General features: G+C 67.0%; 113 protein-coding genes and 5 tRNA genes (2 of these 118 running past the window's edge). 32 read left to right on the top strand and 86 right to left on the bottom strand.

From position 1 onward, the window contains the following. From recO to ACIQC9_RS04960, 5 genes are all read left to right on the top strand, one after another. On the top strand, positions 1-470 hold the 3' portion of the coding sequence (gene recO / locus ACIQC9_RS04980) for a DNA repair protein RecO (RefSeq protein ID WP_400613024.1). It extends 262 nt beyond the left edge of the window; the window shows 470 of its 732 coding nt (coding positions 263-732); its start codon lies beyond the left edge, outside the window; its stop codon occupies positions 468-470. A 45-nt stretch (positions 471-515) separates the two neighbouring features. Next, complete coding sequence (locus ACIQC9_RS04975) at positions 516-2,150, top strand: M28 family metallopeptidase (protein ID WP_400613022.1); 1,635 nt, start codon at positions 516-518, stop codon at positions 2,148-2,150. A 59-nt stretch (positions 2,151-2,209) separates the two neighbouring features. Then, complete coding sequence (gene parC, locus ACIQC9_RS04970) at positions 2,210-4,411, top strand: DNA topoisomerase IV subunit A (RefSeq protein ID WP_400613020.1); 2,202 nt, start codon at positions 2,210-2,212, stop codon at positions 4,409-4,411. 89 nt (positions 4,412-4,500) lie between these two features. Further along, complete coding sequence (locus ACIQC9_RS04965; protein ID WP_400613018.1) at positions 4,501-5,076, top strand: LemA family protein; 576 nt, start codon at positions 4,501-4,503, stop codon at positions 5,074-5,076. 10 nt (positions 5,077-5,086) lie between these two features. After that, the gene (locus ACIQC9_RS04960; RefSeq protein WP_400613015.1) at positions 5,087-6,115 is read left to right on the top strand and encodes a M48 family metallopeptidase; all 1,029 of its coding nucleotides are present in this window, start codon (positions 5,087-5,089) and stop codon (positions 6,113-6,115) included. 1 nt (position 6,116) lies between these two features. On the opposite strand, the gene ACIQC9_RS04955 is transcribed toward ACIQC9_RS04960, so the two are convergent. Both ACIQC9_RS04955 and ACIQC9_RS04950 read right to left on the bottom strand, forming a co-directional pair. Next, complete coding sequence (locus ACIQC9_RS04955; protein WP_400613013.1) at positions 6,117-6,851, bottom strand: arginyltransferase; 735 nt, start codon at positions 6,849-6,851, stop codon at positions 6,117-6,119. Between the two features lie 124 nt (positions 6,852-6,975). Next, positions 6,976-7,878: a flagellar motor protein MotB gene (locus tag ACIQC9_RS04950; protein WP_400613011.1), complete on the bottom strand. Its 903-nt coding sequence runs from the start codon at positions 7,876-7,878 to the stop codon at positions 6,976-6,978. Between the two features lie 113 nt (positions 7,879-7,991). On the opposite strand from ACIQC9_RS04950, the gene ACIQC9_RS04945 reads away from it, so the two are divergent. After that, complete coding sequence (locus ACIQC9_RS04945; RefSeq protein ID WP_400613009.1) at positions 7,992-8,483, top strand: flavin reductase family protein; 492 nt, start codon at positions 7,992-7,994, stop codon at positions 8,481-8,483. Beyond that, a complete protein-coding gene (locus tag ACIQC9_RS04940) occupies positions 8,480-9,340 on the top strand; it encodes an NAD(P)-dependent oxidoreductase (RefSeq protein ID WP_400613007.1) in 861 nt (286 codons plus the stop codon). Before ACIQC9_RS04945 ends, ACIQC9_RS04940 begins: the two co-directional genes overlap by 4 nt. Before the next feature lie 110 nt (positions 9,341-9,450). Here ACIQC9_RS04940 and lpdA read toward each other — a convergent pair whose 3' ends face one another. From lpdA to lipA, 13 genes are all read right to left on the bottom strand, one after another. Then, a complete protein-coding gene (gene lpdA, locus ACIQC9_RS04935) occupies positions 9,451-10,854 on the bottom strand; it encodes a dihydrolipoyl dehydrogenase (RefSeq protein WP_400613005.1) in 1,404 nt (467 codons plus the stop codon). Between the two features lie 12 nt (positions 10,855-10,866). After that, complete coding sequence (locus ACIQC9_RS04930; protein WP_400613002.1) at positions 10,867-12,156, bottom strand: pyruvate dehydrogenase complex dihydrolipoamide acetyltransferase; 1,290 nt, start codon at positions 12,154-12,156, stop codon at positions 10,867-10,869. Then, on the bottom strand, positions 12,153-12,455 hold the full coding sequence (locus ACIQC9_RS04925; protein ID WP_400612999.1) for a DUF5076 domain-containing protein: 303 nt from the start codon (positions 12,453-12,455) through the stop codon (positions 12,153-12,155). Before ACIQC9_RS04925 ends, ACIQC9_RS04930 begins: the two co-directional genes overlap by 4 nt. Next, entirely contained in the window at positions 12,445-13,821 is a 1,377-nt protein-coding gene (locus tag ACIQC9_RS04920; RefSeq protein ID WP_400612998.1) for a pyruvate dehydrogenase complex E1 component subunit beta, read from the bottom strand. The genes ACIQC9_RS04925 and ACIQC9_RS04920 overlap by 11 nt, the downstream gene beginning before the upstream one ends. Before the next feature lie 3 nt (positions 13,822-13,824). After that, a complete protein-coding gene (pdhA, locus tag ACIQC9_RS04915) occupies positions 13,825-14,853 on the bottom strand; it encodes a pyruvate dehydrogenase (acetyl-transferring) E1 component subunit alpha (RefSeq protein ID WP_400612996.1) in 1,029 nt (342 codons plus the stop codon). A gap of 111 nt (positions 14,854-14,964) precedes the next feature. Continuing rightward, positions 14,965-15,282, bottom strand: coding sequence for a septum formation initiator family protein (locus ACIQC9_RS04910; protein WP_400615391.1), 318 nt, complete (start codon positions 15,280-15,282; stop codon positions 14,965-14,967). A gap of 89 nt (positions 15,283-15,371) precedes the next feature. Further along, the gene (gene eno / locus ACIQC9_RS04905) at positions 15,372-16,652 is read right to left on the bottom strand and encodes a phosphopyruvate hydratase (RefSeq protein WP_400612994.1); all 1,281 of its coding nucleotides are present in this window, start codon (positions 16,650-16,652) and stop codon (positions 15,372-15,374) included. Positions 16,653-16,753: 101 nt separating this feature from the next. After that, positions 16,754-17,356 (bottom strand): hypothetical protein, encoded by a 603-nt coding sequence (locus ACIQC9_RS04900; RefSeq protein ID WP_400612992.1) that lies wholly within the window; start codon positions 17,354-17,356, stop codon positions 16,754-16,756. A gap of 91 nt (positions 17,357-17,447) precedes the next feature. Further along, positions 17,448-17,630, bottom strand: coding sequence for a 50S ribosomal protein L32 (gene rpmF / locus ACIQC9_RS04895; RefSeq protein WP_400612990.1), 183 nt, complete (start codon positions 17,628-17,630; stop codon positions 17,448-17,450). A gap of 130 nt (positions 17,631-17,760) precedes the next feature. Then, positions 17,761-18,291: a GNAT family N-acetyltransferase gene (locus ACIQC9_RS04890; RefSeq protein WP_400612987.1), complete on the bottom strand. Its 531-nt coding sequence runs from the start codon at positions 18,289-18,291 to the stop codon at positions 17,761-17,763. After that, positions 18,284-19,396, bottom strand: coding sequence for an NAD(P)/FAD-dependent oxidoreductase (locus tag ACIQC9_RS04885; protein WP_400612985.1), 1,113 nt, complete (start codon positions 19,394-19,396; stop codon positions 18,284-18,286). The genes ACIQC9_RS04890 and ACIQC9_RS04885 overlap by 8 nt, the downstream gene beginning before the upstream one ends. Next, complete coding sequence (locus ACIQC9_RS04880) at positions 19,393-19,848, bottom strand: type II toxin-antitoxin system RatA family toxin (RefSeq protein WP_400612984.1); 456 nt, start codon at positions 19,846-19,848, stop codon at positions 19,393-19,395. Before ACIQC9_RS04880 ends, ACIQC9_RS04885 begins: the two co-directional genes overlap by 4 nt. 7 nt (positions 19,849-19,855) lie before the next feature. Next, complete coding sequence (gene lipA / locus ACIQC9_RS04875; RefSeq protein WP_400612983.1) at positions 19,856-20,818, bottom strand: lipoyl synthase; 963 nt, start codon at positions 20,816-20,818, stop codon at positions 19,856-19,858. A 168-nt stretch (positions 20,819-20,986) separates the two neighbouring features. Here lipA and ACIQC9_RS04870 point away from each other — a divergent pair, with 168 nt between their 5' ends. Further along, on the top strand, positions 20,987-22,540 hold the full coding sequence (locus tag ACIQC9_RS04870) for an AMP-binding protein (protein ID WP_400612981.1): 1,554 nt from the start codon (positions 20,987-20,989) through the stop codon (positions 22,538-22,540). A 73-nt stretch (positions 22,541-22,613) separates the two neighbouring features. Next, a complete protein-coding gene (locus tag ACIQC9_RS04865) occupies positions 22,614-23,021 on the top strand; it encodes a DoxX family protein (RefSeq protein ID WP_400612980.1) in 408 nt (135 codons plus the stop codon). On the opposite strand, the gene ygiD is transcribed toward ACIQC9_RS04865, so the two are convergent. From ygiD to ACIQC9_RS04845, 4 genes are all read right to left on the bottom strand, one after another. Next, positions 23,018-23,773, bottom strand: a complete 756-nt coding sequence (gene ygiD, locus ACIQC9_RS04860) for a 4,5-DOPA dioxygenase extradiol (RefSeq protein ID WP_400612978.1) — start codon at positions 23,771-23,773, stop codon at positions 23,018-23,020. The genes ACIQC9_RS04865 and ygiD overlap by 4 nt on opposite strands. Next, a complete protein-coding gene (gene wrbA / locus ACIQC9_RS04855; RefSeq protein ID WP_400612976.1) occupies positions 23,773-24,375 on the bottom strand; it encodes an NAD(P)H:quinone oxidoreductase in 603 nt (200 codons plus the stop codon). The genes ygiD and wrbA overlap by 1 nt, the downstream gene beginning before the upstream one ends. A gap of 86 nt (positions 24,376-24,461) precedes the next feature. After that, positions 24,462-24,929: a hypothetical protein gene (locus tag ACIQC9_RS04850; protein WP_400612975.1), complete on the bottom strand. Its 468-nt coding sequence runs from the start codon at positions 24,927-24,929 to the stop codon at positions 24,462-24,464. Then, a complete protein-coding gene (locus tag ACIQC9_RS04845) occupies positions 24,926-25,801 on the bottom strand; it encodes a D-alanyl-D-alanine carboxypeptidase family protein (protein WP_400612972.1) in 876 nt (291 codons plus the stop codon). Before ACIQC9_RS04845 ends, ACIQC9_RS04850 begins: the two co-directional genes overlap by 4 nt. Before the next feature lie 126 nt (positions 25,802-25,927). Between ACIQC9_RS04845 and ACIQC9_RS04840 the strand changes: the two genes are divergently transcribed. From ACIQC9_RS04840 to ACIQC9_RS04830, 3 genes are read left to right on the top strand one after another with little or no spacing between them, the layout of a single operon-like run. Then, positions 25,928-27,295: an MFS transporter gene (locus tag ACIQC9_RS04840; RefSeq protein ID WP_400612970.1), complete on the top strand. Its 1,368-nt coding sequence runs from the start codon at positions 25,928-25,930 to the stop codon at positions 27,293-27,295. Beyond that, positions 27,292-28,080 (top strand): nucleoside triphosphate pyrophosphohydrolase, encoded by a 789-nt coding sequence (gene mazG, locus ACIQC9_RS04835; protein WP_400612967.1) that lies wholly within the window; start codon positions 27,292-27,294, stop codon positions 28,078-28,080. Before ACIQC9_RS04840 ends, mazG begins: the two co-directional genes overlap by 4 nt. Next, positions 28,077-28,625 (top strand): DUF1643 domain-containing protein, encoded by a 549-nt coding sequence (locus ACIQC9_RS04830; RefSeq protein ID WP_400612965.1) that lies wholly within the window; start codon positions 28,077-28,079, stop codon positions 28,623-28,625. The genes mazG and ACIQC9_RS04830 overlap by 4 nt, the downstream gene beginning before the upstream one ends. Here ACIQC9_RS04830 and ACIQC9_RS04825 read toward each other — a convergent pair. The 7 genes from ACIQC9_RS04825 to dusB form a co-directional block, all read right to left on the bottom strand. Then, positions 28,622-30,259, bottom strand: coding sequence for a Na+/H+ antiporter (locus tag ACIQC9_RS04825; RefSeq protein ID WP_400612963.1), 1,638 nt, complete (start codon positions 30,257-30,259; stop codon positions 28,622-28,624). The genes ACIQC9_RS04830 and ACIQC9_RS04825 overlap by 4 nt on opposite strands. A 4-nt stretch (positions 30,260-30,263) precedes the next feature. Further along, entirely contained in the window at positions 30,264-31,565 is a 1,302-nt protein-coding gene (hflX, locus tag ACIQC9_RS04820) for a GTPase HflX (RefSeq protein WP_400612961.1), read from the bottom strand. Beyond that, complete coding sequence (gene hfq, locus ACIQC9_RS04815; RefSeq protein WP_013269198.1) at positions 31,566-31,811, bottom strand: RNA chaperone Hfq; 246 nt, start codon at positions 31,809-31,811, stop codon at positions 31,566-31,568. Between the two features lie 103 nt (positions 31,812-31,914). Beyond that, complete coding sequence (locus ACIQC9_RS04810; protein WP_400612957.1) at positions 31,915-32,778, bottom strand: D-amino-acid transaminase; 864 nt, start codon at positions 32,776-32,778, stop codon at positions 31,915-31,917. Beyond that, the gene (locus ACIQC9_RS04805) at positions 32,775-34,190 is read right to left on the bottom strand and encodes a sigma-54-dependent transcriptional regulator (RefSeq protein ID WP_400612955.1); all 1,416 of its coding nucleotides are present in this window, start codon (positions 34,188-34,190) and stop codon (positions 32,775-32,777) included. The genes ACIQC9_RS04810 and ACIQC9_RS04805 overlap by 4 nt, the downstream gene beginning before the upstream one ends. Before the next feature lie 11 nt (positions 34,191-34,201). Beyond that, on the bottom strand, positions 34,202-36,478 hold the full coding sequence (locus ACIQC9_RS04800; protein WP_400612953.1) for an ATP-binding protein: 2,277 nt from the start codon (positions 36,476-36,478) through the stop codon (positions 34,202-34,204). Further along, the gene (dusB, locus tag ACIQC9_RS04795) at positions 36,478-37,527 is read right to left on the bottom strand and encodes a tRNA dihydrouridine synthase DusB (protein WP_400612951.1); all 1,050 of its coding nucleotides are present in this window, start codon (positions 37,525-37,527) and stop codon (positions 36,478-36,480) included. The genes ACIQC9_RS04800 and dusB overlap by 1 nt, the downstream gene beginning before the upstream one ends. Before the next feature lie 62 nt (positions 37,528-37,589). Here dusB and ACIQC9_RS04790 point away from each other — a divergent pair, with 62 nt between their 5' ends. Then, positions 37,590-38,741 (top strand): bifunctional 2-C-methyl-D-erythritol 4-phosphate cytidylyltransferase/2-C-methyl-D-erythritol 2,4-cyclodiphosphate synthase, encoded by a 1,152-nt coding sequence (locus ACIQC9_RS04790; RefSeq protein WP_400612949.1) that lies wholly within the window; start codon positions 37,590-37,592, stop codon positions 38,739-38,741. Here the strand turns inward: ACIQC9_RS04790 and ACIQC9_RS04785 are convergent, their stop codons facing one another. Then, the gene (locus tag ACIQC9_RS04785; RefSeq protein WP_400612948.1) at positions 38,742-41,039 is read right to left on the bottom strand and encodes a spermidine synthase; all 2,298 of its coding nucleotides are present in this window, start codon (positions 41,037-41,039) and stop codon (positions 38,742-38,744) included. Between the two features lie 87 nt (positions 41,040-41,126). Here ACIQC9_RS04785 and ACIQC9_RS04780 point away from each other — a divergent pair, with 87 nt between their 5' ends. Both ACIQC9_RS04780 and ACIQC9_RS04775 read left to right on the top strand, forming a co-directional pair. Next, on the top strand, positions 41,127-41,618 hold the full coding sequence (locus ACIQC9_RS04780; RefSeq protein WP_400615389.1) for a CinA family protein: 492 nt from the start codon (positions 41,127-41,129) through the stop codon (positions 41,616-41,618). After that, complete coding sequence (locus tag ACIQC9_RS04775) at positions 41,615-41,848, top strand: sulfurtransferase TusA family protein (protein WP_400612945.1); 234 nt, start codon at positions 41,615-41,617, stop codon at positions 41,846-41,848. Before ACIQC9_RS04780 ends, ACIQC9_RS04775 begins: the two co-directional genes overlap by 4 nt. On the opposite strand, the gene ACIQC9_RS04770 is transcribed toward ACIQC9_RS04775, so the two are convergent. Then, positions 41,808-42,764, bottom strand: a complete 957-nt coding sequence (locus ACIQC9_RS04770) for a YihY/virulence factor BrkB family protein (RefSeq protein ID WP_400612943.1) — start codon at positions 42,762-42,764, stop codon at positions 41,808-41,810. The genes ACIQC9_RS04775 and ACIQC9_RS04770 overlap by 41 nt on opposite strands. Before the next feature lie 136 nt (positions 42,765-42,900). Between ACIQC9_RS04770 and ACIQC9_RS04765 the strand changes: the two genes are divergently transcribed. Further along, positions 42,901-44,211: a diguanylate cyclase domain-containing protein gene (locus tag ACIQC9_RS04765; protein ID WP_400612941.1), complete on the top strand. Its 1,311-nt coding sequence runs from the start codon at positions 42,901-42,903 to the stop codon at positions 44,209-44,211. On the opposite strand, the gene mfd is transcribed toward ACIQC9_RS04765, so the two are convergent. Beyond that, positions 44,208-47,663 (bottom strand): transcription-repair coupling factor, encoded by a 3,456-nt coding sequence (mfd, locus tag ACIQC9_RS04760; protein ID WP_400612938.1) that lies wholly within the window; start codon positions 47,661-47,663, stop codon positions 44,208-44,210. The two genes, ACIQC9_RS04765 and mfd, sit on opposite strands and share 4 nt — an antisense overlap. Beyond that, positions 47,663-47,977 (bottom strand): succinate dehydrogenase assembly factor 2, encoded by a 315-nt coding sequence (locus tag ACIQC9_RS04755; RefSeq protein WP_400612936.1) that lies wholly within the window; start codon positions 47,975-47,977, stop codon positions 47,663-47,665. Before ACIQC9_RS04755 ends, mfd begins: the two co-directional genes overlap by 1 nt. 84 nt (positions 47,978-48,061) lie before the next feature. On the opposite strand from ACIQC9_RS04755, the gene recG reads away from it, so the two are divergent. After that, entirely contained in the window at positions 48,062-50,149 is a 2,088-nt protein-coding gene (gene recG, locus ACIQC9_RS04750; RefSeq protein WP_400612933.1) for an ATP-dependent DNA helicase RecG, read from the top strand. Positions 50,150-50,176: 27 nt separating this feature from the next. Here the strand turns inward: recG and ACIQC9_RS04745 are convergent, their stop codons facing one another. From ACIQC9_RS04745 to kdsA, 4 genes are all read right to left on the bottom strand, one after another. Continuing rightward, positions 50,177-51,295 carry a DUF3089 domain-containing protein gene (locus ACIQC9_RS04745; RefSeq protein ID WP_400612931.1) on the bottom strand — a complete coding sequence of 373 codons (1,119 nt, stop codon included), beginning with the start codon at positions 51,293-51,295 and terminating at the stop codon, positions 50,177-50,179. Beyond that, on the bottom strand, positions 51,292-52,293 hold the full coding sequence (rfaD, locus tag ACIQC9_RS04740) for an ADP-glyceromanno-heptose 6-epimerase (RefSeq protein WP_400612929.1): 1,002 nt from the start codon (positions 52,291-52,293) through the stop codon (positions 51,292-51,294). Before rfaD ends, ACIQC9_RS04745 begins: the two co-directional genes overlap by 4 nt. Further along, positions 52,293-53,744: a D-glycero-beta-D-manno-heptose 1-phosphate adenylyltransferase gene (rfaE2, locus tag ACIQC9_RS04735; protein WP_400612927.1), complete on the bottom strand. Its 1,452-nt coding sequence runs from the start codon at positions 53,742-53,744 to the stop codon at positions 52,293-52,295. Before rfaE2 ends, rfaD begins: the two co-directional genes overlap by 1 nt. Positions 53,745-53,919: 175 nt before the next feature. After that, the gene (gene kdsA / locus ACIQC9_RS04730; protein WP_400612925.1) at positions 53,920-54,801 is read right to left on the bottom strand and encodes a 3-deoxy-8-phosphooctulonate synthase; all 882 of its coding nucleotides are present in this window, start codon (positions 54,799-54,801) and stop codon (positions 53,920-53,922) included. 227 nt (positions 54,802-55,028) lie between these two features. Between kdsA and ACIQC9_RS04725 the strand changes: the two genes are divergently transcribed. After that, the gene (locus ACIQC9_RS04725; protein ID WP_400612922.1) at positions 55,029-56,249 is read left to right on the top strand and encodes a class I SAM-dependent methyltransferase; all 1,221 of its coding nucleotides are present in this window, start codon (positions 55,029-55,031) and stop codon (positions 56,247-56,249) included. Between the two features lie 18 nt (positions 56,250-56,267). Beyond that, the gene (gene sseA / locus ACIQC9_RS04720) at positions 56,268-57,098 is read left to right on the top strand and encodes a 3-mercaptopyruvate sulfurtransferase (RefSeq protein ID WP_400612920.1); all 831 of its coding nucleotides are present in this window, start codon (positions 56,268-56,270) and stop codon (positions 57,096-57,098) included. Here the strand turns inward: sseA and ACIQC9_RS04715 are convergent. Both ACIQC9_RS04715 and ACIQC9_RS04710 read right to left on the bottom strand, forming a co-directional pair. Further along, on the bottom strand, positions 57,095-58,417 hold the full coding sequence (locus ACIQC9_RS04715; protein ID WP_400612918.1) for a dicarboxylate/amino acid:cation symporter: 1,323 nt from the start codon (positions 58,415-58,417) through the stop codon (positions 57,095-57,097). The two genes, sseA and ACIQC9_RS04715, sit on opposite strands and share 4 nt — an antisense overlap. A gap of 22 nt (positions 58,418-58,439) precedes the next feature. After that, a complete protein-coding gene (locus ACIQC9_RS04710; protein ID WP_400612916.1) occupies positions 58,440-59,543 on the bottom strand; it encodes an amino acid ABC transporter substrate-binding protein in 1,104 nt (367 codons plus the stop codon). 80 nt (positions 59,544-59,623) lie between these two features. Between ACIQC9_RS04710 and metC the strand changes: the two genes are divergently transcribed. Continuing rightward, the gene (metC, locus tag ACIQC9_RS04705; RefSeq protein ID WP_400612914.1) at positions 59,624-60,796 is read left to right on the top strand and encodes a cystathionine beta-lyase; all 1,173 of its coding nucleotides are present in this window, start codon (positions 59,624-59,626) and stop codon (positions 60,794-60,796) included. Here metC and ACIQC9_RS04700 read toward each other — a convergent pair. The 11 genes from ACIQC9_RS04700 to ACIQC9_RS04650 form a co-directional block, all read right to left on the bottom strand. After that, entirely contained in the window at positions 60,789-61,232 is a 444-nt protein-coding gene (locus ACIQC9_RS04700) for a hypothetical protein (protein ID WP_400612912.1), read from the bottom strand. The genes metC and ACIQC9_RS04700 overlap by 8 nt on opposite strands. Positions 61,233-61,282: 50 nt before the next feature. Next, positions 61,283-61,359: transfer RNA gene (locus ACIQC9_RS04695), tRNA-Arg, on the bottom strand. 60 nt (positions 61,360-61,419) lie between these two features. Next, a complete protein-coding gene (locus tag ACIQC9_RS04690) occupies positions 61,420-61,728 on the bottom strand; it encodes an ETC complex I subunit (protein WP_400612910.1) in 309 nt (102 codons plus the stop codon). Positions 61,729-61,810: 82 nt separating this feature from the next. Next, positions 61,811-61,887 (bottom strand) — tRNA-Pro (locus tag ACIQC9_RS04685). Between the two features lie 56 nt (positions 61,888-61,943). Next, positions 61,944-62,423: a DUF192 domain-containing protein gene (locus ACIQC9_RS04680; RefSeq protein WP_400612909.1), complete on the bottom strand. Its 480-nt coding sequence runs from the start codon at positions 62,421-62,423 to the stop codon at positions 61,944-61,946. A 20-nt stretch (positions 62,424-62,443) separates the two neighbouring features. Next, positions 62,444-62,998, bottom strand: coding sequence for a cold-shock protein (locus ACIQC9_RS04675; RefSeq protein WP_400612906.1), 555 nt, complete (start codon positions 62,996-62,998; stop codon positions 62,444-62,446). A 417-nt stretch (positions 62,999-63,415) separates the two neighbouring features. After that, complete coding sequence (locus ACIQC9_RS04670; protein WP_400612904.1) at positions 63,416-64,354, bottom strand: toll/interleukin-1 receptor domain-containing protein; 939 nt, start codon at positions 64,352-64,354, stop codon at positions 63,416-63,418. Positions 64,355-64,575: 221 nt separating this feature from the next. Further along, positions 64,576-64,650 (bottom strand) — tRNA-Glu (locus tag ACIQC9_RS04665). 70 nt (positions 64,651-64,720) lie between these two features. Next, on the bottom strand, positions 64,721-66,523 hold the full coding sequence (gene recJ, locus ACIQC9_RS04660; protein WP_400612901.1) for a single-stranded-DNA-specific exonuclease RecJ: 1,803 nt from the start codon (positions 66,521-66,523) through the stop codon (positions 64,721-64,723). Next, positions 66,523-67,479, bottom strand: a complete 957-nt coding sequence (glpX, locus tag ACIQC9_RS04655) for a class II fructose-bisphosphatase (protein WP_400612900.1) — start codon at positions 67,477-67,479, stop codon at positions 66,523-66,525. The genes recJ and glpX overlap by 1 nt, the downstream gene beginning before the upstream one ends. A gap of 56 nt (positions 67,480-67,535) precedes the next feature. Continuing rightward, positions 67,536-67,988, bottom strand: coding sequence for a hypothetical protein (locus ACIQC9_RS04650; protein WP_400612898.1), 453 nt, complete (start codon positions 67,986-67,988; stop codon positions 67,536-67,538). A 74-nt stretch (positions 67,989-68,062) separates the two neighbouring features. Between ACIQC9_RS04650 and phaC the strand changes: the two genes are divergently transcribed. Together phaC and ACIQC9_RS04640 are read left to right on the top strand one after the other, a co-directional pair. Further along, entirely contained in the window at positions 68,063-70,030 is a 1,968-nt protein-coding gene (gene phaC / locus ACIQC9_RS04645; protein ID WP_400612896.1) for a class I poly(R)-hydroxyalkanoic acid synthase, read from the top strand. Continuing rightward, positions 70,027-70,401 carry a hypothetical protein gene (locus tag ACIQC9_RS04640; RefSeq protein WP_400612894.1) on the top strand — a complete coding sequence of 125 codons (375 nt, stop codon included), beginning with the start codon at positions 70,027-70,029 and terminating at the stop codon, positions 70,399-70,401. Before phaC ends, ACIQC9_RS04640 begins: the two co-directional genes overlap by 4 nt. Here ACIQC9_RS04640 and msrB read toward each other — a convergent pair. Beyond that, positions 70,398-70,889 carry a peptide-methionine (R)-S-oxide reductase MsrB gene (msrB, locus tag ACIQC9_RS04635; protein ID WP_400612892.1) on the bottom strand — a complete coding sequence of 164 codons (492 nt, stop codon included), beginning with the start codon at positions 70,887-70,889 and terminating at the stop codon, positions 70,398-70,400. The genes ACIQC9_RS04640 and msrB overlap by 4 nt on opposite strands. A gap of 40 nt (positions 70,890-70,929) precedes the next feature. Beyond that, positions 70,930-71,865: an N-acetyl-gamma-glutamyl-phosphate reductase gene (gene argC, locus ACIQC9_RS04630; protein ID WP_400612890.1), complete on the bottom strand. Its 936-nt coding sequence runs from the start codon at positions 71,863-71,865 to the stop codon at positions 70,930-70,932. A gap of 26 nt (positions 71,866-71,891) precedes the next feature. Here argC and ACIQC9_RS04625 point away from each other — a divergent pair, with 26 nt between their 5' ends. After that, positions 71,892-72,209: a hypothetical protein gene (locus tag ACIQC9_RS04625; RefSeq protein WP_400612888.1), complete on the top strand. Its 318-nt coding sequence runs from the start codon at positions 71,892-71,894 to the stop codon at positions 72,207-72,209. Between the two features lie 54 nt (positions 72,210-72,263). Here ACIQC9_RS04625 and rpsI read toward each other — a convergent pair whose 3' ends face one another. From rpsI to ACIQC9_RS04610, 3 genes are all read right to left on the bottom strand, one after another. Beyond that, complete coding sequence (gene rpsI, locus ACIQC9_RS04620) at positions 72,264-72,752, bottom strand: 30S ribosomal protein S9 (protein WP_400612885.1); 489 nt, start codon at positions 72,750-72,752, stop codon at positions 72,264-72,266. A 2-nt stretch (positions 72,753-72,754) separates the two neighbouring features. Further along, the gene (gene rplM, locus ACIQC9_RS04615; RefSeq protein WP_400615387.1) at positions 72,755-73,228 is read right to left on the bottom strand and encodes a 50S ribosomal protein L13; all 474 of its coding nucleotides are present in this window, start codon (positions 73,226-73,228) and stop codon (positions 72,755-72,757) included. 168 nt (positions 73,229-73,396) lie between these two features. Next, positions 73,397-74,464: a COX15/CtaA family protein gene (locus ACIQC9_RS04610; RefSeq protein WP_400612883.1), complete on the bottom strand. Its 1,068-nt coding sequence runs from the start codon at positions 74,462-74,464 to the stop codon at positions 73,397-73,399. Positions 74,465-74,529: 65 nt separating this feature from the next. Between ACIQC9_RS04610 and ACIQC9_RS04605 the strand changes: the two genes are divergently transcribed. Together ACIQC9_RS04605 and ACIQC9_RS04600 are read left to right on the top strand one after the other, a co-directional pair. After that, on the top strand, positions 74,530-74,850 hold the full coding sequence (locus tag ACIQC9_RS04605; protein WP_400612880.1) for a transglycosylase: 321 nt from the start codon (positions 74,530-74,532) through the stop codon (positions 74,848-74,850). Further along, positions 74,850-75,053 carry a DUF2842 domain-containing protein gene (locus tag ACIQC9_RS04600; RefSeq protein WP_400612877.1) on the top strand — a complete coding sequence of 68 codons (204 nt, stop codon included), beginning with the start codon at positions 74,850-74,852 and terminating at the stop codon, positions 75,051-75,053. The genes ACIQC9_RS04605 and ACIQC9_RS04600 overlap by 1 nt, the downstream gene beginning before the upstream one ends. A gap of 31 nt (positions 75,054-75,084) precedes the next feature. On the opposite strand, the gene ACIQC9_RS04595 is transcribed toward ACIQC9_RS04600, so the two are convergent. From ACIQC9_RS04595 to ACIQC9_RS04565, 7 genes are all read right to left on the bottom strand, one after another. Beyond that, positions 75,085-75,161, bottom strand: a tRNA-Pro gene (locus ACIQC9_RS04595). A 55-nt stretch (positions 75,162-75,216) separates the two neighbouring features. Continuing rightward, positions 75,217-75,630: a MerR family transcriptional regulator gene (locus ACIQC9_RS04590; protein ID WP_400612874.1), complete on the bottom strand. Its 414-nt coding sequence runs from the start codon at positions 75,628-75,630 to the stop codon at positions 75,217-75,219. Positions 75,631-75,634: 4 nt separating this feature from the next. Beyond that, positions 75,635-75,937 (bottom strand): integration host factor subunit alpha, encoded by a 303-nt coding sequence (locus tag ACIQC9_RS04585; protein ID WP_400612872.1) that lies wholly within the window; start codon positions 75,935-75,937, stop codon positions 75,635-75,637. Positions 75,938-76,009: 72 nt separating this feature from the next. Then, positions 76,010-76,987 carry a beta-ketoacyl-ACP synthase III gene (locus ACIQC9_RS04580; RefSeq protein WP_400612870.1) on the bottom strand — a complete coding sequence of 326 codons (978 nt, stop codon included), beginning with the start codon at positions 76,985-76,987 and terminating at the stop codon, positions 76,010-76,012. After that, positions 76,984-78,063 (bottom strand): phosphate acyltransferase PlsX, encoded by a 1,080-nt coding sequence (gene plsX / locus ACIQC9_RS04575; RefSeq protein WP_400612867.1) that lies wholly within the window; start codon positions 78,061-78,063, stop codon positions 76,984-76,986. The genes ACIQC9_RS04580 and plsX overlap by 4 nt, the downstream gene beginning before the upstream one ends. Positions 78,064-78,153: 90 nt before the next feature. Then, positions 78,154-78,666, bottom strand: coding sequence for a YceD family protein (locus tag ACIQC9_RS04570; protein WP_400612865.1), 513 nt, complete (start codon positions 78,664-78,666; stop codon positions 78,154-78,156). Continuing rightward, a complete protein-coding gene (locus ACIQC9_RS04565) occupies positions 78,666-79,190 on the bottom strand; it encodes a ubiquinol-cytochrome C chaperone family protein (protein ID WP_400612864.1) in 525 nt (174 codons plus the stop codon). The genes ACIQC9_RS04570 and ACIQC9_RS04565 overlap by 1 nt, the downstream gene beginning before the upstream one ends. 88 nt (positions 79,191-79,278) lie before the next feature. On the opposite strand from ACIQC9_RS04565, the gene ACIQC9_RS04560 reads away from it, so the two are divergent. Next, the gene (locus ACIQC9_RS04560; RefSeq protein ID WP_400612862.1) at positions 79,279-79,755 is read left to right on the top strand and encodes an outer membrane protein assembly factor BamE; all 477 of its coding nucleotides are present in this window, start codon (positions 79,279-79,281) and stop codon (positions 79,753-79,755) included. 97 nt (positions 79,756-79,852) lie between these two features. Here ACIQC9_RS04560 and ACIQC9_RS04555 read toward each other — a convergent pair whose 3' ends face one another. The 18 genes from ACIQC9_RS04555 to ACIQC9_RS04470 form a co-directional block, all read right to left on the bottom strand. After that, positions 79,853-82,003 carry a sodium-translocating pyrophosphatase gene (locus tag ACIQC9_RS04555; RefSeq protein ID WP_400612859.1) on the bottom strand — a complete coding sequence of 717 codons (2,151 nt, stop codon included), beginning with the start codon at positions 82,001-82,003 and terminating at the stop codon, positions 79,853-79,855. 172 nt (positions 82,004-82,175) lie between these two features. Continuing rightward, positions 82,176-82,601 carry a hypothetical protein gene (locus ACIQC9_RS04550; protein WP_400612857.1) on the bottom strand — a complete coding sequence of 142 codons (426 nt, stop codon included), beginning with the start codon at positions 82,599-82,601 and terminating at the stop codon, positions 82,176-82,178. Between the two features lie 37 nt (positions 82,602-82,638). Next, entirely contained in the window at positions 82,639-83,628 is a 990-nt protein-coding gene (gene thiL / locus ACIQC9_RS04545) for a thiamine-phosphate kinase (RefSeq protein ID WP_400612855.1), read from the bottom strand. Between the two features lie 4 nt (positions 83,629-83,632). Then, entirely contained in the window at positions 83,633-84,157 is a 525-nt protein-coding gene (gene nusB / locus ACIQC9_RS04540) for a transcription antitermination factor NusB (protein WP_400612853.1), read from the bottom strand. Continuing rightward, positions 84,154-84,615, bottom strand: coding sequence for a 6,7-dimethyl-8-ribityllumazine synthase (gene ribH / locus ACIQC9_RS04535; protein ID WP_400615384.1), 462 nt, complete (start codon positions 84,613-84,615; stop codon positions 84,154-84,156). The genes nusB and ribH overlap by 4 nt, the downstream gene beginning before the upstream one ends. Next, positions 84,612-85,745 (bottom strand): 3,4-dihydroxy-2-butanone-4-phosphate synthase, encoded by a 1,134-nt coding sequence (gene ribB, locus ACIQC9_RS04530; RefSeq protein WP_400612852.1) that lies wholly within the window; start codon positions 85,743-85,745, stop codon positions 84,612-84,614. The genes ribH and ribB overlap by 4 nt, the downstream gene beginning before the upstream one ends. Further along, on the bottom strand, positions 85,745-86,335 hold the full coding sequence (locus ACIQC9_RS04525) for a riboflavin synthase (protein WP_400612849.1): 591 nt from the start codon (positions 86,333-86,335) through the stop codon (positions 85,745-85,747). Before ACIQC9_RS04525 ends, ribB begins: the two co-directional genes overlap by 1 nt. A 79-nt stretch (positions 86,336-86,414) precedes the next feature. Then, the gene (locus ACIQC9_RS04520) at positions 86,415-87,044 is read right to left on the bottom strand and encodes a RibD family protein (RefSeq protein ID WP_400612847.1); all 630 of its coding nucleotides are present in this window, start codon (positions 87,042-87,044) and stop codon (positions 86,415-86,417) included. Further along, entirely contained in the window at positions 87,044-87,502 is a 459-nt protein-coding gene (nrdR, locus tag ACIQC9_RS04515; protein ID WP_400612845.1) for a transcriptional regulator NrdR, read from the bottom strand. The genes ACIQC9_RS04520 and nrdR overlap by 1 nt, the downstream gene beginning before the upstream one ends. Before the next feature lie 7 nt (positions 87,503-87,509). Then, on the bottom strand, positions 87,510-88,793 hold the full coding sequence (glyA, locus tag ACIQC9_RS04510; RefSeq protein ID WP_400612842.1) for a serine hydroxymethyltransferase: 1,284 nt from the start codon (positions 88,791-88,793) through the stop codon (positions 87,510-87,512). Between the two features lie 80 nt (positions 88,794-88,873). Then, the gene (locus ACIQC9_RS04505; RefSeq protein ID WP_400615382.1) at positions 88,874-89,029 is read right to left on the bottom strand and encodes a DUF6898 family protein; all 156 of its coding nucleotides are present in this window, start codon (positions 89,027-89,029) and stop codon (positions 88,874-88,876) included. Positions 89,030-89,048: 19 nt separating this feature from the next. Further along, positions 89,049-90,275, bottom strand: a complete 1,227-nt coding sequence (hemA, locus tag ACIQC9_RS04500; protein ID WP_400612840.1) for a 5-aminolevulinate synthase — start codon at positions 90,273-90,275, stop codon at positions 89,049-89,051. Between the two features lie 120 nt (positions 90,276-90,395). Then, positions 90,396-91,367 carry a 3-hydroxyisobutyrate dehydrogenase gene (gene mmsB, locus ACIQC9_RS04495; protein ID WP_400615379.1) on the bottom strand — a complete coding sequence of 324 codons (972 nt, stop codon included), beginning with the start codon at positions 91,365-91,367 and terminating at the stop codon, positions 90,396-90,398. Beyond that, positions 91,363-92,547 carry a sialidase family protein gene (locus ACIQC9_RS04490; protein ID WP_400612838.1) on the bottom strand — a complete coding sequence of 395 codons (1,185 nt, stop codon included), beginning with the start codon at positions 92,545-92,547 and terminating at the stop codon, positions 91,363-91,365. Before ACIQC9_RS04490 ends, mmsB begins: the two co-directional genes overlap by 5 nt. Continuing rightward, positions 92,548-93,315 carry a class I SAM-dependent methyltransferase gene (locus ACIQC9_RS04485; protein ID WP_400612837.1) on the bottom strand — a complete coding sequence of 256 codons (768 nt, stop codon included), beginning with the start codon at positions 93,313-93,315 and terminating at the stop codon, positions 92,548-92,550. It abuts the gene before it with no gap. Positions 93,316-93,372: 57 nt separating this feature from the next. Further along, on the bottom strand, positions 93,373-94,425 hold the full coding sequence (locus ACIQC9_RS04480; RefSeq protein WP_400612836.1) for an enoyl-CoA hydratase/isomerase family protein: 1,053 nt from the start codon (positions 94,423-94,425) through the stop codon (positions 93,373-93,375). Between the two features lie 25 nt (positions 94,426-94,450). Further along, positions 94,451-94,945: a hypothetical protein gene (locus ACIQC9_RS04475; RefSeq protein WP_400612834.1), complete on the bottom strand. Its 495-nt coding sequence runs from the start codon at positions 94,943-94,945 to the stop codon at positions 94,451-94,453. Then, entirely contained in the window at positions 94,942-96,081 is a 1,140-nt protein-coding gene (locus ACIQC9_RS04470) for an acyl-CoA dehydrogenase family protein (RefSeq protein WP_400615377.1), read from the bottom strand. Before ACIQC9_RS04470 ends, ACIQC9_RS04475 begins: the two co-directional genes overlap by 4 nt. 211 nt (positions 96,082-96,292) lie before the next feature. Between ACIQC9_RS04470 and hemB the strand changes: the two genes are divergently transcribed. Continuing rightward, complete coding sequence (gene hemB / locus ACIQC9_RS04465; RefSeq protein ID WP_400612832.1) at positions 96,293-97,294, top strand: porphobilinogen synthase; 1,002 nt, start codon at positions 96,293-96,295, stop codon at positions 97,292-97,294. On the opposite strand, the gene ACIQC9_RS04460 is transcribed toward hemB, so the two are convergent. The 6 genes from ACIQC9_RS04460 to ACIQC9_RS04435 all read right to left on the bottom strand — a co-directional run bounded on the left by ACIQC9_RS04460 (position 97,291) and on the right by ACIQC9_RS04435 (position 101,590). Continuing rightward, positions 97,291-98,085: an MBL fold metallo-hydrolase gene (locus ACIQC9_RS04460; protein ID WP_400612831.1), complete on the bottom strand. Its 795-nt coding sequence runs from the start codon at positions 98,083-98,085 to the stop codon at positions 97,291-97,293. The genes hemB and ACIQC9_RS04460 overlap by 4 nt on opposite strands. After that, positions 98,082-98,861 (bottom strand): TatD family hydrolase, encoded by a 780-nt coding sequence (locus ACIQC9_RS04455; protein ID WP_400612829.1) that lies wholly within the window; start codon positions 98,859-98,861, stop codon positions 98,082-98,084. The genes ACIQC9_RS04460 and ACIQC9_RS04455 overlap by 4 nt, the downstream gene beginning before the upstream one ends. Beyond that, positions 98,861-99,838, bottom strand: a complete 978-nt coding sequence (locus ACIQC9_RS04450) for a DNA polymerase III subunit delta' (protein ID WP_400612827.1) — start codon at positions 99,836-99,838, stop codon at positions 98,861-98,863. Before ACIQC9_RS04450 ends, ACIQC9_RS04455 begins: the two co-directional genes overlap by 1 nt. Beyond that, complete coding sequence (tmk, locus tag ACIQC9_RS04445) at positions 99,835-100,461, bottom strand: dTMP kinase (protein ID WP_400612825.1); 627 nt, start codon at positions 100,459-100,461, stop codon at positions 99,835-99,837. The genes ACIQC9_RS04450 and tmk overlap by 4 nt, the downstream gene beginning before the upstream one ends. Positions 100,462-100,500: 39 nt before the next feature. Then, the gene (locus tag ACIQC9_RS04440) at positions 100,501-101,388 is read right to left on the bottom strand and encodes a septal ring lytic transglycosylase RlpA family protein (protein ID WP_400612823.1); all 888 of its coding nucleotides are present in this window, start codon (positions 101,386-101,388) and stop codon (positions 100,501-100,503) included. 110 nt (positions 101,389-101,498) lie between these two features. After that, positions 101,499-101,590: transfer RNA gene (locus tag ACIQC9_RS04435), tRNA-Ser, on the bottom strand. A 116-nt stretch (positions 101,591-101,706) separates the two neighbouring features. Here ACIQC9_RS04435 and ACIQC9_RS04430 point away from each other — a divergent pair. Genes ACIQC9_RS04430 through ACIQC9_RS04415 form a run of 4 tightly spaced genes read left to right on the top strand, consistent with a single transcriptional unit; the run spans position 101,707 to position 106,594 of the window. Continuing rightward, entirely contained in the window at positions 101,707-103,263 is a 1,557-nt protein-coding gene (locus ACIQC9_RS04430) for an exopolysaccharide biosynthesis polyprenyl glycosylphosphotransferase (RefSeq protein WP_400612821.1), read from the top strand. Between the two features lie 3 nt (positions 103,264-103,266). Continuing rightward, a complete protein-coding gene (locus ACIQC9_RS04425) occupies positions 103,267-104,718 on the top strand; it encodes a lipopolysaccharide biosynthesis protein (RefSeq protein WP_400612818.1) in 1,452 nt (483 codons plus the stop codon). Next, positions 104,715-105,644, top strand: coding sequence for a glycosyltransferase family 2 protein (locus ACIQC9_RS04420; RefSeq protein ID WP_400612816.1), 930 nt, complete (start codon positions 104,715-104,717; stop codon positions 105,642-105,644). The genes ACIQC9_RS04425 and ACIQC9_RS04420 overlap by 4 nt, the downstream gene beginning before the upstream one ends. Next, positions 105,644-106,594 (top strand): glycosyltransferase, encoded by a 951-nt coding sequence (locus ACIQC9_RS04415; protein WP_400612813.1) that lies wholly within the window; start codon positions 105,644-105,646, stop codon positions 106,592-106,594. The genes ACIQC9_RS04420 and ACIQC9_RS04415 overlap by 1 nt, the downstream gene beginning before the upstream one ends. On the opposite strand, the gene ACIQC9_RS04410 is transcribed toward ACIQC9_RS04415, so the two are convergent. Together ACIQC9_RS04410 and ACIQC9_RS04405 are read right to left on the bottom strand one after the other, a co-directional pair. Then, positions 106,575-107,276, bottom strand: a complete 702-nt coding sequence (locus ACIQC9_RS04410; RefSeq protein ID WP_400612811.1) for a hfsB — start codon at positions 107,274-107,276, stop codon at positions 106,575-106,577. The two genes, ACIQC9_RS04415 and ACIQC9_RS04410, sit on opposite strands and share 20 nt — an antisense overlap. A 51-nt stretch (positions 107,277-107,327) precedes the next feature. Beyond that, the gene (locus ACIQC9_RS04405) at positions 107,328-108,773 is read right to left on the bottom strand and encodes a GumC family protein (protein WP_400612809.1); all 1,446 of its coding nucleotides are present in this window, start codon (positions 108,771-108,773) and stop codon (positions 107,328-107,330) included. A gap of 122 nt (positions 108,774-108,895) precedes the next feature. Between ACIQC9_RS04405 and ACIQC9_RS04400 the strand changes: the two genes are divergently transcribed. Further along, the gene (locus ACIQC9_RS04400; RefSeq protein WP_400612807.1) at positions 108,896-109,669 is read left to right on the top strand and encodes a polysaccharide biosynthesis/export family protein; all 774 of its coding nucleotides are present in this window, start codon (positions 108,896-108,898) and stop codon (positions 109,667-109,669) included. 10 nt (positions 109,670-109,679) lie between these two features. Here ACIQC9_RS04400 and ACIQC9_RS04395 read toward each other — a convergent pair whose 3' ends face one another. Further along, positions 109,680-109,751 carry the final stretch of a sel1 repeat family protein gene (locus ACIQC9_RS04395; RefSeq protein ID WP_400612805.1) on the bottom strand. It continues 225 nt past the right edge of the window, so the window shows 72 of its 297 coding nt (coding positions 226-297); its start codon lies beyond the right edge, outside the window — the gene reads right to left on this strand; its stop codon occupies positions 109,680-109,682.

Here is a 109,751-nt window from a genome sequence, read left to right as displayed (position 1 = left end):
TGACCGGACTGGCGGCGGCCGCGGCTGTGGCCCAGGGGGCATTGCCGGAGCGAGAGCCGCATCCGGGGGCATTTCTGGCGTTCGAGGCCCTGATGGGCGCCTTCGCCCTGCCGGACGTGTGGCCGGCGGTCTTCGTGCGGTTCGAGGCGGGATTGCTGGAGGATCTCGGTTTCGGGCTCGACTTGAGCCGCTGCGCCGCCAGCGGGTCGGTCGACGACCTGATCTGGGTCAGTCCGCGCACCGGCCGGGCCGTCAGCCGTGCGGCGGGCGAGCCCTATGCCGACAAGCTGCTGAAACTGCCGCCGTTCATGCTGGGGGCGCAGGCCGGGCTGGGCGAAGGCGACGTGGGCGCGGGACTGGACCTGACCGGCCACTTCCTTGAGCAGTTCGTTTTCCACCCCCTGGATCGGCCGCTGCCGCCCGCGCGGGTCTGGATGATGGACAAGCTGCGCGAGGCGGGTCGCCTCTGAGGCCGAGGTCGTGCTAGCCCTCGGTCAAGCTTGCTGGGGAGTATCATGAAGCGTCTGGCCGTCTCGACTATCGCACTGGCTCTTGTCCTGTCCTCGCCTGTGGCGGCGCAGGACGGCGAGGCCGCCGCAGAGGCGCGCATCCGCGCCGATGTCAGCTTCCTTGCCGATGACGCCATCGAGGGGCGCAGGGCGGGCCAGCGCGGCTATGACCTTGCGGCGCTGTACGTTCGCACGCGGATGGAGGCGATGGGGCTGACGGCGGGCGGGCCGGACGGAGCCTGGCTGCAGCCGATGACGCTGGCGGCGATGAAGATCGCGCCGGAGGGGGCGACGGTGACGTGGACCCCGCAGGGCGGCGCGCCGGTCGTATGGACTCACGGCACCCAGCTGTCGGTGACGCCGGGCGCGGACGCCGGCCATGTGACGCAATCCGCAGAGCTGGTGTTCGTGGGCTACGGTCTGGATGCGCCGGAACTGGGCATGGACGACTACGCCGGCCTCGACGTGCGCGGAAAGATCGTGGTCGTGCTGTCAGGCGTCCCGACCGGCCTGACGGGCGAACCCGCGGCCTATCTGGGCGACAGCAAGCGTCGCGCGGCGGCGGCGCACGGAGCGATCGGCTACATCTCTCTTCCGAAAAGCGATCAGGCGCTCGCCGCCTTCGGTCGTGCAGTCGCGGGCGCGGCGCGGCAGACGAGCCGGACCTGGGTCGGCGCGGACGGAAAGCCGCACGTCGACGCGACCGGGGTGATCGTCGGCGCGTCGGTCGGTCCCGAAGCCGGTGAAGCCCTGTTCGCAGGCGCGCCGAAATCCTACGCCGAGATCCGGGCCGAAGCGGCCGGGCAGGGCGGGCGACCCAAGGGGTTCGCACTGGCGGGTTCGGCCGCCTTTGACGTCCCTACCGTGCGCGAGGACGTCCTGACCGCCAACGTGGTCGGCCGCATCGAGGGCTCAGACCCGGTGCTGAAGGACGAGGTCGTGCTTCTGAGCGCCCACCTCGACCACCTCGGCATCTCCGAGACGGGCGAGGACAGGATCAATAACGGCGCGCTCGACAACGCCGGCGGCGTCTCGATCATGCTGGAAGCGGCCCGCAGCCTTGCCGCGACGCCGCCGCGGCGATCGGTGCTGGTGGTCGCGCTGACCGCCGAGGAAATGGGCCTGATCGGGTCCGATTTCATCGCGCGCAATCCGGTCGTGGCGGCGGACAAGGTCGTGGCCAACGTCAATCTGGACATGCCGATCCTGACCTACGACTTCACTGATCTCGTGGCCTTCGGCTCGGATCACTCGACGCTCGGGCCGCTTGTGGATCGCGCGGCGCGGACGGAAAACCTGACGCTGTCGCCGGACCCGATGCCGGAGCAGGGCGTGTTCACCCGTTCGGATCACTATTCCTTCGTCAAGGCGGGCGTGCCGTCGGTGATGCTGGCGACGGGCTACGCGAACGGTGGCGAGGCGCAGTGGGACGCCTTCTTCGCCAATGGCTATCACCGTCCGTCCGACGACCTGAGCATGCCGTTCAACTGGGCGGCCGCGACGCGGTTCGCGCGGGTCAATGCCGCCATCGCCCGGGCCATCGCCGACGATGACCAGCGCCCGCTGTGGTATCAGGGCGACGTCTTTGGCGACCGGTTCGCGGCCCGGGCGCAGAAGGCCCCCACGCCATCCACGGAATAGGCGGCGGACGGCGCTCGACAGGCTAGACTTCGGGGCTCAAACCTCCGATTCGAAGCCGTATGACCATTCACACCTCGCCGCCGGAAGGCGGTCGCATCGTCGACGAACCGATGGGCGAGGCGCTGTCGCGCCGCTATCTCGCCTATGCGCTGTCGACGATCACCAACCGGGCGCTGCCCGACGTGCGCGACGGCTTCAAGCCGGTGCACCGGCGGATCATGTACGCCATGCACCAGATGCGGCTGAACCCGCAGGCGGCGGCGCGCAAATGCGCCAAGGTCGTCGGCGAGGTGATGGGCGGATATCACCCGCACGGCGACGCCTCGATCTATGACGCGCTGGTGCGTCTGGCGCAGGACTTCGCCCAGCGCTATCCGCTGGTCGACGGGCAGGGCAACTTCGGCAACATCGACGGCGATAACGCCGCGGCCATGCGCTACACCGAGTGCAAGCTGACGCCGGCCGCCGTGCTGTTGCTGGACGGCATCGACCAGAACGCCGTCGACTTCCGACCCACGTATGACGATCAGGACGAGGAGCCGGTCGTCCTTCCGGCCGGTTTCCCGAACCTGTTGGCCAACGGCTCGTCCGGCATCGCGGTCGGCATGGCCACCTCGATTCCGCCGCACAACGTCGGTGAACTGATCGACGCCTGCCAGCTTCTGCTGGAACGGCCCGACGCGACGACCGAAGAGCTTGCGACCATCGTGCCGGGGCCGGACTTCCCGACAGGCGGCGTAGCGGTCGAGGGGCATGCCTCGATCCTCGACGCCTATGAGACCGGCCGTGGCGGTGTCCGCCTGCGGGCGCGGTGGGAGACCGAGGATCTGGGACGCGGCGTCTGGCGCATCGTCGTCACCGAGATGCCGTATCAGGTGCAGAAGTCGAAGCTGATCGAGGCGCTGGCCGACCTGATCGAGAACAAGAAGGCGCCGCTGCTGGGCGATGTGCGCGACGAGTCGGCCGAGGACATCCGGCTGGTGCTCGAGCCCAAGTCCCGCACGGTCGAGCCCGAACTGCTGATGGAGAGCCTGTTCAAGCTCTCCGATCTGGAGGTCCGCTTCCCGGTCAATATGAACGTGCTGGACGCCACCGGCACGCCGCGGGTCATGGGGCTGAAGGCCTGCCTGCAGGCCTTCCTCGATCACCGGCGCGAGGTTCTGATCCGGCGGGCCAACTGGCGGATCGAGCGGGTCGAGAAGCGACTGCATCTGCTGGAAGGCCTGCGGATCGTCTTCCTGAACCTCGACGAGGTCATCCGGATCGTCCGCGAGGAGGAGCAGCCCAAGGCTGTCCTGATCGCCCGTTTCGGCCTGACCGAGATGCAGGCCGATTACATACTCGACACCCGACTGCGCCAACTTGCGCGGATCGAGGAAATGGCGATCGAGAAGGAATTCAACGAGCTGTCTGAGGAACTGGCCGGCCTGCGTGAACTTATCGGCTCGCCCGCGAAACAGAACAAGCTGATGAAGCTGGGTCTCGACGACGTCCGCAAGGCGATGATCTCGCCACGCCGGACCACGATCGCGGAGGCTGTCGACACATCGGCCTTCACCGCGGTCGAGGCCTTCATTCCGCGTGAGGCGATCACCGTGATCCTGTCCGAGCGGGGCTGGATCCGGGCCGCGAAAGGCAAGGTCGAGGATCCCTCAGAGCTGAAGTTCAAGGAGGGCGATAGCCTCGCCTTCCTCGTGCCCGGCTTCACGACCGACAAGCTGTTGGTCGCCGCGTCGGACGGGCGCATCTTCACCGTCGGAGCCGACAAGCTGGCCTCCGGGCGCGGGCATGGCGAGCCGCTGCGGCTGATGATCGACCTCGACGAAAAGGCCGAAATCGTGAACCTGCTGGCGCACCAGCCGGGCGGCAAGCTGCTGGTGGCGTCGAAGGCCGGCTACGGCTTCATCGCGCCGGAAGACGAGCTGCTGGCCCAGAAGCGCGGCGGGAAGCAGGTGTTGAACGGTGAGATGCTGGCGGCCCTGCGCGTGACCGGCGACCATGTCGCGACCATCGGCGAGAACATCAAGGCGCTGATCTTCCCTCTTGCCGAACTGCCAGAAATGGGCCGCGGCAAGGGGGTGAAGCTGCAATCGTTCAAGCAGGGCGGTCTGGCGGATGTGTCGGTGTTCAGCGCCGAGGCCGGACCGGAATGGGCCGACGGCGGCGGGCGTCGCCGCAACTGGCCGGACTGGAAGGACTGGCTGGGCAAGCGCGCGCAGGCGGGTCGTCAGGGCCCGCGGGGCCTGCGCAAGTTCCGCTGAGCCGGTTACGCCGATTTTAGTTTGGGGCAGGGGGCCTCGGCCCCATAATGCGGGACATGGCCGCTTCGCGGCCGGGGCTGGAGACTGAAATGATCACCTGGATCATCATCGGCGTCATCGTCGTCGTGCTCATCTTCGTGGTGGTGGGCGCCTACAACAAGCTGGTCGCCCTCGATCAGCGCGCGGACCAGTCGTTCGCCGACATCGACGTGCAGCTGAAGCAGCGTCAGGACCTGATCCCGAACCTCGTCGAGACGGTAAAGGGTTATGCGACTCACGAAGCCGGCACCCTCGCCGCTGTGACGCAGGCGCGCGCCGCCGCGGCGGGCGCCACCAGCGTCAATGACAAGGTCGCCGCCGAAAACATGCTGACCGGCGCGCTCGGTCGCCTGTTCGCGGTTTCCGAGGCCTATCCGGACCTCAAGGCCAACGCCAACTTCCAGCAGCTTCAGGCGGAACTGTCGGACATCGAGAACAAGCTGGCGGCTGCTCGCCGGTTCTTCAACAACGCCGTGGCCGAGTTCAACGCCGTGCGTCGCCAGTTCCCGACCGTCCTGTTCGCCGGTCTGGTGGGCTACGGCTCGGACAAGCCCTTCTTCGACGTGGGCGAAGGCGACCGCGCCGCCATGAACGCCGCGCCGCCGACCGTGAACTTCCAGGCTTAAGGCCGGGTCCATGGCTGTCGGGCTTCAGACCCACATCTGGGCCAACAACACGCGTTCGGTTGTGTTGTTGGCCACCTTTCCCCTGCTGATGATCCTCATGCTGTACGGCGTGCAGCTGATCCTCATGGGCTTCGGCTTCCTGCCGGGAACAGGCAAAGGGCTGGACGCCGACATGGCGCTCGCCGCCTCATGGCTGGGCTGGACCGTGCCGGCGGCCTTCGTCATCGCCGCCATCTGGTTCGCCATCTCATACTTCGGCAGCCAAGCGATGATCGATGTCCTGACGGGCGCGCGAAAGGTTGAGAGAAAGACTGAACCCGAGCTTTATAACCTGCTGGAAAACCTCGCCATCTCGCGTGGTCTGCGCACGCCGACACTCCGCATCATCGAGACCGAGAGCCTGAACGCCTACGCGTCAGGTCTGCACGAGGGACGCTATAGTGTAACCGTCACGCGGGGCCTGATGCGCACCCTGAACAGGGCCGAACTCGAGGCGGTGCTGGCGCACGAGCTGACGCACATCATGGCCAAGGATGTGCGGACCATGGTCATCGCCTCGATCTTCGCCGGCATCGTCAGCGTGATCGCCGAGATGGTGTTCCGGGGGCTGTTCTATGTGCGAGGCGGCGGACGGCGCGACAACAAGAACGCGATGCCGCTGATCCTGATCGGCGTGGCCTTCGCCGTCATCGGCTTCTCGCTGGCCATCGTGATCCGGATGATGCTGTCGCGAACCCGCGAATATGTGGCCGACGCCGGCGCCGTCGACCTGACCAAGAACCCCGACGCCATGATCTCGGCCCTGCGCAAGATCGAGGGCCGCTCGGGCATCAATGCGCCGGACGAGGTGCAGCAGATGTTCCTCGACAACCAGCCGGACGGCAACGGGCTGGAAAACCTGTTCGCCAGCCACCCGACCATACAGAAGCGTATCGACGCCCTGGTCCGCTATGGCGGCGGGCGTGACCCGGGACCGTGGGTTCCGGCTCCGGCGGGCTGGACTCCGCAAGCAGGATCTTCGGTGCCGATCGCGGGCTAGCTCAGGCCAGACGCTCCCAGCCCAGCCGGGTCAGCTGCTCCATCGGCCGGAAATCGGCCTTGTAGTCCATCTTGCGCGAGCCGCGGACCCAATAGCCGAGGTAGACAAAGGGCAGGTTGACCGCCGCGGCCTGACGGATGTGATCGAGGATGGCGAACCGGCCGGGACTGCGGGGCTCCAGCGACGGGTCGAAGAAGCTGTAGACCATCGACAGACCGTCGGTGAGCAGGTCGGTCAGGCAGACGCCGACCAGATCACCGGGTCCGCCGTCGGCCGAGGGCATGCGGTACTCGATCAAATGCGTGCGCACGGCCGTGTCCTCGACCATGGCGACGTAGTCCAGCCAGCTCATGCCGGCCATGCCGCCTTCCGGATGGCGATGGGCCAGATAGCGGCGAAGCAGGTCGAACTGTTCGGTCGTGGCCTCGGCCTCGACCAGATCGCGGGTCAGGTCGGCGTTTCGGTTCAGGATGCGGCGCTGGGAGCGGGAGAAGACGAACTCCGGCACGGGAAGGCGCACCGAAACACAGGCGTCGCAGCTTTCACAGGCGGGGCGATAGGCGATGTTCTGGCTGCGGCGGAAACCGGCCTGGGTGAGCTCGTCATTGACGTGGGCGCCGTCGCTGAAGGGCAGGGTGGCGAACACCTTCCGCTCGGTCTGGCCGGGCAGATAGGGGCAGGGCGCCACCGAGGTCATGTAGAAGCGGAGCTGGCGCTGAGGGACGAACTGGGTCACGGCCTTACGTCCGCACCTGATTTCGCCAGCAATGGGGCGTCGGCCTCATAACCATATGTGGCGCTGCGTCGCGATCGGCCGCAAGTCCTTTCGCGCCCCGGCCGAAACACGGAGCGCGCCGCGGTCACAGGCTGGTGTCCGTCGGCAGGACCGGCGCCTCGCGCAGCAGCACGATGGCGATACGGCGGTTACCCGCCAGCGTGGGGTCGTCCGGATAGAGGGGATCGGATCCGGCCTTGCCCGCGACCGAATAGACCCGGTCCGCATCGACCCCCGCCCCCTGCAGCACCAGTCGCGAGGCGTTGGCGCGGGCGGACGACAGGTTCCAGTCGCCCGGCGCGGTGGCCCGGTTCGAGCCCGGCTGGGCCGAGGTGTGGCCGGTGATCGAGATGCGGTTCGGCAGCTGGTTGATCACCCGAGAGATAGCCCGCAGCAGGAGGGTGGCGCGCGGATTGGGCGTGGACGAGTTGGTGTTGAACATCGACCGGCCTTCCTGATCGACCAGCTGGATGCGCAGGCCTTCGGGCGTCTGGTCGATGATCAGCTGTTTCGACAGCTCGGCAAGTTCCGGCATCGACTGCATCGCCTGACGCAGGGATTCGGCGGCCGAGGCGAACTCGGCGGCTTCCCGGCGGGCGATCTCCTCGCGCAGTTCCTCTTCGCTGGCGGCGGCGAGATTCTGGTTCTGGCCGGCTTCGGCGGGCGCGTCAGGCGGGGCCTCGGGGGCCAGTTGCTCCATCACAGACATGGAGCCCGCGCTCTTGGCGCCGTCATCGCCCAGGGCGGTGCCGCCAAGGATGCCGCCGGATCCGGAGGTCGTCTGCGACACGCTTGCGGGTGCGAAATACTCGGCGATGCCGCGCTTCTGTTCCGGGTCGGTCGTGTTGATCAGCCACATCAGCAGGAAGAAGGCCATCATGGCCGTCACGAAGTCCGCATAGGCGACTTTCCACGCGCCGCCGTGGTGGCCGTGACCGGCGACCTTCTTGACCTTCTTGATGAGGATCGGACGATCGCTCAGCGACATGGGCGGCGGCCTCGGGGAAGAAACTGCGCCGATGTTGAACGGCGTATGGTTAAGGCGACGTTTCCCGTCCTGGTCCGCTTGCCCGAAATCCATGCGTCGCCTAGGTCAAAAGCGTGACGACATCAGACACCTTCGACGCTTCGGCCTATCGGCGCGCCCTCGGAGGCTTCGCGACCGGCGTCTGCGTGGTGACGGCCCATACGTCAGAGGGACCGCTCGGGATCACCGTCAACTCGTTCACCTCGGTGTCTCTGCGGCCGCCGCTGATTCTGTGGTGTCTGGATCAGAAGTCGTGGCGACACGATGCGTTCGCAGCGGCGGACCGGTTCGCGGTGCATATGTTGCCGGTAGAGGATCAGGCGCTCTCGGACCGCTTCGCTTGGGGCGTCTGCCAGCTGTCTATGGAAGAGTTCGACAGCTCCAACACCGAACCTCCGCGCCTGAAGAACGCCCTGACGCGACTGGACTGCACGACCGCAGACCGCATTGTCATGGGCGATCACCTGACGATCGTCGGCGCAGTGCAGACGTTCGAGACCCGGCCGGGCGCGGCCCTGACCTATTACCGCGGCCGCTACGGCGCCGCGCCGGAGCCTGAGGCATGAAGATCGGTTTCGCGGGCCTTGGCGTGATGGGCGGGCCGATGGCGCGTCATCTGGTTGATGCGGGACATGAGGTCACGGGCTTCAATCGCTCGCCGGACAAGGCGCGAACCTGGGCCGAAGCGACCGGCGGACGATTTGCTGAAACGGTGGAGGACGCTGCGGACGGCGCGGAGCTGTTCGTGCTCTGCGTCGGCAATGACGACGATGTCCGGCAGGTCGTCACGGCGGCCCTGTCGCGGCTGGGCGCCGGCTCGGTCATCGTCGATCACACCACGACGTCGGCGAAGATCGCCCGGGAGATGAGCGAACTGGCGGCAGGGCAGGGCGTCGTTTTCCTCGACGCGCCCGTATCCGGAGGACAGGCCGGAGCCGAAAACGGCCAGCTCAGCGTCATGGTCGGGGGCGACGCGGTAGCGCTGGAGCGGGTCCGGCCCGTGCTGGACAGCTATTCGAAGGCGATCAAGCACATGGGGCCTTCAGGCGCGGGCCAGCTGACCAAAATGGTCAACCAGATCGCGATCGCCGGCGTCGTCCAAGGCTTGGCCGAGGCCGTGCATTTCGCGCAATCGGCCGGACTGGACACTGATGCAGTTTATGACGCCGTGTCCAAGGGCGCAGCGCAATCTTGGCAGATGGACAACCGCTGGAAGACGGCCGCCGCCGGCCAGTTCGAGTTCGGTTTCGCCGTGGACTGGATGCGCAAGGATCTCGGTCTCGTGCTGGACGAAGCGAGGTCCAACGGAGCGCAGCTGGAGCTGACAGCGCTGGTGGATCGGTTCTACGGCGAGGTTCAGCAAATGGGCGGCGCGCGGTGGGACACGTCAAGCCTCGCGGCACGCCTCCAGAAGCCATCGTAAGTCGCTGAAATACCGACAACGGCGTCCTATGGCCATGCCCGTTTTCGCATAATATATCTTAGGCGATAATCGCACTGGTGAAAAAGGCGGCCTTGAAGCCGCCTTCTCCGTCAAATGTGGATCACGCGTCCGTAGGCGTCGAGCGCGGCCTCATGCATGGCCTCCGACATGGTCGGGTGCGGATAGACGATGCCGTGGATGTCCTCTTCCGTTGCTTCCATCGTGATGGCCGTGACGTAGCCCTGGATCATCTCGGTGACCTCGTGGCCGATCATGTGGGCGCCGATCAACGCGCCGGTCTTCGCGTCGAAGATGACCTTCACGAAGCCCTCGATCTCGCCCGCGGCCACGGCCTTGCCGTTAACCCGGAACGGGAACCGGCCGATCTTGACCTCGCGCTTAGCCTCGCGCGCCGCCTGCTCGGTCACGCCGACCGAGGCGACCTGCGGCTGGGTGTAGGTGCAGCCGGCGATGGGCGAATGGACATTGGGCGTCTTCCAGCCCGCGATATGCTCGGCGGCGTGGATGCCCTCGTGGCTGGCCTTGTGCGCCAACCAAGGCGCACCGGCGCAGTCGCCGATGGCGTACAGGCCCTTCACATTGGTCTGGCAATGGCTGTCGGTCTTGATGTGACCGCGGTCCAGTTCGACGCCGAGAGGTTCCAGCCCGATGCCGTCGGTATTGGCGGTGATGCCGACGGCCGAGATGCAGACCTCGGCCTCCAGCGCCTCGGCCTTGCCGCCGATTTCGACGTCGACCTTCACGCCCGATGCGGTCTTGGAGACTTTGGTCACCTTGGCGCCGACGCGGAACTTGATGCCGCGCTTCTCAAAGGCCTTCTGGGCGGTCTTGGAGACTTCCTCGTCCTCGACGGGCATGATCCGCTCTACCGCTTCCACGACCGTAACTTCCGATCCCAAGGCACGGTAGAAGCTCGCGAATTCCAGACCGATGGCGCCCGAGCCGATCACCACGAAGGACTTGGGCAGCGTCTTGGGAGCGAGAGCCTCACGATAGGCCCAGATCTTGTTCCCGTCGGCCTCCAGACCGATCTGCGGAAGCGCCCTCGCCCGCGCGCCGACCGCGAGCATGACCGCCTTGGCCTCGACCGTTCGCGATCCACCGGCCTTCAGGGCGACGACGACCTTCGGAGCCGCGGCGCCCTTCTCGAGTTTGGCCGAGCCTTCGATGACCTCGATCTTGTTCTTCTTCATCAGGAAGGCCACGCCCTTGTTCATCGTGGCCGCGACGCCGCGCGAACGCTGGATGATGGCGTCGAAGTCGAAGGTCGCGCCCGACGCGGACAGACCGTACTCCTTCAAGTGGGACAGGCTTTCGAACTTCTCACCGGACTTGAGCAACGCCTTGGTGGGGATACAGCCCCAGTTCAGGCAGATGCCGCCCAGACTCTCGCGCTCCACGATCGCGACCTTCTGGCCGAGCTGCGAGGCGCGGATGGCGGCGACGTAGCCGCCGGGGCCGGAACCGATGACGATGAGGTCGAACTCAGCCACGTCTTGTCTTCCTTACGCCAGCATCGTCACAGGATCTTCGATCATCGCCTTGAAGACCTGAAGGAATTTCGCACCGACCGCGCCATCGACGACGCGGTGATCGCAGGTCAGGGTGATGGTCATCACGGTCGCCACGGCCAGCTGGCCGTTCTTGACGACAGGGCGCTGCTCCCCTGCCCCCACGCTCATGATCGCGCCCTGCGGCTCGTTGATGATCGAGGCGAAGTGCTTGATGCCGAACATGCCGAGGTTAGACACCGAGAAGGTGCCGCCCTGGAACTCTTCCGGCTTCAGCTTGCGGTCGCGGGCGCGCTTGGCGAGGTCCTTGGACTCCGTCGCGATCTGCGACAGGGACTTGGTCTCGGCCTTACGGATGATCGGGGTGATCAGGCCGCCATCGATCGCCACCGCCATCGCCACATCGGCGTTGTGGTGCATGGCGATGCCTTCGGGCGAATAGCTGGCGTTGGCTTCCGGTACGACTTTCAGCGCCATGGCCGAAGCCTTGAGCACGAAGTCGTTGACCGAGACCTTCACGCCGTCCTTCTCGAGCAGGGCGTTTACCTTGGCGCGCGCCGCCAGCAGGCCGTCGATCTCGCAATCGATGGTCAGCGGGAAGTGCGGCACATCGCGGAAGCTGTCGGTCAGGCGACGCGCGATCGCCTTGCGCATGCCATCCAGCGGGATCAGGTCGTAGCTGCCGTCCGGGATGCCCATCTGGGCCAGCGACTGCACAGGGCGGCTCTCGCCACGGGCGGCGGCCGGAGCGGTCGATGCGGCTGCTGCGCCACCCTTCACGCCCTCGACGTCACGCTTGACGACGCGGCCGTGCGGGCCGGTGCCCTTGACCGATTTCAGGTCGACGCCATTCTGCGCGGCGATGCGACGCGCCAGCGGCGAGGCGAAGACACGCTCGCCGTCAGCTTTGGCGGCCGGAGCGGCCTTGGGCGCTTCAGTCTTCGCCGGCGCTGCGTCAGCCTTAGCGGGCCCAGCCTGAGCCGATCCCGCGTTGGCCGGGGCCGCCTTGGGAGCTTCTGATTTCGGAGCGGGAGCGGCCGCGCCGCCTTCGTCCTTCAGGCGGGCGATCGGCGTATTGACCTTCACGCCTTCGGTGCCTTCGGCCACGAGAATGTCGGTGATCTCGCCCTCGTCGACGGCCTCAACCTCCATCGTCGCCTTGTCGGTTTCGATCTCGGCGATGACGTCGCCGGCCTTGACGATGTCGCCGGCCTTGACGTGCCATTTGGCGAGGACGCCCTCCTCCATGGTCGGAGACAGGGCCGGCATCAGGATGTCGGTCATGCTTTGCCTTCCTCCAGAGCTTCGGCGGCGCCGCGGTGGGCTTCTTCCCAGCCTGCGAGAATGTCCTTGAACGCCGCCTCGCGGTCGAGGCCGACGTTGGCCTCGTACGCCCGGGCGAAGTTGTAGGCGAGCTCGGCCAGGATGGCGCCGGTCAGCTTGGGATCGCGCGCCGCGGGCCGGATCACCGACTGCGGACGGTCGCCAACCCACCAGACGCGGATCAGTTCGGCCACCTCATCGATGTTCCCGTGCTGGACCGCCGGTTCGGGGATCGGCAGCGCCTTGGAGTCAACCGACATAGGTCACCTTCCGGACGGCATCCACGATCTTGTCCACGCCCGGCAGGGACAGGGCTTCCAGATTGGCGGCGTAAGGCAGCGGCACGTCTTCCTGGTGCACCCGCAGCGGCGGAGCGTCCAGATAGTCGAAGGCGTGTTCGATGACCCGGGCCACAACCTCGGCGCCGACGCCCATCGGACCCCAGCCCTCTTCGGCCGAGACCAGACGGTTGGTCTTCTTCACGCTCTCGATGATGGTCTCGTGATCCAGCGGACGCAGGGTACGCAGATCGATGACCTCAGCCTCAATGCCCTCCTCCGCCAGCTTCTCGGCGGCCTGCAGGGCGAAGCCGACCATGCGGCTGTGGGCGGTGATGGTGACGTCCTTGCCTTCGCGGCGGACCTTGGCCTTGCCGATCGGCACGACCCAGTCCTCGATCTCGGGGACGTCGAACTCCAGCCCGTACATCATCTCGTGCTCAAGGAAGACGACAGGGTTGGGATCGCGGATGGCGGCTTTCAGCAGACCCTTGGCGTCAGCCGCGTCATAGGGCGCGATGACCTTCAGGCCCGGGACCTGCGCATACCAGGCAGAATAGTCCTGGCTGTGCTGGGCGCCCACGCGGCTGGCGGCGCCGTTCGGGCCGCGGAACACGATGGGCGCGCGGATCTGGCCGCCCGACATGTAGAGCGTCTTGGCTGCCGAGTTGATGATGTGGTCAATCGCCTGCATGGCGAAGTTGAAGGTCATGAACTCGACGATCGGCTTGAGGCCGCTCATCGCCGCACCCACGCCAACGCCGGCGAAGCCATACTCGGTGATCGGGGTGTCGATCACGCGGCGCTCGCCGAACTCCTGCAGCAATTCGCGGCTGACCTTGTAGGCGCCCTGATACTGGGCGACTTCCTCGCCCATCAGGAACACGCTCTCGTCGCGGCGCATCTCTTCTGCCATGGCGTCGCGCAAGGCGTCGCGGATGGTGGTCTTGACCAGTTTGGCGTCAGCCGGGATTTCCGGATCGCGCAGCTCGACCTTCGGGCCGGCGGCGGTGACATCCTTCTTTTCGGGCTCGCCCGACGCATCCGACACAGCCGGAGCCGCTTCCGCCTTCGGAGCGTCAGCTTTCGGGGCCGGGGCGGCCGCGCCGTCCTCGCCCGCCAGACGGGCGATCGGCGTATTGACCTTCACGTTCTCAGAGCCTTCCGGCACGAGAATTTCCAGCACTTCACCCTCGTCCACGGCCTCGACTTCCATCGTGGCCTTGTCGGTTTCGATCTCGGCGATCACCTGCCCGGCTGACACGACGTCGCCCTGCTTGATGTGCCACTTGGTCAGCGTGCCTTCTTCCATCGTGGGAGACAGCGCCGGCATCAGAATGTCGGTCACGGATCAGGCCTCCACGTAGACGTCGGTATAGAGCTCGGACGGATCGGGCTCCGGGCTCTCTTGAGCGAACTGAACAGCTTCGGCGACGATCGCCTTGATCTCGTTGTCGATGGCCTTGAGCTCGTCCTCGGTGGCCTTGGCCTGTTCGAGCAGTATCTTCACGTGATCGATCGGGTCGCGGGTCTTCTTGACCTCGTCGACCTCCTCCTTGGTCCGGTACTTGGCCGGGTCGGACATCGAGTGGCCGCGGTAGCGGTAGGTCTTCACCTCGAGGATGAAGGGGCCGCCGCCTTCGCGGGCGCGCTTCACGGCGCGGGCCACGGCGTCCTTGACCGCCAGCACGTCCATGCCGTCGACCTGCTCGCCCGGGATGCCGAAGCTGGCGCCCCGCTGGTACAGCTCGGTCGTCGCCGAGGCGCGCTCGATCGAGGTGCCCATGGCGTACTGGTTGTTTTCGATGATGTAGATGGCCGGCAGCTTCCACAGCTGGGCCATGTTGAAGCTTTCGTAGACCTGCCCCTGGTTGGCCGCGCCGTCGCCGAAATAGATGAAGCTGACCGAATCATCGCCGCGGTACTTGCCGGCGAAGGCGAGCCCCGTGCCCAGCGCCACTTGGGCGCCGACGATGCCGTGACCGCCGTAGAAGCCGGTCGGCACGTCGAACATGTGCATCGAGCCGCCCTTGCCCTTGGACGAGCCGCCGATGCGCCCCGTCAGCTCGGCCATGACCTCTTTGGGATCCATGCCGGCGGCCAGCATGTGGCCGTGGTCACGGTAGCCGGTGATGATCTTGTCGTGACCCTGTTTGACGCTCTCCTGAACGCCGACGGCCACGGCTTCCTGCCCGATGTACAGGTGGCAGAAGCCCCCGATCAGGCCCATGCCGTACAGCTGGCCGGCCCGCTCCTCGAAGCGGCGGATCAGCACCATCTCGCGATAGTAGCGAAGCAGGTCCTCCTTCGAGGCCTGGGGCGCGTTTGGAATGTTTTTCGGCGCTTTTGACTCAGTCTTGGCGGCGGGGGCCTTCGCCATCCGTCATCTCCCGGCTGGGCCCCGTGGGGAGCCTCTTGTCGTTACGGAAAGGGGCTTTAGCAGCCTTCGTTCCCGAAACGCAAAGTCAGCGGGCTTGGCTGTAACGAGAATTCACGAATTGTGGGATGCGGCCGTGGAAACCGGTGTCGCGGAGACCCTGACGACGTAGTCCCGCGGGTCAGCGAAGCCGAGCACCGCCCTCGCCCGCTCTTCCAGCAAATCCCGCGACAGGCTGTCGGTGCGCAGGTAGCGCGCCCGGACTTCAAGATCGCGGCGTTCCTCCAGAATGCTGGCCAGCTGGGTCTCGCGCCGGTCCAGCAATGAGTCGCGCTCGCCGCCGCTCAGCAGGCCGCGCTGCCCCGTAAGGGCCTGGACGCCGAGGTAGGCGATCAACGCAAGCAGGAGGGCGGAGGGAAAGTAGGGCTTCATCCGTTCGGGCACTTCGGACGCTCCTTCTGAGCGTGGACTCGTGATCAACGAGTTCTGACCGAAAATGCCTAACGAACCGTAGCTTGGCCTTATCTGCTCAGCAGCATCCCGTCGCCATAGTAGACGCCCTGATCGCCCAGCATCTCCTCGATGCGGAGCAATTGGTTGTATTTGGCCGTGCGGTCCGAACGGGCCAGCGAGCCGGTCTTGATCTGTCCGCAGTTGGTGGCGACGGCGAGGTCGGCGATGGTCGAGTCCTCGGTCTCGCCTGAGCGGTGGCTCATGACGGCGGTGTAGCCGGCGCGATGGGCCATATCGACCGCATCCAGAGTCTCGGAAAGCGTGCCGATCTGATTGACCTTGATCAGGATCGAGTTGGCGAGACCTTCGCCGATGCCGGCGGCCAGACGGGCCGGGTTGGTCACGAACAGGTCGTCGCCGACGATCTGGATCCGGTCGCCGAGGCGCTCCGTCAGGATCTTCCAGCCCTCGAAATCGTCCTCGGCGCAGCCGTCTTCGATCGACACGATCGGGAAGCGTTCGCACAGGTCCGCCAGATAGCCGACCATGGCTTCGGCGCTGAGGGACTTGCCCTCGCCGGCCATTTCGTACTTGCCCTTCTTGAAGAATTCCGTCGCCGCGACGTCCAGACCAAGGTGGAAATCCTCGCCCGCCAGATAGCCAGCAGCCTGACCGGCCTTGGTGATGAAGCTCAGGGCTTCTTCTGCGGAGGCGAGATTGGGAGCGAAACCGCCCTCATCGCCGACGTTAGTGTTGTGGCCGGCGTCCTTCAGCTGCTTCTTCAGCGCGTGGAATATCTCGGCGCCCATGCGCAGGCCTTCCGAGAAGTTCTCGGCGCCCGTCGGCAGGATCATGAACTCCTGGATGTCGATCGGATTGTCGGCGTGAGCGCCGCCGTTGATGATGTTCATCATCGGGGTCGGCAGAATGCGGGCTGAGACGCCGCCGAGGTAGCGGTGCAGCGGCAGATTCGAGCTGATGGCGCTCGCCTTGGCGCAGGCCAGCGACACGCCGAGAATGGCATTGGCGCCCAGCCGGCCCTTGTTCTCGGTGCCGTCCAAGGCGATCAGGGCCTCATCGATGCGGCGCTGATCCTCGGCGTCCATGCCGGACAGGGCGTCGAAGATCTCGCCGTTGACGGCGTCGACCGCTTTCTGGACGCCCTTGCCGCCCCAGACATCCTTGTCGCCATCACGCAGTTCCACGGCCTCATGGGCGCCGGTCGAGGCGCCCGAGGGCACGGCGGCGCGGCCGAAGCTGCCGTCATCAAGCGTCACATCGACCTCGACGGTCGGATTGCCGCGGCTGTCGAGAATCTGGCGGGCGACGATATCGGCGATGTCGGTCATGGCGGGCTCTGCTGTCAGGGAGGTGCGGTCGGTTTAGCCCGCCCCGCCCCGGCGCTGCAAGGAAGAGCGCCGGAGCGGTCACGCGATGTGAGGCCCAGGCCCTATGAACAGCTCTCGACCAGCTGGATCGCCGGCCCGCCTGCGTGGATCATGGTCACGCGGCCCTGGGCATCAGTTTCGAAGCGAACCCCGCGCGCGGCGGCGTCCTGCACATAGGCGACCGAGGGGCGGCCGCCGTTCCAGACGGTGATGTACTCAGCGCCTTCGACGTATTTGTGCGGTTCGACCACGGCGTCCGGATGGGCGGCCTTCACCTGCGCCGCCGTCGAGCCGAGGCCGAGGCCGTCGGCGGTCTTCACAGTCGCGTCACGGCTGAGCGAGACGCGAGCCAGACGTCCGTTCTCCAGCAGGACCATCATGCCTTCCGGGGCGCGGGCCGGGTGGAAGACGTCGCAGGCCGCGGGATCGGCTCCGCCCACGGCGGACGGGTTCGAATCAGCGCCAAGCGCAGTCTCGACCTCGGAGAGGGTCATGCCGATTCGCAGCGGTCCGAAGCCGTCTGCGGTCAGTGTGTTGGCAGGCGCGGGGGCGGGCGGAACAGGAGCCGCTTCCGGTGCAGGCGCCGCTGGAGCGGTTTCGGGCGCGGGCGAGTTGCAGGCCGTCAGGGCCAAGGCGGCGGCGGATGCGAGAATGATCGAGCGCATGGTCTTCTCCGGCTGTGGAAGCCGACAGAACGCACGAAAACGGCGCGCGGTCACCCGCACGCCGCCAAACGCTTACAAGGCCTTGAAAGACCTAGTCTTCCTTGGGCGTCAGAACCTGACGGCCGCGGTAGGTGCCGGACTTCAGGTCGATGTGGTGCGGGCGCTTCAGTTCGCCCGTGTCCTTGTCCTCGACGTACGCGTTGGTGCCAAGGGAGTCGTGGGCGCGGCGCATATTGCGACGCGAGGGCGATACTTTGCGCTTCGGAACGGCCATGTCCGTCTCAATCTTCTGGTCGGGCGCCGGTAAGGGCGCGAAAACAACAGCGGCGGCCGAACGGGGCCGCCACGCGAGGCGCGGCTTATGCATGAACCGGCCGGCGATTTCAAGGCGCTTCGGCCACCCCTCAATCCAGCGGGCGTTCCATCACCACGAAGTACAGATCATCGCGCTTCGGCAGGCCGAATCGCGGGTCGCCATACGGGAACGGCAGGGTCTCGCCGGTAGGCCGGTAGCCGAGCCGTTCATACCAAGCGATCAGGGTGTCCCGCTGGGGCAAAACCGAGATTCGCACCCGCTTCGCGCTCCACCGCCGTCGCATCTCGTCGTGCGCCGCCTCGACCAGCCTGCGGCCCAGACCTGCGGCCTGCAGCGTGGGCAAGACGGACAGCATGCCGAAATAACCGAGCCCCTCCCCTCGCCGAGCGATCAGGACGCATCCGATCAGGTTGTCGCCACGCCATGCCGTCAGCAGGGCCTGCTCCGGATCAGCCAGAATATCGGTGAGGTCGTCAGCGTCAGTGCGCTGGCCGTCCAGCAGGTCGGCCTCGGTCGTCCAGCCCGCGCGGGACGCCTCACCGCGATAGGCGCTTTCGATCAGGGCATGCAGGGCCGGTATGTCGGCCGTCGCCGCCTCACGGATCGCGACGTCAGTCATCAGCCAGCATGGCCGCGACAGCCTCTCCGATGGCAAGCGAACTGGTCAGGCCGGGGCTTTCGATGCCGAACAGGGCGACCAGACCCTCTAGCCCGTGGTCGTCGCGTCCCCTCAGCTGGAAGTCGGGCTGGGGCTCGCCCTTGCCATGCAGCTTGGGGCGGATGCCGGCGTAGTCAGGCGTCAGGGCACCGTCGGGCAGGCCGGGCCAGAAGCGGCGGATGTAGTGCTCGAACTCAACGGCTTTTGCGGGATCGACCGAATAGTCCTCGGTCTCGACGAAAACGAGATCGGGCCCGAACACGGCCTGTCCGCCCAAATCCTTGCGATAGTGGGTGCCCAGCGCGCCCGGAATCGGCGGCGGATAGATCAGCCGCTCGAACGGCGCCTTGCCGGTCAGACGGAAGTAGACGCCCTTGCCGAAGTGGCCGGCGGGGATGCCATCGGCTGGATAGCCCTCGATGTCCGCGGCGACGTGTTGCGCGGACAGGCCCGGCGCCGTGACCAGCAGACGCGCGGTGACGACCGCGCCGCCCTCCCCGCCCGCCGTGACCTTCCAGCCGCCGCCCGGGATCGCCTCGGCTCGCTCGAACGGGGTGGAGACAACGACCGACCCACCCGCGTCCTCGATCTCGCCCTGCAGGGCCAGCATGTAGTCATGGCTTGCGAACAGACCGCTCTCGGGCGACAGGATGGCGCTGTGGGCGTTCAACCCCGGCTCCATCGCCCGCGCCTGTGCGCCGGTCAGATGGTCCAGTCCCTCAACGCCGTTGGCCGTGGCCTGCTGGAAGATCGCCTCGACGCGCTCGACCTCGGCCTCCTCGGTCGCCACGACCAGCTTGCCGCACTTGCGGTAGTCGATCTTGTGGCTGTCGAGGAAGGCGTACAGCGCGCGCCGACCCTCGACGCAGAACTTCGCCTTCAGCGAACCGGTCGGATAATAGAGCCCGCCGTGGATGACCTCGCTGTTGCGCGAGGACACGCCCTGACCGATGTGCGGCTCCTTTTCGAGCACCAGCACCGTCATCCCCCGCTTCGACAACGCCCGCCCGCAGGCCAGCCCGACCGCGCCGGCCCCGACCACGACGGCGTCAAAGTCGAAACTCATCCCGCCGCTCCGTATCGCCTGCGCGCCTCGGCCTCGAAACAGGCCATCAGCTTATCCACCGCCCGATCAAAGTTGGCTTGCAACATCATGTCCAGGAGCCGCGTCTTGAAGGCGAAGTCGATCATGAACTCGACGCGCGTCCCCGCCGGGTCAGGGAAGAACTCCCAGCGGTTCTTCAGGTGCCGGAACGGTCCGCGGATCAGGCCGACCTCGACCCTGTGTGCGGTTCGGTCATGCCGGACCCATGTGGAGAACTTCTCGGTCAGGAACGAGAAGCCGACCGAGGCCTCGGCATCCAGAAGGCTGACGCCAGGCGTTTCTTCACGCCCGTTCCACGTTCGCATCGAGGTGACCCAAGGCACGAAGTCCGGATAGGTCCGGACATCCGCGACCAGTTCAGCCAGCTGCTCCGGCGCATAGGGCAGGATTTTTGTTACGCGATGGACGGCCAAGCGCGGCTCAGCGGCCGGTCTGTTGCAGGCGCGCGGCCTTCAGACGGGCGAAGTCATCACCGGCGTGATGGGACGACCGGGTCAGCGGGCTGGCCGACACCATCAGGAAGCCCTTGGCCCGGGCGATCGCCTCATAGGCCTTGAACTCTTCCGGGGTGACGAAGCGCTCGATGGCGGCGTGCTTGCGGGTCGGCTGCAGGTACTGGCCGATGGTGATGAAATCGACGCCGGCCGACCGCATGTCGTCCATCACCTGCATGACCTCTTCCTTGGTCTCGCCCAGACCGACCATGATGCCGGATTTGGTGAACTGGTTGGGGTCGCGCTCCTTGACCATCTGCAGCAGGCGCAGACTGTGGAAGTAGCGGGCGCCCGGGCGGATCTTCAGATACAGCCGCGGTACGGTTTCGAGGTTGTGGTTGAACACGTCCGGCGTGGCGTCGATCATCACCTCGGCCGCCCCGTCCTTGCGCAGGAAGTCGGGCGTCAGGATCTCGATCGTCGTGCCGGGCGCCTGAAGACGGATCTGGCGCACGACCTCGGCGAAGTGGGCCGCGCCGCCGTCGGACACGTCATCGCGGTCGACCGAAGTGATCACGACGTGGTTCAGCCCCAGTTGCTGGACCGCCAGCCCGACCTTGCCCGGCTCTTCCGGATCCAGCGGCTGCGGCAGGCCGGTCTTGACGTTGCAGAAGGCGCAGGCCCGCGTGCAGGTGTCGCCCATGATCATCAGGGTGGCGTGCTTCTGGCTCCAGCACTCGCCGATGTTCGGGCAGCCGGCCTCCTCGCAGACCGTGACCAGACCCTTGTCTTTCACGATCGCCTTGGTGGCGTTGTACTGGCCCGATCCCGGCGCCTTGACCCGCAGCCAGTCGGGCTTCTTCAGCACGACGGAGTCCGGGCGGTTCTGCTTTTCAGGATGCCGCAGTTCCGACGGCGTCTTCTTCAGCGTGTCGATCAGCGTGACCAAGGCGGTCTCGGGCTCCGTCGGGACGAAAGGGCTATGTCGTCCTTCCGTGACCGGAAGGCAAGGCGTGCGCCAACCTCACGCAAGGTAACGTATCTTTTCAAGCCAGACGCCGCGCACTAGTTTGCCGGCTCAAATACGGGGCGCATCAACCGCCCGACGGAGGATGGTTTGCGCGTACCCCTGGATGCCAAGGCCGGCGAAGAGACAATCTTCGACGCCCTGATCGCGGCTCGCGAACGCTTTGGCGACAAGGAAATCCTTGAAGACCAGGACCGCAAGCCGCTGACCTATACCGGCCTGATCCGGGCCGCCTTCGTCCTCGGCCGCAAGATTGCCGCGATCACGGAACCGGGCGAGCGCGTGGGCGTGCTGCTGCCGTCCTCGATGGGCGTGGTGGTGACCTTCTACGGCCTGCATGCGCATGGCCGCGTGCCAGTGATGCTCAACTTCACCTCAGGTGAGCGGAACGTGAAGGCGGCGATCCAGGCCGCCGGCGTGAAAAAGGTTCTCAGCGCGAAGCGCTTCGTCCAGCAGGCCAAGATCGACGACCTGACTGCGGAGATCGAGACGGTGGCCGAGGTCGTCTGGCTGGACGACATGCGCAAGACGATCGGCCTTCAGGACAAGCTGTACGGTCTGATGGCGGGTCTGATGCCGAAGCGGTTCCGGGCGCCGGTCGCGCCCGACGATCCCGGTGTGATCCTGTTCACCTCGGGCAGCTTCGGCGCGCCCAAGGGGGTGGTTCTGAGCCAGTGGAATCTGGTGGCCAACTGCCGTCAGGTCGCCCAGCACATCGACCTGAGCCCGGACTGGCTGGTGTTCAATCCGCTGCCGACCTTCCACTGTTTCGGCCTGACGGGCGGTGTCCTCCTGCCGCTGCTGCAGGGCCTGAAGGCGTTCCAGTATCCGTCCCCGCTTCACGCCAAGCAGATTGTCGAATTGTTGCCGGAGCTGAAGGTGTCGCTGATCTTCGCGACCGACACCTTCCTGAACCAGTGGGCTCGCGTGGCTGCGCCTGACGATTTCGCAACCCTGCAATTCGTGGTCGCAGGGGCGGAGAAGGTGAAGGACGAGACCTATCATCTGTTCAACACCAAATTCCGCGGCGTGAAGCTGCTGGAAGGCTATGGCGCGACTGAAGCGGCGCCTGTGGTGGCGGTAAACCATCCGGACCGGAACCGGCCTGGCACTGTCGGCCAGATCCTGCCCGGCATGGAGTGGAGGCTGGAAGACGTTCCCGGAATCGACGACGGCGGTCGGCTGTACCTGCGCGGACCGAATGTCATGGAAGGCTATCTGTCGCCTGAGGATCCCGAGCAGATCGAACCGCTGGAGGGCGGCTGGCACGACACGGGCGACATCGTGGACATCGACGAGGACGGCTACGTCAGCATCCTCGGCCGGGCCAAGCGCTTCGCCAAGATCGGCGGCGAGATGGTCTCGCTGACCGCGGTCGAGGGGCTGGCGGGCGCGGTATGGCCGGACAACCGGCACGCGGTCGTCTCGATTCCCGACACCCGGAAGGGCGAGAAGCTGGTTCTGGTTACGGATCGGACTGACGCCGAGGTTGCGCGGCTGGCGGAATGGGCCCGCGAACATGGCGCCCCCGAACTGGCGGTGCCCAAGAAGATCATGCGCGTCGGCGAGGTGCCTGTGCTGGGCACCGGCAAGACCGATTACGTCGCCATCCAGCAGATGGCCGAACTGGACAAGGCTGCGTGATCGACAAGCTGAGCGGTTGATCCCTGCGGTTAACCGTCACAGTCTGCCGCCCTGTTTCTCAGGGAGGATCTGGATGGCAGGCTTTTCTTCGCTCGACCGGCATGCACCGAAAATGCTGTCGGTGCTTCGTATCGTTTCCGGGCTGTTGTTTCTCGAACACGGCACGGCCAAGGTGCTCGGCTTTCCGGCCGTCGAGGGAGTGCCGCCGCCGGGCCTGAGCCTCGCCGGCGCCTCCGGCCCGCTTGAACTGGTGTTCGGCGCCCTGCTGGTTTTGGGACTGTTCACCCGACCGGTGGCCTTCCTGGCGTCGGGTTTCTGCGCCGTCGGCTACTGGATGGTGCACGGCCAGCAGGGCCCCTACCCCATTCTGAACGGCGGCGAGACGATCGCGCTCTACTGCTTCATCTTCCTGTACATCTGCTTCGCCGGAGCCGGCCCGTGGTCGGTGGACGCGATGCGTGGCGGACGCCGTCGGCGCTAGCCGATCCGGACGCCCGTCATCGAGATCGAACCGCCCTCGATGACGTCATTGAAGAAGCTGACGTCGTCGCCCGGCTGGCGCTGGGCGGCGACGTAGAGCAGCGGCAGGAAATGTTCGTCGGTCGGCACGCTCAGCTGGGCGTCTTCAGCCAGGCCGACCCAGTTGATCAGGGCGTCTTCATCGCCTCTCAGCAGCGCCGCCTTGACCGCCTCGTTGAAGTGAACAGCCCACGCATAGGCCTCGCCGCCGTCGCGCTTCCAGGTCCGGAGATTGTGGACGAAGTCGCCCGAACCGGCGATCACGATCCCCTCGTCCCGCAACGGCGCCAGCGCCTTAGCCAGTTCGTGATGCTGGCGCGGCGTCAGGCGGCGGTTCAGCGACAGCTGGATCACCGGCACATCGGCGTCGGGCCAGACGTGGGCCAGCACCGACCACGTCCCGTGATCGAGACCCCATTGCTCCGTCAGGACGGCGCCAGTCAGCGTTGAAACGCGACGCGCGAGGTCCGGCGATCCGGGCGCAGGGTACTGCATGGCGTGAAGCTCCGGCCCGAAGTTCCCGAAATCATGGATCGTTTCAGGCTGCGGCTGCGCGGTCACGCCCAGCCCCTCGGTCTCCCAGTGAGCCGAGATCATGACCACGCCCTTCGGCTTGCCGACGGCCTCTCCCAGCGCGCGCCAGGCGTCCGCATAGGGACCGCCCAGTGCGTTCATGGGTGAACCGTGACCGAAGAAGATCGCCGGCTGGCGCATCAGGGATGCAGCTTCTTCGCCGTTTCAGCGACATAGCGGCCCTGGAAGCGCGCGCCTTCAAGCTCGTTGTCGCTGGGCATACGGGAGCCGTCGCCGCCGGTGATGGTGGTGGCGCCATAGGGGCTGCCGCCGGTGATCTCGTCGATCTTCATCTGGCCCTGCCAGGCGTAAGGGAGGCCGGCGATGAGCATGCCGTGGTGAAGCAGGGTCTGGATCAGGCCGATCAGCGTCGTTTCCTGTCCGCCATGCTGGGTCGCGGTCGAGGTAAAGGCCGAACCGACCTTGCCGACCAACTGACCCTTGACCCACGATCCGCCGGTCTGGTCCCAGAAGTTGCGCATCTGCGCCGCCGCCGTGCCGTAGCGGGTGCCAGCGCCGACGATGACGGCGTCGTAGTGCTCGAGATCCGCGACCGTCGCGATCGGGGCAGCCTGATCCATCTTGTAACCACTGGACTTCGCCAACTCGTCCGACACGGTCTCGGCCACGCGCTTGATGTCCACCGTCACGCCATCAACGGACCGCGCGCCCTCGGCTACGGCTTCAGCCATCTTCTCGATGTGGCCGTAGGTGGAATGATACAGGACCAGAACCTTGGTCATCGCGCTCTCCAATCAGAATGAACCGCGCCATTCGCAACAGCGCTGGTGACGAATATGGAAGCGCGAGCCGCCCGACGCAAGCCCGATCAGATCTCCATTCGCGCACCCAGAGGGCAAACGCGGTCATAGAAAGCTCGATCCGCCGGAACCCGCCCGCCGCGTCTCAGCAGGAAGCGATGCTCGACCACCATGGCCTGCTGTTCGATGTTCAGGGTCGCCCAGTCGCAGTCGACATCCAGCGGATAGCGATAGGCCGCCAGACTGTCCCCTGCCCTCAGCTTTCCGGTCAGCAGGTTCACCCCCTGCTGCGCCTGCCAGACATGGGTCAGCTCATGGATCAGCAGGGCCTGCACGCCCAAAGTCGCGGTCGAGGCGTCGGTCGGCATATGGGTCTTGGGCCACAGAATCCACGTCCTGCCGAACCAGTCGCCGGGCACGAAGGCGCGGTTGAAGGGCCACGGCGATCCGGCGATGCGCACCCGGTCCAGATCGAGCGAGTCACCAAAGGCTTCCTCGGCCAGGGCCCGCTCGCCGATGGTCAGCCCGCGGATCACGGCGCGGCCGCCTCGACGTAACCGCCGGTCGGACTGACCCATTCCCAGTGCCACGGCTCGTAGACATAGGGCACGAACCCGAACCGGCCCGCGTTCTTCACCAGCCAGCGATAGGTCGCGCCCCCTGTCATGGCCTCGCGACTGGTCTGGGAGGTGTTGTCCACGCCAAGGCCGGGCGCCTGACCGACATAGAGATCAACCGCCGTACCCGTGCGGTGCGCCGAACAGACGGCTCGCCTCAGGCCGTCACAGTTGCCGGATGCGGCGCAACGGGCGGCATCGGCCTCAGGATCGCGGAAGCCCGAGAATATCTGCAGCAGTTCCGGGTTACGCGCGACCTCCGGAACCTCCCTTCGCGCCGCTTCGACCATGCGGCGATAGGCGTCCAGCACGTCCCGACGCAGCAGACGAGTCAGGCGGTCTGCATGCTCCTCGCTCTCGACCAGATAGCCGAGCTGGTACAGCGGCGGCGGATCGGGGCACGGCTCCTGTCTGGCGCGCGCCATGATGAAGGGCCGGCGCTCCTGCCACACGCCCCGGAAAACCTGAAAGGTCGCGGCGTCGAACCAGCCGGTCGCCGGCAGGCCGTAGCGGAACTGGAATTCCGCCAGACGACGGGCGAAGGCGGCGGACTGTGGCGCGCAGTTGGTGCCGATCTCCTGCTGGATCAGCGGCAGATAGGTCCCCCAGCCGGTCTCGGTCGGACCGAAAGGCGTCCAGACCAAGCTGGAGAAGGACTGCGCATTGGCGAAGGCCGGCGCGGCCCAGTCCAGATCATCGCCGTCGCAGACCTCGGCGCCGTTCTGCGCACGGGCGGCGGGCGCGACCAAGACGGCGGCGGCGAAACCCAGAACCAGCAGAAACGAACGCATCCCCATTCGCCGATGGTGGCCTTGATACTGTGGCCGGGGCAAGGCCCGAGGCGTCTCGCGCACGAACCGCAAAGACGGCATGGTGTGGCCGGCGGCCGACTCATAGCCGCGATCAGAGCCCCGTCCATGACCGACGTCGCCTCGCCCGTCCCGGCCCGCCGCTCCAACGGAGTGCTGGCGGCCTTCTCGACCGTCTGCCTGCCGCTGGCGGCGTTCGGCGTCGCCCTGCCGGTGACCCTGCCCGAGTACTACGCCAGCCACGTCGGTATCGACATCGCCATGGTCGGCTACGTCTTCATGGCGGTGCGCGCGATCGACATCGCCTTCGACCCGATCATCGGCGCGGCGATGGACCGGACCCGGACCCGCTGGGGCCGGTATCGTCCGTGGATGGCGGCCTCCGCGCCCGTGCTAATGCTGGCGGCGCTGATGATCTTCGTCATGGTCAAACCCGGAGCCGGGCCGCTGTATCTCTTCGGCTGGCTGTTGGTGCTCTACCTCGGCTTCTCGGTCGGTACGCTGAGCCAGCTGGGCTGGGCGTCCGTGCTGGCTCCGGAGTACGACCAGCGAAGCCGGGTCTATGCCTGGTGGCAGGCGTTCAACATCATCGGCGTGATCGCCATCCTGATCCTGCCCGCGGCCGTGGTTCAACTGGGGCTCGGCGACTATGTCGCCGGGGTTCACATCATGGGCTGGGCCATCATCGCCGCCCTGCCCCTGACCATCAGTCTGGCGCTGGCCGCTGTGCCCGAGCCGGTCAATCCCGGGGACGCCCCGCATGGCGGGCTGAAAGCGTACTGGGACATCATCCGCCGCCCGACCGTCGCGCGCCTGCTGGCCGCCGACATCGTGCTGGGCGTGGCGCCCGGGATCACCGGCGCCCTGCTGTTCTTCTTCTTCGACCAGATCAAGGGCTACGACCGGACGGCCGCCTCGATCTTCATGCTGCTGTACTTCGTGGGCGGTCTGGCCGGCGCGCCCATCTGGGCCCGGCTGGCGACGAAGATCGGCAAGCATCGGGCGCTGGCGACGGCGAGCCTGATCTTCGCGGGCCTGTATCTGATCGCCACTGTCTTGCCCGGCGGAAACTTCGCCCTGACCGGCGCAGCCATGTTCATCGCCGGCCTGCCCTACGCCGCCGGCCTGTTTCTGCTGCGCGCCATGATGGCCGACGCGGGCGACGAGGTACGGCTGGAGACCGGCGTGGACCGGACGGCGCTGATGTTCTCGATCCTCAGCGCCACCACCAAGCTGGGCCACGTCTTCGCCCTGATCCCCTATGCGGTGCTGGGCTGGGTCGGATTCCAGGCCGTTGCGCCTGAGGGCGGGAACAACCCGACCTCGCTTCTGGTGCTGCAGGCCATGTTCGTCATCGTGCCGGCTCTGCTGATCGCCTCGGCCGCGCTCATCCTGCGTCGCTATCCGCTGACGCCGGCGCGCCATGACGAGATCCGCCGCGCGCTGGAAGCCCGGACGGGCGCCGTCGCGGAATGACCAGCCCGATCGACCGCCTGAATGCGATCATGGCTCAGCTGCGCACACCTGTCGGCGGCTGTCCGTGGGATGTCGAACAGACCTTCCGCACCATCGCGCCCTATACGATCGAGGAGGCCTACGAGGTCGCCGACGCGATAGAGCGCGGCGACATGAACGATCTGAAGAGCGAGCTTGGAGACCTGCTGTTCCAGGTCGTTTTCCATTCGCGGATGGCCGAGGAACAGGGTCTGTTCGCCTTCGACGATGTCGCCGAGGCCATGTCCGACAAACTGGAACGCCGCCACCCCCACGTGTTCGGCGACGAGGCGGCGAAGCCCGACGGCGTTGCCCAGAAGGCCCGTTGGGAGGACATCAAGGCTGCTGAACGTGCGTCGAAGGCCCAGCACGGCGTGCTCGACGACGTCCCCGTCGGCCTGCCCGCCCTCGCCCGCGCCGCCAAACTGACCAAACGCGCCGCCCGCGTCGGCTTCGACTGGCCGTCGACCGCCGAGGTGCTGGACAAGCTGGACGAGGAGGTCGCCGAACTGAAGGTCGAGATCGAGGCCGGCGATCTGGACAAGGCCCGCGACGAACTCGGCGACCTGCTGTTCGTCATGGCCAATCTGGCCCGCAAGCTGGGCGTGGAGCCGGAAGACGCCCTGCGCGGCGCCAACGCCAAGTTCGTGCGCCGCTTCGGCTTCATCGAGGCGGAGCTCGCGAAGGACGGGCGCACGCCGGATCAGTCCGATCTCGCCGAGATGGACGCACTGTGGGACGCGGCCAAGGGGGCGGAGCGGGCATGACCGCCGATCTGCACGATCCGGGCGGCAAGGTTCGGCTGGCGCTGATGCCGGGCGTGAACGGCGATGCGACATTCAGCGCGGACGGACGCTATCGCCAGCTGATGCGGCGCTGGCTGGGGCCGGTCTTTCCCGAGCGCTACATGCTGTTCATTGGTATGAACCCGTCGACGGCGGACGCCAGCGTCAACGATCCGACCTGCGCGCGGGAATGGACTTTCGCGCGGCGCGAGGGCTTCGAGGCCATGGTCAAGGCCAATGTCGGCGACTATCGCGCCACCGACCCCAAAATGCTGCTGGCGCCCGGCGTCGAGGCGTCCTCGCCCGATAACCTGCCGGCCATTCGACAGGCCGCCGCGGGCGCCGGACTGGTCGTCCTGTGCCACGGCAAGCTCAACAAGGCGCTGGCCCCGGCGGGCAAGGCGCTGATTGATGCGCTTCGGAAAGACGGCGTGCCGCTGTGGTGCTTCGGGACCAATGGAGACGGCAGTCCGAAACACCCGCTCTATCTCCGCGCAGACACGCCGCTGAGGCGATTCGAACCCTAGCTGTACCGCAGCTCCTGCAGATCTACCTCGCGGATCAGCCGCCGGGCGGTCGTCTCGTCGATCAGCCGTGCGCGGGCCATGCGGCCCAGCTCGTTCCGTTCGGCGGCGAGACCGACAAGGCGCAGCTGGCGCTCGACGGCGTCGCTGAGGCGGGCGGCGTCGACATCATCCGCGTCGGTGCGGGTCCGGCTTTCGATGCGCTCGCGGTAGAGCTCCATCAGGCGGCTGGCAATGTCGGAATAGAGGTCCGGATTCGCCTTGCCCTCAGCCATGGCGTGGGAGGCGTCCTCGATCGCGCGCAGAGCCGCGGCGGCGGCGGCGATGCGGCCCTGATCTTCCTCATGCGCATGCGACGGCTCGGGGGGCAGCTCGATATTTTTCAGCAGCTTCGGCAGCGCGATTGTCGCCACGACCAGTGAGACGATGATCACGCCCGCGGCGAGGAAGATGGCCAGCGCCCGCGAGGGCATGGGCGTGCCGTCATCGAGGGTGAAAGGCACTGTCAGGATGCCCGCCAGCGTGATCGCCCCGCGTACACCGGCCAGCGACATGACGGCAGTGAGGCGCAACCCGACCTTGGGCGTCGGCCCGCGATGGCGCCTGCGGAAAAGGGTCAGACGCAGCGACGTCCATACCCAGATGAAACGCAGGATCGCCAGCGCTGCGACGATGGCGAACACGTAGACCGCCAGCCACCAGACCTCGGGTCGGCTCGTGCCCGCCACGACCTCGGCCGCGCGGGACAGGATCGACGGCATCTGTTCGCCGAGGATGACGAAGATCAAGCCATTGGCGACGAACTGGACCGTGTCCCAGACCACGGCGCGGCGGATGCGTGTCATGGCCAGCGACTGGCCCTTGGCGCCGCCCCGCTCGGTGAAGCTCATGGTGACGCCCGCAGCCACGGCGGCGAGAATGCCGGACGCGTGCAGTTCCTCGGCGACCAGATAGGCGGCGAAGGGGATCAGCAGGCTGACCAGAATCTGGGCGCCGACGTCCTCGCCCCAGCGGCGGCTGATCCAGCCCTTGGCGGCGCTGATGACAAGGGTTACGGCGACCCCGGAGGCGACCCCCGCCAGCGACAGCCAGGCAAAGCTGGTCACGGCCTCGGACAGGACGAAGGCGCCGGTGCTGGCTGCAACGATGGCCAGACGCATACAGGTCAGGCCCGTGGCGTCGTTCAGCAGGGACTCGCCCTCAAGGATGTGCATCAGCCGCTTGGGGATCGGAGCGCGCGCGGCGATGGCCTGCACCGCGATGGGATCGGTCGGCGACAGGATGGCGGCCAGGGCGAACGCGACCGCCAGCGGCATCTCCGGGATCATCCACCAGAGCAGGAAGCCCAGACCGACGACGGTGAAGATCACCAGCCCGAGGGCCAGCTCGAGGATCACCGCACCATCCCGGAACAGGTCTTCCTTGGGAATCCGCCAGCCGTCGAGGAACAGCAGCGGCGGCAGGAAGAGCAGGAAGAAGATGTCCGGCTCGAGATCCACCGCCCGGCCGGTGATCAGCACGATACCCGCCCCGAGCGCGATCTGGACCAGCGGCAGGGCGATGCGGGTGATGCGGGCGATCGACCCGGAGACCACCACGGCCAGGAGCAGCAGAAGGGTGGTCTCGATCAGGTGCAACGGACTATCCGAACTGTCGCTCGAACCGACCCAGCGCGGCTGGATGCAGACGCACCGTTACGTGCGTACGTCCCTGTTCATCCGTATCGCGGCCGGTGACCCGACCGTTCTCGTAGAGCCAGGCCAACGCCTCGCCCTGATGGGGTTCCAGCACCAGCCCGGTCTCCGGGTCATCATCGATCAGGCCGGCGATCGTCTCTCGCAGGGCCTCGATTCCTTCCCCGGTCCACGCTGAAACCGCGACGGCCTCGCCCTGGACCTGCAGACGTTCAGCGTGACCAAGCACGCTCTCGCGAGCGTCCTCGTCCAGCAGGTCGATCTTGTTCCAGACCTCCAGCACGCGACGCGTCTTGCCCTCCACGGCCGGGATCTGTTTCAGCACCGCCTCGACATCCTTCGACTGGGCGTCGGAGTCCGGGCTGGCGATGTCGCGGACGTGCAAAATCAGGTCGGCCTCGCCCACCTCCTCCAGTGTCGCGCGGAAGCTTTCGACCAGTTCGTGCGGCAGGTCGGAGATGAAGCCCACGGTGTCGGCGACGATGGCGGGCCTGCCTTGCGGCAGACGGATGGTACGCTGCGTGGTGTCCAGCGTGGCGAACAGCAGGTCCTTGGCGAAGACCTCGGACCCCGTCAGCCGGTTAAACAGCGTCGACTTGCCCGCGTTGGTGTAGCCGACCAACGCCACCGTCGGGAACGGGACCTTCTGGCGCTGTTTCCGGTGCAGGCCGCGTGTGCGCCGCACCTCTTCCAGCTCGCCTTTCAGCTTGACGATGCGGTCGGCGATCAGGCGGCGGTCGAGTTCGATCTGGGTCTCACCGGGACCGCCGGTCGAGCCGGTGCCGCCGCGCTGACGCTCAAGGTGGGTCCAGGTGCGAACCAGCCGCGACCGTTCGTAGTCCAGCCGGGCCAGCTCGACCTGAAGGCGGCCTTCCTTGGTCCGGGCCCGACGACCGAAGATTTCGAGGATCAGGCCGGTGCGGTCGATGACCTTGCACTCCCACGCCTTCTCCAGATTGCGCTGCTGAACGGGGGTCAGGTCGTCGTCGATGACGACCGCCTCGGCCTCGGCGGCGCGGACCAGCGCGGCCAGCTCCTCGACCTTGCCGGACCCGAACAGGGTCGCGGGCACAGGCTTGCGGATGCGCACGATCTCATCCGCGCGGACATCGAGGTCCAGCGCTCGCGCGAGCCCGACCGCTTCCTCGAGCCGCTCCTCGGAGAGGCGCGGGCTGTCGGAACGTCCGTCAGGGTGGATGACGACGGCCCGAATCAGCGGGACGGCGTGGTCAATCAGTTTTGAAGTCAATCAGTCCTCGTCCGCCTCGGGCTCGTACAGTTGCACGGGCGCGGACGGCATGATGGTCGAGATGGCGTGCTTGTAGACGAGCTGCGACTGGCCATCGCGACGCAGCAGCACACAGAAGTTGTCGAACCAGGTGACTATGCCCTGAAGCTTGACGCCGTTGACCAGAAAGATGGTCAGGGGCGTCTTGGTCTTGCGGACCGAGTTCAGGAAGGTGTCCTGGAGGTTCTGGCGTTTGTCTTGCGACATGGCGGGTATGTCCCGTTCTTGATTGTTCTCCGGCCGTGGGAGCGGCGCGGGGCCGGGTGAGCCGGCCCGGCACATAAGCAGGGCTCCGCCTTACCGGCAACGTCTAGATGGCGTCGCGGCGCGCCTGATCAAGATACTTGGACCGGAGTTTGGTCGCGATCGGCCCCGGTTTGCCGTCGCCGATGACCACCCCGTCGATGGACACCGCCGGCATCACATAGCCGCTGGCCGAGGTGTAGAAGGCCTCGCGCGCCGTCTTGACCTCATCGACGGTAAAGGCCCTCTCCTCCAGTTCCAGCCCCTCGGCCTCGACCAGCTTGATCACCGCCGCGCGGGTGATGCCCCGCAGGATGTTGGACTGGGCGTCGCGGGTGCGCAGCTTGCCGTCCTTGTCGACAATCCAGGCGTTGGTCGACGAGCCCTCGGTGACCAGCCCCATGTCGTCGACCATCCAGGCCTCGGCGGCGCCCTTTTCCTTGGCCGCCTGTTTGGCGAGGACATTGGGTAGAAGACCGACCGTCTTGATGTCGCAGCGGCCCCAGCGGATGTCAGGATGCGTTACGATCGCCACGCCCTTGGCCGCGCTGGCGTTGCCCTTTGAAAGCGGCAACGAGCGCGCCGTGATGACCAGCGTCGGCGGCGTGCCCTCGGGCGGGAACGGGTGGTCGCGCCGGGCGGCGCCGCGCGTCACCTGAATATAGACCAGACCCTCATTGACCCGGTTACGTCGCACCGTCTCATGCAGCACGCGGGTCAGGGACTCACGGCTCATCGGCGCCGGGATGCGCAGCTCGTCCATGCTGCGATGCAGGCGGGTCATGTGGCCGTCGAAGTCGGCCATGCGGCCATCGAAGACCGACCAGACCTCATAGACCCCGTCCGAGAACTGGAAGCCCCGGTCCTCGATGTGGACGGTGGCCTGCCCATGCGGGACGTACTGGCCGTTGACGTAGGCGACGCGGCTCATGCCTCGACGGCTCCTTCTTCCTCATCATCGCCGCCCCGGGCCGGCGAGACGCCCAGCGACTTCAGCTTCCGGTGCAGGGCTGAGCGCTCCATGCCGATAAAGGCGGCGGTGCGGCTGATGTTGCCGCCGAACCGCATGATCTGGGCGGCCAGATACTCGCGCTCGAATACTTCGCGCGCCTCACGCAGCGGCAGGGCGATGATGCGATCCGCGCCGAGAGCGCCGGTGGAGTTGGCGTTGGTCGCCTCCTGCGGCAGGGCGTCGGCGCCGATCGGCTCGCTGACGTCACCGGTGGCGAGGATCAGCAGCCGTTCGACATTGTTCCTGAGCTGGCGAACGTTGCCCGGCCACGGGTGGACCTGAAGGACGGCGATGGCGTCGTCGCCCAGCCGGCGTTTCGGCAGTCCTTGAGACGACGACAGGCTCTCGATGAAGTGGTCGACCAGTTCCTGGATGTCCTCGCGCCGCTCGGACAGCGCCGGAACGCGGATCGGCACCACGTTCAGGCGGTGGAACAGATCCTCGCGGAAGCGGCCCTCCGTGATTTCCTGCTTCAGGTCGCGGGAGGTCGAGGTGATGACGCGGACGTCCACCTGAACGTCCTGCTCTCCCCCGACACGGCGGAAGCGCTGCTCGACCAGTACGCGCAGGATACGACTCTGGCTCTCGCGCGGCATGTCGCCGACATCGTCCAGATAGAGGGTGCCGTTGTGGGCGCGCTCGAAGACTCCGATCTTGCGCGGTCGACCGTCGGTGCCCTCCTCGCCGAACAGTTCGACATCCAGACGCTCCGGCGTCATTCCGGCCGCGGCGATGGCCACGAACTCGCCCTTGGCCCGGGCGCTGCCGTCGTGGATCTGGCGCGCGACAAGTTCCTTGCCGGAGCCCGGAGGGCCGGAAATCAGCACACGACTGTTGGCGGGAGCGACCTTGGCGATAGTGCTGCGCAGGGCCTGCGCCGCCGCGGACTTGCCGATCAGCCCGGCCGGCGCGGCGACCTGCGCCCGCAGACGACGGTTCTCGCGCTTCAGCGACGAGGTCTCCAATGCCCGCTGCACCACGACCACCAGCCGGTCGGATTTGAAGGGCTTTTCGATAAAGTCATAGGCGCCGCGCTGAAGCGCCGTGACCGCCGTCTCGATGTTGCCGTGGCCCGAAATCATCACGACAGGCAGATCGGGATCCAGCTCCTTGATCAGGTCCAGCAGCTCCAGCCCATCCAGACCCCCGCCCTGCATCCAGATGTCGAGCAGGGCCAGCGAAGGCTTGCGGGCCCGGATGGCGGCGAGCGCCTCGTCGGAGTTGGAGGCTGTGCGGACGGCATGCCCCTCGTCCTCAAGCAGGCCGGAAACCAGCTCGCGGATATCGGCTTCGTCGTCGACGACCAGAATGTCGGCGCCTGTGGATCGCATGGCGTTCCTCGCTATTCGGCGGCCGGCACAGCCGGCGCCTTGTTCCCGGCCTTGGCGGCCGGCGTCTTGTCGGGTTTCAGGGGGAAGATCAGGCAGACCTTGGCGCCGCCAAGGCTTTCGGCGTCGGCCAGCTTCAGTTCGCCGCCGTGCTCCTCGCAGATGCGCTTCACGATCGCGAGGCCCAGGCCGGTGCCCTTCTCGCGCGTCGTCACGTAGGGCTCGGTCAGACGGTCGCGGTCCTTGGCCGGCAGGCCGATGCCGTCATCCTCGATAACGAAGACCGCCTGATCGTCCTCGATCAGAAGGCGGGCCTGAATACCGTCCCGCGCATCGTCTTCGGGACGGGGCGAGATGGCGCGACGCGCGGCGACCGCCTCTCCCGCGTTCTTCAGAATGTTGGTCAGCGCCTGGCCGACCATCGAACGGTCCGCATTGAACTTCAACTTGGGCAGAGGTTCGATCAGGTCGACGCCAATATCGGGCGACGCCACCCGCTGGGCGAACACCGCCTCACGCAAAAGGTCGGCCGGATCCGCGCCCGCGAACCGGGGCGCCGGCATTCGGGCGAAGGACGAGAACTCATCGACCATGCGGCCGATGTCGCCGACCTGCCGGATGATGGTCTCGGTGCATTTGTCGAACACATCGACGTCGTCAGCCACCTGCTGGCGATATCGCCTGCGCAGACGCTCGGCCGAAAGCTGAATCGGCGTCAGGGGATTCTTGATCTCGTGGGCGATGCGCCGCGCCACGTCACGCCAGGCCGCGTTGCGCTGGGCTGTGACCAGTCGGGTGATGTCGTCGAAGGTCAGCACCATCTCGCCGCCGACGCCGCCTTCGATACGGACGCGCAATCGACGGGTTTCGGCATCGGCCTGAACGTCGATTTCTTCCTCGATGTGCGCCTCGGCCCGGCCGGCAAGCTCACTCAGCTCAGGCGAGACCTCCCCCAAGGGACGGCCGATGATGTCGCTGGACCGGATCGCGAGAAGCTCGATCGCACTGTCGTTGATGGCGGAGACGCGGCGCTGGCGATCCACGCCGATGACGCCTGCAGAAACGCCCGAGAGCACGGTCTCGATGAAGCGGCTGCGGCCGGTCGCCTCCTCACTCGCGGTTCGCAGCGCTGCTTGTTGAGCCTCAAGGTCGCCGGTCATGCGGTTGAAGGCGGTGGACAGGGTCTTGATCTCGCCGGGGCCGTCGGTGTCGTCGACCCGGGCAGTCAGGTCCCCGCTCGCGACCCGGTCCGCCGCCTCGACCAATCGACCGATGGGCGCCGAAATGGCGCTGGCCGCTGACATGCCCAGCCAAACAGCGCCGACCAGCACGAGAAGCGCCGTTTCGATATAGCTCAGCGCAAACGCCGCCTGAATGCGCGCCCGGCTCTCCTGAGCCTCTCGATACGCGACGATGGCCTGTTCGGCGTTGCTCATCTGGGCGATCAGGCCGGGCTTCAGCGGTCGCACGACATACAGGAACGCGTTGCCGTAGGCCGGGAAGGCCATGATGCCCCGGACCGCGTCAGGGTTTTCAGTCACCTGCTGAACCGACGGCAGGGTCTGGGCCGCCGCCTCTTCAAGTGCTGCGCGGGAGGGGGCGATATAGGGCGGCGCGCCCGGCGCCTCTCCGCTGGCGAGAACGGCGCCGTTCTCGTCAAGGATGTAGATGGCCGGATAGCCGAACAACTGCCCGACCTGCGTCAGAGCGTCCGCGAACTGGATGCTGTTGCCGAACAGGGGCCGCACGCCTTCCAGCTGCTCTCCGATAACGGCGAGATCGTTATCAATCTCCCGGGAGACGTCGCTGGTGTAGGCGCGCCCGATCGTGGCGCCGTTGTCGACGGCTGATTTGACGTTCTCGCTGAACCACTGATCCACGCCCCGGTTGACGAGCACGCCGAACACCAAGGCGATCAGCACCGCAGGGACCAGAGCCACCGTCGAGAACAGGGCCACGAACCGCAGGTGAAGGCGGGCGCCAGCGTCCGTCCGTCGCCGGAAGAGCTTCAAGGCACGGCGGCCGACCACAAAGGCCAGCCCGGCGATTAGCAGAAGGTTGACGCCCAGGGTCAGCAGCACAGCCCGGCTCGCCGCGTCCCGGGCGCCCGCGCCAGTGGCTCCGGGAGCGACAGCGACCAGCCAGATGGCCGCCGCGGTAATCGCGAGGGCCAGAGCGTAGACAACGAGGAAGGCGTTGCGGCGGCGTTCCTCGGACCATCCGGCCAGACCGCGCCAGACCCCGCGCGAAGCGGAGTGGCTGGAATCTGAGGCGGCGGGACGTTCCGTCATCAAACTCCAGCTTCAACCAGCTGTGGCGCATTATCAACAGCGGAGTTGCCGGAATACGTCACTTCGTCCCACAGCCTCGTGATAGCCGTCTCGACTTCGTCCGGGGTCTCCAGCCGGCACAGCCGGCTTTTGGCGGCGCGGCGATCGAGCGGATCGGCGGGCCACGGGGCCTGTTCGATGTACCAGCCCAGATGTTTGCGGAACATCTTGAGGCCCAGCGGCAGGCCGTAGAACTCGACCGAGCCCCGGAGATGCTCGATGACTATGGCGAGCCGCTCATCACGATCTGGCTCCTGCAAGACCGTGCCGTCGACGAGTGCGCGTTCAAGATGGGCGGCCAGCCAGGGCCGGCCGTACACGCCACGGCCCAGCATCAGGGCGTCGGCCCCGGACTGCGCCAGCGCTGTCCGGGCGTCCTCCGCGGTCAGGATGTCTCCGTTTACAATGACAGGGATGTCGACGGCCGCCTTGACCTCGCCCACGGCCATCCAGTCTGCACGTCCTGTGTAGAACTGCTGGCGCGTGCGCCCGTGCACGGTGACCGCCTTCACGCCGATGCTCTCGGCCCGCCGGGCGATGTCCGAGGCGTTGCGGCATGCGTCATCCCAACCCAACCGCATCTTGACGGTGACCGGTCGTGTGGTGGCGCTGACCGCCGCCTCTATCAACCTGCAGGCCAGATCAGGGGTGCGCATCAGGGCGGATCCGCAGGCGGCGCCGGTCACCTCCTTTGCGGGGCATCCGAAGTTCAGGTCGATGATGTCCGCGCCCGCACGTTCAGCCATGCGGGCGCCCTCGGCCATGGCGCCCGGGTCGCGGCCGACCAGCTGGATCACCGTGAGCGGCAGCCCCTCCCCGACCGCTGCACGGCGCACGACGTCCGGGCGGGCGCGCGCGAGCTCGGCGGCGGCCACCATCTCCGTCGCGACGTAGGCCGCACCCAGACGCGAGGCGAGCAGCCGGAACGGCAGGTCGGTGATGCCGGTCATGGGGGCTGTGAGCACCCGCCCGGGCACCCAAACGTCGCCTATCTGCAAGCCTGTGGCCATCGGGCCCTTTCCGCCGCGTCCCTCCCTCTCGTCAAGCGGAACCGCGGCGATTAGAAGGCCGCATGCCTGATGCCTTGCCCGCCTTTTCCGCCATTGTCGTCGCCGCCGGCTCAGGCAGTCGCGCCGGGGGCGGCAAGCAATGGCGGCGTCTGGCCGGCAAGCCGGTGGTGCGGTGGTCGGTCGAAGCCCTGCTCGATGCCGGCGCGCAGGACGTTGTCGTCGTGACGCCTGAAGGCGCCGACATTGAACTCGCGGAAGCCTTGCGCGGCTTGTCTGGCTGGCGCGCCGTCACCGGCGGTACGGCGCGGGCGGACTCGGTTCGCAACGGCCTTTTGGCGATTGACGCCGCCGACGTGCACCCTGTGCTGATCCACGACGCCGCCCGCCCCCTGCTCTCCAGGGCGATCATAGGCCGCGTCCTTGAGGGACTTCCGGATGCGGACGGCGCCCTGCCCGCCCTGCCCGTCGCCGACAGCCTGCGCCGCGCCGTCGACGGCGCCGTTGGCGACACCGTTGACCGCGAAGGCCTCTGGCGCGCCCAGACGCCACAGGCTTTTCGCCTGCGGACCATCCGCGACGCCTATGCCGCGTGGACCGGGCCGGAAACTCCGACGGATGAGGCGACCGTGGTTCAGCGCGCTGGCGGACGAGTCCGGATCGTCGAGGGCGACGTTCGCCTGACCAAGCTCACCTTTGCCGAGGACTTCGCCATGGCGGAACAGATGATTCCCCGGTCCGTCCGGGTCGGTCAGGGATTCGACGCGCACCGCTGGGGGCCGGGCGAGTCCGTATGGCTGTGTGGCATTGAAATCCCCCATGACCAGACCCTGATCGGGCATTCCGATGCGGACGCGGGTCTGCACGCCCTGACCGACGCCCTGCTCGGCGCGATGGGCGACGGCGACATTGGCGATCACTTCCCGCCGACCGATCCGAGGTGGAAAGGCGCGGCGTCGGACCAGTTCCTGATCCATGCCGTCGAGCGGCTCACTGCCCGCGGCGGCCGCCTGCTCAATGTCGACGTCACCCTGATCTGCGAGCGCCCCAAGGTGAAACCGCACCGTCAGGCGATGCGCGAGCGGTTGGCCGAAATTCTCGGCCTGCCCCTCGACGCTGTCAGCGTGAAAGCCACCACGACCGAAGCCATGGGCTTCACCGGGCGGGGCGAAGGCCTCGCGGCGCAGGCCATCGCGACGATCGAGCTGCCGAGCTGATTAAAGTGGACGCTCGGGCGGCGGGAACATGTGTCGCCACATCGATCCGAAGAGATTGACGTAGTCGTCCGTCCACGGACGAACCCGCGTTGGCAATGGCGTTGTCCAGTCTCCATGCCCGTCCAGATCGGCGAGACCCTGCGGCGTCGGTGACAGCACCAGCGCCTCGGTTGAGGCGATCTGCATGTCGGGCAGCGTCCCGTCCTCAATGTAGATGCTGTGTCGGTACGGCACGCCCAGCGCCTGCGCTGCAGCGACCGTCGGCAGGGTGATGTCGAGGTTCCGGTTCGACAGATGAAGCAGCACCACCCCGTTCGGCTTCAGCTTGCTCAGATACATGCGGATAGCCTCCTGCGTGAGCAGATGCGTCGGCACTGAGTCCGACGAGAAGGCGTCAACGATCAAAAGGTCGTAGCTGCCCGCAGGCTGCTTCTCGAACGTCAGCCGGGCGTCGCCCAGCACGGTGTCGATATCCCCCACGGCACAGTCAGAGATGTAGGTGAACCAGCGCGGATCGCGCGAAACCCGATCCATCATCGGGTCGATCTCGAAGAAGGTCATGCGGTCTTCCGCCCGCTTGTACGCCGCCATGGCGCCGGAGCCCTGTCCGATCACGCCGATCCGGGCCGGACCACGGGCCAGTACGGCCTCGGTCGCACCGCCGATGGGCGTGTCCGGGTTGTAGTAGAGGTTCGGGATGCAGTCGAAGGCCGGGTTGCGGGCCTGTGCGCCATGCAGCGTGGTGCCATGCATCAGGACGTGAACGTCGCCGCCCATGCGATCGTCCTTCGTCGTCGCCACCCGCATCACGCCAAAGAAGCTTCGGCCCGAATAGTCCCAGGCGTACCCCCGCGCGACATGCTGCGCCGACAGAGTGATCATGACCACGATGGCGACGTAGGCCAGCGCCCGGTCGCGAACCCAGAAGGCGCAGATCGCGGCCGCCCCCAACACGATCTGCGCGACTTGCGCCTCGGTGAACGGCGAATGGGCGCTGAACCAGGCCCAGGCCCCCGGTTGCGAACGAATAATGCTGCCGATGAGGTGGGGAACCAGACAGGCCACGATCGCAAACAGCAGCACGATGATGTGGCTGATCGGAAGCTTTCCCCTGCCCCACGGGCGGGCCAGCCCGATGATGGCCAGCACCAGCGGATACTCCCAGACCATGTTGAAAACGACCGGGGCGACCAGCGCATTGAAAGCTCCGCCCACGACGCCGCCCAGCGACATCAGCAGGTAGAATTCGGTCAGGCGGTCAGGCGCTGGCCGCCTCTGCGCCAGCCGCTGGTGACACATGAGGGTGAGAAAGAAGAAGGCGCCGATGTTGATCGCGAACGCGATGGGCCACTCGGTGGAACGGAAGGCCGCCACGATCGCAACGACCGCTCCGAGGGCCGCTGCTATCACGAGAGTGACGTTGATCGGAATCCACGGACGGGCCTGGAAGGCGATCACGAAGGTCAGCAGATAGAGCGCCAGCGGCACGACCCACAGAAAGGGCGCGGACGCGACGTCGGTCGCAAGGTGTGCGGTCACGCCCAGCATGAGGCTGGACGGACCGGCCGCCAGCAGAACCCAGATGATCTTTTCACGCCACGGAATCGACGGGCTGACCGCCAGCGTCGGCGCGTCAGCCGTGGTCAGACGTCGACGCCACACGAGCAGCGCCAGAGCCACGACCATGAGCAGGAAGGCCACATACCCACCGCTCCAGCCCCATCGCTGACCCGAGAGGGTGGCCAGTGGCTCGATGACCAGCGGATAGGCCAGAAGCGCGAGGAAGCTGCCCAGATTGGATGCGGCATACAGAACGTAGGGGTTCTGACCATCCGGGTAACCCGCGCGTACCCGGGCGTACCAGGCTTGCAGCAACGGAGCCGTTGCAGACAGCACGGCGAACGGCGCGCCGATCGAAAGCGCCAGCGTGCCCAGCATCCATCCGATCGGGGCCGACGGGTCCGGCTCGCCCAGCCATCCGTTGATGTGCAGCGGAAGGAAGAGCGCGGCGACGAGAAGCAGCGAGAGGTGGATCAGGACCTGGGTCCGGATCGACCCGACCCGCTGCAGCAGATGCGCATAGCCGTAACCGGCCAGAAGCGCGGTCTGGAAGAAGACCATCGACGTGTTCCACACCGATGGCGACCCGCCCAGAATCGGAAGCACCAGCTTGGTCACCATCGGCTGGACCACAAACACCAGAGACGCCGAGGTGAAGATCGCGACGGCGAACAGAATCGGGGTCAGACGGTCAGGGGTAAGCGCCAGTCCGTCGTCGCCGATGGTGGTGTCGGTCATTCGCGCCTCGTATGTTGCCCGGACAGGGCGCTATCGTTCTATTGAGCCTTGATTCAGAAGGCGGGTCACCAACAGAAAGCCTTGGCCGTGTTCCCTGAAGACATCCAGATCGTCGCACGCAGCATAGTGGAATCCGCGTCTCAACGGGGAATCATGCTGGCCTGCGCCGAGAGCTGCACGGGCGGCCTGCTCGCGGCGGCCCTGACCGAAATCCCGGGGTCGTCAGCGGTGGTGGATCGCGGCTTCGTCACCTACAGCAACGAAGCCAAGATGGAGATGCTTGGTGTCCCCAAGGATCTTCTGGATGCGCACGGGGCTGTGTCCGAAGAGGTTGCGCGCGCCATGGCGGAAGGGGTGCTGGCTCAATCGAACGCGGTCGCCGCAGTCTCGGTGACCGGCATCGCCGGTCCCGGCGGCGGGTCGGCGCTGAAGCCCGTGGGCCTGGTCCATTTCGCGGTCGTTGGACCGGCCGGAGTCGGGCATGTCGAGCGACGGTTCGAGGATCGGGGTCGCGAGGCGATCCGGATGGAGGCTGTCCGGCAGGCGCTGGGGCTGCTTTTGGATCAGGTGACCGGATGATCGTCGACGCCCGCGGCCATCGCTGCCCGACACCCAGCCTGAAGCTTCAGAAGGCCTTGAAGGAGGTGGAACCCGGCGAGGCCGTGACACTGCTGGCGACCGATCCCATGGCCCGGATTGATGTGCCTTATCTCATAGAGAGCCTCGGCGGAGAGGTCGTATCGGTCGCCGAGGAGGCGGGCGTTCTGACTATCGTGGCCCGGACGCCCGGCGCGTCGACAGATCAATGACGGTATCACCCTCGTCCGTGTCCGGTTTGGGCTCTGCCGGCTCGTTGCTCCGGCGGATCAGGATCTCCATCTCGGTGGCGAAGGCGCCGCCGTAGAAGATGGCGTTGACGTTCCACGACAGCCAGATCAGCAGCACCACCACCGCGCCGATCGAGCCATAGGTCGCACCCAATGGAGCGATCTGCTCGACATAGATGGCGCATAGCCACGACGAGATGCTGGACATCACGGTCGCCACCAGCCCGCCCACGATCGACGGAAACCAGTCGCAGCGGTCCCGGTGCGACATGGCGTAGCGATAGAGAAGCGCCAGCCCGACCCAGAGACCCAGCGCCGGCCAGAGCCCGTCCAGCGCCACGCCGCCCTGCGACGCCTGCACCGCAGAGCCCGCGCGCTCGATCAGGCGCGACGTCACGACAGCGCCCGAGACGATGGTGAATAGCCCGAATGCGAAAAGGGCGACGAAGAAGGCCAACAGGTTGAAGCGGAAGAAGCCGTGAGGCTCGGTCTCGTCATGGATCAGGTTCAGACCGGCCAACAAGGCCTTGAATCCACGGTGTGCCGCGTAACCGCCGATGACGAGGGCGAAGAAGCTCTGTGTCGACACCGCGCTGGCCGGCGCGTTCGCCAACCTGTCGATCTCCTGCAGGAAGATCGCCCGCGCCGCATGGGGAATCACATCGGCCAGCGCCGCGACCTGTTGCCCCACCTCACCGATGGACAGCACGGCCTTGTAGAAGCCGATCAGGATCGCGATCGCCGGGAACACCGCCAACAGGGCGAAGAAAGACACCCCGCCCGTGTAGAGCATGACGTCGCGGCCCCAGCTGCGGCTGAACGCCTTCACGGCCAGCCGGCCCCACAGGCCCGGCGCCGACCAGCGGGCGGCGACCTCGATATTCGATCTGGACTGCAACCCGGTCCCCACAACCGCTCAAGCCGGCCGTTGTAGCCTATTTCATCACCGGGAAAAGCTTGGCTGCGCCGTTGCCTCGCGAGCCGCACCCGTTATGGTCGCCGAACCCGATTTGGTAAGGGCTGGAGACGCACGCTTGGGATCCGATCCGCGCATACTTGTGATCGCTCCTGACGACAGCGTCATAGGCGCCCTCTGCCAAGGCCTCGACGCCCTCGGCTGGCGCACGGTGACGGCGCGATCCCTCCCGTCCGCCGTTCAGGTCCTGATCGACTGGCCGCTGGAAACCGTGGTCATCGACGCGTCAGTGGACGGCGCGGCCGAGGGAATCAGCGCCCTTCGGCAGGCGGTATCGCCCCGGCGTCTTCCCGTGCTGGCGATTGGCCCTGAAGCCACCTTGTGGGCTGCCGGAACGGCCGATCTGGTCATGTCGCAGCCGCCCCATCCGGCGCAGGCTGCGCTCCGGCTGGAGACTCTCGCCCGCTCCGCCATCGCGGAAGAAGAGGTCTCCCTGCGCGAGGCGACCTTCGCCGCCCGGGGCGAGCCCCTGCCCCCGGTCCAGCCCGAGGACGCGCCGCTGCGCGTGCTGGCCGCAGGCAAGCCCGACAGGCGTTTCCTCGCCCTGTCCAACGCCCTGACCGACCGCGGCTGCGAGATTGTCGCGGCTCCGACGCCCTATACGGCCTTTGACTATCTGCATGAGCGGGCGTTCGACGCCGCGGTGCTGTGGGGCGCGGAAGACCACGCGCCGGCCCTGTCGATCGCGTCGGGCATGAAGCGGAACACCCGCCTGTATCACATCCCGGCGGTGCTCTATCTGCGGGTTGCGGGCGAGATCAACCTGTCCGAGCTCTACAACCGCGGCTTCGCGGACGTCGCCTCGTCGGATACGCCGGAGGACGAGACGGCCGACCGCATCGTGGCGCTGGGTCAGGCGCATCGGCGGCACATCGCGGTGCGCAGGGCGCTGGAAAGCGTGCGCGGTTCCGGCCTGACCGATCCGACGACAGGCCTGTTCACGCCCGAACTGTTCGCCAGCCATCTGGCCCGTATCGCCCAGGGCGCGCGCCTGCGTCGCCGGCAGTTGTCCGTGGCGGTGCTGCGGGTGTCCGAGACCGAAGCGGTGGTCGAGGCCCGGCGCAACGGGTGGCTGGACCGCGCCCTGCCGCAGATCGGGGCCATGGTCTCGCGCCTGATCCGCACGGAGGACACGGCGGCGCGACTGGCGCCCGACGTATTCGCGCTGGCCCTGCCGGCGACGCGCGGAGCCGCCGGCCGTGTGGCGGCCGACCGGATCGCGGCGGTCATCGGCTGCACCGCCTTCGACGCCGGCCCCGACAAATCGCCTTTCGTCGTCGAGTTCGAGGTCGGCGTGGCCGAGATGGCGCCCGGAGAAACCCCGGCCGCCGTCCTCACCCGCGCCTCCGCCGACTCTCTGCGAGGCTAGGCGGCGCCGGCGACGCGGGCGAGGTCGGTGGTGATCCGTTCGGCCACCTTCAGTCGATCCTCCGGCGTATCCCAGTCGCCCTTCACGACGACCTTCTGATCCGGCCGGATCTTCCAGAACGCCTGATTCTTCTGGATCAGGCCCACGAGGCCGACCGGGTTCGGGAAGGCGTTGTTGCGCAGGGTCAGCACGGCGCCCTTTGGCCCGACGTCGATGCGCTCGATGCACGCCGTCTTGCAGTTGGCCTTGATGCCGACGATGCGCAGCAGTTGCTTCGCTTCATCCGGCAGCGGCCCGAACCGGTCGATCAGTTCAGCGGCCAGCGCCTCGCGCTGCTCGGTGTTGTCCGCATCCGACAGGCGACGATATAGACTGAGACGAACGTTGAGGTCCGGGACATAATCCTCTGGAATCAACACCGCCGCGCCCACATTGATCGCGGGCGACCAGCCGCGATCGACGACGCCGCCGCCCTCGCCCGCCTGACGCAGCTCAGCGACCGCGTCCTCAAGCATCTGCTGGTACAGCTCGACCCCGACCTCGCGGATATGGCCTGACTGCTCGTCGCCCAGCAGATTGCCGCCGCCGCGTTGATCCAGATCATGACTGGCCAGCTGGAAACCGGCGCCGAGATTGTCGAGCGACTGCAGGACCTGCAATCGACGCTCCGACGACAGGCTCAGCGGCCGCGTGGGATCGGTCGTCAGATAGGCGAACGCCCGCGCCTTGGCCCGCCCGATCCGGCCCCGAATCTGGTGCAGCTGGGCCAGACCGAACATGTCGGCCTTATGCACGATGAGCGTGTTTGCGGTCGGCACGTCCAGTCCGGATTCAACGATCGTCGTGGACAGCAGGAGGTCATAGGTGCCGTCGTAGAAGGCGCTCATCACCTCCTCGAGCTGTCTCGGCGACATCTGGCCGTGGCCGACCACGAACTTGATCTCCGGCACCTGCGTTCGCAGGAACTCCTCGATATCCGGCAGATCGCTGAGGCGCGGCACGACGTAGTAGGCTTGCCCGCCGCGATATTTCTCGCGCAGCAGGGCCTCGCGGACCAGCACCTTGTCCCACGGCGTGACATAGGTCCGCACCGCCAGACGATCGACCGGCGGTGTGGCGATGATCGACATCTCGCGGATGCCCGACAGCGCCATCTGCAGCGTGCGCGGGATTGGCGTTGCCGTCATGGTCAGCAGGTGAACGTCGGCCCGCAGGGATTTCAGCTTCTCCTTGTGCTTGACGCCGAAGTGCTGCTCCTCGTCCACGATCACTAGACCGAGGTCCTTGAATCCGACCTGATCCGACAGCACCGCATGTGTGCCGACCACGATCTCGAAGGAGCCGTCCTTCAGGCCCGCACGCGTCTCCGCCGCATCCCTGGCGGTGACCATGCGCGACAGGTGGCGAACCTTGACCGGCCAGCCGGCGAACCGCTCGCTGAACGTCTTGAAGTGCTGGCGCGCCAGCAGGGTCGTCGGACAGACGACCGCGACCTGCTGGCCGCTCATGGCCACGACGAAGGCGGCGCGCAGGGCGACCTCGGTCTTGCCGAAGCCGACATCGCCGCAGATCAGGCGATCCATGGGCGTGCCCTTGCCCAGATCCTCCAGCACGTCGCCGATGGCGTTCAACTGGTCGTCCGTCTCTTCATACGGGAAGCGGGCGCAGAACTCGTCGAACAGGCCCTGCGGCGGCGTAATGGCGTCCGACGTCCGCAGCGCGCGCTTGGCGGCGAGAGCGATGAGGCCCTCGGCCATGTCGCGCAGGCGCTGCTTGGCCTTCGCCTTGCGCGCCTGCCATCCGGCTCCGCCCAGCCGGTCGAGCTGAACGCCTTCGCCATCCGTGCCGTAGCGGGTCAGAAGGTCAATATTTTCAACCGGCAGATAGAGCTTGCTCTCGCCGGCGTACAGAAGCTCCAGACAGTCGTGCGGCGCGTCCTGGATCTCCAGCGTCTTCAGACCCTCGTACCGGCCGATGCCGTGATCGAGGTGGACAACCAGATCGCCCGTCGTCAGGGCGGACGCCTCGGCGAGGAAGTTGGACGCCCGCCGCTTCTTCTTCGGCCGCGCCAGCCGGTCGCCGAGGATGTCGGTTTCAGAGATGACCGCAATTGAATCGGTCTCGAACCCATGCTCGACCGGCAGGACGCCACGCAGATAGATGCCTTCCGGCGCGGCTTGCACGTCCGCCCAGTCGCGAACGGGCACGACGTGCTCCAGGCCGTGGTCTGACAGCATCGACGCCAGCCGTTCGGACGACCCCTCGGTCCACGACGCGAACAGAACCCGCTTGCCGTCAGCCTTTACGGCCTCGGCGTGGCGCGCGACTGCCTCGAACAGGTTGACACTGTCCTGCGCACGCTCGGCCGAGAAGCTGCGACCGAGGCGTCCACCCGCGTCTTCACCCGAGGTGTTGAACGGTGTCAGCCGTCGCACCCAGCGCCCGGCCAGCGCCTGGTTCCAATCGGCTTCGTCGAGGTAAAGCCGTTTGGGCGGCAGGGCGCGATAGGCGGAACCGCCCTTGCTCTGGCTGGCGTCCTGGCGCGCTTCATAGGCGTCAGCCGTCAGATTCCAGCGCTCGGCGCGCGCCGGCTCGACCTGATTGTCGAGGAACACACGCGCATCGTCCGGCAGGTAGTCGAACAGGGTCTCGAGCGACGGGTAAAGCAGCGGCAGCCAGTGCTCCATGCCTTGTCGGCGAGCGCCCTCGCTGACCGCGACGTACATCGGGTCATCGCCTGCCGCGCCGAACAGGTTCAGATAACCGGTGCGAAAACGCGAGATCGTCTCGGCGTCCAGCAAGGCTTCCGACACCGGAGCCAGCGAGACTTCCCGGCGCTGCCCCGTCGATCGCTGGGTGGCGGGATCGAAGGTGCGGATCGACTCCAGCTCGGAGCCGAACATGTCCAGCCGCACCGGCTCGTCGAACCCCGGCGGATAGACGTCGATCACCCCGCCCCGCACGGCGAACTCGCCCTTCTCGGACACGGTCGACGCACGCATGTAGCCATTGGCCGCGAAGTACCGCTCCAGCGCCGTGGTATCGAGATCGAGCCCGACGGTGGTTTCGAAAGACGCCCCGCATGTGACGTCCTGCGGCGGCGTCCGCTGCATGGCGCCCGCGACGGTGGTCACGACCAGCATCGGCTTAGCGTCCCTCGGCAGGCGCTGCGCAAGTCGCGTCAGAGCCGCCATCCGCTCGGCGGAGACCGACGAGGTGGGGCTCAGCCGGTCGTACGGCAGGCAGTCCCAGGCAGGGAACTCGACGACCTCGATGTCGCCGGCGAAAAAGCGGAACGCCTGAACGAACTCGCCCATGCGGGCGAAGTCGCGCGCGACGAACAGACCCACGCCGCCGTCGGTCTTCAGCTGTTCGGCGACTGTCAGCGCATCCAGCCCCTCCGGCGCGCCGCCCAGTTCCCGGTTGTCCCGTTTCAACGTCTCGCCGTCCATCAGCCGGCCCCCTTGGCGACTTCCGCGGCCACATGCGCGGCCATGAAGGCGCGGATCCGCGCCATCAACGGCGTCTCGAACTCGGCGGGAGCAGCCTCTGTGCCAATGATCCAGGCGTAGAGAAGATGATCGTCGTCCAGCATCAACAGCGTCTCGAAATCGGTCAGGTCGCGCTCGGACAGCGTAGGCCCTTCGCGATCCGCGAATGGCCCGAGCACCAGATCGGCCTCGCGGAATCCGCGCCGCCACGCCCGGAAGGCGATCCGGCCCAGTCGGGCCTTGGTGTCGTCAGGACGCGCGTTCGTGTCGGCCACAAGAATCCTTGCCCGGTCGGATCAGTTCAACAGAGCGGTGCAGATAGCGTTCCGTACGGGCTTTCGCCAGCTATGCTGCACATCATGCGGCCCCAGATTCTCTTTCCGCTGTTCGCCGAGGTCTCCACCCTGAAGGGCGTGGGGCCCAAGGTGCTGCCTCTGGTGCAGAAACTGGCGGGTCCGCTTGTGCGGGACGTCCTGTTCATGGGCCCTTCCGGCCTGATCGTCCGCTCACGGATGACCGCGGCGAATGCCGTCGAGGGGCAGGTTGGCCTGTTCGAGGTGGTGATTGATCGCCTGATCGTTCCGGGGAAGCCGGGCGTCCCGATCAAGGTGCGGGCGTCAGACGACACCGGCTTCGTGCACATGATCTGGTTCGGGGGCTCGGCACAGCACATCGACCGTCTGTTGCCCAAGGGCGAGCGCCGGCTGGTTTCGGGCAAGGTGGAGCGGTTCAACAACGAGGTTCAGATTGTCCACCCGGACGTGTTCAGGCTGAGCGAGGCCGGAGAGATCGCCGCCGTCGAGCCGGTTTACCCGGGAACGCAAGGCTTCACCTCGCGCCAGGCCCGTAAACTGGTGCAGACCGCCCTCCCCGCAACGCCCGAGCTTTCGGAGTGGCAGGACCCCGCGTGGATCGCGCGGCAGCGCTGGCCGGGATGGAAGGTCGCGATCGAGAGTTTGCACGCGCCCACCTCGGAGTTCGATGTCTCACCCGATGCACCGGCGCGACAGCGTCTGGCCTATGACGAACTGCTGGCGCACCAGCTCGCGCTCGCCCGCCGCCGCCGAGCCCGCCAGATCACGCCTGCGCCGCGTATTAAGGCCGGTGAAGCCGCCGAACGCCTGCGAGCCGCTCTACCCTTCACGCTGACTTCGGCGCAGGAACAGGCCGTGGCGGAAATCCGCCGCGACCTGACCTCGGGCGAACAGATGGGCCGTCTGCTTCAGGGCGACGTCGGCTCGGGCAAGACGGCGGTGGCCGCCATGGCCCTCGCGGACGCGGCGTCGGCCGGCTTTCAGTCCGCCCTGATGGCCCCGACGGAAATTCTGGCCCGCCAGCACTATCAAAGACTGGCTCCGCTGCTCCAGAGCGCCGGCGTGACGACGGTGCTGCTGACCGGTCGCGACACGCTCGCCGAGCGTCGACCGCGCCTCGCGGCCCTCGCGTCCGGGGAAGCGCAGGTGGCGATCGGGACCCACGCGCTGTTTCAGGATGCGGTGCGTTTCGACCGTCTCGCCCTGGCCGTCATCGACGAGCAGCACCGCTTTGGCGTCAATGAGCGCCAGAGACTGCAGGCGAAGGGAGATCCCCGGACCGGCGGCGTGCATCTGTTGACCATGTCGGCGACGCCGATCCCCCGCACACTGGAGCTGACCCAGTACGGTGAGCTCGAAGTCTCACGCCTCACTGAAAAGCCTCCCGGACGCACGCCGGTCACGACGGCGGTCTTGCCCCAGGCTCGTATCGGCGAGGTGGCGAAGCGGCTGAAGGCGGCGCTGGACGCCGGCGCCCAGGCCTACTGGATCTGCCCTCTGGTCGCCGAGAGCGAGGCCACCGACCTCGCCGCCGCCGAGGCGCGAGCTGCCGACCTGCGTCGCCTGCTCAACATCGAGGTCGGGCTGGCGCACGGCCAGATGCCGGGCGCCGAGCGGGAGGCCGTGATGGCCGACTTCGCCGATGGCCGCACGCCGCTGCTGGTCGCCACGACGGTGGTGGAGGTCGGTGTCGATGTGCCCAACGCTTCCATCATGGTCATCGAACATGCGGATCGTTTCGGCCTCGCCCAGTTGCACCAGCTGCGCGGACGGGTCGGACGCGGAGCCAAGGCGAGCACCTGTCTGCTGCTCTACGGCGGCGGGGATGACGGGCTGGGCGAGACGGCGAAGACCCGGCTGGAAACCCTGCGTCGCACTGAGGACGGGTTCGAGATCGCGGAAGAGGATTTCCGCCTGCGCGGCGGCGGAGATCCCTTGGGGCTGAAGCAGAGCGGCTTCCCGGCGTACCGCTTCGCCGATCCGATCCGGCACAGGGCGCTGCTGCTCGCCGCCGCCGATGACGCCAGACTGGTGCTGGGCCGTGATCCGGATCTGACCTCTCCCCGCGGGGAGGCTGTGCGGACGCTCGAAGCCCTGTTCGACTGGCGGACGGACCGTACCGGCGTCGACTAGTGCCAGTGATCAGGTCGCCGGTCGAGGTTAGTCATCAGCCCTGGGTCGATCAGCAGGTGCGGCAGTCCCGATCCGTCTGACCACATCAGCTTCAAGATCGCCGTAGAAGAGGTTGTACGGACGAACCTTTCTCTGGTCCGCCCAGCTGCCGGCCTCCCGTAACGATTCCTGCGAGGGGCGCTCGTAGCGCAGCACGCCAGAGCGGCAGGCTGTATCGACGGTGCGCGCCATCAGCGCGGGTCGCGCCCCCCATTCGAGGCCGGTTGCGTTGGTGGCGCCGATCATGCGGCGCGCGGGCGCGGTCGGTTGGTCGACCGAACCGGTCACGGGGTTGACGCAAGCCACCGACCGACCTTCGAGGCCGACAAGGCGGCCGCGCGCATCCCAGGTCAGGGCTCGCCGGAGGCGTCTCGCCACGCCCATCTCGTCCGCCTCGGCGAAGGGCGCGTACGCGACCACGCAGTTTGTAAGAACTTCCGAGCTGCATAGCCGCAAGCCCCGAGCGGGCTCTTCCGCCGGCGTGACCACGTCGATCAGGTACACAGCGGCGATCCGTGACCGGATGGTCCGATCGGGGGCGACGCGGTCGCGCAGCAGTCGATCCATCAACTCTCCGCCCTGTTCCACGCCGACGAGCACCAAGGGCCCTTGCGGATGACGAGCCAGCCAGCTTTCGAACGCGGTGGCAACGTCCCGATAGGCGAAGGCCCGAGCCTCGCGGGCGTCCTCGCGAAGCGACAGCCGGGTGTACAGGCTGGCCTGACGGTAGAGGGGGGCGCTGACAGGTCCCGCCTTGGCGAACGGCGCGGCGTAGTTGGGCAGCACGACCCGCTCGAGGAAGCGACGGGCGGGTGCGTCGTCGATCGGCCCGTTCCAGTGACGGCCGCCGTCGTAGGTCGTGGGGGCGAGGAAGAAGACCGGGGCGGTCCCCCCTCCGGGAATGCGCGCGTCCTGTAGCGCCCAACTGCTCGCGCGCGAATAATCCGGAGCCGGCGGCGGCGTGTAGGTCTGGAACGGCACCTGGGGATCCAGACCCGCCCGCAGGATGTCGCCCCGCCAGACCCAGACCGCCAGGGTCAGCAGCCCGATCAACGCGAGGCCGGTCCAGCCAACCCACTGTCGGAAGGTCAGCGGGGGTCTTTTCACCGGTAGGGGTCTCCGGTCGAAAGGAAGTTCTGCACGTAGCGGCGCACGCCCTCCTCGAGCGGCGTCGACTGCCCGCTGAAGCCGGCCGCGCGCACCCGGTCCATGCGGGCCTCGGTGAAGTACTGATATTTGTCCCTGATCGACTCCGGGGTGTCGACATAGGCGATCTGCGGCTCCCGCCCGGCCGCCGCGAAGGTCGCGAGCGCGAGGTCGAGGAATGACCGCGCCTGTCCCGAGCCCGCATTGAAGACCCCGGACACGCCCGGCGTGTCGAGGAGCCATGCGACCAGATCGACTATATCGTCGACAAAGACGAAGTCGCGGAGCTGGCCGCCGTCCGCGTAGTCCGGATTGTGGGACCGGAACAGGGTCACGGGTTCGCCGGCGGCGACCTTTGGCCAGATCTGGGCGACGACCGACTTCATCCCGCCCTTGTGGTACTCGTTCGGGCCGTAGACGTTGAAGAACTTGAGCCCCGCCCACTGGCCGGGCGACTGTCCCCTGTCCGACTGGCGCGCTGCATACTGGTCGAAAAGCATTTTCGAATAGCCGTAGGCGTTTAGCGGCCTCAACGACGCCAGCGCCTCAAGGCTGTCGTCGTCCTCGAACCCTTGGTCGCCATCGCCGTAGGTGGCGGCCGACGAGGCGTAGATCAGTCTGGCGTCGCGAAGGGCGCACCAGTCCCAGAGGTCGCGGGACAGGGTGAAGTTGGTGCGCATGATCAGGTCGGCGTCGACCTCGGTCGTCGAGGAGATGGCGCCCATGTGGATCACGGCCTCGACGGCTTCGGCGTGGCGTTCCAGCTGGTGGAACAACTCCTCGGGCTGCCAGAAGTCGACGATCGGGTGTTTGGCCAGGTTCTTCCACTTGCCCAGCTCCGCGGCTTCCATCCGGTCGCAGACCACGATGTCGTACCTGTCCTCGCCGCACAGGCGCGCGACGATGTTGGAGCCGATGAAGCCGGCGCCGCCGGTGACCACGATCATGCGGCGCGCCATCAGTCGGTCCTCATCTTCTCGATCGTGCGGGTCGTGGAGTAGCCGTCCTCGAAAGTCGCAAGCCTGACCTCGCCGCCCCAGCTTTCGACCAGATCGCCGCCGACCACGCCCTCGCGGGTGTAGTCGGCGCCCTTGATCAGGACATCAGGACGTAACCGCTCGATCAGGGCCAGAGGGGTGTCCTCGTCGAAGCTGGTGACCCGATCCACCGACTGAAGGCCGCCGATGACGACGGCGCGGCTGTCCAGATCATTGATGGGCCGGCCCTCCCCCTTGAGCTTGCTCACCGAGGCGTCGGTGTTGAGCGCCACCACAAGCCGGTCGCACCAGCTGCGCGCCTGCGCCAGATAGGCGACATGGCCGCGGTGCAGGATGTCGAAACAGCCATTGGTGAAGCCGACCTTCAGCCCTTGCCGCTTCCAGCCCTCGACGACGTGGGCCAACTCGTCCAGCGGCATGACCTTGGCATGGGCGCCGGAGGCATGCTGGCTCATCTCGGCGTCGATCAGTTCCGCCGGCGTGACGACAGCGGTGCCCGCTTTTCCAACGACCACGCCGGAAGCCAGAATGGCGAACTCGACGGCGGTCTCCAGCGAGGCCCCGGAGCCCAGCGAAAGGCCCAGCGCCGCAAGACCGGTGTCGCCGGCCCCGGATACGTCGAAGACCTCGCGGGCCCGGCCGGGAAAATGTTTCGCCGTGTCGTCGCGGCGCATCAGGCTCATGCCCTTGCCTGCGCGGGTGACAACGATGGCCTTCGCGGTTGTGGCGTCCAGCAGGGCCTTCAGGGCCGCCTCGACCTCGGCGTCCGTATCGACCGGCAGGCCGGTTGCGCCGGCCAGTTCGCTGGCGTTGGGCTTGATCAGGTCGACGGCGCCGTAGCGCGCGAAATCGCGCCCCTTGGGGTCGACGATCACCGGGGCTCCGCTGATCCGGGCGGCCGACAGGGCCTGAGCGATCACCCCATCGCTGATCACGCCCTTGGCGTAATCAGACAGAAGGTAGACCGACGCGTTTGTAAACGCTGCGCTTTCGGTCGCCACAAGCGGGGCGACCTCTTCGTCCAGACGAAGCAACTGCTGGCCTGCCGCCACGAAGCGCGTCTTGACGATGGTGTCGGCGCCGGCGCGACGTTCGACGGCATCCTCAACGCCCTCGGTCCCTGCAATCAGTCCGGCCAGTTCGTCCCCGGCCGCGTCCTGTCCCGACACCGCGCCGAGACGCGCGACGCCGCCGAGGGCCGCGATGTTGCGGGCCACGTTGCCGACGCCCCCCGGCATGGCGGTGGTGCGGCGAGTCTTCAGGACCGGAATAGGGGCCTCCGGAGAAATGCGGCTGACCTCGCCATAGACATACCGGTCGAGCATCAAATCGCCGACGCAGGCGACCTTGAGCCCACGCACCCGCTCCAGCAGGGCCTGCAGTTCGCCGAGGTCGAGGGAGCGGTCAGCCATGACCTTGAGCTAAAGCCCGAATGACCGAGACACAACCGGTCGCTGCCCCGACAAAAACACCGTCCGAAGCGTCCGATGCGTCCGGATAGTCCGGAAGGGGTTGCCGGGGAGACGAAGGCATGGATCGTAGACTAGCTCCGAACCCCGTCAGAAACGGTCGCACCCGCCAAGTTCGTCAGGCCGCCTTCGCCATTCGGGCCTTTGACAGGTCGTCATAGGCGATCAGGTCGGCAGCCAGACCCTCGAACTCTTTCAGCGGCACCATGTTGGGGCCGTCCGAGGGGGCGTGGTCGGGGTCCTGATGAGTTTCCATGAAGACGGCGTCGACCCCCACGGCCACGGCCGCGCGCGCCAGAACCGGCACGAACTCTCGCTGACCGCCTGAGGAAGTCCCCTGCCCGCCCGGCTGCTGGACGCTGTGGGTTGCGTCGAAGACGACTGGACAGCCGATCTCGCGCAGCACCGGCAGGGCGCGCATGTCACTGACCAGCGTGTTGTAGCCGAAGCTGGCGCCGCGTTCGCAGGCCATGACGTTGGAGTTGCCCGCACCCGTGACCTTGGCGATCACGTTCTTCATGTCCCACGGGGCGAGGAACTGGCCCTTCTTGATGTTGATCACCTTCCCGGTCGCGGCGGCGGCCAGCAGCAGATCGGTCTGGCGGGACAGGAAGGCCGGAATCTGGAGCACGTCCACGACCTCGGCGGCGATGCGGCAGTGCTCCTCGGTGTGCACGTCGGTCAGGACCGGCAGACCCACGCTCTCGCGGATTTCGGCGAAGATCGGCAGCGAGCCTTCGAGGCCGAATCCACGGGCGGCGGTTGCCGAGGTGCGGTTCGCCTTGTCGAAGCTGGTCTTGTAGATGATCCCGACGTTCAGCCGCTCGCCGATTTCCTTCAGGGCATGCGCCATCTCCAGCGCGTGCTCGCGGCTTTCAAGCTGGCAAGGGCCGGCGATGAAGACGATTCGCTGGCCGCCGCCGATGCTGACGGGACGGTTGACGCCCTTGATATCGATGACGGCGTTAGGCTTGGACACGGCGTGGTTCCCGATTGGCATTGGTCGGCGCGGCCTTGCCGCATCTCTGGGGCGATCAGGTGGCGTCGATGGACCTTCGGCGCAAGCTAACACGTCCGCGCGAGACAAGGCCATGCGCACATCCGGGCGAGGAGCTGGGCCGTAGCTGGGTATCCGATATCCAGCGAGACGGCGCGTATGGCTGAGCCCACCTTCCGAAAAGACCCGGCATTGACGCCGTCGCCTCGCTCACCCAACTCTGTTTTGCCATGACGTCCGTGACCGCAGAGACGCGAGAAACGACGGCCCGCACGCCGCGCGGGTTCGCGCTGCTGCTCAGGCTGCTGGCGCGCAACTGGACCTACGGTCGGCTGACCGTTCTGCTGCCAAATGGCGAGACCCACCTGCTGGAGGGACCCGAGCCGGGACTGGCCGCCACACTGGACGTAAAGGATTACGGCTTTGCCCGACGAGTTCTGGCCGCCGGGGATATCGGATTCGCCGAGGGCTATATGGCCGGCGAGTGGGACACGCCCCAGCTGGCGACCCTGCTGGAGACGCTGGCCCGCAACTACGATCACATCCGCCGGCTGTTCGACGGCAATCCGGTCATGGGCGTGCTGAACTGGTTCTCGCACAAGCGGAGACGCAACAGCCGCACGGGCTCGAAAAAGAACATCCACGCCCACTACGATCTGGGCAATGCCTTCTATGCCGCGTGGCTGGACCCGACGATGACCTATTCATCGGCGCGGTTCACCCGGTCCGGGATGGCGCTGGACGCCGCCCAGCGCGAGAAATATGCGTCTCTGGCCCGCATCATGGATCTGCAGCCCGGCCAGTCGGTGCTTGAGATCGGGTGCGGCTGGGGCGGGTTCGCCGAGTTCGCGGCCAAGGAGTTCGGGGCGCGCGTCACAGGCGTCACCATCTCGCAGGAGCAGTACGACTTCGCTCGAGAGCGGCTGTTCAACGCGGGTCTGAGCGAGCGGACCGACATCCAGCTGACTGACTATCGCGACGTCCAGGGCCGGTTCGACCGGGTCGCCTCGATCGAGATGTTCGAGGCCGTGGGACAGGAGTACTGGCCAGCCTATTTCGACAAGATCCACGACGTACTGGAGCCCGGCGGCCGCGCCGGCCTGCAGATCATCACCATCGATGATCCGCTGTTCGAGGAATACAATCGCCGTACGGACTTCATCCAGAAATACGTCTTCCCCGGCGGCATGCTGCCGTCCGAGGAGCGGCTGCGGCCCGTTGTGACGCGCTCCGGTCTGGGCTGGGAAACGGTCGAGAGGTTCGGGCAGGACTACGCCGATACGCTCAAGCTCTGGGACGAGCGGTTTCAGGGGGCTTGGGACGACATCCGCCGGATGGGGGGGTTCGACGAGCGGTTCAGGCGGCTGTGGCGGTTCTATCTGGCCTATTGCGAGGCCGGCTTCCGGTCTGCGCGCACGAACGTGATCCAGCTGGGGCTGTCGCGGACCTGAGGCGTGCTATCCAGCGGCATGACCTCGCCGCTGATCACGACCCGCGAACTGGCTGACTCGCTCGACGACCCGGGTCTGCGGATCGTTGACGCCAGCTGGCATCTGGACGGGCGGGACGGGTACGCGGACTTTGTGGAAACCCGCATTCCCGGCGCTGTCTTCTTCGATCTGGAGGCATCGTCAGACCCCGACGACGCCCTGCCCCACATGTTGCCGTCTCCGCTCAGATTCGCGAACCGGATGGGCGGGCTTGGGCTGTCGCGGGGCGACCGCATCGTCGTTTATGACACCTCGGGCATTCGCGCCGCGCCGCGAGCGTGGTGGATGCTGAAGGCCATGGGCGCGGCGGATGTCCGGGTGCTGGACGGCGGGCTGCCGAAATGGATCGCCGAGGGGCGACGTGTCGAGCACGGGCCGCCGGTCCGGTTGGAGCCGACCGTCTTCAATGCGCGGCTCGACGGCGACGCGGTGATCTCGCTGGATCAGATGAAGGCGCTGGTGGAGACCGGCGGTCAGGTGCTGGACGCGCGCTCTGCAGCCCGGTTTCAGGGTCAGGCGCCCGAGCCTCGTGCAGGGCTGCGGAGCGGGCATATGCCGGGCGCGCTGAACCTGCCGTTCGACCGGATCGTGAGCCCGGACGGGACACTGGCTTCTGAAGACGAGCTCCGCGCAGCCTTCGAGACTGCGGGGATTGATCTGACCCGGCCGGTGACGACCACCTGCGGCTCCGGCGTCACCGCCGCGATCCTCTCGCTGGGGCTGGCCGTGCTGGGCCTCAGCTCCCGCCTGTACGACGGGAGCTGGTCCGAGTGGGGCGGCCGCAGCGATACGCCAGTCGAGACCGGCTAGGTCGCCGGCGCGGTCGGCTCCTCAAGACCGGCCGGAACGTCCGCGTCAGTCTCGCCGCGCGAGACCACGGTGGCCAGCACGAGGTCGCCCGTGACGTTCAGCGTGGTCCGGCACATGTCGAGGAAGCGGTCGACGCCGAGGATCAGGCCGATGCCTTCGGCAGGCACGCCGACCATGACGAGAATCATCGCAACGACCGGCAGCGATCCGGCCGGCACGCCCGCGGTGCCGATCCCGCCGAGGATGCAGACCAGCATCACGACGACCTGCTGGGTGATCGATAGCTCGATCTGGAAGAACTGGGCGAGGAACAGGACTGTCACCCCCTCGAACAGGGCCGTGCCGTTCTGGTTGGCGGTGGCCCCGACGGTGAGGACGAAGCGGGCGATCTTGCGGGGCAGGCCCAGCTGATCGTCCGCCGCCTTGAGCGACACCGGCAGGGCCGCGTTGGACGAGGCGGTCGAGAAGGCCACGACCATCGGCTCGCGCACGCCGCGGAAGAACTTCAGCGGCGACATGCCGCCCAGACCCCAGACGACAAGCGGATAGACGACGAACATGTGGATCGCCATCGCGCCCACGGCCACGCCGACAAAGGCCGCCAGCCGCACCAGCAGGTCCCAGCCGAACAGGGCGGCGAGGTTGAACATCAAGCAGGCGATCGCATAGGGCGCCAGCTTGATGACCATGTTGATCAGCTTCATCGTCACCTCGAGGATGCCCTCGATGACGGTCTGGAGGCGATCGGTGGCCGGCGACTTCGCCATGACCAGCCCGATGCCGAAGAACAGGGCGAAGATCATCACCGGCAGGATCTGGTTGTCGGCGGCGGCGGTGAAGACGTTGGACGGGATCAGGTCGAGGAAGAACTGACCCATCTGGATGCTCTCGGGCGCCTTCTCGACGATGGCGGCGGCCCCTTCCCGGCCCTGCGCCAGCAGGCTCTGGGCCAGCGCCGGATCGACGCCGTCGCCCGGCCGGAACAGGTTGACCATGCCCAGGCCGATCAGGACGGCGATGCCGGACACGACGATGGTCAGGACCAGAGTCTTGATGCCGGCCCGGCCCAGTGACTTCAGGTCGCCCATCTCCGCCACGCCGACGACGAGGGCCGAGAACAGCAGCGGGATCACCAGCATGAACAGCAGGCGCAGGAAGATCTGGCCGGCCGGGCCGGTGATGTTGCTGGTCAGCCAGACCAGCCAGGGCGCATCGGCGCCGACGGTCATGTTGACCAGAAGGCCGCCCCCGAGGCCGACCACAAAGCCGATCAGCATCAGCCAGTGAAGGGCCAGTCCGCCCCGCTTCGTCGCTTCCATATGTCCCCCGGCCTTTGCGGCCTTATCGAATGGGCAGGGCGTAGATCAGGCCGCCCGGCTGAGCATTCCATTGTGCGTTAAGGCCACGGGTCAGGTCGAGGCCTGAATCCGCGCCTACGTTTCGGGCGAAGATCTCGCCGTAGTTTCCCTCGGCCTGGATGGCGTTCCTCGCCCAGGTCTTCGACAGGCCGAGCATGGGGCCGAGTTCGCCCTCCTCGCCCAGCAGGCGCCGGACGCGCGGGTCGGTCGAATCCTCAGCCATCTGTCCGACGTTCTCGCGCGTTACGCCCAGCTCCTCGGCGAGGATGACGGCGTTCAAGGTCCAGCGAACGATGGAGGTCCACGCCTCGTCGCCGCGCTTGACCACGGGACCGAGCGGCTCCTTTGAGATCACGTCCGGCAGGATCACGTGCTGGTCCGGGTTCGGCAGCAGGGTCCGCGCAGAGGCCAGAGCCGACACATCGGCGCTGAAGGCGTCGCAGTCTTCCCGGGCATAGGCCTCGCGCGCCGCTTCCTCATTGGCGGAGACGACGGGCTGGTACTCGATGCCCCGCGCCCTGAACCAGTCGGCGACGTTGAGCTCAGAGGTTGAGGCCCGCTGCACGCAGATACGCGCGCCGTTCAGCTCGGTCGCGCTGGCGAGGTCCAGCGCCTTGCGCACGAGGAAGCCCTGACCGTCGTAGTAGTTGACGCCGGCGAAGCGGACGCCCTCCTGCGCCTCGCGCGACAGGGTCCATGAGGTCGTACGCCACAGCACGTCAACACGGCCGCTGCGCAGGGCCTCGAATCTCTGACTGGTGGTCAGCGGCACGAAGCGGACCGCGTCCGCGTTTCCCAACACCGACGCCGCGAGCGCGCGACAGAAATCGACGTCGAAGCCCCGCCATGCGCCCCGGTTGTCGGTGTAGGCGAAGCCGATCAGCCCCTCATGGACACCGCAATTCAGGCGGCCCCGCTGGCGAATCGCACGGAGCGTCGGGCTGGCGAAGGCGGGCGCTTCGGTCACGGTCTCCGGCGCGGCGGTCTCGCCGTCGCCGCCATCACGACCCCGGTCGCCGCAGGCCGCGACCATCGTTGCGGCCGCCAGCATGATGCCGGCCCATACTCTCGCTCGCGTCACCCGCATCGGCCCTCGCCTGCCAGACCCACTTGCGCCCCCGGCGCTTTAGAGGCCTTTGGGCGGAGAACCGCAACCCTTCGGCCGCCATGTCCAAGCCTTCCGACCGCACGCGCCTGATCGCCTCCGCCACCCGCCGCGGCCGGGGGCGACGACCTGTCAATCCCCCGATCGAGCGCGGGTCCACCTTGCTGAACGACGCCCCGGCCGACATGCGCGATGAGTCGCTGGGGCCCGTCTACGGCATCGAGGATCTGTCGGCCGCCCGCGAGCTGCGAGCTACGCTGGCGGAGATGGAGGGGGCGACGGACGCGTGGCTGGTCCCTTCCGGTCTTGCGGCCGTCACCGTGCCCCTGACCGCGCTGTTGCGGCCGGGCGACGAGGTGCTGACGACCGACGCCGTCTATGGGCCGACCCGCCGCTTCCTGAACCGGCATCTGAAGGCGAGAGGCGTTTCGACGGCCTTTCACGCGCCGGGCGCCACGGTCGCCGACATCGTTGCGGGGATCACTGAGCGAACCCGCCTCGTTCTGATCGAATCGCCGGGCTCCCTGACCTTCGACATGGCGGACGTCCCTGCCCTCGCGGCGGCGTGTCGGGAGCGCGGCGTCCTGACGGTCATGGACAACACCTGGGCCGCGGGACTGGCGTTTAAGCCATTGGCCCACGGCGTGGACGTGAGCATGCAGGCGTTGACGAAATACGTCGGCGGCCACTCCGACCTGCTGATGGGCTCTATCGCCGTCGCCGACGCGCGGGTCGGGCGACAGATCGCCGAAACGATCGAGGATCTGGGCTGGAGGGTCTCGGCCGACGACGCGTGGCTGGCGCTGCGCGGCCTGCGCACTTTGCCGCTCCGGATGGAGGCGCAGGCGAAGTCCGCCCTGCAGGTGGCGCAGTGGCTGCAGGCCCGACCGGAGGTGGCTCAGGTTCTCTATCCTCCGTTTCCCGGCGACGCAGGCCATGCGCTGTGGCGCCGGGACTACTCCGGCGCGGCCTCCATTCTGGGACTGGTCATGCGGGGCGGACATGAAGCCGCGGCCCATGCCATGCTCAACGCGGTCGACCTCTTCGGGCTCGGCTATTCGTGGGGCGGCTATGAGAGCCTGATCACCCACGAAACCGGCCAACTGGCCTTCAGGGCAGGAAAGCCCGCCCTCGCCGGCGAACTGATCCGGCTCCACGTCGGTCTGGAGGATGCGAATGACCTCATTGCCGATCTGGAGCGTGGTCTCACCGCATGGTCGGAGGCTCTCACCTGAGCCGTGCGCGAGCGGTCTTCAGCTTCGCTTTAAGCGCATCCCGGTCCTTGGCGTGAGCCGTTTCCAGACCCGCCGCCTTTGCATCAAGCGCCGCCCGCTCGTCGCTGATCGCCTCGACCTGGGCTGAATAATCCTGATCCAGAGCCTCCAGCGCCTGCTCCAGCGTCTCGACCTGCGCTTTGGCCTTCTGGCTGGCGGCGGAAGGTTTCGAGGCCTTCGTCTTGCGGGTTTCTCCGATATCGACGGCAAGGCCGCGCTCGATCAGTTCGCCGGGCGCCTTCAGCGCCGCCTCGTGATCCGCCCCTGACTCGATCTCGCGGGCCGAACCGTCCTTGAACAGATCCCGCTGTACACCCCACGCAGCCAGCGCCTTCGCCCGCGACGAGGCCGCCACGGTCCATGCATGGAAGCCGTCGGAGTACTGGAAAACCTTCAATCGCGCCGCCATCCGACACCAACGGCCGCCAACAGCAACGGTTCAAGCCGTGGCGCGCCCTGCAGGATTCGAACCTGCGACCGTCCGCTTAGAAGGCGGGTGCTCTATCCAGCTGAGCTAAGGGCGCCCAAAGGGCATCCGCGAAACGCGCCTCAAGTAGCGCGAAGCGCGGTAGGCGCACAAAGACTCAGTGCGTCCAGGGCTGCTTGCGGAAGGTGGCGAAGTTGTCGGCGTAGGCCTTGATGATGACCGGCGGCTCTTGCGGCTCCTGCAGGCGGAAGGCGATGCCGTGGCGCTCCGCATAGGCCACGGCCTCTTCCTTCGAATCGAAGTTCAGCCGCACCTGACCGTTCATGTCCGACGACGACGTCCAGCCCATCAGCGGGTCGATCGTCCGCGCCGAGGCCGGTTCGAACTCCAGCCGCCAGTCTTTCGACTTGGCCTTGCCGGACTGCATGGCGGTCTTGGCGGGGCGGTAGATGCGGGCGATGGCCATGGAAGTCTCTCGGCGGAAGCGCTGTGCTTCCATACAACGCATTCCGGAGCGCTCAAGTCTCGAACACTCGATGCGTATTCTCTGGTCGGGGCGAGAGGATTCGAACCTCCGACCCTCTGCTCCCAAAACAGATGCGCTACCAGGCTGCGCCACACCCCGATCCAGAGGGCGGCCCTATTGCCACGTGGCGGGCCGGCAAGCAACGCGTCTGGCGACTATTCCGCGAAGAAGGGGTGACGAACACGGTCGCCGGGCTTGGCGCCGATCTCGTCGGAGCGACCGGCACGCAGTTCAAGCACCCCGCTGGCAGGGCCGTTGGACGGCAGGACGGTGTCGTTCTCGGGCGCGGCGCGCTTGACGATCGAGACGATCCTGCCGCGCGGATCGATGTAGATGATGTCCAGCGAGCTGGGAGTGTTGTGCATCCAGAAGCCGCGTTCAGCCACATCCGGAAACTGGAACAGCATCCCCCTGTCTTCGGCGAGCGGCGGGCGCTCCATCAGGCCGCGCTGACGCTCCATCTCGTCGTCCGCGATCTCGACCATGAACTTGTGCTCGCCGGTCGACGTCACGACCGTCAGCGATTCTAGGGGTTCGCCGTTCGGGCCGGTCTGGCCTCCCGCTCCGGCGCAGCCGGCCATCAGGAAGCTCGCGGCCACCGCGATCAGTACTGCACGACGAGTCGACATAGGCATCCTCACCCTCGGGGCGAAGATTATCCGCCCGGCCTGATTTCCGCGACCACCAGACCCTTGGGTCCATCGGCGAACCGCACCGACACCGCTTCGCCGGGGACAAGGTCATCCAGACCGCACCGGCGCAACGTTTCGACGTGGACGAAGATATCCCCCGGCGCGCCATCGCGCACCACGAATCCGTAGCCCTTGGTGCGATTGAACCATTTGACCACCGCGACCTCGAGAGGACCGTCGTCGAAGCCGTCAGCGGCGAATGCGGTTCCGCCGCCGTTAACGGCGGGACGTCTGGGCGCCGGCGCAAGGGCGGGCTCGCCTTCGCCGAGATCGTGAACCTGCACAACCTGCCAGCCCTTGGGGCGGCGGACGCAATCACAGGAGATGGAAGCGCCTTCACCGGCGGTGTCGCGGCCCATGTCACGCAGGCTTGAGATGTGCAGGAGCACATCCTTCATATCGGTCATGGTCGGGTCATCGGGCACGATGAAGCCATACCCCTTGCCCGGGTCGAACCATTTTACGTGACCGGCGATCTTCACGATCGCCGGCGCCTCAACGCCCTCGTAGTCCGACACAACCCAGCCCCCAACCCGCGCGTAACCAGCGAGCGAAAGCCATTTAACACGGTTATTCGAAACGAAGAAAAGTTAAAAACGATGATTTCAAGGCGCTAGCGCAATAATTTCGTCCGGGCCGACCCGAAACAGGGTGTCGCGGGGGCAAAAACTTGACGCAGCGTCATACATCAGCGCGCGAATGCTGGCGCGTCATGACCGGTTTGGACCTGATGTTGGGAAAGGCCCCGCGTGGCAGTCCCTAGTCTACCCGGAACCAGGCCCCATAAGGGTTTGGGCCATTTCAGCCCTAGGGTGCCAACCTTGGCACCCCATCACAGAGCGAGATGGCACCCTTTAGTGGCACCCCCTCGCCCGGCAGCCTCCGCCTGACGTAGGAGACCATCGCACGCTAAAAATGTTCTTGGCACCCTGCCGCTATCTCTTTGGGGGGTGCCAACGGATCTGGCTTTGGACACTAGCGGGCAACGATTTCAGGATCGTCGGCAGGATGTCGATATCCGCAACCGTTTCCCATTTCAGGGTTGCCAGCGGCTTGGGCACTTTGGTGTCGTCCCCCCCATGCTGGCTTAAGACGAGGGGAATGATCTTGAACCCTTCAGGTCGGAGAGCCCGTTCATGAGCAGCACGCTCCACCTCGTTGGCGATCACCCCAGCGTCAACATAGTCGCCCGAGATGAAAAATACGGCGGCCGAGCACTCCGAGAAGGCGTCATCCACACCGCGTACGAGAGCATCGCCAACAGGGAGGTCGTACTTGTCGAGCCAAGGGCGAAGTCCGAGGTCGCGTAGAGCGTGCTCGATCTTTTCGACGAGCGCCTTGTTGACCCCCTTGTGGCTCAAGAAAATCCGCGAAGTTTCCACGGCCACTCTCTCCCTTTCCGCCCATTGCCAGATTATCTCAGCCGCACATCGCGTAAGGCGGAGTTGCTCTGCTTTTGTCGCGTCATCGTATCCGGTTGGATAGCGCCCTATCAGTGCTGGACCGGCCGCGAAGTCATGTGCAGCGAAAACCTCAGTTGCAAGGCGCTGACCTGTAATCTCCATGCAATCGCAGCCATCTGCCAAGAAGCTGATGCCGTTCGCGATATGCGGCCCGAAAAAGTCCTTCTGACTTCCCCAAGTCGGCAGGGATGCGGACGAGCCGACAGAGACAAACAGGCCGTAGAGGCTGTGGGCTTCATCGTAGATGTAGAAGAAATCCGACTTGAGAAGGTCCGGTGTGTAGGCCCGCAGTGTTTTCGGCGTGGCTTCAGTGAGGTGCTTCCAGATCAAACCAATGATGTCTGCAGAGGGGAGGAACACCCCCTCGCCTACCGACAGATGATCTCCCCGAACGAAACGCAGGCCGTCCATTGTCACCCCCAGACCGAGCAAGATCACCGATCCCCACCGTACCGGACTAGAGCATCACTGTTGGGCCAGACCATCAGTTTTTCTGAACTCGAGTTTCAGAAGTGGTGCCAATCGACATCCAACTGCGTCGCCAGCAGATGGCTAGAAAAAGCATCGAAATTCGGGGGTTTTTGGCACCCCCTCTGAGATGCCCGTAAGTCTTTGAAAAGACTGGCTCCGCGTGGCAGTCCCTAGGGGAATCGAACCCCTCTTTTCAGGTTGAAAACCTGACGTCCTAACCGATAGACGAAGGGACCGCTGCGCGGGGAGCCGGCGATATAGCCGCCGATTCCGAAGGGTGCAAGCGTCAAAAGCGCAGGAATTGCATCAGGCCATGCGGGGATCGGCGACGTCGTCGACCTCGAACTGCACGCCCCTGCGGCCGTTCCAGTCGTCCGCCTTCAGACGACCGACCACAGACAAGCCGCCCTGCCCCGACAGCAAGGCCTGACCGACCGGCATATCGGCGCAGCGCCAGGCGATCGCCTTCACCGACGCACCGTCGGGGCCGACCAGACGGCACCGCACGTGGCCGCCGTTCATGGCGACGGCGTCACGGATGCTGACGTGAGTCAGCGCGAAGGTGGGCTCAGGGTTGGCGGGACCGAAGGGGGCCAGCTGCTCGAAGGCGTCGAACAGCTCCCGGGTCGCAGCGCGGGGGTCGAGCAGAACATCCACTTCGACGGCGTCAAGTATCTCCGCGGCTGACTGCTCATGGGCCAGCCGGTCGTTCAGAAAGGCCCTGAGGTCGCTGATCCGATCGGTGCGGACCGTCAGCCCCGCCGCCATCGCATGGCCGCCGCCAGCCATCAGGACGCCGTCCTGCCACGCCGTCTGAATGGCGCGACCGAGGTTCATGCCGGGTTGGGACCGACCGGAACCCTTGCCGACGCCGTTCACCGCATCGACGCCGATGACGATCACCGGTTTGCGCCAGCGCTCCCTGAGCCGGCCCGCGACGATGCCCACGACGCCGGGGTGCCAGTCTTCGCCTTCGACGACCACAACGGCGGAACCGTCCTCATGCGCGCCTGTCGCCTCGACACGGCGGATGGCGGCGTCCGTCACCTGCCGCTCAACTTCTCGGCGGGCGAGGTTCAGGGCGTCAAGTTCCTGGGCAAGCACCATCGCTTCACCGTCGTCGTCAGTCGACAGAAGACGCGCGCCGAGGTCCGACTTGCCGATCCGGCCGCCCGCGTTGATGCGCGGCCCGAGGATAAAGCCCGCGTGGTTGACCTTGGCCGGGCCCGGCTCGCTACCTGCAGCGATCAGCAAGGCGCGCAGGCCCGGATTACTCCAGTCCGACATCACCCGGAGCCCGAGGCTGGTCAGGGCGCGATTGAAGCCTGTCAGGCCGGTGACGTCGCAGATCGCGCCCATGGCGGCCAGATCCAGCCAGCGGCGAATGTCGGGCTGCTCGCGGCCGTCAAACAGACCCCTCGCTCGCGCTTCCCGGTTCAGGGCGGCCAGAAGCACGAAGACCACGCCCGCCGCCGCCAGATTACCCTGACCCGAGTTACAGCCCGGCCGGTTCGGGTTGACGACCGCCAGACATTCCGGCGGCTGCTCGCGCATCAGATGGTGGTCAATGACGACGACGTTCAGGCCGATGGACGCGGCATGCGCCACGGCCTCGTTCGCCGCCGCGCCGCAGTCGACCGTAATCACCAGATCCGCGCCGGACGCCTTCAGGGTGTCGAAGGCCTTCGCGCTGGGGCCATAGCCCTCGGTGATCCGGTCTGGGACGTAGATCGGCAGTTCCGCGCCCATGGCCCGGAACCAGCGCACCAGAAGGGCCGCGCTGGAGGCGCCGTCGACGTCGTAATCGGCGAAGACGTGGACCGACCGGCCCGCCTGCACCGCGTCGACGATAGCGGCGGCCGCCGCGTCCATGTCCAGAAAGCTGGAAGGATCGGGAAAAAGGGCCTTCAGGGTAGGCTGCAGGAAGTCCGCCCCCTGCTCTGCCCCAACGCCTCGCGCCGCCAGCGCCCGGGCCAACGGTTCGTCCAGCCCGAGCGTCTGCATGTGGGCGCGGGTCAGGCCCGCGTCCGCAGGCCGTTGCCGCCAGGCCCGGCCCGACAGTGAGCGGGAGACGCCCAGAAACGCAGGCAGGCTCCCGCCGTCAGCCATCAGAGGGGACGGGTCGTGCGGATGCGCTGGACCATCCGGGTCGCGGAATCCATCACCAGCGTATGGGTCGAGACGAAGCCGTCGCGCACCAGTACGCCGTCCAGCATCGCGCCCTTGGTCACGCCTGTGGCGGCGAAGATGGCGTCCTTGGCCACCAGCTCGTGCAGGTCGTACTTGCGATCGAAATCGGTCACGCCGGTGCGGCTGGCGCGGGCGCGCTCGTCGTCGTTGCGGAAGATCAGGCGACCCTGGAAGTGACCGCCGACGCATTTCAGCGCCGAGGCCGCCAGCACGCCCTCAGGCGCCCCGCCCGAGCCGAGGTACATATCGATGCCCGTTTCAGGCTCGGCGGTGTGGATCACGCCGGCCACGTCGCCGTCTGTGATCAGCAGGACCTTGGCGCCGACCTCGCGCAGGGCGGCGATCAGTTCGGCGTGGCGCGGACGGTCCATGACGCAGACGGTGATGTCGCGCGGATCGACGCCCTTGGCCGAGGCCAGCGAGCGGACGTTTTCCTGGGGCTTCATGTCCAGATCGACGGTGCCCGGCGCATAGCCCGGTCCGATGGCGATCTTGTCCATATAGGTATCGGGGGCATGCAGCAGGCCGCCGCCTTCCGACAGGGACAGTACGCACAGGGCGTTGGCCATGGCCTTGGCCGTCAGGGTCGTGCCTTCCAGCGGGTCCAGCGCGATGTCGATCTTCGGCCCTTTGCCCGTGCCGACCTTCTCCCCGATGTAGAGCATCGGCGCCTCGTCGCGCTCGCCCTCGCCGATGACGATCTTCCCGTCGATGTCGAGAGCGTTCAGCGCCGTGCGCATGGCGTCGACGGCCAGCTGGTCTGCGGCCTTCTCGTCACCACGGCCGATCCCGGCATAGCTGGCGATGGCGGCCAGTTCGGTGACCCGGGCGGCGTCGGCCGCGAGCGTGGAAGCGTAGGGGGCCGTCTCGGCCATGGGCGATCTCCTGATGCGATGATCCCCGGATTCTGTCGTCCGGGCGATGAGTTATGTCAGCGCCGGTCGACCGGCGGCGGGGCGCGGCCGCGTTCGCGGGTCCGGCGGGCGAACTCCTCGATCTCGGCCTGGGTTTCCTGGGTGGCTGGCGCGACCGGCGTAGCCGCGACGCGGGACTGGACATCCCGGGCGAAGACGTCGGGATCGCCGGACGTCTGCCACTCGATCCGGGCGACCTCGCCGGCAAGGGCGCCGCCGGTCTGTTCGAGACGGTTCACCTGTTCGGCGATCTGCGTGGGCTCGACTGGCGCGGACGCCTTCGGGAAGTTTTCCCAGCGCGGATACTCGCGGTGGGCGTCGACCAGTTCCTGCACGCGAGGGGCGATCGGCGAGGTCGGATCGGTGCGGGGATTGAAGGAGCCGACGCATCCCGCCAGCCCCGCCGCGCCAAGCGTGCAGACCAGCGCAGCAATTTTCCGGCTCGGCGCGTTCATTTCGGGTCTGGTCATATGCCATGATCATGACAGGCGGAAGGGCGCATGCGACCCTTGCGACCGATCCTGACGTCGACCGGAAGGTTTCCATGGCCAAGAGCCCCGTCCCGCCCGCCGATGCCCCTGCTCCCCGCAAGCCGGGGCGCCCGACGTCGCCCAAACCGCCCCGTCCGCGCGCGAAGGCGGCCGCCGAGAAGGCCGCGAGAGCCGAATCGCCCGCCGCAGAACCGCCGCCTCATGCTGCTCCGACGACGGCCGCGCCCGAATCGCCGGGGGCCGGCTTCGACTTCTCGGGCGGAGACCAGCGCCAGATGATCGAGACTCTGTCTCTGAACCTCGCCAAGGCGGCGATGACCGCGCAGTCGGCGATCGCCGAGGCCGCGCTGGCGCACGCCGACCGGCCCGCCGCCCTCTCGCCCGACCCCTTCAATGTCGGCCCGGCCATGACCAGCGTCATGACCAGCCTTGCGTCGCGACCCGACAAGCTGTTCTCGGCCCAGGCCGATCTGTTCAACCGCTATATGGACCTGTGGGCCTCCACGACCCGCCGCGCCGCCGGGGAGGAGCAGGCGCCGTCGAAGGACAAGCGGTTCAAGGACCCGGCCTGGTCCGAGAACCCGATGTTCGACGTCATGCGCCAGTCCTATCTGGTCACCGCCGACTGGATGAACGGGCTGGTCTCGTCGGTTGAGGACGTCGATCCCCGCACAAAGCGACGGGCCGAGTTCTTCACCAAGCTGCTGACCGACGCCTTCTCGCCCTCCAACTTCCTCGCCTCCAACCCTGCTGCACTGAAGGCGCTGGCCGAGAGCAACGGCGAGTCGCTGGTCAAGGGCATGCAGAACTTCGCCGCAGACATGGAGCGAGGCGGTGGAAAGCTGAAGATCAGCCAGGCCGACTACGGCAAGTTCGAGGTGGGCGTGAACGTCGCCACCGCGCCGGGCAAAGTGGTCTGGCGTGACGAGCTGTTCGAACTGATCCAGTACGACGCGGCCACGGACAAGCAGCGCGAGATCCCGCTGCTGATCTTCCCGCCGTGGATCAACAAGTTCTACATTCTGGACCTGCAGCCCGGGAACTCGATGATCCGCTGGCTGTCCAGTCAGGGCTTCACGGTCTTCGTCTGCTCCTGGGTTAACCCGGACAAGGACAAGGCCGGGTTCGGCTTCGACGACTATCTGGAAAAGGGCATCTATCGCGCCGTCCAGAAGACGCTGGAGCAGTCGAAGTCCACCCGCATCAACACCGTGGGCTACTGCATCGGCGGCACACTGCTGGGCGCGGCGCTGGCGCATATGGCGGAGAACCGGATCGACGCCATCGGCTCGACCACCTTCTTCGCGGCCCAACACGACTTCGCGGAAGCCGGGGACCTGCTGCTGTTCACCGACGATCACTGGCTGAGCGAGATCGAGCAGCAGATGGACGCCGCGGGCGGCGTGCTGCCCGGCGCAGCCATGGCCGAGACGTTCAATGCGCTGAGGGCCAACGACCTTATCTGGTCGTTCTTCGTGTCCAACTATCTGATGGGCAAGGAGCCGCCGGCGTTCGACCTGCTGTTCTGGAACGCCGATCAGACGCGCATGCCCAAGAAGCTGCACATGGACTATCTGCGCTCCATGTACGGCCAGAACCGCCTCAGCCGGGGCGAGTTCGAGATCGGCGGCATCACGGTCGACCTGTCGAAAGTGACGATCCCGCTCTATTTCCAGGCCAGCCGCGAGGATCACATCGCGCCGATGAACTCGGTTTATCGGTCGGCCAAGGCTTTCTCGAACGCGGACGTCACCCTGACCCTGGCGGGATCAGGCCATATCGCCGGCGTGGTCAATGCGCCGGCGGCGAACAAGTACCAGCACTGGACCAACGACGCCCTGCCCGCGACCTTGCAGGAATGGCAGGCCGGTGCGGAGGAGCATCCCGGCAGCTGGTGGAACCATTGGGCGACGTGGCTGCATGACAAGTCCGGCGGCTGGATTCCCGCCCGCGATCCTGCGAAGGGACCGCTCGCGCCCATCGAGCCTGCGCCGGGCAGCTATGTGAAGGTCAAGTCTTGAAGATCGAGCCCAACCTGCTCGTCGCCGCCGTCACGGCCTGCGCGCTCGGCCTGCTGGTCATCGTCGCCAGCCTGTTCGGTGGGCCGGAAGCGACGCTGCGGTACGTCGCGACCGCCTTCGTCTGCATCGCGGTGGCGCTGGCCTTCAGCCGGATGATGCTGCGCATGCGTGGGCGTGTCCCGCGGCCGCTGATCCGGGCGGAAGCGCCGGGCGCCGCGATCTGGATGGGCGTCTTCCCGCTGGTCGTGCTGGCGACCGCCATCCTGCCGATGATGGCGCCGAAGGCGGACTACACCCTGATGGTCGTGATCGCCGCGATCTGGACGGCCGTCACCCTGCAGTCGGCGTTCGCCGCACGCCGGACGGCCTAGGCCGGGACGAACTTCAGCGCGACGCCGTTGTTGCAGTAGCGCTTTCCGGTCGGCCGGGGACCGTCCATGAAAAGATGCCCCTGATGGCCGAGACAGCGGGCGCAGTGATACTCCGTACGCGGAATACCGATGGCGTAATCGGTCTTCGTGCCGATGTTGGCGGCGATCACGTCATAGAAGCTGGGCCAGCCGGTGCCGCTGTCGAACTTCCACTGCGAGCGGAACAGGGGCAGGTCGCAGCCGCGGCAGACGAAGGTCCCGCGCCTGTGCTCGTTGTTCAGCGGGCTGGTCCCCGGCCGCTCGGTCGCCTCGTGCCGGAGCGTCTGATAGCTGGCGGCCGGCAACCGCTCACGCCACTGGGCGTCGGTCACGCGGCGGAACGGAGAGCTGGCGTACTGTCCCTCCGACGCGTCCGCCTCACCCGACGAACAGGCGCCGAGCGTCAGGGCGCCGGCGGAGAGAAGAAGATGGCGGCGATTGAGGTTCATGACGGAGATACGTCGTTAGCCTGGGCCCGGTTTCAAGCCCTCAGGCCAGTCCTGCCGCTTCGTCGAGCCCCAGCATCAGGTTCAGGTTCTGGACGGCCGCGCCTGACGCGCCCTTTCCGAGGTTGTCGAGAAGCGCCACCAGCCGCACTTGGGAGCCGCCCCGGTCGCCGAAGACGTGCAATCGCATCCGGTTCGTACCGTTCAGCCCTTCGGGCGCAATGCCCGTCATGGCTTCGGTCTCTTCCAGCGTGGCCACCTCGACAAACCGCTGACCGGCATAGGCCTCGGTCAGCGCGCCATGCACGGCTTCAACGGACGGCGATCCCGGCAGGGCGCCGAGATGCAGCGGGACCTCGACCAGCATGCCCTGCCGATACGCGCCGACCGCGGGGGTGAACAGGACGTCGCGCTCCAGCCCGGTGTGGCGCGTCATCTCGGGGACGTGCTTGTGCTTCAGGGTCAGGCCATAGGCGCGGAAGGGCGGCGCGCCCTGCTCGTCCTCGAACTCGGCGATCATCGCCTTGCCGCCACCGGAGTAGCCGCTGACGGCGTTGACGCTGACCGGCCAGCTGGCGGGAATGATCCCCGCGCTGACCAAAGGCCGCACCAGCCCGATGAAGCCGGTCGGATAGCAGCCGGGGTTCGACACCCGCGTCGCACCGGCGATCTTCTCGCGCTGGCCGGGCGCCATCTCGGCGAAGCCGTATGTCCAGGCCGGATCGACCCGATAGGCCGTCGAGGCGTCAATCACCCGCACGGACAGGTTCTCGATCATACTCACCGCCTCTTTCGCCGCATCGTCGGGCAGGCACAGGATCACGGCGTCTGCGCTGTTCAACGCCTCACGCCGCGCCGTCACATCGCGCCGCCGGTCGCCCAGCAGCAGCAACTCCAGATCCGGGCGCGCCTCAAGCCGTTCGCGGATCTCCAGCCCTGTGGTGCCGGCCTCGCCGTCGATGAAGATGGTGTGGGGCAAGACTTGATTCCTGATAGGCTTGTTAAATGACGCGGACTGATTTGATGCTCTCGGCGCAGCGAGCCTTGCTGGGATTCGTCACGGCGAATGTTCGTTCGGTAAGCGGCGCTCTAGAACGCGAAGCGATCACGATACGCTACATAATCGATGGCGAAATCGATGATGATACGCGCGAAGAGCTCAGTTGCGCCTCCACCCTGATCATCGCCGATATTGAGCCGGCCGAGTACCATTGGAAGTTCGAGGAAGAGTTTGTCCGGTTGGACGTCCCGGCCTCCTTGAGAGGCGCAACCCTCGCTCTCCAGTTCTTCGAGCGCTACGAGCCGGAACCCCCGCCAGAATGAAAAAGGGCGCTCCGGTTTCCCGAAGCGCCCCAAATCCAAACCGCAGTAAAGCGATTAGCGCTTCGAGAACTGGAACGAACGGCGAGCCTTGGCGCGGCCGTACTTCTTGCGCTCGACGACGCGGCTGTCGCGGGTCAGGAAGCCGTGTGGCTTCAGAACCTTGCGCAGTTCCGGCTCGTAGTGCGTCAGGGCGTGCGACAGGCCGTGGCGGATGGCGCCGGCCTGGCCGGACAGGCCCGAACCTTCAACAGTGCAGATCACGTCGAACTGGGTCGCGCGGTCCGAGACGGTCAGCGGCTGGGCGACCATCATCTGCAGCACGGGGCGGGCGAAATACTGGGCCAGCTCCTTTCCGTTGACGGTGATCTTGCCGGAGCCCGGCTTCACCCACACGCGGGCGATGGCGTTCTTGCGCTTGCCGGTCGAATAGGCGCGGCCCAGCGAGTCCAGCTTCTGGACGGCGGGAGCGGCGTCTTCGGCAGCGGTGCCGAGGCCCTTCAGGGCGTCGAAGCCGGTGGCGGTGTCAGTGGTGACGTCGGTCATGCTCAGACGCTCCGGGTGTTCTTGGGAGAGGCCGACTTGAAGTCGATCGTCTCGGGCGACTGGGCTTCATGCGAGTGCGCGGCGCCGGCGAACAGACGCAGGTGCGTCATCTGCTTGCGGGCCAGCGGGCTTTCCTTCGGCAGCATGCGCTCGACGGCCTTCTCGAGCACGCGCTCGGGGAAGCGACCGCCCAAGACCTTGGCCGGGGTGGTTTCCTTGACGCCGCCCGGGTGACCGGTGTGACGGTAATAAACCTTGTCGGTGTGCTTCTTGCCGGTGAACACCACCTTGTCGACGTTGGTCACGACGACGTAGTCGCCGCAGTCAACGTGGGGGGTGTAGTCGCCGCGGTGTTTGCCGCGCAGACGGTTGGCGATGAAGGTCGCGAGGCGGCCCACCACGACGCCTTCGGCGTCGATGTGGATCCACTTCTTCTCGACCTCGGCCGGCTTCAGCGAAGCCGTGGTGGTCTTCAACATGACATGCGTCCAGAAGGAGGAAACGGGTTGCCCGGCCGGACGGGCCGAACGGAAGGCGCGCTCTTAGAGGAGACGCCAGTCCCCGTCAATGTCGGTTCATGCACCGAAATCAGCCTAGTCAGCTGAAAACAATAGACTTTATAAATACGGTATTAAAATACCGCATCAGAATGGGGTCGTACGGGGTCCAGACACGAACAGGCGGGGCTGCGAGCGCCGGACAAGCCACAGATTCACCGTCGCCGTCGCAAGCACCAACGCCGCGCCCGCCTGATGGAGTGCGCCGAGCCACAGCGGCACGGCGTGCATCAGGGTGATGATCCCGAGGATGGCCTGCAACCACAGGGCGCCGGCCACCACGAAGGCCGCGGCTCCCAAGCCCTGCGCCAGCCGCCAGCGCCACGCCTGCACCGCATAGGCCGTCCCGCCGATCAGCAGGCCATAGGCCATGATCCGGTGATTGAACTGGACCAGCCCCTGATCATGCAGGAAGGCCAGCGCGCCCTTGCCCCATTCGACCGGCGGCAGGACCGCGCCGTTCATCAGCGGCCAGTCGGTATAGATGAAGCCGGCCTTGGCGCCCGCGACCAGCCCGCCCAGCAGGCACTGGAAGAAGACCGCGCCCAGCAGGATCGCCGCGCCACGACTCCAGCCGGCCGGCGAGCGCGAATGCTCCTCGCCGTTCCACGCCTCAAGCCCGGTCCAGATCAGGCCCATGAAGATCAGCAGCGCCAGCCCGAGGTGGGTCGCCAGACGCTCCGGCGCGACATCGACCCGCTCGCTCAGACCGCTGGTCACCATCCACCAGCCGATCAGGCCCTGAAGTCCGCCCAGCGCCAGCAGGACCAGGCAGCGAACGATCAACCGCCGGGGCATCTGGCGAAGAACCAGCAGGATGACGAAAGGCAGGGCGAAGGCCGCTCCGATCACGCGGCCCAGCAGGCGGTGGAACCACTCCCAGAAGAAGATCCCCTTGAACTCGTCCAGCGACATGCCGGCGTTGACCTGGGCGTACTGGGGGATCGCCTTGTATTTCTCGAAGGCCTCGTGCCAGTCGGCCGCGTTCATCGGCGGCAGGGCGCCCATGATGGGCTTCCATTCCGTGATCGACAGGCCCGAGCCCGTCAGGCGCGTGACCCCGCCCACCACCACCATGGCGAAGACCAGAAGCGCGACCGCCCAGAGCCAGATCGCCGCCGCCCGGCTTTGTCCGCCATCGCTGAAACGCTTCATTCGACGCCCGTCATCCCGACCGCTACACTGCCGGTGCGCCTTTGCTCGGCGTCGGCGTCAGGGGTATGCCCCGTCATTCCGGCGAGATCGAGTCGCTTTATCGCTGTTCTTTCGCCGCAGGTTCGGAGCCGTCGTTGCAGTACGCCGACATCGCCATCGCCGCCCTCGGGGCCTTCTTCCTGGCCTGGCTGGCCGACACGGCCACGGGCCGGCGCGGACTGTTCGCCGCTTCGCTGGTGTCCGGCGTCGCCGCCGTCTGCGGCTGGTTCCTGTCCGTACGGGTATTCGCCGTGTCCACGTCCAACCAGTGGACCTGGGTCCTATGGTCGCTGGTCGGTTCGGTGCTGGCCCTGTTCGCCTTCCACCTGTTCCGGAACAAGCGCTGATGGGCCTGCGGACACGACGCTTCGTGGCGATGCTGGGGGCTCTCGGTTTCCTCGCCGTCTACATCTGGGCGGTCATCGCGGTCGGCGACCGGCTGCCCGAGAACATGTGGGTGGATCTGCTGTTCTACGGCGTCGCGGGCATCGCCTGGGGTCTGCCGCTGATTCCGCTGCTGAACTGGGCCGAGGGCGGAAAGCCGAAGTAGCGGCCGGGTGATCGACAGGGTCAAGGGAAGATGGTCGGAGCGACAGGATTCGAACCTGCGACCCCTTGACCCCCAGTCAAGTGCGCTACCAGGCTGCGCCACGCTCCGAGAGGCGCTCCCTATAGACAAGGGTTCGGTGCGCCGCAAACCGAAAACGCAGGCGTCAGGCTGTTCTCGACAGAACGGCTTCCAGACGGGCCCGCGCGCCTTCCAGATCGGCCAGAACCTGCCGTAGCCGGACGACCGAACCGCCGTTCGAAACCGTCGCAGGCGCGGGCGCATCGTCATCGAAGGAGACGGTCTGATCGGGGTCGCCGTAGAGGGCCAGCCGCTTCAGCCCCTGCTCCTTGTGCAGGCGCTGGACACCCTTGATGGTCAGACCTTCCTCGTGGAGCAGCCGCCGCACGGCCTTGAGCAGCACGACGTCCTGGGGCCGGTAGAACCGGCGCCCGCCCGCACGCTTCAGCGGCGTGATGAACGCGAATTTGGTTTCCCAGAACCGCAGCACATGCTGTGGGGCGCCGACCTCTTCGGAGGCTTCGGAGATCGTGCGAAAGGCGTTCGCGCTCTTGGCCACGCCCCTAGGCGCCCGCCCCGTGCACGCGGCCCTTCATGATCTGGGATGCGCGGAAGCTGATGACGCGGCGCGGGTGAATGGCCGCAGGCTCGCCGGTCTTTGGGTTGCGGCCCATGCGGGCGCGCTTTTCACGCACCTGAAAGACGCCGAAGCCCGACAGTTTCACAGTTTCGCCGCGTTCGAGCGACTCGACGATCAGCTCCAGTGTGCGCTCGACCATCATCGAGCACTCCTGACGCGACAGGCCGACTTCCTCATGCACAGCCTCGCAGAGGTCAGCACGGGTCAGGGTCTGAGATTGCGCCAATGTCCGCTCCCCTACACACGAAGCCGCTATAAAAGGCCAAGCGTCGTCAAATGGAAAGCCGAATCTCCGGCGTCAGAAGCGAAACGCGCAGGCGCCCCAGGTCAGGCCGCCGCCCATGGCTTCCAGCAGAACCAGATCGCCCTTCTTGATGCGGCCGTCCTTCACGCCGACGTCGAGCGCCAGCGGGATGGACGCCGCTGAGGTATTGGCGTGGGTTTCGACGGTGAGGATGATCTTGTTCTCGTCCAGCCCCAACCGCTCGCCCACGCCCTTGATGATACGCTGGTTAGCCTGGTGCGGAACGAACCAGTCGATATCCGAAACCTCGACGCCCGCCGCATCGCAGCAGGAGGTGATGGCCTCGGCGATGTTCACCACGGCATGGCGGAATACCTGATTGCCCAACATGCGCAGGTGCCCGACCGTGCCGGTCGTAGCGGGCCCGCCGTCGACGTAGAGCAGATCCGTCTTCGAGCCGTCGCAGCGCAAAGTGAAGCCCAGCAGGCCCTGATCCGCGCTGGTCCCCTGCCCTTCGCGCGGCTCCAGAACCACAGCGCCGGCGCCGTCGCCGAACAGGACGCAGGTGGTCCGGTCGGTCCAGTCCATCAGCCGGGTCATTTCTTCAGCCCCGATGACCAGGGCGCATTTCGACAGGCCGCGCGCGACGAAGCCGTCCGCCACGCTCATCGCGTAGACAAAGCCCGAACAGACGGCCTGAACGTCGAAGGCCGGGCAGACCGGAACGCCCAGCTTGCGCTGGACGATCGAGGCGCACGCCGGAAAGGTCATGTCCGGCGTGGTGGTCGCCACCACGATCAGATCGACATCCTCGGCAGACTTGCCGGCGGCGGCCAAGGCGCGGCGCGCGGCTTCGACCGCGAGATCGCTGGTCGGTTCGTCATCGCGAGCCCTGTGGCGCTGCTTGATGCCGGTCCGTTCCTGGATCCATTCGTCGGAGGTGTCGACGAACTCGGCCAGATCCGCATTGGTCACGATCTGTTCGGGCAGATACGACCCGACGCCGGTGACGGCGCTTCGGATGACGCTCACTGGGCAGACTCCGTGGCCTCTCCCGTGACGGGGCTGGCCGGTTGTTCAAGAACGGCGGTCAATCGCTCAAGATTGGCGCCGACCTTGGTCAGATAGTCACTTCGCGCCAGATCGACAGCGATCCGGATCGCATTTCCATAGCCCTTGGCGTCCGCGCCGCCGTGGCTCTTCACCACGATGCCGTTCAGACCCAGCAGGGGGCCGCCATTGATGGCGCTGGGATCAATCTTCTGCCGCATCCGCTTCAGGGCGGGCATGGCCAGAAGCGCGCCGGCCTGCGCCGGCAGGCTTGAGGTCAGCGCCTCTTTCAGCAGGGCGGAAATGAAGCGGGCCACGCCCTCAGCTGTTTTCAGGGCGATGTTGCCGGTGAAACCGTCGGTCACGACGACATCCACGGTGCCCTTGGCGATATCGTCGCCCTCGACGAAGCCATGATAGCTTAGGCCCAGTCCGCCATCGCGCAGGATGGCCGCGGCCTCTCGTACGGCCTCGTGCCCCTTCATCTCTTCCGAGCCGACGTTCAGGATGCCGACGGTCGGCTTGGCCACACCATGGACGGCCTGATGAAAGGCCTCGCCCATGATGGCGAACTCGACCAGTTGCTCGGCGTCGCTCTCGACGTTGGCGCCGACGTCCAGCACCGCCGTGACGCCCTTCAGGGTCGGCCAGCTGGCGACGATGGCGGGGCGTTCCAGGCCGTGGGCGGACATGCGCAATAGCAGCTTGGAGATGGCCATCAGCGCGCCGGTGTTGCCGGCTGACACCACGCCCTGCGCCTCGCCGGTCTTCACCGCTTCGATGGCGTTCCACAGGCTCGATCCCTTGCCCCGACGCATAGCCTGGGCGGGCTTTTCGTCCATGGCGACGACCTTGTCGGTGTGCCGCACCTCGCAGACGCCATCGGCGATATGGCAGCGGGCGATCTGGGCGCGGATCGCAGCCTCGTCGCCATGCAACAGGAAGCGGACGCCCGAGTCTCCGTGCCGTTTGATGTAATCGCGAATGCCGGGCACGACGACGGACGGGCCGTGATCTCCGCCCATGGCGTCAAGCGAGATCAAAGTAGGGGATGGCAAGTCGTTACGACTCCGTCGCGCCGTTTTCCCGGCGCTGGTCAGGCGGACGATAGCGCCGCGAGGGCGGGATGCAACCGCCCGGCCCTCGCGTCAACCTTCACCGGTCGGCTTCAGGCCTTTCAGGACGGCGAAGGGCGAAATCTCGGCGGGTTCGGGCGGCTGCACGAAGGCTGCGCCCGGCTTGCGCGGGAAAGGATCGAGCTGCAGCGACAGTTGCTCGACCACCACCTGCCCCAGATCGATGAATCCGTCCTCGAGCAGGTCGGGCGATTCGTCGTCCATGGTGACGACCACCTCGTCGGATTCCTCATCCGGCGCTTCTGCGAAAGTCTGCCGGAAGGTCTCGTCAACCTGCATCGGCAGCGGCTCAAGCGTGATCCCGCAGGTCTGCGCCAGCGTGGCCCGCAACCGGCCCTTCACGGCCCAGCCGATCGCCGCAGGCTCCACCGTCAGCTCGGCGGTCAGCGTATCAAGCGACGCGAGATCCAGCGCGCGGACGATACGCTCCCGGGCGGCGGCGTCAGGCTCGAGCACGCGCGTCTGACCGGCCCCGATCTGATGAAGGCGAATGGGCTCGCTGTAGGGCAATTCGGGAACAGTCATCATCGCACCTCGGCCCAGGCAGGGGCCTTCAAAACATCTCTGTAGGGCTGGGCGGCGAGGCTTGCACGGCTGGCGAGGGCGTAATCGGCCAGTCGCTCGCCGTCGGACGCCTGATCGCTCTCATGGACATTCCGCGCCAGCGAGACCGCCAGCACTTCCCGATCGCCATCCCGAAGCGGAGCCTCATAGGCGGTCATGCGACCGTACATGGCCTCGCCCAGCTTGCGCATCTTCTTCCCGACCGAGATGTCGCCGACGCCCAGCTCTCGCAGGGCATGGTCAAGAGCCGAGACATAGGCGTTGAACAGGGCCTGCCCGGCTTCGGCGCCCTCCTCTCCCTCGTCCCGCAGGCGCTGGATCAGAATGAGGACGTGCAGGGTGTACAGCTCGAATCGCGCATCGATCCGGTCAGCCACGCCGAGGTCGGTGTAAAACGCCGGTTGCCGCGCCTGACGGACGGCCAGCTCGTACAGCGGCTCCCCCAGGCGTTGGGTCGGGCGGGGTCTGAACAGGTTCTGCAGCATGGTTATGCGGCCCCTTTTCCGCCGCGCCGTTGAACTAAGGCCCGTGTCCGGTTAGGTCAAAGACCTTGTTCAGTCGCAGGCGCCGCCCATGCTCCGTTCGAAACTCGTCTTCGCCGCCCTCGCCGCGTCCGCTCTGATGGCGGGCTGCGCGCCCACGATCGGCCAGAACGGGTTCCAGGCCATCGACGCCAAACCCCAGGACATCGTCGCGGGCACGGACACCAAGCAGACCGTCCTGACCAAGCTGGGCACGCCGTCGACGACTTCGACCTTCGAGCGCGACAACGTCTGGTACTACATCAGCCAGGTCACCGAGAAATACACCTACAACCAGGCGCAGGTGACCCAGCGCAATGTGACCGAGATCACCTTCAACGACGCCGGTCTGGTGGCGAGCGTACGCACGCTCGGCCTGGACGACGGTCAGCAGCTCGCCATGAACCGTCGCGAGACTCCGACGCGCGGTCGCCAGCTGACGATCCTCGAACAGCTGCTGGGCAACGTCGGCCGCGGCCAGCTGCCCCGCACCGAGGAAGACGTCCCCGGCCAGCGCCGCCCGGACTAAACACCGCAATCGGTGAACGACAGCGTCGCGAACACAGGCGCAAAAAGAAACGCCCCGGAGATCGCTCTCCGGGGCGTCTTTCGTTGGGCCAGAGGAGCTAGCCGATCTTCCCACTCGCCAGCACCGCCAGCAGCAGAAGCGCGACGATGTTGGTGATCTTGATCATCGGGTTCACGGCGGGGCCGGAGGTGTCCTTGTAGGGATCGCCGACCGTGTCGCCGGTCACCGCGGCCTTGTGCGCCTCGGAGCCCTTGCCGTGGACGACGCCGTTCTTGTCGGTGAAGCCCTCTTCAATGACCTTCTTGGCGTTGTCCCACGCGCCGCCGCCCGAGGTCATGGAGATGGCCACGAACAGGCCGGTCACGATCACGCCCATCAGCATGGCGCCGAGAGAGGCGAAGGCGTTGGCCTTGTCCGAGATCATCAGGACGGCCACGAACAGCACGATCGGCGACAGCACCGGCAGAAGCGACGGCACGATCATCTCGCGGATCGCCGCCTTCGTCAGGATGTCGACCGCCTTGCCGTATTCGGGCTTCACGTCATAGGTCATGATGCCCGGGTTCTCGCGGAACTGGCGACGGACCTCGGCCACGACCGATTCGGCCGCGCGACCGACGGCCATCATCGACATGCCGCCGAACAGGAAGGGCAGCAGCCCCCCGAACAGCAGACCGACCACGACGTAGGGGTTGGTCAGATCGAAGGCGATCGGGCCCATGTCGGCGAAGAAGGGATACGCCGCCGGATTGGCCGAGAAGTACTGCAGGTCAGACGTATAGGCCGCGAACAGCACCAGCGCGCCGAGGCCCGCCGAACCGATCGCATAACCTTTGGTCACGGCCTTGGTCGTATTGCCCACCGCGTCGAGCGCGTCGGTCGAGTGACGGACTTCCGAGGGAAGGCCCGCCATTTCGGCGATGCCGCCGGCGTTGTCGGTGACCGGACCGAAGGCGTCCAGCGCCACGATCATGCCCGCCACGCCCAGCATGGTCGTGGTGGCGATGGCGATGCCGAACAGGCCGGCCAGCTGGAAGCTGACCACAATGCCGATGATGATCGTCAGCGCCGGAAGCGCCGTCGCTTCCAGCGAGACGGCCAGACCCTGGATCACATTGGTGCCGTGACCGGAGACCGAGGCGTTGGCCACCGACCGCACCGGGCGAAAGTTCGAACCGGTGTAGTACTCCGTGACCACCACGATGGCGGCGGTGACGGCCAGACCGACGAGGCCGGACCAGAACAGGTTCATCGCAGGCACGGCGGCCTCGACGCCCGGAATGGTGATCTCGGCCGGGACGATGCTGGTGATCACCCACCAGACCGCGATGACAGACAGCAGGCCGGTGACGATCAGGCCCTGATAGAGGGCGCCCATGATGTTCTGCGACTTGCCGAGGCGGACGAAGAACGAGCCGATGATCGAGGTCACCACACAGATGCCGCAGATGGCCAGCGGCAGCAGCATCATGGCTTCGACATAGGGCTGATCGCGGAAGAAGATGGCGGCCAGCACCATCGTCGCCACGGTCGTCACCGCATAGGTCTCGAACAGGTCGGCGGCCATGCCGGCGCAGTCGCCGACGTTGTCGCCCACGTTGTCGGCGATGGTCGCGGCGTTGCGGGGGTCGTCCTCGGGGATGCCCGCCTCGACCTTGCCCACCATGTCGCCGCCCACATCAGCGCCCTTGGTGAAGATGCCGCCGCCCAGACGGGCGAAGATGGAGATCAGCGAGGCGCCGAAGCCCAGCGCCACCAGACCGTCGATGACCTCGCGCCCCGTGGCTTCGAGCCCCAGCCCTTCGGTCAGGAAGGCGTAGTAGCCGGCAACGCCCAGAAGAGCGCCGCCAGCCACGAACATGCCGGTGATGGCGCCCGAGCGGAAGGCGAGATCCAGACCTTTGGACAGGCTCTCCGAAGCGGCTTGCGCCGTACGCACGTTGGCGCGGACGGAGATCAGCATGCCCGCGAAGCCTGCGAGGCCCGACAGGACCGCGCCGATCACGAAGCCGATCGCCGCATAGGGCCCGATCAGCAGATACGCGGCGATCAGGATCACGACCCCGACCATGCCGATGGTGATGTACTGCCGCCGCAGATATGCCGAAGCGCCTTCCTGGATCGCGGCGGCGATCTCGCGCATCTTGTCGTTGCCGGTGGAGGCCTTCATCAGCGCAGCGGTCTGGACGAGGCCGTAAAGCACTCCCAGTCCGCCCGCGGCTATGACTAGCCACAAGTAATTCGTCATTGGCGTTTCCAAACCCTGTTGCGTTTAAAGCGCCCGGACCCTTGGCGCGGCGGGCGTTTTCGCCTCTCTCCGCCTTCCGGTCCCCCCGTGCGCGGCGGGCGCTGAGAAGCGCGCCCCTCGGGAATTGCGGCTGAAAGGTGCCAAATGCGTCGGAGTGACGCAACAGGGATGGTTAGCCGGCGCGGATGCCTGTGCGGCGGCGCGGAGACTGGGAAACGATCTCGACGCTGGTGACCTTGCCGCGGCCGGCGATGGCGGCGGCCGAACGCATCAGGCTGGCCGAGATGGCCGGGCCGTTCAGGCGGGTCCAGTCGTCAGGCACGGTGAAAGGCGTGCGATGGCTGGAGCGGACGAGCGCGTCGCGGAAGTACGGCTCTTTTGGCCGCATGTTTTCCGCCGTCGCGCTTCCGCCGAGATGGAGCCGGAGCGAGACGAAGACGTAGTTGCGGATGCGGCCATCGGCGATGACCGGCAAGCCCACGCCAGCGATGTTCAGCATGGCCCCGCCCGCGGCCGGTTCCTCGCTGGCCATGGCGCGTTCGCCCGCCAGAACGGGCGGCAGGACGGCGGCGGCGGCGATGAGGTCACGACGGAGCATGGCGGCACCCTGACAGCCACGCCTTGAGATTTCGTTGTCAGCGGTGGGTGAAGCCGGCCTTGTCGAACTTCACGTTTTCATTGGCGAAGCGGGCCTTCACGCCCTTTCCGGCGACCACCCGGCCGATACGGGTCAGGCGCAGCAGGCGGCGCTCGGCCTCGCGGCGCAGGGCCTCCTCGTCCTTCGCCGCAGCGGTGAAGGCGATTTCGTAGTCATCGCCGCCGGTGACCAGCTTCTCCAGCGCAGCCACGGGATCGACCCGATCCTCGAACCAGGCGTTGGCCGCGGCGGACAGGGGCGTCAGGGCGAGATCGATCTCGATGCCTACGCCACTGGCCTCGGCGATGTGGCCCAGATCGGCGATGAGGCCGTCGGAAACGTCGATGGAGGCGCTGGCCAGCTCGCGGATGGTCGGCGCGAACTCCACCCGGGGCATGGGCGCGCGGTAGTGGTCGGCGAGAGCCATCAGCCGTTCCGGGTCCAGTCCCAGTCTTCCTTGCGCCGCCTGCAGACCCAGCCAGCCGTCGCCGATCGCCCCGGTCACGAACACCAGATCGCCGACCCGGGCGCCGTTCCGGCCGATGACGACGCCCTTGGGGGCCCAGCCTAGGGCGGTCAGGGAGAAGGACGCCGGCCCCGACGTGACCACCGTATCGCCCCCCAGCAGCGAGACGCCGAACGCCTTCTGGTCGGCTTTCAGGCCCGCGACGAAGGCTTCCCGCTCGGGCCAGCCGCAGCGCTCGGACCAGAAACAGGCCAACAGGTAGCCGAAAGGCTCCGCGCCCTTGGCCGCGAGGTCGGACAGGTTGGTCCGCAGCAGCTTCTGGGCGACGGTGTCCAGCGGGTCGGTGGGCAGGAAGTGGACGCCCTCGACGATGGCGTCCTTGGTCAGGACCAGATCATGACCGGGGCGGGTCGGCAGTGCTGCGACGTCGTCCTTCAGCCCCCTGCCCCATTCCGGATGGGCCAGCGGCGCGAACAGCTTGCGGATGGTCTCGAACTCGCCGGCGACATCCACGGAGGGCATGGGCTCAGCCGCGCACATCCCGGGCCACGCCGTCCAGCGCGGCGTTGACGAACTTGGCCTCGGCTTCGTCGAAGAAGGCCTTCGCCAGTTCGACGTATTCGTCGATGACGATCTCCCTGGGCACCTCGGCGCTTTCCTTGAGCTCCCACGCTCCGCAGCGCAGCAGGGCGCGCAGGGTCGAGTCGAGGCGCTCGAGCCGCCAGTTGGCGGCCAGCCGGGCCCGGACGGCCGCATCGATGTCGCGCTGGCCCTCGACCACGCCCCGCACGATGGCGGCGAAATACTCCTCATCCGCCTCGGCCAGCATCTCGCCTTCGATATCGGAGTCAAAGCGGTGGTTCGAGAACTCGGCAATCACCGTCTCAACACCCTCGCCGGCCAACTCCATCTGGTAGAGGGCCTGCACGGCGGCCAGCCGCGCGACGGTGCGCGCGCGGCGCTGGCGGCTGCTCAGCTGGGGCTCGGCGCGTTGCTTCTCGGCTTCGGCGAGCTGTTCGAGGACGGATTTCAGGCTGTTGGGTTCGGTCACGAGCCCAGTCCTACGCGCAGCCGCTTCCTCAGCGCAATGAGGTCGAGGCAGGCGCGGGCCGCGCCGCCGCCCTTGTCGCCCTCGCTGATGCGCGCGCGGGCCCAGGCCTGATCCTCGTCCTCGGTCGTCAGGATGCCGTTGCCGATGGCGATGCCCTTCAGGCCGAGGTTGCGCAGACCCGCCGCCGACTGATCGGCCACGATCTCGAAATGATAGGTCTCGCCCCGGATCACCGTGCCCAGCGCCACGTAGCCGGCGTAGCGGGGCGCAGTCGGCAGGCGGGCGGCGTCGTCAGCCATGGCGATAGCCGTCGGGATCTCCAGCGCGCCGGGCACGGAGACAACATCGAAGTCGGCGCCGCCCTCGCGCAGGGCGTCCTTCGCCCCTTCCAGCAGGGCGTCGGCCAGATCGTCATAGAAGCGCGCCTCGACAATGAGGACGCGGGGGGCTTCTTTCAGGATTGTTCTGCTCCGTCCATGTCGCGCCAGCCGACGATGCGCAGGCCATAGCCTTCTAGCGCGGTCGGGTTGGGGCGGGTCGAACTCATGACCGTCATGTCGCGCACGCCGAGATCCAGCAGGATCTGGGCGCCGACACCGTAGTTCTTCAGCGACCGATCGACGGCCACGGGCTTTTCAACGCCGGCCAGCCGCTCGGCCAGACCGTGCAGTTCCGGATCGCGGAGGAAGACCACGACGCCCGGACCGGCATGGTCGCTGATCGCCCTCATGGCCTGCGGCACATAGTTCTGGCGGGACTCGACGTGGCCGAGGATGTCGGCGGCGAAGTCGACCTGGTGCATGCGCACGAGGGTCGGCTTGCCCGGCTCGATCTTGCCCTTCACCAGCGCGATATGCTCGGCGCCTTCGATGGTGTTCCGGTACAGCATCAGGCGGAATGGACCGCCGTGGACGCTGTCGAACGGCGTATCCATGATCCGCTCGACATAGCGCTCGGTGCGGCGGCGGTAGGCGATCAGGTCGGCGATCGTACCGATCTTGAGGCCATGCAACTGGGCGAAGGCGACGAGATCAGGCATGCGCGCCATCGAGCCGTCGTCGTTCATGATCTCGCAGATCACGCCCGCCGGGGTCAGGCCGGCCATGCGGCTGATGTCGACCGCAGCCTCGGTGTGCCCCGTGCGGACCAGAACGCCGCCGTCGCGGGCGACCAGCGGAAAGACGTGGCCCGGGGAGACGATGTCGTCTGCGCCCTTGGCCGGGTCGACGGCGACCTGAACGGTGCGGGCGCGGTCGGCCGCGCTGATGCCGGTGGTCACGCCTTCCCGGGCCTCGATCGAGACGGTGAAGGCCGTGCCCATGCTGGTGCGGTTCTCGGCGGCCATCGGCGGCAGGCGCAGCTGGCGGGCGCGGTCGGCGGTGATGGCGAGGCAGATCAGGCCGCGGGCGTGGCGGGCCATGAAGTTGATCTGGTCCGGCGTTGCGAACTGGGCCGGAATGATGATGTCGCCCTCGTTCTCCCGGTCCTCGGCGTCGACCAGGATATAGGGCTTGCCGTTGCGGGCGTCCTCGAGGATGTCCTCGATGGGGCTGATCGGGCTGTCGTTCATGTTGGCCGCCAGTTGCATCAGGCCGTCTCCTGCCACCGCGCGAGGTATCGCGCCAGCATGTCGATCTCGAGATTGACCGCGTCACCTGCTTTCAGGGCGCCCAGCGTCGTCGCTTCCCACGTATGCGGGATGATGTTCAGGCCGAAGGTCCGGCCCTCCACCGCATTCACCGTCAGCGACACGCCATCGACCGTGATCGAGCCTTTGGGTGCGATGAAGCGGTGCAGCGGCGCCGGCGCCTCGATCTCGATCCGGTGCGAGCCGCCTTCGGGGGTCACGGACACGACGCGGCCCAGCCCGTCGACATGCCCCGACACGATGTGGCCGCCCAGCTCGTCGCCCAGTTTCGCAGCCCGCTCCAGATTGACGCGATGGCCCTGGGTCCAGTCGCCAAGGTTCGTTTTCGACAGGGTCTCGCCCGAGACCTCGACCGCGAACCAGCCGGGGCCCCTTTCGGTGACGGTCAGGCAGCAGCCCGCGTGGCTGATCGAGGCGCCAAGATCGATGCCGGCGGTGTCCCACGCGGTTTCGATCTCATAGCGGCGGTCGCGAGCGGTCTGTTCGACGCGACGGACGCGGCCCATGTCGGTGACGATGCCGGTGAACATATCGACGTTCCTTCAGACGCAGGCGATCCGGACGGCGAAAAACAGCGTCCGATCCGTCCGGATTGTCCGGTGAATATGGCTATCGGATCGCGTCATAGCGTTCCCAGAGGTCGTCCCCGACCGGTTCGGCGGACAGGCGACGGAACTTGGGGGCGTCGGCCAGCTTCGCAAGGGCCAGGGCGGCCACACACGGGCGACCTTCGGCGCCCAGCAGGATCGGAGCCCGGAACCACTCGATCCGATCGACCAGACCGGCGCGCAGGAAGGAGGCCGCGACCTGACCCCCGCCTTCGATCAGGACGGAGGCGACGCCATGCTGCGCGACGGCCGAAAGGGACGCCGCCGGGGTTGGTCGGCCATCCTCGCCGGTTACGCCTTGCACCTTCGCCCCGCCGACCGCACGGAGCTCGGCCGTCGTCAGGATCAGGGTGTTTGCGGCCGCGACCTTCGCGGTCTGCGGGGTCCTGAGGCGGCTGTCGAGCACCACGCGAAGAGGCTGGTCCACGGAACGACCCGGAAGTCGCGCGGTCAGCTCCGGGTCGTCAGCCAGCACGGTCTCGACGCCAACGAGGATGGCGTCGTGACTGGCGCGCAGCCGATGGCCTTCGAGCCGGGCGGCCTCGCCGGTGATCCATTTGCTTTCGCCGGACGCCGTGGCGATGCGACCGTCAAGCGACGTCGCCAGCTTCAGGGTGACGGTGGGGCGCATCAGCCCTCGTCCAGACCTTCGTCGCCGAGGAATTTCGCGAAGTCGCCCGTGTGGCGGAAGTCCTTGTAGACCGACGCGTAGCGGACGTAGGCGACCTCATCGACGGACTTCAGCGCCTTCATGATGAAGTCGCCCACGGTGGAAGACGGGATTTCGGTCTCGCCGAGGCTTTCCAGCTGCCGGGTGATGCGGCTGACCAGCTGTTCGATCTGTTCGGCCTGAACGGGCCGCTTGCGCAGGGCGACGGTCAGGGACCTTTCCAGCTTGTCCCGATCGAATGGCGAGCGGCGGCCGTTCCGTTTCAGAATGACCAGCTCGCGCAGCTGCACCCGCTCGAAGGTTGTGAAGCGCCCGTTGCATTGCGGGCAGGATCGACGGCGCCGGATGGCCGCGCCGTCGTCCGACGGGCGGCTGTCCTTCACCTGGGTGTCCTGATTTCCGCAGAAGGGGCACTTCATCGGGCGATCATCCGTAGATCGGGAAGCGCGCGGTCAGCTCCCGAACCTTTCCGGCGATCTCGGCCTGAACCTGCGGGTCGGCCTCGTCGCCGCCGTTCATCGAGACGACGACGTCGGCGATCCAGTGACCGATCTGTTTGAACTCTTCCTCGCCGAAACCGCGCGTCGTGCCGGCCGGGGTGCCCAGACGGACGCCGGAGGTGATGGTGAAGGGCGCGGTGTCGAAGGGCACGCCGTTCTTGTTGCAGGTCATCAGGGCGTGTTCGAGCGCCGCCTCGGTCGCCTTGCCGTTCACGCCCTTGGGCCGCAGGTCGACCAGCATCAGGTGGCTGTCCGTGCCGCCCGAGACGATGGCCAGACCACGCTCCTGCAGCACGTCCGCCATGGCCTGTGCGTTGGCGACGACCTGTTTCGCATAGGTCTTGAACTCGGGCTTCAGCGCCTCGCCGAAGGCGACGGCCTTGGCGGCGATGACATGTTCCAGCGGGCCGCCCTGCAGTCCCGGGAAGACGGCCGAGTTGATCTTCTTGCCCAGCTCGGTGTCGCGCGACAGGATCATGCCGCCGCGCGGCCCGCGCAGGGTTTTGTGCGTGGTGGTGGTGACCACATCGGCGTGCGGAATCGGGTCCGGATAGACGCCGCCCGCGATCAGGCCGGCGTAGTGGGCCATGTCGACCATCAGGAAGGCGCCGACCGAATCCGCGATCTCGCGGAACCGCTTGAAATCGATATGGCGGCTGTAGGCGGAGGCCCCGGCGAGGATCAGCTTCGGCTTCTCCTTCTCGGCCATCTCGGCCACGTGATCGTAGTCGATCAGATGGTTGTCCTCGCGGACCTTGTAGGTCACCGGGCGGAACCACTTGCCGGACTGGTTGGCCGGCGAGCCGTGGGTCAGGTGGCCGCCGCAGGCCAGATCCATACCGAGGAAGGTGTCGCCGGGTTGCAGCAGGGTGAAGAACACCGCCTGGTTGGCCTGCGCGCCCGAGTGGGGCTGGACGTTGGCGAAGGCGGCGCCGAACAGCTCTTTCGCGCGCGAACGGGCGAGGTCCTCGGTGACGTCCACGAACTCGCAGCCGCCATAATAGCGACGGCCGGGATAGCCCTCGGCGTATTTGTTGGTCAGGACAGACCCTTGGGCCTCCAGCACCGCCTGCGAGACGATGTTCTCGGACGCGATCAGCTCGATCTGCTCCTTCTGGCGGCCCAGTTCGCCCTGGATGCCGTTGAAGACATCCGGATCGGCGTCCGCGAGAGACTTCGAGAAATAGGCGTCGTGGGTGAAAGCAGTCACTCTGGTCCCCGATACAAGAGCGTGGCGTCTGAGGCCGACCTATCTAGGCCGCTCCTTTGGTAACCACAACATGTTGTAGGTCAGCGCGACGCCAGTGCTCGTTTCAGCTTGGCGACGGCGACGCGCTTCAGGCCTTCGGGCTCGGTTGCCGGGCCCATGGCGGACACCTCGACGCCGGTCGCGACGTGGATGGCCGAGCATTTGAGATAAGCCCCGTTGCGGGTCAGTTCGAGGATGACCTCGCCCAGCTCGGGATCAGGCGACGGCAGGGAGGCGCGCCACGTTGCAGTGGGTCCACAGGGCGTCCATCGCCTTGACCAGCTCGTCCATCATCGCGTCGGTATGGTTGGGCGACGGGGTAAAGCGCAGGCGTTCGGTGCCCTTGGGGACCGTCGGGTAGTTGATCGGCTGGACGTAGACGCCATAGGTCTCGAGCAGCATGTCCGAGATCATCTTGGTGTGGACCGGATCGCCGACGAAGACCGGGACGATGTGGCTGACGCTGTCCATCACCGGAATGCCGGCGGCGGCGAAGCGGGCCTTCAGGGTGGCGGCGCGCTCCTGATGCGCGTCGCGAAGCTCCGGATGGGCCTTCAGATGGCGCACCGAGGCGAGTGCACCGGCGGTCAGGGCCGGCGGCAGGCTGGTCGTGAAGATGAAGCCCGACGCCCAGCTGCGCACGGCGTCGATGATCACGGCGTCAGCGGCGATATAGCCGCCCATCACCCCAATGGCCTTGCCGAGGGTGCATTCGACGATGTCGATGCCGTCCAGCACGCCGTCACGCTCGGCCACGCCTGCGCCGGTCTCGCCGTACAGGCCGACCGCGTGGACCTCGTCGAGATAGGTCAGGGCGCCGTACTTTTTCGCCAGGGCGATGGTGCCCGCGAGGTCGGCGATGTCGCCGTCCATCGAATAGACGCTCTCGAAGGCGATCAGCTTGGGCGCGTCGGCCGGGGCGTCGCGCAGCAACGCCTCGAGATGCTCGAGATCGTTGTGGGCGAAGATGTGCCGCTCGCAGCCGCCATTGCGGATGCCGGCGATCATCGAGGCGTGGTTCAGGCTGTCCGAGAATATGATCAGACCGGGCAGAATGCGCTGCAGCGTCGTTAGCGTCGCCTCGTTTGCGACATAGCCCGAGGTGAACAGCAGCGCCGCTTCCTTCTGGTGCCAGCTGGCCAGCTCGGCTTCCAGATCGACGGCCGAGCGGGTCGTGCCGGAGATGTTGCGGGTGCCGCCGGCGCCTGCGCCGGCCGCGTCGATCTCGGCCTGCATGGCGTCGAGGACGGCCGGATGCTGGCCCATGCCGAGGTAGTCGTTCGAGCACCAGACGACGACGTCCTGCTCGGTCCCGTCCTCGCGACGGCGGATCGCTTTCGGAAACTGGCCGCGCACGCGCTTCAGGTCGGCGAAGACGCGATAGCGTCCCTCACCCTTGACCTGCTCTACGGCGGTCTCGAAAGCGGCCTTGTAGTCGAACAACCGATCAGCTCTGCGCGGCGGAAAAACTTCGCCGCGTGATGCGCCGATGCGGACGATTTGTCCACGGAACGCGCCGGACAAAACGCCGCAAAGCCTTAATTGATAACGGTTCGCAGGTTTTTACCCCTTCGGAAGTTCGTCCAGCTTGCCCCGCAGCATCTGCAGGATGGCCGAGAAGTCGCGGCCGCCGTAGCCGAGGCCGTTGAACATTTGGAACAGGGCTTCTGTCTGGGCGCCCAAAGGGGTGGAGGCGCCGGATTTGGCGGCGGCGTCCTGTGCCAGTTTTAGGTCCTTCAACATCATGGCGGCGGCGAACCCGCCGTCGTAGTTGCGGTTGGACGGCGCGGTCGGCACCGGGCCGGGCCACGGGTAGTAAGTGGTCGTCGACCAGCTCTGGCCCGAGGACTTTGCGACGATGTCGAACATCTTCACCGGGTCCAGCCCCAGCTTCTCGGCGAGACCGATGGCCTCGCATGTGCCAAGCATGGTGATGCCGAGGATCATGTTGTTGCAGATCTTGGCCGCCTGCCCCGCCCCGTGGTCGCCGGCGCGGAAGGTGGCGCGGCTCATGGGTTCCAGTGCGGCCTCGATCCGGGCGAACTCGGGCTCGTCGCAACCGACCATGAAGGCCAGCGTCCCGGCGTCGGCCGCCATGGTGCCGCCCGAGACCGGGGCGTCGGCGAAGGCGTAGCCGGCCTCGCTGGCCAGACCGGCGACCTTGCGGGCGGTGTCGACGTCGATGGTCGAACAGTCCAGCAGCAGGGCCGAGGACGGCGCGGCGCCGATGATCTGTTCGGAATAGACCTTCAGCACATGGGGGCCGGCGGGCAGCATGGTGATGACGACGTCCGCGTCCTTCACCGCCTCGGCCACCGAGGCGACCGGGGTGCAGCCGCCTTCTTTCGCCCGGTCCAGCGCGGCCTGTGACAGATCGAAGGCGAGGACCGTATGGCCGGCCTTCGCCTGATTGGCGGCCATGCCGCCGCCCATGTTGCCCAGCCCGATGAAGGCGACCTTGTGCGTCATCTGTGTCTCTCCCGGAGATTTTGCCGGGAGGGTTAGCCGCTCCGCCCTGCCCTCGCCAGCGTCAATCGATCAGGGACGACAGGGGAACGCGCGTGACCTGCACGTCCTCCTTGTTGGTCGCGTAGCCGACGTAGAGCCAGTCACCCCAGACGACGCTCTTCGGATAGTGATAGCCCGGCCGCTTGTACTGGCCCTCGTAGCGAAGCGGCTGCAGGTCGCCTTGTCCGCGCAGCAGGAAGCTGCGATCGAAGGTGCGGCCATCGTCGCTCAGCGTGACGGCCAGCGGGATGCGCGGACGGTCGGTGTTGGGTGCGTTGACCAGATACGCCGTTCCGTCCGGCAGATTTCCGGCGCTCTGCTTGGCGCGTGAATCCGGCATGCCGGTGATCGCGGGTGTCGTCCACGTTTCGCCGCCGTCACAGCTTTCGGAGGCCAGCTGACGGAAGCTCAGCTCCTCGTCCCGGAAGACCATGACGGCGCAGTCCCCGCGCTGGAACAGGCTGGGCTCGATCTCGCGGCTGAGCCGACGTTCGTGCGCGGCCCCGCCCTCGGCCGGACGGCGCGGCAGGTTGGTCATCCGACCGGGCGTCCAGCCTGAGAGGCCCAGCGGATCCGTCGTCCATGCCGGCGTCGCGATCATCCCGGGCCGCATGTGGAAGCCGGTCATGACGCGGTCGCCGATGCGGTGCGGGTCCTGCTCGATCACTCCCTCGACCGGCTGGCCGTCGGCGCCCAGGACGCGGCGCGGTTCGGACCACGTGCGGCCGTCGGTGCTGAGGCGATATTCGGTGAAGCCGCCCGCGCCCGACTGAAAGCCGTCAGGCCAGACGTTCGTATAGGCGACCAGCGTCTCGCCATCCGTCCACCAGCCGCCGCTGGAATGCATGCGGCCACCCTGTCCCGGCGCCGCCAGCACATCGGGCGCGGTCCAGTGTTCGCCGTCATCGCTGACCGCATAGACGACCCGGGTGTCCGGCGAGTCCTCGTCACGCGGAGAGGACTGCCACTGGGCGTACAGCCGGTTCCTGAAGGGGATCAGGACGACGCCGTTGCTGAATCGCTCGGTCGTCTCCTCGGGGCGGAAGACCGTGAAGGTCTGCGTCCCCGGAGCGGGCTTCAGTCCCAGATCTGGCGCCGCCGGATCGAAAAGACCGGGCCGGACGCTGTAGGGCGCGCCGTCAGGCTCCGCTCGCGCGGAACCGGCCAGACAGGCGGCGAGAACGAGCCCGAACAGGGCAACCCGCATTCAGCCCGGCTTCCTGAAGCGATAGACGAACCGGTCCGTGCGTCCGCGAATGCTTTCGTCGAAGACACTGAGGGTATGATTGTCAGAGGGCACGCGTACCGCGTCCGTCTCTCCATCAAAAACGAAGCCCGCAGCCTCGACCTGCCGTCGCAGTTCGGCCGCCTCGATCCGGTGCAGGGTGCCGGAGACGCCGATGCCCGCGCCGTCCGCCGCCTGGTGATCAAGAATGACGTAGAGACCGCCGGGTTTGAGAACCTCGAACACTCGTCGGTTCATCGCCGCCACATCCACGCCGAACCGGGGGATGGTGAAGTCGTGGTATTCCTCGCCCATGAAGACGACGTCCAGCGGGCGGTCGAAGGTCATCTCCTCCAGCTTGCCGGTGACCCGGGTCACATTGGGGAAGGTCGAGGCCAAGGTGTCCGCGAAGGCGTTCTCGCGCTGGGCCGTCTGGTTCGGCACGAAGGCGTAGACGTGGCCGTACTGGCCGGTCAGCGGCGCGAACAGCCGGGTGAAATACCCCTCCTCCGGGCGGATGTCGGCGATGACGTCACCGGGGTCCAGCTGCATGAAGGCCAGCATTTCGGCGGGCTTGCGCAGGGGATCGCGGGCGACCTCCTCCGGCAGACGGCGAGGGTCCGACAGGGCCGAGGCATAGTTCACCGACCGAGCCGTCTCGACCTGTGCGGCCTCTGAACCGCTGCCCATGCCGCCCGCGCAACCGGCCAACAGGCCCGCGCAGGCGAAAGCCGCCATGAATTTCGTCATTCGCCGTTCTCCCTGTTCCGCCAAGCTACGCGCCGGTTCGCCGGGGGATGCAAGACCCTACGGCAGCGGCGTCCACGCCTCGGCGTCCGGCAGGGGCGCGAACAGGGCGTCCAGATCCGCGTCGGACACGCCGGCCAGCGTGGCGGGGGACCAGTTCGGCGTATTGTCCTTGTCGACGATCACCGAGCGGACGCCCTCCTGGAAGTCGTGGGTCCGCACCACGCGGCCGCCCAGCCGGTATTCCAGCGCCATATTGTCGGCGAAGCTGTCCAGCGCCCGGCCGGTCCGCAGCTGGCGCAGGGTCACCTTCATCGATTGCGGCGATTTGGTCTTGAGGACCGCCAGTTGGGCCAGCGCCCATTCGGATCCGTCAGCCTCCAGCGCGGCGAAAATTTCCTCGACCGTGTCGAAGGCGAACAGGCGGTCGATGGCCTCGACGTGCGCCTCGATCGGCGGCTCGCCCGGATCGCCCTCCAGCCCGTCGGCGACATCGGCCGGGTGAGCCGGATCGACAGCGAGGATGGCGTGGAAGGCCTCCAGCGCGTCAGTCGGCAGATAGTGGCTGTGGATGCCGAGGAAGACCGTGTCCGCCGCCTTCAGGCGGGCGCCGGTCAGGGCCAGCCACGTCCCCGTCTCGCCCGGCATGCGCGACAGGAACCAGCCGCCGCCGACGTCGGGGAAGAGGCCGATCCCGGTCTCGGGCATGGCGTAGGTCGTGCGCTCGGTCGCGATGCGGACCTCGGCCGGTTCGCTGATCCCCACGCCGCCGCCCATGACGATGCCGTCGACGATGGCGGTGATCGGCTTGGGGTATTCGAACATCAGATGGTTCAGCCGGTATTCGGTCAGGAAGAAGGCCTTGGCCTCCGACGCATCCCCTGCCCCGCTTTCGGCGATCATGCGGATGTCGCCACCCGCGCAGAAGCCACGCTCGCCCGAATGGTCGATCAGAACTGACAGAACGGCGTCGTCCTCGCGCCACGCGAGCAGCGCATCGGTCATTGCCTCGCACATGGCGCGGTTCAGCGCGTGGAGCGCCTTTGGCCGGTTCAGCGTGATGCGACCAACGCCGGCCTCGACGCGGACGAGAACCTCCGATTCCTGTGTCATGCCCCGGCTCTAGGGGGAGCCAGCTTCACCGTCCAGCCCGCTCGATCCGGGCCAGACCGATCACCGCTTCAATCTGTCGGGCACGCCACTGGTTCGCGAAATAGTAGAGAAGCTGAAGGGTAAGGCCGACGGCCAGAAAGGCCAGTATCCAGCCGATCTCGGCGAACGCCAGCTCAAGCAGCCGCGGCGTCCGTTCAAGACCCGCGAGGATCAGGGTGACCGGCACTGTGACGTAGAACAGGGCCGCCATGCGCCACATCGCCTCGTTCCGCCTGGCGTTGATTTCCGCGAGGTCGAGAAGCCGCTGCAACAAGGTGTCGGAGACAGGTTCGAGAATCTCCAGTCCCGCCTTCGCCATGCGCGTCGCCCGCAATGTCGACACCACGTCCGCGCCGTAGAACCCCGCGCCGGACAGGGAGGTCGAGAGGTGCATGAACAACCGGCCGAAGCCGAAAGCCTTCACAAGCGCACGCCAGGTCGGCCAGAGCGGGTCTTCGGTTCCCGAAGGTGAGTCCGTCACTGCCGCATCATCTCCCGCGCGGTGATCACCCGCATGATCTCGTTGGTGCCTTCCAGAATGCGGTGGACCCGCAGGTCGCGCACGATCCGCTCCAGCGGGTAGTCCTTCAGATAGCCGTAGCCGCCGTGCAGCTGCAGAGCTTCGTCGGCGATCTGGAAGCAGATGTCGGTCGCCATCCGCTTGGCCATGGCGCACCATTTGGTCTTCTCGGGGTGATTGGTGTCCATCGCCCAGGCGCCGCGCAGAACCATCAGACGACAAGCGTCCAGTTGGGTCGCCATGTCGGCCAGCTTGAACTGGGTGTTCTGGAACTCGGCCAGCGCCTTGCCGAACTGCTTGCGGCTGGCGACGTAGTCGAGCGCCGTTTCCAGCGCGAGCCGGGCGCCGCCCAGCGAGCAGGCGGCGATGTTCAGACGGCCGCCGTCCAGCCCCATCATCGCATAGCGGAAGCCGTCGCCCTCCTTGCCCAGGAGGTTCGCCGCCGGGATGCGGCAGTCGTCGAAGCTGACGATGGCGGTGGGCTGGCTGTTCCAGCCCATCTTCTTTTCCTGCGCGCCGAACTCGAGGCCCGGCGTGCCGAGGTCCACGACGAATGCGCTGATGCCTTTCGGTCCCGCCTCGCCTGTGCGCGCCATGACCACATAGACGTCGCTGGTCCCCGCGCCCGAGATGAAGGCCTTCGACCCGTTCAGCACCCAGTAATCACCGTCTCGGATCGCCGTCGTCCGCATAGCCGCCGCATCGGAGCCCGAGCCCGGCTCGGTGAGGCAGTAGCTGGCGATCTTCTCCATCGTCACCAGCGACGGGACGTAACGGCCGCGCAGGTCATCCGAGCCGAACTTGTCGATCATCCACGTCGCCATGTTGTGGATGCTGATGAAGGCGGCCGTCGACACGTCGCCGCGCGCCAGTTCCTCGAAGATCACCGCAGCCTCGACCCGCCCTAGCGCCATGCCGCCATGCTCCTCGCCGGTGTAGATGCCGCAGAAGCCCATCTCGGCGGCGTGCTTCATCACGTCGACCGGGAAATGTTTGGTCTCGTCCCACTCCGCGCTGTGCGGCGCCAGCTCGGCGTCGGCGAACTGGCGGGCGGCGTCCTGGATGGCGCGCTGGTCGTCGTTGAGGGCGAAGTCCATGTGGGTGGTTTCCTCCAGTCTTTGACGGGTTCTAGACATCTCGTCGTCTGACGTCATCACACTCACCGTCATCCTCGGGCCTGACCCGAGGATCAGATGATCCGTCGCTCCGTCGAAGCCGGACATACACAGCCGGTCCTGGCCTCTGGCCCTCGGGTCAAGCCCGAGGGTGACGGGTGATTTTTTTGATCCAAGTCGCTAAGTCGACCTCATGACGACGCCCTTCGCCCCCGCCGCCTTTCCCTACGCCCGCCCGCGCCGCCTGCGCGCCAGTCCGTGGGTGCGCAGGCTGGTGGGCGAGACGGTTCTGACGCCGGCCGACCTGATCTGGCCGTTGATCGTGCATGACGGCGCGGAGGATCGCGTGCCGGTCACGTCGATGCCCGGCGTCTTCCGCCTGTCGCCAAAGGCGGCGGCCGAGGCGGCGAAGGAGGCCCGCGATCTGGGAATTCCGGCCGTGGCGCTGTTTCCCAATATCGACGGCGCAATCAAGGACGGCGTCGGGACGGGCGCGACCGATCCGGACGGCCTGATCCCCGACTGCATCAAGGCGATCAAGGACGCAGCGCCCGAGATCGGCGTCATGACCGATGTGGCGCTGGACTGCTACACCGACCACGGCCACGACGGCGTGCTGGAAAACGGCCGCATCCTGAACGACGCCACGCTGGAGCGGCTGGCTGAGCAAGCCTTCATCCACGCCCACGCCGGCGCCGACATCGTCGCCCCGTCGGACATGATGGACGGGCGGGTGCAGGCGATCCGCGAGGCGCTGGAGGCCAACGGCTTCCACGACACCCTGATCCTGTCCTATGCGGCGAAGTACGCCTCGGCCTTCTACGGCCCCTATCGGGATGCGGTGGGCTCCGCGAAGGCGCTGACCGGCGACAAGAAGACCTATCAGATGGACTTCGCCAATTCGGACGAGGCCCTGCGCGAGGTCGCCATGGACATTTCCGAGGGCGCGGACGCCGTGATGGTCAAGCCGGGAATGCTCTATCTCGACATCGTCCGCCGCGTGTCAGAGACCTTCCGCGTCCCGACCTTCGCCTATCAGGTGTCCGGTGAGTACGCGATGATGCGCGCCTCTATCGCCAACGGCTGGCTGGAAGAGGACCGGGCCATTCTGGAGAGCCTGCATGCGTTCAAACGGGCGGGATGCGCGGGGGTGCTGAGCTATTTCGCCCCGCAGGCGGCGCGGTTGTTGGGCTAGAAACGGGCGCTCCAGCCGTCGAAGGCGACCTCGACGTTCGCGGGAACCCTGGCTCGCAAGTCATTGTAATCCAGATCGATGTGCAGGTTCGTCAGCACCGCCTGCTTGACCTCGGCCCGCACGATCCAGTCCAGCGCCTTGTCGACGTGTGCATGGGTCGGGTGCGGGGTGAAGCGGAGAGCGTCGACGATCCAGAGATCGCAGCCGCACACCGCCTCGATGGCCGCCTCGTCGAGGTCGGACACGTCGCTGGAGTAGGCGATCGGGCCGATGCGATAGCCGACCGAGCGGATCGGGCCGTGGGCCTGATCGAAGGTCACGACCGGGACCGGGCCGCCGTCGCCGTCGATCGCCCATCGCTCGCCGTGTGGCGGCAGGTCCCGCGCTTCGACGATGGCGGGGTAGCCCTGCTTCGTTTCGAAGATGTAGTCGAACCGCTGCGTCAACGCGGCCCGTGTCGCGGCGTCCATCCACGCCGGGATGCGGCGGCGGGTGCGCATGGCGAAGACCCGCAGGTCGTCGATGCCGTGGGTCTGGTCAGCGTGGTCGTGGGTGTAGAGAACCGCGTTGACATGTTTGACCCCGGCCGCCAGCACCTGCTCGCGCAGGTCCGGCGAGGTGTCGATCAGGACGCTGGTCACGCCGTCGGGTCCGTGGCGGCGGATCAGGGCCGAGCAGCGGGTGCGGCGGTTCTTCGGCTCGGTCGGATCGCAGTCGCCCCAGTCGCCGTCCCCGCGCGGGACCCCGCCGGACGAACCGCAGCCGAGGATGACGATCTCCTGCTCGCTCATGGCCGGGGTATCCGATCGAACAGGGCGAAGAAGGCGTCGGTCGTCCGCGCTTCGGCCTCGTCGCGGCTCCAGCCCCGGATTTCCGCCAGCTTGTCCAGCACGTGGCCGACGTAGGCCGGCTCGTTCCGGCGACCGCGATGGGGGATGGGCGCCAGATAAGGGCAGTCGGTCTCGACGATAATTCGGTCGGCGGGCATGACGCGGATGATCTCTCGCACATCCTCGGCCGCTTTGAAGGTCGCGATGCCGGAAACGGAGAACCATGCGCCCAGTTTCGCCGCCTTTTCCGCCAGTTCCGGGCCGCTGGTGTAGCAGTGCATCAGGAACCGGAAGGGTGCTTTCGACTGCTCATCCTCAAGGATAGCCGCCATGACATCGTCTGCCTCACGCGTGTGGACCACCAGCGGCAGGCCCGTGCGCCGGGCCGCCTCGATATGCTGACGGAAGACCAGCGACTGCGTCTCGCGGGGGCTGAGATCGTAGTGGAAATCCAGCCCGCACTCGCCGATGCCGACAACGCGGTCGCGGCCGGCCAGTTCGACCAGACGGTCCGCCGTCAGGTCCGCATAGTCCTTCGCCTCATGCGGATGAACGCCGACGGTGCACCAGATGTCGTCGTGCGCCATGGCCAGCCCATGGGTAGCTTCAAAGGTCGACAGCTTGTCGGAGATCTCGACCATCAGGCCGACGCCCGCCTGACGCGCCCGGGCGATGACCTCGTCCCGGTCCTCGTCGAACTGGGGCGCGTGCAGGTTGACGTGGCTGTCGATCAGCATCAGCGCGCCGCCTTGGTGCGCTGCAGGTCCGCCAGCGCGCCGGCAAGCACGTCAGCCCGGTCCAGATTGATCCCGGCCGCCCGCTCGGGCAATTCGGACAGACGCGACCACAGCTCGGCCCAGCGCGCGCCGGAGGCGCCCTCCTCCAGCGCCCTCACCTTCACCGCCGCGATCAGCCGTTCCATCAGGGTTTCGAACCGCTCCTGCCCCTCGGCGCCGCGGAACTTGTCGGAGATGGCCATGGCCTCGGCGCGGTTGATTTCGGGGGCGGCGACCCAGTCCTGCGCCAGTTGATCCGCCTCCAGCGTCGCGCCTGACGCCAGCGAAAGCGCCAGCCCGGGCGATCCGCCGGCCATGCCTGCGATGCGAACAGCCTCTGCCGACGGCACGCCGGTCTTGTTACGCACCAGATCCTCCAGCGCATGCTGCGGCCAAACGGGGAAGGCCAGTCGACGGCAGCGCGACCGGATCGTCGCCAGCAACCGTCCCGGTGCATGTGTCACCAGAAACAGCACACCCCGCTCGGGCGGTTCCTCAAGAACCTTCAGCAGGGCATTGGCGGCGTTCAGGTTCAGGTCGTCGGCCGCATCGATGATCGCCACCCGGTACGGCGACTGCGACGGACTCTTGGAGAAGAACTCAGGCAGATCGCGCGCCTGATCGACCGAGATCGATTTCTTCGTCTTGCCGCCCTCGACCGCCCGTTCAAGCACTAGCAGGTCGGGGTGCGATTGGGCCGAGATCATACGCGCCACATGATCGTATGGATCTGTCCCCAGCACGCCACGCGAGGGATCAGGCGCCGCCCCCAGCAATCGCCGCGCCGCGCGGTAGGCGAAGGTCGCCTTGCCCGAACCCTCGACCCCGCACAGCAGCCAAGCGTGGTGCAGCCGGCCCTTGGCCTGCGCATCCAGAAATGCCGCCTCGGCCGAGGCGTCAGGGATCAGGTCGAACCGGTCGCGGGGATGCTCGCTCACAACAGCCGCGCCTCGACCGCCGCCCAGATCCGGGCCTCGATGGTTTCGATGTCGCCGACCGCGTTGATGATCACGCAGCGATCCGACTTCTCCCGGGCGATCTCTAGAAAGCGTCCGCGCAGCCGTTCGTGAAACTCGACACCCTTGGATTCGAAGCGCGTCTCGAACAGACCGCGCCCGAACGCCCGCTCCAGCCCTACCTCGACCGGCAGGTCGAAGATCAGGGTCAGATCCGGCTGGGTGTCGCCGACCACGGCGGCGTCCAGCGTCTCGATGAATTCTGCTGGCGTCCCGCCGCCTGCGCCCTGATAGGCCCGGCTGGAATCGGCGAAGCGGTCGCAGATCACCCAGCGCCCGGCCTCCAGCGCAGGCCGGATCGTCTTCTCCAGATGATCCGATCGGGCCGCGAACATCAGCATGGTTTCGGTCATCGGCGACCAGCGGCCAGGGTCGCCGTTCAGGGCGAGGCCGCGAATCTCCTCGGCGCCGGTAGAGCCGCCGGGCTCGCGCGTCTGCACGACCTCCAGCTCACGCGCGCGCAACCGTTCCACCAGTCGCGCGACCTGCGTCGACTTGCCGGCGCCTTCGCCGCCCTCGAATGTAATGAACCTGCCGCGAGTCACCGGCGCACAATGGCGGCGCGGACCGGCTTTCGAAAGGGTCTAGCCGCCCGAAATCAACTGTGCGTCCGGATAACCCCGCGACACCACCGCGCGGCGGGACCGCTCGGCCGCGCCCTGATCGGCCCATGGCCCCACCAGAATGCGCCAGTTCGCGCCTGACGGCTCGACCCGCGCCGATCCCCCCAGCCGCTCCGCCTCGCGACGAGCGCGCCGGGCGTCATCGTATGTCGCCGCGTGAACCCACAGGCCGGATGCGACCGGCGTGGCAGCAGTGAAGGCCGGAACGACTGGCGCAGGCGCAGCGGCCACGGCGGTGTAGGCGACTTCAGTGGGACTGGCCAGCGACGGCAGGGCGTTTCTCAGTCCGTCCGACCGCTCCGGTCGCGCCTCGGCATAGGTCAGGCGCTGGCCCTCGCCCAGCCGCTGTCCGCCGCCTCCGTCTCGCGGCGCTCGTCCCAGATAGCGGACCCGCACCTCGCCGACGCCGGATTGCAACATGCCCAGCGCATCAGCGGCGCCCTTCGACAGATCAATGATCCGCCCGTCCACGAACGGCCCGCGATCGTTGAGTCTCAGCACCGCCCGCCGCCCGTTGGCAAGATTGGTGACTTCCACCAGCCCCGGCAGAGGCAGGGTCTTGTGCGCAGCCGTCAGCGCATCCTGATCGAACCGTTCGCCCGACGCCGTCGGCCGGCCGTCGAACCCGGGCCCATACCAGGACGCCATCCCGCGCTCGTCATAGTTCGCCTGTTCTTCAGGCCGGTACCAGCGCCCCCTGACCTGATACGGCCGCATGGTTCCCCACACGATCGGCGCCGGGTCCGTGACGACAGCGATCCGGTCGTTGCCGCCACCGCCAAAACTGGCGCAGGCCGCCGTTGTCGACAGCAGCCCCGCAGCCAGACCGATCCTGATGAACTTCCGCATGCCGCTCCTCGTCTTGGACGAGGATCGCCAACGGGCCTTCCGGTTTGGTTAACGCTCCGGTCAGACCTGCGCGCATTCGGTGCGCGGCGCGTCCATGGACCGGGAAAGTCTGGCGGAGACGGAGGGATTCGAACCCTCGGTACCCCTTACAGGGTACGACGATTTAGCAAACCGTTGCCTTCAGCCACTCGGCCACGTCTCCGGCAGGCGGCGTGCTTAGCGGAGGGCGCGGCTCCGTGCAACGGGTCTGCGGCGCCTCTGTTAACGCGACAGTGAGGCAGGCTGTGCAAGGTGGCGGCGAACCCCGCCGCGAGCCGCATGTCCGACACCGCCCGCCTGCATCCTGATACCGTCGATCTGGCGGCGCTCGACGCGTCGGGCCTGCAGGCGCTGGCCGTGCGCGCGGGCGAGGCGCCGGCGAAGGGCGCGGCGAAGCGTGGGCCCTTCCGGCCGGACGTCTGGCTGAACGCTCGCCAGAAGCACGCTTCGCGATTGGCCGCCCACTATTTCCGCGCGTTCGACGTGCTGACCGTCATCGTCATTACTGTCCTGTGCGCCTGGGCGGCGGCCCAGCGGCCGTTGCTGCATACGGAGCTGTCACAGGTCCTGCCGTTCGCGACGGGCGCAGTTGTTGTCCTTGGCCTCATGAGATCGCTGGGCCGGTATCGCTTCGCCCGACAGCAGAAGGCCCAACTGCATCTGGCCGCCGTGGCCGGCATCGTCGCCGTCGGTGGGCTGACGGCCCTGTTGCTCGGCTGGCTTCTTCGCGGGCCTCACGCCCAATGGGAGGCGTATCTGATCTGGACCGGGCTGGTGCTGATCACGGTGAACGGCCTGCACATCGGCTGGACCGATCTGGTCGGGCGGTGGCGGAATGCAGGCGCCCTGACGCCGAACATCGTTCTGGTGGGCGCGACCCGACATGCGGAAGGTCTGATCCGCGAGGCGTTGAAGCGCCGCGACCTGAATGTGCTGGGCATTTTCGACGATCGGCTGGCGCGCAGCCCAACGGCGATCGAGGGCGTGCCGGTGCTGGGGACGGCCGACGATCTGCTGACCCACAAGATCACGCCCTACGTCGACCGCGTGGTGCTGGCCATTGATCCCAAGGCCGAGGCGCGGGTGCGTGAACTGAACGCCCGGCTGCGCACCTTGCCCAATGAGGTCACCCTGCTGGTCGAGCCTAACAGCGCCGCCGAGACTGCGTCCGCGCTGGATCGTCTGGCGGCGGCTCCGCTTGCCGACGTGCAGGGTCCGGTCGACAATGACCGCCGCGCCTACAACAAGCGGCTGCAGGATCTCGTGCTGGGCCTGACCGCCGGCGTGCTTCTGGCGCCGGTGATGGCGGTGATCGCGGTGGCCATCCGGCTGGACAGCCCCGGCCCGATCTTCTTCCGCCAGCGTCGCCACGGCTTCAACCACGAGGAAATCGTGGTCTGGAAGTTCCGGTCCATGCGTCAGGAAACCGCCGACGCCACCGCCAGCCGTCAGGTCACCCATGACGACGACCGGGTCACCCGGATCGGCCGCTTCATCCGTAAGACCAGCCTCGATGAGCTGCCCCAGCTGCTGAATGTGATATCCGGCGAGATGTCTCTGGTCGGCCCGCGTCCGCACGCCATCGGCATGAAGACGGGCCATATCGAATCCGCCCGTTTGGTCGCCGAATACGCCCATCGGCACCGCATCAAGCCCGGCATGACCGGCTGGGCCGCTGTCAACGGCTCGCGCGGGCCACTGCATACCGCGCAGGACGTCCGCCGCCGGGTTCAGCTGGATATCGACTATGTCGAACGCCAGTCCGTCTGGCTGGACCTGTGGATCATGGCGGTGACCGTCCCGGTGCTGCTGGGCGACCGCGCGGCGGTTCGCTAGGTCATGTTCTGGCGCGGCGTCTGGGGCTATCTGCCCGCCAATATCGTGCAGGGCGTGGTCGGCTTTCTGGCCATCGTCCTGTTCACACGCATCCTGTCGCCCGAGGATTTCGGCCGCTACGCGCTGGCCTTCTCCGTCACGACGCTGGTGCACGTCGCGGTCTTCACCTGGCTGGAAGCCGCGATGGCGCGCTTCTGGGCGACCGAGGAGCCCGGCCCCGGCCTCGCCGCCCATTTCGCCAGCCTGTATCGGGCCGCCTTCCTGGTCAGCCTGATCTATGTGCCGGTGGTGGCGCTGGCCATCTGGCTGTGGCCCGCAGATCCGAACTTCAAACTGGCGCTGGCCTTCGGCCTGTGCAGCAGCCCGATCCGGTGTCTGGCCAAGCTGGGACAGGAGCGGTTGCGGGCGGCCGGAGAGGTCTCGAGATCCGCCGGGCTGGACATGGGCGTGACGATTTCCGGGCTGATAATCGGCGTCGGATTCGCAATGCTCGGCGCGGGTGGGGCGTCTCCACTGATCGGTCTGGCGCTGGGCTCGCTGGCCGCCCTGCCCTTCGTTCTGCCGGGCGAGCTAAGGCAGGCGCGGACCGGCGTGGTCACCGTTCAGCGGGTCCAGACCTATGCCGGCTACGGCTATCCGATCGCGGCGTCGCTGGCGCTGACGGTCGTGCTGGCCTCGACCGACCGGTTCCTGCTGGCCGCCTTCCTCGATGAGGCGGCGGTCGGCGCCTATCACGCGGGCTACACCATCGCGAACCGGACTCTGGACGTGCTGTTCCTGTGGCTGGGCACGGCGGGACAGCCGGCTCTGGTGATGGCGTTGGAACGCGGCGGGGGCGAGCGTCTGCGTGAGGCCGCCCGCGAACAGGCCTCGACGTTCCTTCTGATTGGCCTGCCCGCCGCCGCCGGTGTCGCACTGGTGGCGAGGTCGCTTGCCGAGGTTCTGATCGGCGAGGACCTGCGCACCGCCGCCGCCCTTGTCACACCGTGGATCGCCCTGTCGGCCCTGCTCTATGGCCTGACCGCCTACTATTTCGGGCAGGCGTTCACGCTCGGGAAGAAGACCCGATTGCTGCTGGTCGCCATGGCGATCCCGGCGCTGCTGAACGTCGTACTGAACCTCATTCTGGTGCCGCGCTTCGGCGTCGTCGGCGCGGCGTGGGCGACGGCCGCGAGCTTCGGCGTCGGCATGCTGGCGACGATGGGGATCGGGCGGCGCGCGGTGACTCTGCCGATTCCGTGGGAGAGCCTGATCCGCTGCGGCGTCGCCACAGGGGTCATGGCTCTGGTGGTGGTGCAGCTTCCGGCGATCGGCGGTTTTCCGGAACTGGTTCTGGACGCAGCCACCGGCGGGGTCGTCTATGCAGCGGTCGCCCTGACGATCAACGCCGCGGGTGTGCGTGACGTGGCGCTTCGCCTGTTCGACCGCTTCAGGACGCGGGGAGCGGCGGCATGAACGCGCTGATCGACAGCCCGGCGTGGGCGACGGCAAAGCCCCGCGTTTCGGTGCTTACGCCCTTCCTGAGGGACGATCCCTCGATTCTTCTCGCCGACCTGGACGCCGAGTCAGCCCCGCTGAACGGCGCGGTTGAGCTGGTGCTGCTCGACGACGGCACCGGCGACGAAGAGCTCACGGCACGCCTGACCAACCAGATCCGGGGTCTGGGGTTGCCCGTTCGCCTGATCAGTCTCTCCGCCAATGTCGGCCGGGCCGAAGGGCGCAATCAGCTCGCCGCGGCCGCGCGAGGCCAGTTCCTGCTCTTCCTCGACAGCGACATGCGGCCCGACGGTCCGAGCTTCCTGCGCGACTGGCTGGCGCTCGCTGATGATCAGACGCCCGCCGTCGCTTTTGGAGGATTCTCGCTGAAGCAGGCGTCCGACGCGCCCCGGTTCGCCGTCCACCGCGCTGTCGCTGCGCGATCGGAATGCGTCCCGGCGGTGGAACGGCGGCTGGCCCCGGAGAAGTACGTCTACACCTCCAACCTGCTGGTCCGCCGCGACGTGTTCGAGGCCGAAGCCTTCGATGGCGGTTTCACCGGTTGGGGTTGGGAGGATGTCGAATGGGCGATCCGCGTCTCGCGACGCTTTCCGATCCTGCACATCGACAATCCGGCGACGCATATGGGTCTGGATACGGTCGAGGCCCTCGCCGGCAAGTATGAGCAGGCCGCGCCGAATTTCGCCCGCATGGCCGAACGGCATCCCGACGTCGTCGCGACCTATCCCAGCTTCCGCGCCGCACGCGGGCTCAAGCGCATCCCGGGCCTGCTGCGCCTGAAGGGGCTGCTGCGCGCCGCCGCCTGCACCGGCTGGCTGCCGGTCAAGCTGCGGGCCTTCTTGCTGCGGCTCTATCGCACCGCCCTGTATGCGGAGGCCGTGTGATGGGCGACGTGACGATCATCATCCCGACCCTGCGGCGCCTGGAAAGTCTCGAACGGGCGTTGCGTTCGGTTTTCGCCCAGACCGGCGTCGGCGAGCGGGTGGGATCGATCGTGGTCGTCGACAACGATCCCCGCGCCTCGGCCCGCGATCTGGTCGAATATCTGTCTGCCGTGTCGCCGTGGCCGTTGGTGTATCGCCATGCAGCCCAGCCCGGCGTCGCCACCGCGCGCAATGCGGGACTGGCCGCGACAGGCGCCGCGCTGATCGCTTTCCTCGACGATGATGAAGCGGCATCTCCCGAATGGCTGTCCCACCTGCTGGGTGGGCAGGTCGAAACGGGGGCGGATGTGGTCTTCGGTCCTATCGCGGGGCGGGCGCCCGGGGCCGCCCCGTGGCTGACGCCCTATCTTGAAGCCTTCTTCGGCCGATCCGGACCGACGACGACCGGACTGATCGATACCCCCTACGGCTGCGGCAATTCCTTGATGGTCCGGGCGGTCGCGCTGCCCGGCGTCGAGCCGTTCGACACCGGCGCCGATCAGGCCGGTGGCGAGGACGACGCGCTGTTCGCGGCGCTGAAGGGCCGTGGAGGACGCTTTGGCTGGGCGGCGGACGCCTGGGTGTATGAGTTCGCTCCGCCGCATCGCGCTACACTGACCTACGCCCTGTCCCGCGCCTTTGCTTACGGTCAGGGGCCGAGCCAAACCGCCGCGGCGACGCGCAACTGGCCCGGCGTGATCCGCTGGATGCTTATCGGGGCAGCGCAGACCGTGGTGTGGGGTTCCGCTTCAGCCGTGCTGTTCGCCATGAGGAGCCCGCGGCGTGCCGAGATGTACGATCGCACCGCCCGAGGTCTCGGAAAAGTCTTCTGGATGAAGGGCTTCGAGCCGCATTTCTACGGCGCGCGCGAAGTCGAACGCCTCGACCGGGTCAGCCCGTCAGGCGGCTGAGAAACGCCGGCGGCCTGTAGGCCGAGCGATTGACCACCACCCCGGCGATCCGCCCGCCCGCGCCTTCGATCTCGTCGCGCAGGATCACCGGCTCCGCCGGAGACGTGCTGTTCGAGGCGACGACCAGAACCGTAGAATCCACGAACGGGGCCAGAAGGATGGAGGTGTCAGACCGGTCTGCCGCCGGGCTGTCGATGACCACCGTGTCGGCATGGCGCCTCAGGGCATCCCAGTAGCTCGCCCCCCCCACGACCTCGGCCCGCTGCCCTGACCTCAGGACCTCGCCGGCGAAGCGCGTGACCCACAGACGACCGCCGAGGAAGGCGCGCGCCGTCACCAGCCGCGCCGGATGCACCGGGCGCCCCTCGTGGTCCTTCACCCGCGGGGTGACCGCGAAGAAGATCGAGCCGTCCGGCGTCGCCACCGCGACACGTCCCGCCTTGCCGAACCGCTGGGGTTGTTTGACGATCTCGTCCAGCTGCCCCTGCTGCGCCAGATCGGCGTCGATGAGCCAGACCGGCTTGCGGGCCCTGACGGCGGCCAGACGGGCGTATTCACGCGCGACGGTGGACACGCCCTCACCGCTGGTCGCGCCTGCGATCTGGATCACACGTCCGCGATGCGCGGGCGTGGGGCCCAGCGCCGCCCAGAGGGCCGCCATCTCGGAGGTCAGATCGATCATCGAATCGCCGTTCGCCTGAACCGGCAGCTTCCTATGCAAACCTGCGTCGGATCAATGGCCTTTGGCCGGAGCCACCGCCAGAACCGGCATGTCGAGTGTCCGGCCCACCGAAGCAGGCGTGGGGAAGCCGCGACGCGTGAAAATGCGCAGCAGGCCGACGCACAGGGCGGTGAACCCGGCGAACAGGAAGGCCGCGGCCAGCAGAGGGACCTTCAGACTCTTGCCCTTGGTCGGTGCCTCGGCCCGCGCGGCGACCCGGACGTTGTCCGCCCCGGCCTCGACGAGGGCGCTGTCGGCGCGGGATTCGGTCTCGCGCTGCTGGAACTCGCGGATCTTGCTGGTCAGGACGTCGCGGTCGCTGGCTAGGGTCGTGTTGGTGGAGTCGAGCTCGTTCAGCAGCGCCTGACGCGCTCTCAGCGTCTCGAGCTGGCCTTCCAGCACCGCCAGCCGCGCCGCGAGCGCGTCGCGATCCGCCGCCGCCTGGATCCTCGAGGTCTCGATCTCGGTGAAGATGACGCTGGGACCGGTCCGGACCTCGCGCACCCCCACGGTGTTCTCTCCGGCCACATAGGCTTCCAGCTCGGCGATCTTTTCGTCCACCTCGCGCACCGGCTGGGCGTCCTCGGTGTAGCGGGACAGCAGGTTGGCGCGCTCGGTCCGGGCCAGCCGGATCTGGTCCTGGGCCGAGACGTTCAGGTCCTGCTGCAGCACGACCTCGGCCGGTTGGCGCGCCAGTTGGGCTTCAAGCGTCGACACCCGCTGCCGGGCCTGATTCAGCTGGGCCCGCACATCCAGCGCGGCCGCATAGGTCGTCTGATAGGTCGCCGCCAGCGTGGTCTTGGCCGTGGTGAAGTCGCCCAGATCGTTGGAGCTCAGGAAGGCGTTATAGGCGTCGTCCGCTTCAGCCAGTTCGCTCTGGAAGGCGCCTCTTTGCTGGGCGATGGCGTCGGCGTCGGCGTCGCGGAAGATTTCCCGGCGCTGGATTAGATACTCGTCGATCACGGCGTTCAGGACGTTCGCCGCTCGCTGGGGATCGCCGGCTTCGTAAGACAGGCCGATGACCGGGCTGCCGGGCGTCACGCCAACACCCAGCCCCTCGTCCAGCGCCTTGAGCGCCGCCGCCTGTTTCGCCGCTGCGGTGCCGGTCGCATCCGGTCCCAGCACCGCGTCGGTGCCGAGTTTCTGCACGGCGCGTCTTTTGACCTCCAGACTGCCGAGGATCGCCGCCTCGTTCGACGCCACGGCGTCGGCCGTCAGCATCTGGCTGCTGCCGCGCTCGGTGATGCCGACGCGAGGCTCATAGGCGTATTCCTGACCCGCGCCGGCGTAGATGGCGGCATTGGCCGTGTAGGTTTTCTTCATGGTCAGGACGACGGCCGCGCCGGCTGCGAAAATCACCAGAAAGATGACGATCATCAGCAGCAGCTCGCGGAACAGCAGCCCGATGACATCGAGCACCCCGTAGCGCGGGCGGACTGTAAGCTGGGCCGTGCGCATGCGGGCGGACTGATTCCATTGAAACGGACGCTGGAGCACAGCCTTGGCGGACCGGCGTTAACCGTCGGTTACCCATAACCGGCCACCTTGGCCTCACCACCGCTTCCGGGAGCGAATCCGACATGTCCGTCGACCGCCGTCTGTTCGTTCTTGGCCTTGGCGCCCTCGTGGGGGGCTGCGGCGGCGGCATGGGGCTGGGCGGCGATGAATACGGCGCACGCATGCCTCGCCCCGGTCAGGCCGGCGGCGGGGAGGGTGGGCGCGTCCAGAACGTCCGCCGCGATTCCTTCCCCGAGCTGGGCTTCGCCAGCTGGGATGATTCCGAACCGGAGTACGTCCTCTATCCGGGCGACGAGATCGAGATCGCCACGCCGACGGCGACGGAACTGACCCGCACGCAGCGCATCGGCCCGGACGGGCGTGTCTCGCTGCCGCTGGTCGGCCAGATCATGGCCGCCGACCGGTCGATCGCCGAACTGGAGTACGACGCGTCACAGGCCTTCGCCAGCCAGCTGCGACGGCCGGTGGTCGAGGTGACGCTGAAGACCGCGGGTCCGATCCGCGTCTGGGTCGGCGGCGAGGTGCGCACGCCGGGTATGCTGGAAATGACCGGGGATCTGGACGCCTATCAGGCGATCATCCAGGTCGGGGACTTCCTGCCGACTGCAAAACAGGACGAGGTCGCCCTGATCCGTCGGGGACGTGGCGGCGTTCGCATGCTGCGGGCGGTCGACCTGCGCCCTCGCCGCGGCGAGGTGGTCGCGCTGAGGCGGAACGACATCCTGTACGTCCCGCGCACGACGCTGGGCGAAGTGGCCAACTATGTGACCCAGATCCGCAACGCCCTGCCGCTCAGCTTCTCATACGCTCTGGGCAACCAGTACCAGAGCTTCTGAGCTGGCCGATTTAGGCGGCGAGCTTCACGACGCCCGCGTCGATCCAGCGGCGCGCCGCCTTCTGGGCCTCGGCGATCTCTTC

Origin of the sequence: Brevundimonas sp. NPDC092305 (genome assembly GCF_044755415.1) — a bacterium.
Taxonomy (GTDB): domain Bacteria; phylum Pseudomonadota; class Alphaproteobacteria; order Caulobacterales; family Caulobacteraceae; genus Brevundimonas.
The sequence above is the reverse complement of the archived record's forward strand: the minus strand, read 5'-3'. Positions and strand labels throughout refer to the sequence as shown.

Coding starts and splice junctions, on each gene's coding strand:
- ACIQC9_RS04925 (WP_400612999.1), bottom strand. CDS start 12,455: ATGTCGGTTGACTCCAAGGCGCTGCCGATCCCCGAACCGGCGGTCCAG.
- kdsA (WP_400612925.1), bottom strand. CDS start 54,801: ATGCCAATCGGGAACCACGCCGTGTCCAAGCCTAACGCCGTCATCGAT.
- ACIQC9_RS04525 (WP_400612849.1), bottom strand. CDS start 86,335: ATGTTCACCGGCATCGTCACCGACATGGGCCGCGTCCGTCGCGTCGAA.
- ygiD (WP_400612978.1), bottom strand. CDS start 23,773: ATGCGCCAGCCGGCGATCTTCTTCGGTCACGGTTCACCCATGAACGCA.
- ACIQC9_RS04605 (WP_400612880.1), top strand. CDS start 74,530: ATGCCCCGTCATTCCGGCGAGATCGAGTCGCTTTATCGCTGTTCTTTC.
- parC (WP_400613020.1), top strand. CDS start 2,210: ATGACCATTCACACCTCGCCGCCGGAAGGCGGTCGCATCGTCGACGAA.
- ACIQC9_RS04845 (WP_400612972.1), bottom strand. CDS start 25,801: ATGCGTTCGTTTCTGCTGGTTCTGGGTTTCGCCGCCGCCGTCTTGGTC.
- phaC (WP_400612896.1), top strand. CDS start 68,063: ATGGCCAAGAGCCCCGTCCCGCCCGCCGATGCCCCTGCTCCCCGCAAG.
- ACIQC9_RS04415 (WP_400612813.1), top strand. CDS start 105,644: ATGGGCGACGTGACGATCATCATCCCGACCCTGCGGCGCCTGGAAAGT.
- ACIQC9_RS04885 (WP_400612985.1), bottom strand. CDS start 19,396: ATGAGTTTCGACTTTGACGCCGTCGTGGTCGGGGCCGGCGCGGTCGGG.
- recG (WP_400612933.1), top strand. CDS start 48,062: ATGCGGCCCCAGATTCTCTTTCCGCTGTTCGCCGAGGTCTCCACCCTG.
- ACIQC9_RS04485 (WP_400612837.1), bottom strand. CDS start 93,315: ATGACGAAATTCATGGCGGCTTTCGCCTGCGCGGGCCTGTTGGCCGGT.
- ACIQC9_RS04600 (WP_400612877.1), top strand. CDS start 74,850: ATGGGCCTGCGGACACGACGCTTCGTGGCGATGCTGGGGGCTCTCGGT.
- ACIQC9_RS04420 (WP_400612816.1), top strand. CDS start 104,715: ATGAACGCGCTGATCGACAGCCCGGCGTGGGCGACGGCAAAGCCCCGC.
- ACIQC9_RS04785 (WP_400612948.1), bottom strand. CDS start 41,039: ATGACCGACACCACCATCGGCGACGACGGACTGGCGCTTACCCCTGAC.
- ACIQC9_RS04570 (WP_400612865.1), bottom strand. CDS start 78,666: ATGACTGTTCCCGAATTGCCCTACAGCGAGCCCATTCGCCTTCATCAG.
- ACIQC9_RS04800 (WP_400612953.1), bottom strand. CDS start 36,478: ATGACGGAACGTCCCGCCGCCTCAGATTCCAGCCACTCCGCTTCGCGC.
- ACIQC9_RS04520 (WP_400612847.1), bottom strand. CDS start 87,044: ATGCGCCCCACCGTCACCCTGAAGCTGGCGACGTCGCTTGACGGTCGC.
- ACIQC9_RS04400 (WP_400612807.1), top strand. CDS start 108,896: ATGTCCGTCGACCGCCGTCTGTTCGTTCTTGGCCTTGGCGCCCTCGTG.
- ACIQC9_RS04565 (WP_400612864.1), bottom strand. CDS start 79,190: ATGCTGCAGAACCTGTTCAGACCCCGCCCGACCCAACGCCTGGGGGAG.
- ACIQC9_RS04430 (WP_400612821.1), top strand. CDS start 101,707: ATGTCCGACACCGCCCGCCTGCATCCTGATACCGTCGATCTGGCGGCG.
- ACIQC9_RS04405 (WP_400612809.1), bottom strand. CDS start 108,773: ATGCGCACGGCCCAGCTTACAGTCCGCCCGCGCTACGGGGTGCTCGAT.
- ACIQC9_RS04900 (WP_400612992.1), bottom strand. CDS start 17,356: ATGCGCTCGATCATTCTCGCATCCGCCGCCGCCTTGGCCCTGACGGCC.
- mfd (WP_400612938.1), bottom strand. CDS start 47,663: ATGGACGGCGAGACGTTGAAACGGGACAACCGGGAACTGGGCGGCGCG.
- ACIQC9_RS04555 (WP_400612859.1), bottom strand. CDS start 82,003: ATGACGAATTACTTGTGGCTAGTCATAGCCGCGGGCGGACTGGGAGTG.
- nrdR (WP_400612845.1), bottom strand. CDS start 87,502: ATGAAGTGCCCCTTCTGCGGAAATCAGGACACCCAGGTGAAGGACAGC.
- ACIQC9_RS04480 (WP_400612836.1), bottom strand. CDS start 94,425: ATGACACAGGAATCGGAGGTTCTCGTCCGCGTCGAGGCCGGCGTTGGT.
- ACIQC9_RS04410 (WP_400612811.1), bottom strand. CDS start 107,276: ATGATCGATCTGACCTCCGAGATGGCGGCCCTCTGGGCGGCGCTGGGC.
- recJ (WP_400612901.1), bottom strand. CDS start 66,523: ATGGCTGACGGCGGGAGCCTGCCTGCGTTTCTGGGCGTCTCCCGCTCA.
- ACIQC9_RS04790 (WP_400612949.1), top strand. CDS start 37,590: ATGCCTGATGCCTTGCCCGCCTTTTCCGCCATTGTCGTCGCCGCCGGC.
- eno (WP_400612994.1), bottom strand. CDS start 16,652: ATGACCGACATCGCCGATATCGTCGCCCGCCAGATTCTCGACAGCCGC.
- ACIQC9_RS04455 (WP_400612829.1), bottom strand. CDS start 98,861: ATGCTGATCGACAGCCACGTCAACCTGCACGCGCCCCAGTTCGACGAG.
- ACIQC9_RS04965 (WP_400613018.1), top strand. CDS start 4,501: ATGATCACCTGGATCATCATCGGCGTCATCGTCGTCGTGCTCATCTTC.
- ACIQC9_RS04690 (WP_400612910.1), bottom strand. CDS start 61,728: ATGGCCATCGCCCGCATCTACCGCCCCGCCAAGACCGCCATGCAGTCC.
- ACIQC9_RS04810 (WP_400612957.1), bottom strand. CDS start 32,778: ATGAGCCGCGTCGCCTACGTCAACGGCCAGTACGTCCCGCATGGGCAG.
- pdhA (WP_400612996.1), bottom strand. CDS start 14,853: ATGGCGAAGGCCCCCGCCGCCAAGACTGAGTCAAAAGCGCCGAAAAAC.
- hfq (WP_013269198.1), bottom strand. CDS start 31,811: ATGTCGCAAGACAAACGCCAGAACCTCCAGGACACCTTCCTGAACTCG.
- rpsI (WP_400612885.1), bottom strand. CDS start 72,752: ATGACCGACGTCACCACTGACACCGCCACCGGCTTCGACGCCCTGAAG.
- ACIQC9_RS04840 (WP_400612970.1), top strand. CDS start 25,928: ATGACCGACGTCGCCTCGCCCGTCCCGGCCCGCCGCTCCAACGGAGTG.
- ACIQC9_RS04715 (WP_400612918.1), bottom strand. CDS start 58,417: ATGGAAGCGACGAAGCGGGGCGGACTGGCCCTTCACTGGCTGATGCTG.
- ACIQC9_RS04440 (WP_400612823.1), bottom strand. CDS start 101,388: ATGCGGAAGTTCATCAGGATCGGTCTGGCTGCGGGGCTGCTGTCGACA.
- ribB (WP_400612852.1), bottom strand. CDS start 85,745: ATGCAACTGGCGGCCAACATGAACGACAGCCCGATCAGCCCCATCGAG.
- ACIQC9_RS04975 (WP_400613022.1), top strand. CDS start 516: ATGAAGCGTCTGGCCGTCTCGACTATCGCACTGGCTCTTGTCCTGTCC.
- sseA (WP_400612920.1), top strand. CDS start 56,268: ATGACCTCGCCGCTGATCACGACCCGCGAACTGGCTGACTCGCTCGAC.
- ACIQC9_RS04830 (WP_400612965.1), top strand. CDS start 28,077: ATGACCGCCGATCTGCACGATCCGGGCGGCAAGGTTCGGCTGGCGCTG.
- ACIQC9_RS04930 (WP_400613002.1), bottom strand. CDS start 12,156: ATGACCGACATCCTGATGCCGGCCCTGTCTCCGACCATGGAGGAGGGC.
- glpX (WP_400612900.1), bottom strand. CDS start 67,479: ATGGCCGAGACGGCCCCCTACGCTTCCACGCTCGCGGCCGACGCCGCC.
- ACIQC9_RS04560 (WP_400612862.1), top strand. CDS start 79,279: ATGCTCCGTTCGAAACTCGTCTTCGCCGCCCTCGCCGCGTCCGCTCTG.
- ACIQC9_RS04610 (WP_400612883.1), bottom strand. CDS start 74,464: ATGAAGCGTTTCAGCGATGGCGGACAAAGCCGGGCGGCGGCGATCTGG.
- hemB (WP_400612832.1), top strand. CDS start 96,293: ATGACGACGCCCTTCGCCCCCGCCGCCTTTCCCTACGCCCGCCCGCGC.
- mazG (WP_400612967.1), top strand. CDS start 27,292: ATGACCAGCCCGATCGACCGCCTGAATGCGATCATGGCTCAGCTGCGC.
- ACIQC9_RS04940 (WP_400613007.1), top strand. CDS start 8,480: ATGAAGATCGGTTTCGCGGGCCTTGGCGTGATGGGCGGGCCGATGGCG.
- thiL (WP_400612855.1), bottom strand. CDS start 83,628: ATGCCCTCCGTGGATGTCGCCGGCGAGTTCGAGACCATCCGCAAGCTG.
- wrbA (WP_400612976.1), bottom strand. CDS start 24,375: ATGACCAAGGTTCTGGTCCTGTATCATTCCACCTACGGCCACATCGAG.
- ACIQC9_RS04680 (WP_400612909.1), bottom strand. CDS start 62,423: ATGCCTATGTCGACTCGTCGTGCAGTACTGATCGCGGTGGCCGCGAGC.
- ACIQC9_RS04550 (WP_400612857.1), bottom strand. CDS start 82,601: ATGCTCCGTCGTGACCTCATCGCCGCCGCCGCCGTCCTGCCGCCCGTT.
- ACIQC9_RS04625 (WP_400612888.1), top strand. CDS start 71,892: ATGACGCGGACTGATTTGATGCTCTCGGCGCAGCGAGCCTTGCTGGGA.
- rfaE2 (WP_400612927.1), bottom strand. CDS start 53,744: ATGGCTGACCGCTCCCTCGACCTCGGCGAACTGCAGGCCCTGCTGGAG.
- ACIQC9_RS04950 (WP_400613011.1), bottom strand. CDS start 7,878: ATGTCGCTGAGCGATCGTCCGATCCTCATCAAGAAGGTCAAGAAGGTC.
- msrB (WP_400612892.1), bottom strand. CDS start 70,889: ATGAACCTCAATCGCCGCCATCTTCTTCTCTCCGCCGGCGCCCTGACG.
- ACIQC9_RS04650 (WP_400612898.1), bottom strand. CDS start 67,988: ATGACCAGACCCGAAATGAACGCGCCGAGCCGGAAAATTGCTGCGCTG.
- ACIQC9_RS04670 (WP_400612904.1), bottom strand. CDS start 64,354: ATGGACGGCCTGCGTTTCGTTCGGGGAGATCATCTGTCGGTAGGCGAG.
- ACIQC9_RS04460 (WP_400612831.1), bottom strand. CDS start 98,085: ATGAGCGAGCAGGAGATCGTCATCCTCGGCTGCGGTTCGTCCGGCGGG.
- rfaD (WP_400612929.1), bottom strand. CDS start 52,293: ATGGCGCGCCGCATGATCGTGGTCACCGGCGGCGCCGGCTTCATCGGC.
- metC (WP_400612914.1), top strand. CDS start 59,624: ATGTCCAAGCCTTCCGACCGCACGCGCCTGATCGCCTCCGCCACCCGC.
- dusB (WP_400612951.1), bottom strand. CDS start 37,527: ATGGCCACAGGCTTGCAGATAGGCGACGTTTGGGTGCCCGGGCGGGTG.
- ACIQC9_RS04470 (WP_400615377.1), bottom strand. CDS start 96,081: ATGGACTTCGCCCTCAACGACGACCAGCGCGCCATCCAGGACGCCGCC.
- ACIQC9_RS04490 (WP_400612838.1), bottom strand. CDS start 92,547: ATGCGGGTTGCCCTGTTCGGGCTCGTTCTCGCCGCCTGTCTGGCCGGT.
- ACIQC9_RS04710 (WP_400612916.1), bottom strand. CDS start 59,543: ATGCGGGTGACGCGAGCGAGAGTATGGGCCGGCATCATGCTGGCGGCC.
- ACIQC9_RS04425 (WP_400612818.1), top strand. CDS start 103,267: ATGTTCTGGCGCGGCGTCTGGGGCTATCTGCCCGCCAATATCGTGCAG.
- ACIQC9_RS04775 (WP_400612945.1), top strand. CDS start 41,615: ATGATCGTCGACGCCCGCGGCCATCGCTGCCCGACACCCAGCCTGAAG.
- ACIQC9_RS04890 (WP_400612987.1), bottom strand. CDS start 18,291: ATGACTGACGTCGCGATCCGTGAGGCGGCGACGGCCGACATACCGGCC.
- ACIQC9_RS04910 (WP_400615391.1), bottom strand. CDS start 15,282: ATGAAGCCCTACTTTCCCTCCGCCCTCCTGCTTGCGTTGATCGCCTAC.
- ACIQC9_RS04725 (WP_400612922.1), top strand. CDS start 55,029: ATGACGTCCGTGACCGCAGAGACGCGAGAAACGACGGCCCGCACGCCG.
- ACIQC9_RS04865 (WP_400612980.1), top strand. CDS start 22,614: ATGGCAGGCTTTTCTTCGCTCGACCGGCATGCACCGAAAATGCTGTCG.
- rpmF (WP_400612990.1), bottom strand. CDS start 17,630: ATGGCCGTTCCGAAGCGCAAAGTATCGCCCTCGCGTCGCAATATGCGC.
- ACIQC9_RS04960 (WP_400613015.1), top strand. CDS start 5,087: ATGGCTGTCGGGCTTCAGACCCACATCTGGGCCAACAACACGCGTTCG.
- ACIQC9_RS04805 (WP_400612955.1), bottom strand. CDS start 34,190: ATGCGATCCACAGGCGCCGACATTCTGGTCGTCGACGACGAAGCCGAT.